Genomic DNA, 115,343 nt, shown 5'->3' on the forward strand with positions numbered 1-115,343 from the left:
CGGGCCCGGGGCATCCCGGGCCCGGCACCGGCGGCATCGACGTCCCCGAGGGCTCCGGCCGACTCCCTCGGTCCGTCACATCGAGGTCAGTGCCGGGACGGGGCGACGCAGCGGAAGCTGGAGGCGTCGTGCGGGTCGCCGTGGCCGTCGTAGCGGGAGACCTCCGGGTAGCCGCACAGGTCACGGTCGACCTCCTGCCCGGCGGAGTTCACCAGGGAGGCGGGCAGGGTCCTGGGGGCCTTGCCGTGTTCGACCCAGGTCCTCAGCGCACCGAGGTCGTCGGTGGTGCCGTCGCCCGAGTCGAGGCCGCAGTGGACTGTTGCCGGGGCGAGGAAGAGGCGGTAGAACTCGTCGACCCTCTTGGCGCCGTGCATCGTCCGCTCGACGTCCTCGCGGTACGCGACCGTGCCCTGGGCCGGGATGAACTGGTCGGCCTGTCCGTGCCAGCTCAGCAGCTTGCCACCGGAGTCGCGGAAGGCGGACAGGTCGGGGTCGTCGGTGCCGATGATCCCGTCGTACTCGGCCTCGGACTGCCGGAACAACCGGGTGAACTCGCTGTACGTGATCGTCGAGACGTCGAACGACGGCTGCTTCTTCACCCATGAGGTGACCCAGGACGCGGGCACGGGGAACGGATCGCCCTTGACGTCGCCGTTCGCGTCGGGGCCGGTGACGCCGGCCAGCGCCGACAGGTCGGCCCCGACGGGGACGCCGGGCCACAGCTTCGTGCCGGACGGGGTACGCGGGCCGTCCCAGATCTTGCGGACCACGGCCGCGTCGGCAGCCGTGACGGTCAACTCCTTGCCCGCGCACACCACCTTGGTGCCGATCAGCCGGCGCGGGTCGAAGTCGCACCGGGCCGGTTCCTCGACGAGGCCGTCCGCGACGCCGTCGCGCGCGTCGCATGCCGCGACGGCGGCGTCGGTGAAGGCCTTGAACTCGCAGGCGGTCGGATAGGTCTGCTCGTTGTTCATGACGACCTGCGGCCACAGGGTGGCGACCTCGAACTCGTCCCAGTGGACGGCGGGTGCCTTCGCGAGGATGCCGTCGTAGTCGTCGGGGTGGCGCTGGGCCTCCATGTAACCCTGACGTCCGCCGGTGGAACAGCCGTTGAAGTACGCGTAGGCGGCACGCCTGCCGTAGACGCCGTCGACGACCTGCTTGCCGACGACCGCCGCCTCGTGCTGGGAGCGGGAGGCGAAGTTCTCCAGCAGCGCCCTGTTGACCTTTCCGTCGCCGCCCAGGGCCCAGTTGACGTCGAGGACGTCGCCGACGCCCGCGTCCGTGGTGGTCACGGCGTAGCCGTTCTTGACCGCGGCGGCCATCCCCGCGCCGTTGTCCCCGGCCGCGTACGCGCTGCCGCCGAGCGCCTGGAAGCGACCGTTCCATTCGCTGACGGGCAGCCAGGTCCGCACCTTGGCGTGGTCGTTGCCGCCGGGGTGCGTGAGGGTGACCGTCACCTCGCAGTAGGCGGGCACGCCGGTGACCGTCCCGCCCAGGATTCCGCTCCCGTGCACGGTCCCGCCCTCCTTGCGGACCGCGGTCACGGACTCCACTTCGCTACCGGACGGGGCCTTCACGGACGGCGTCGCGCAGGTTGACGCCACGGAACCCGGGCCGTGTCCGGGTTCGGCCGATGCGGTGGGCAGGAAGACGGCCGCGGCCAGCGGCACGCAGGCAGCGAGGACGGTCAGAGCTCGTTTCATGGGTGTTCCGTTCAGGAGGCGGGTGTGCGGGAGATGCGACGGCGCAAGCGAACGGCAGGGAGCGGCGCGCGGTTCATCGCGAACGACGACCGCGTGCGGTGTTCACCGAAGGCCGGCACCGACCGTATCACCGGTTAAGGGGGTGACGAAATGAGTTCGGTGTGATGCCCGGGCAGCCGGCCTGGGGAGCGGTCGTGGCGCGTGCAGCCGGCGAGGGTGCGGTCGAGGCGGCGGACCGCTTGGGCGCGGACCGCTGGCTGCGCACCGACGTCGTCGTCTCGTGCAGCGTCATGGCCGGTGGCCACGGACGGCCTCACCGCCCGGCGTTCGGATGCCCTTGGCTGGAGGCCGCCTCGGCGTCATCGGGGTCGCCGCGGCGCCGGAGCGCCGCAGAAGGGGTCACGCCCGCTTCATGGTTGAAGGGATCCTGCGGGACGCACCGCCGGCGTCACAGGCGGCGGCTGATAGCCGCAGACGACCTGGGCCGGGTCGTCGCTGTCGACTCCACGACCGTCCGGGCGAACGTTCCGCACGGCGCGGCCGCCGGGTCGCCGCCTGCGCCCAGGCAGAGGACCAGCGACTGGTCGCCCTGCACCACCAGTACGGCCGCTGCGTGCCCCGCGCCTTCTTCGGCCCGGGGCATCCAGCCCGCGCACCTCCACCCGGTCGGAAATCGGCCGCGACGGCACGCGTCGCGGGCCTGAGGATGTCGTTCGCCCGTTGGAGGGCGGCGCTCTGCACCCTCGGCCACGTCGCCGACGTCAACCCTTCGGCACCACGTCCGCGTCAAGGGACGGCCGGAGAATCCCGCCCTCAGGCGGTTTCGGCGTAGCGCTCTCCCGCGTACGCCCGGATGACCGGGACGACCGCCTCCGCGCCGCCGGGCAGGCGGTCCAGCCGGACCAGGGCGTAGGCCTGGTGGCCGTCGAGCAGATAGCTGTGCGGGAGGTTCGTCGGCGTGCCCGGCAACGGCCACACCACGACCCACGGCCGCGTGTCCCGGCTACCCGGAGACCGGGGTCCGACCGAGACGGCCGCGACCTGCGCCCAGGTGAAGTACTGCTCCTCCTCAGTGAATTCACGCATGCCGATCCCGGCGGGGCCGACCCGCAGCCGCAGGGGCCGGTGCCATCGGAAGAGGGACCGGCCGGCGAGGGGCCAGCAGGCGACGGCACCGACCAGGCAGCAGAGCGCGATGACGGTCACGAAGCCCTCGGTGGGGCGGCTGATCAGCTGCCAGAAGGAGTACGTGAGGACGGCGGCCGCCGCAGCCCACACCACGGCCCAGGTGCCGGCCTGGCGGGTGTCGGCGAAGACCTGCTCGTCACCGGGCACATTCCGTTCGGGCCCCGTCACAGCCACCGGGATCGGCGGCCGCACGGAGCGCGGCGCGGTCTCGAAGCGGGCTCCGGCGTGCTCGGCGAGGGCTGCGGCCAGCGCGGAGACGCTCTGGTCCAGGTCCGTGCAGTCCACGAGGGTGTAGCGGATCCGGTCGTCGCCGAAGGTCACGTCGGGCTTGCGGCGGAGCGTCACGCCAGGTGCGGTCCACAGGCTCAGCAGCGACTTGGGCGACGCGGGGAGCTCGTCGACGTTCTCCGCGGAGTTGGGGACCTGTCGGAGAGAGACGGCGTCGATCTGCTCCCAGGCCAGCTCGGCGTCGTGCAGCGTGATCCCGAACCCGTCGACCCGCAACTGGAAGGGCCGTTTCGCCTTGCGCAGGTCGCGCCACCCCCGGAGGACCGACACCACCGACAGGAACAGGACGAACCACGCGGCCATCGCGCTGTCGCTGCCGGCCGTCGTCCTGCCGTTCGTCCTCAGGTCGGCCAGCCACAGCAGGGCGACCGCCGTCACGATGATCCCCCCGACGAAGAACCGTCTGCCGCGCCGTCTCAGCGTCCGCTCGACCGTGAATTCCATTGCCCCCGCGTTTCCCCTCGTCATCCCGCCCGAACACACCCATGGTGCGGCTCCGCATGCCCAGGTCGCGGGTCCCGGCGACGCGGTGTTGCCCAACCGTGACGCCCGCGGGACAACACCGCCCGGCGGTCGCCCGGGCGGTTCCCGGCGTTCATCCGCGCGCCACGGCATCGTGGTTCTGCACGCACAGCGCGCCGGACCGGAGGCAGCTGCTCCGGAGGCAGTCGCTCGTCCGGTGTGCCTCCGGACGTCCCGGAAGGCGTCAGCCGCTGCTCGCCGTTCGCGCCGGGTTCCATTGGCGAAAAATTGCCCGCCCCCGTCCCCGCCGCCGATGCAGGTCGCGCTATCGACGCCGCCGACCGCGGTGGTGCCCTCGCCTGCACCACCATCCCCGAGCCCTGGTGAACCGGCTGTCCCGCCCTCGCGGCCTGAGGCCGGAAGCAGGGACCTATGAGCCGAGCAGCCCTCGGATAACCACCTCGCTCAAGGATTCCGTCTTCTGCCGCCACTCCTCCGCCTGAGGTTCCCCCTCCTCGTTCATGCGGCGTACGAGTTGCCTCTGGGTCATGACGACTGCGGGCCCAGTGAGCGCGCTGAACAGGACGTCCATGCTCATGGCCGGCATCCGGCCCGAGGCGATGAGCCGCTGCGCCAGCGGTTCGAGCTTCTCCACGAATCGGCCGGTGTACTCGCTGTACAGATAGTTCAGGCGGTCGGTCTCGAGAATGGATTCGTCGGAGATTATGCGGTTCGCATGGGGCATGTTCGCCGCCATGGTGTGGAAGGTCCGCACGACGCACTTGAACTTGTCGACATCGTCCAGGTCACCGTCGAGGATGGTGCTGAGCCGTTGGACGGGAGCCCTGAGGGCATGGTCGACCGCCGCGCGCCAGAATTTCTCCTTCGAACCGAAGCGGTCGTTGATGAAGTTGTGGTTGACCCCGAGGCGCTTGGCCAGTTCCCGCACGGACGCGCCCGAATAGCCCAATTCGGCGAAGGCCTCGAGTCCACGCTGGAGGATCTCGACATCGCTGAGGTCGACCTGCGGCGATCTCGCCCGGCGGCGGTCGTCCCGCGTGTCGTCCATCGCGCCGTTTGCCGGCACTGACACCTCACCCATCCTTCTGATGTCCCATCGGCCGGGCGGCCGGATCCCAGCCGGTTGCCGGAAGTCACGCCACCTGCGCCGCGCTGCGCCACCACCCTGACGGACTTCGGGGCTCGAGCGGCCACGGGAGGCGGCGCCTCATCGAACATTACCGCCGCACGTTGCTGAAAGCCGACAGAGGCCCGACGGTCGCGCAGTGGCCTGACCTGGGAGGTCCGGGAAGCGGGCTGCAGAGGGGGCTGCTTGCCTGACAGCTGTCAGGGCCGGGTAATCTGACAACTGTCAGGCGCCGGGTCGACCGCGCCTGCTTCTACTGTGAGGAGTCCTGGATGAGTCTTCCCATGCTGCAGATGGACACCGACGACCCTCGCTGGACGAAGCGTGGAGCCATCCACGTGCCCGCCGGCGAAGGCATCACCAAGTGGGTGTCGGACAACGTCTACTCGGTCAAGGTCCACACCGACAACACCGACGGACACCTGGGCTTCGTCGAGGCGGACATACCGCCCGGCGCGGGGCCGGTGGCGCATGTCCACAACCGCAACAGCGAAGCCTTCTACCTGCTCGACGGCGAACTCGAGTTCCTCAACGGCGACGAGAAGATCATCGCCCGGTCGGGGGACTTCCTGTACGTCCCGCCCGGCATCCGCCACCGTTTCCTGAACAAGAGCACCCGTCACGCCAAGATGCTCTTCCTGTTCACCCCCGGCGGCCCCGAGGCCCTCTTCATGAGGGGCGACGAGCCCGTACCCGGTGTGCCCGCCCCTTTGTGGGACGCCCGGCGATTCGCCGATTACGGGGAATCGCTCGCCGATCTGGACATCGATTCACCCGTGATGCCGGAAAGCTGAACCGGCCCCCCTGACGCTCACACCTTGGGGCCTTGCGGGCGCTCGGTTGCCCGTCAGGCCCCAAGGGCCCTGCCGCCGTCGCTGCGGCTCTGCGTGCAGGCAGGGCAGGCCGCACCACGGACCGGTGGCCGGCACCGAGCCCTTGAGGGCCGGACGTGGGAGCACCGTTCGGAGGGATCGTGGGCGACGCGCCCGGCGCCGGCTGCGCGCCGGGTGCGCCTCCGTCCCGGAAGGCGTCAGCCGCTGCTCGCCGTTCGCGCCGCCCAGCGATCCTCCACCCTGGCGAGGCGCCAGTAGGCGATCGCGACGGCCCACACGGCCACGAACAGGCCGACGATCACGTAGCCGACGTTGTCGAGGTCGAGTCCCGCCACCCAGCCCGTGAAGCCGTCCGTCATGTCGAGCTTGTCGTGCAGGACACCGACGAGCTCGATGGTGCCGATGAGGAAGGCGACCGCGATCGACAGACCGGTGATCGTGAGGTTGTAGTAGACCTTGCGGACCGGGTTGGAGAACGCCCACTGATAGGCGAAGTTCATGAAGGTCCCGTCGAGCGTGTCGAACAGGCTCATGCCGGCGGCGAACAGCAGCGGCAGGCAGAGGATCGCGTACCACGGCAGTCCCGCCGCGGCCCCGCTGCCGGCCATGACCATGAGCGCCACCTCGGTGGCGGTGTCGAAGCCCAGCCCGAACAGGAAGCCCAGGGGGTACATCTGGCCCGGGCGCGTGATCGCCTTCGTCAGCCGGCCCAGGATCCGGTTCATGAAGCCCCGCGAGTCCAGGTGCGCCTCGAGTGCGGACTCGTCGAAGGACCCCCGGCGCATGCTCCTGAAGACCCGGAGGATGCCCAGCAGCGCGACGAGGTTGAGCGCGGCGATGGCGTAGAGGAAGGTTCCCGAGACGGTGGCGCCGACCAGCCCGAGCGTCTGGTGGGTGCCGGAGTCCTCGTCGGCGAGGGTGCCGGCGAGCTGCGTGCCCCCGGCGACGAGGGCCGCCAGCGCCACGACGACGCTCGAGTGCCCGAGGGCGAACCAGAAGCCCACCGAGACGGGCCGCTTGCCGTCCGCCATGAGCTTGCGCGTGGTGTTGTCGATGGCGGCGATGTGGTCGGCGTCGAAGGCGTGCCGCATCCCCAGCGTGTACGCGGTGACGCCGAGGCCCAGGCCGAAGGCCTTGGAGCCGACCTCGTAGTGGTTCGGCACCACGAGGAGGAAGAGGATCCCGAAGGCGACGACGTGCAGCGCCACGATCACCGCCATCAGGCCGACGGTGCGGACGGTGTCCTCGCGCCGCCAGCGGAAGGCCGCGGGCAGGTCGGATGTGGGCAGGTCGGATGTGGGCAGGGTCATGCGGTCACGCTCCAGCACCTCGTGGATCACTTCGTGAGATGCCGCGGCCGGTCTCCTGGCTTACGGGCGAAGCGCGCCCGCCTCTGCCTTCCCGGCCTTGGTGAGGCCAGTGGCACCGCCGATGGCGGAAAAGGCGGGAACTACCCGATCACAGTGGCGAGGGCCGCTCCGGAGTGAGCTTGTGTCAGCTGTCACCGGTCTTCCCGAGCACCACGGCGCCCCCACCCTAGAAGCCCTGGTGGGAGGCCTGCAAGGCTCCGCCGTGGGAGGGGTTGAAGATCACATCCGGGCCTGTGGAGGTGACGCCCGTGCACCCCGTGCCCGGCCGGTGGCCCGCCCGTGCCGTCGGCTCCCCGCCACCGCCGGACGGACCCGTCCGGCGGTGGTGCTCGGTCTGCCGCTGCCGACGGCCGACGATAAACTCAGGCCGACAAGCCGCACGCTCCGGAGCACGTACGTCGCCGGGTCCGTTTCCCCGGCCCATGGGCGCCGCGCACACGATTCGGGCGCTCCTGGCATCCCCGGGGTCACCCACCGGTCCGGCGAAGTCCACGGGCGGATGGCGCAACAAGGCGAGGCGGCCACGATGCCGCGATCCCCATCGGACGGATCCAAGTGAACCCACAGAATGCCGGCACCTCCCCTACGGCGACCAGTCGCTGGTTCCGGACCATCAGGCCCGTTCCGGCCCCCACGCTGCGACTCGTGTGCTTCCCGCACGCGGGAGGAACCGCCAACTTCTTCCGTCCGTGGAAGGATCTCGTACCCGAAGGCGTGGAGCTGCTCGCCGCCCAGTACCCGGCGCGCGAGAGCCGCTTCCTGGACGCTCCGGCCGAGACGATGGACGAGCTGGTCGCGGACCTCGCCGTCACGTCCCGTGAACTTTTCGACGTGCCCGTCGCCTTCTTCGGACACAGCATGGGGGCGTCCGTCGCCTATGAGCTCGCCACTCGCCTGAGGGAGGAACACGGGCGGACCGTGACCGCACTGTTCGTGTCGGGACGCGGCGGCCCGGGGAAGGAGCGGAGGAGGCCGGGGCTGGCGGACGCCGGCGACGAGGAGCTGGTCGCGGACCTGTCCGAGATGGGCGGCACACAGGCCGAGGTGTTCCGCGACCCCGCATTGCTCGAGCTCGTGCTGCCCGCGATCCGCGCGGACTACCGCCTGCTGGAACGCTACGACGCGCGCATTCCCGACGAGGACTCCCGCCTCGACGTTCCCGTGGTCGCCTACTACGGCAACGGCGAGAAGGACCTCGATCACGAATCCGTCATGGCGTGGTCGGCGATCACGAGGGCGGGTTTCGACTTCCGGTCCTTCGAAGGCGGCCATTTCTACCTCGTGGAGGAAGCCGACAGCCTCGTGAGGGACCTCCTCGCACGGCTCCGGACAGCGCACTGATTCCTGCTGTCCCGGTGGAGCGTGGGGCCCACGCGCGAGATCGCGCGTGGGCCCCGATGTCACTTCGAACGCGCCGTCAGGACGGCGGCCAGTACCGCCCCCACCTGACGCAGGGGCCCGGGCTTGGTCATGTCGTTGTGCGAGGCGGCGACGGGATGGATGTGCAGGCTCCCGTCGACGTAGGGCGCCCACCGCCGGACGACTTCCTCCTGCGGGTACCCGGTACCGGTCGCGGGGAAGTGGAGGACGTCACCGGTGAAGTGTCCCGGCGTGGCGCGCCGGACCATCCGCCAGTTGTCCCGGGTGTTCCGGACGACCCCTCGGACGTGGTCCTCGGTCAGCTCCCGCAGGTCGGCCATCTCCTCCTTGACGATCTCCAGTGCTCCGGGCACGGTGAGCGGTTGTCCCGCGGTGTCCACCGTGAGCCCCAGGGCGTGCAGGAGCTGGACCAGGACGGCGTGGTCGTCGGCCTCTCCGTGGACGGCGTCGGTGTCCGGCGGGTAGGCGTCCATCATGGCGAGCAGGGCCACCTCCTGCCCGGCCTGCTGGAGCCGTACCGCGACGGCGTGCGCGAGGTTGCCGCCCATGGACCAGCCGAGCAGGTGGTAGGGGCCGGTCGGCTGGACGCCCGTGATGTGGTCGACGTACCAGGTGACCAGCGCGTCGAGGTCGGACGGGGGCGTCCGCGTGTTGCTGACGCCCGGAGCCTGCAGTCCGTACACGGGTCGGCCGGAGTCGAGGTGACGCACCAGGCCGATGTAGGACAGGCCGAAGCCGCTGGCGGGCGGCAGGCAGAACAGCGGCGGCCGGTCCCCGTGCCCGCGGAGCGCGACCACCGGCTGGAAGAGGTCCTCCTCGGTGTCGGTGTCGGTGTCGGTGCGGGTGCCGGTGCCGGTGCCGAGCAGCGATGCCAGGCCCGCCACGGTCGGGTTCTGGAACACGCTCACCAGTGACAGGTGCGCTCCGGTGGCGTTGCGGATCTCGCCCAGCAGTCGCACGGCGAGGAGCGAGTGCCCACCGAGTTCGAAGAAGTTGTCGTCCACCCCGGCCACGGGAACGCCGAGGACGTCGGCGAACATCTCGCGGAGAAGGTGTTCTTCGGTGGTGCGCGGCTGCCGGCTCGTGTGTCCGGTGGTGTGGTCCGGGGCCGGCAGCGCCGCGCGGTCGAGCTTGCCGTTCACGGTCAACGGCAGCGCGTCCAGGACGACGATCGCGGAGGGGACCATGTAGTCCGGCAACACGGCTGACAGGGTGGTACGGACTGCCGCGGTGTCCACATCGTTGTCCGAACCGCTCGTCGGCACGATGTAGGCGGTGAGGCGTCGGTCGCCGGGTTGGTCTTCGCGGACGATGACGGTGGCGTGGGCGACGGCGGGGTGGGTGAGGAGTGCGGCTTCTATTTCGCCGAGTTCGATGCGGAAGCCGCGGATTTTGACCTGGTGGTCGGTGCGGCCGAGGTACTCGAGCTGCCCGTTGGTGTTCCAGCGGGCGAGGTCGCCGGTGCGGTACATGCGTGCGTCGGGCGTGCTGCTGTGGGGGTTGGCGACGAAGCGTTCGGCGGTGAGGCCGGGCCGGTCGAGGTAGCCCCGGGCGAGCTGGATTCCGGCGAGGTAGAGCTCGCCTGTGACGCCGGGCGGTACGGGTTGGAGTGCGGCGTTCAGGACGTAGGTCTGGGTGTTCCAGATGGGACGGCCGATGGGGACGACGGTGGTGGTGGTGTGGGGTTCGCAGGTGTGGGCGGTGACGTCGATGGACGCCTCGGTCGGGCCGTACAGGTTGTGCAGCGGGATCGGCAGCACGGCGTGGAACTGGTCGCGCAACGAGGCTGACAGTGCCTCGCCGCTGCAGACCACGGCGCGCAGAGATGTGCACTCGCTGGTCGCGAGTTCGGCGACGAAGACCTGGAGCATCGACGGGACGAAGTGGGCGATGGTGACGTGCTGACGGCAAATCAGTTCGACCAGGTACTCCGGGTCCCGGTGGCCGCCGGGGCGGGCGACGACGAGGGTGGCGCCTTCCAGGAGGGGCCAGAAGAACTCCCAGACCGATACGTCGAAGCCGAAGGGGGTCTTCTGGACGACCCGGTCGTTGGGGGTGAGTTGGTAGGCGTGCTGCATCCAGGCGAGTCGGTTGACCACGCCTTCATGCGGGACCGTGACGCCCTTGGGGCGTCCGGTGGAGCCTGAGGTGTAGATGACGTAAGCGGGGTGGGCCGGCAGCGTCACCTGGCCGGGATCGGTGTCGCCCTGTGACTCCAGATCGGTCGCGGGGCCGTCCAGCAATACGCGCGCCACGCCCTCGGGCAGCGCGCCCTCGATGTGGCGGGTCGTCACCACCAGCGCCGGCGTGGCGTCGCCTAGTACGTAGGCCACGCGCTCCGCCGGATACTCCGGGTCGATCGGCACGTACGCGGCACCGGACTTGAGGACGGCGAGCAGCGTGACGACGAGATCCGGCGAGCGCTCCATCATCACCGCCACCCGCTGCTCCGGGCCCGCACCACGGGCCATGAGCAGTCCTGCCAGCCGGTTGGCCCGGGTGTTGAGTTCCGCGTAGGTCAGCGTGGTGTCCTCGAACACCACCGCGGTCGCGTCCGGGGTCCGGGCCGCCTGGGCCTGGAACAGCTCGGGAAGCGTCGCCGGAGGAACGGCACGCGCGGTGTCGTTCCACTCGGTCAGGATCCGCTCCCGCTCGCCGGTTTCCAGCACCCCGACCTGGGCGAGCGCGGTCGACGGTGCCGTCTCCAGTGCCGACACGATGGCTTCCGCCGCCGTGGTCACCATCGCGGCGAGGGCTCCCGGGTCGATCAGGGACACGGCCTGGGCCTTCACGACGAAGCCCTCACCGGTGTCGTCGATGCTGACGGCGACGGGGAAGTTGGTGCGCTCGCGCGCCTGGAGCAGAGCGACACCGTCAAGCCCGGCGCCGGCGGCGGCCTCGCTGTGGCGGTAGTTGAACAGCGAGGTGAACAGCGGCGTCTGGGCGGGCACCTTGCTGGCCTGCTGCGCCACCGCCAGCGGGGCGTGCTCGTGCACCAGCAGCTCCGCGAGCTGCCGCTGCATCCCTTGCACCGCCTCCAGCACACCCCCGGCACTCGCGTCCATCCGGACGGGAAGGGTGTTCATGAACAGTCCCGGCACCCGGTGCGAGCCAGTCCCGGCGTTCATCCGACCGAACAGCACCGTGCCGAACACCACGTCGTCCCGGCCCGAAGTGGCCGACACGACGCGCGCCCAGGCTACGTGGAACAGCGTCGCCGGGCTGACACCCAGACGCCGCGCCTGCTCCCGCAGCCGTATCGCGAGGCCCGCGTCCAGTGGCGTCCGCGCCTCGGTCACGTCACGGCCGTCCCCGAACACGTCCAGCAGGCCGTACGGAGCGGTGGGCTCGCTCACGTCGCCGAGCAGCGCCGCGAAGAACGCCTCGTGCTCCTGGGTGGACGCTCCCAGCCTGGCCTGCCCGACGAACTCCCGGAACGGCAGCGGCTCGGGCAGGGTGTCCTGCCGCCCGTCGAGGAATGCGGCCACCTCACCCATGACCACGTCCAGCGCGGTGTGGTCCTGGATCAGGTGATGGACCTGGAGGACCACCGTCCAGTGGTCCCCGCCCGGCTGCCGGGCCACATGGGCCCGCAGCAACGGGCCCCGCGAGAGGTCCATGCCCGGCGGGCAGGCCGCGAGGAGCCGTTCAGCCGGGTCCGCGCCGCCGTGGTCCGTCCCCGCGGCGAGGTCCACCTCCCGCACGGCGAGCGTCGCCCGGCGCGCCACCACCTGGACCGGCTCGCGCAGCCCCTCCCAGGCGAAGCAGGTGCGCAGGATGTCGTGCCGGTCGACGACCCGCTGCGCCGCGCCGAGGAACGCGTCCACCCGCGCCCGGGAATCGAAGCGCAGCGCGATCGGCAGGACGTAGGGGTCGCTGTCGTTCTCGCCCTCCATCAGGGAGTGGAAGAAGATGCCCTCCTGCAGAGGGGCCAGCGGGTAGATGTCGGCGACGTTGCCCGCCCCTCCGGGAACGGCGGCGACGATCCGGTCGATCTCCTCACCGGTGAGGTCGATCAGCGTCACCATCTCCGGCGTGATCGCCGCGGCGCCGTTGGGGATCCCGTTCGGCGGGACGGTCACCTGCCCGGCCGTCCCTTCGACGGCCGCGGCCAGTGCCGCCACCGTCGGGCTGACGAACAGCGAGCGGACGTCCACGGCGATGCCCCGCTCGCGCGCCCGCTCCACCAGCGTCACCGCGAGGAGGGAGTGCCCGCCGAGCTCGAAGAAGTTGTCGTCGACCCCGACCCGGGGCAGGTTCAGCACGTCGGCGAAGACCGCGCACAGGATCTCCTCCCGGACGTTCGCCGGAGCGCGGCCGGTGGATGCGGCACCGAAGTCGGGAGCCGGGAGTGCCTTCCGGTCCAGTTTGCGGTTCGCGGTGAGCGGGAGCGCGTCGAGGACGACCACGGCCGCGGGCACCATGTAGTCGGGCAGCAGTCCGGCGACGTGGGCGCGCAGTTCGGCGCCGTCCGTCGCGGCGTCCGCGACGACGTAGCCGACGAGGCGCTTGTCGCCGGGCTGGTCCTCGCGGACGATCACGGCGGCCTGGGCGACGGCCGGGTGGGCGACCAAGGCGGTCTCGACCTCGCCGAGTTCGATGCGGAAGCCGCGGATCTTGACCTGGTGGTCGGTGCGGCCGAGGTATTCGAGTTGCCCGTCGGTGTTCCAGCGGGCGAGGTCTCCGGTGCGGTACATGCGCTCGCCGGGCGTGCCGTAGGGGTTGGCGACGAACCGTTCCGCGGTCAGCGCGGGCCGGTTGACGTATCCCCGGGCCAACTGCACGCCGGCCAGGTACAACTCGCCCGCGACGCCGGGGGGTACCGGCCGCAGGGCGGAGTCCAGGACGTAGGCGCGCATGTTCCACAGGGGTGCGCCGATGGGGGGAACGCCGGCACCGGACAGGGGGGTGCTGGCCAGGGAGGCGACCGTTGCTTCCGTCGGCCCGTAGATGTTCAGCATGAGCCGGTCGCGGGACCACCGTTCCGCGGTCTCCGGCGGGCACACGTCACCGGCGACCACCAGCGTCATCCCCTCCGGGAGACCGCCCGCGGAGGCGAGCAGCGGCAGCGTCGCAGGCGGCAGGGTCGCGTGCGTGACCTGCTGCCGGGCAACCAGCTGCGCCAACGGCGCGCCGGGGGACATCTCGTCCGCCGAGGCCAGCACCACGGCCGCACCTGCCAGCCAGGCCGGCCACATGTCGGCCACCGACGCGTCGAAGCTGGGCGAGGCGAACTGGAGCAGCCGGCTGTCCGGTCCGATCCGGAGACGTTCGATGTGGTCGGCGGCGAGGTTCGGCACACCCCGGTGGGTGACGAGGACACCCTTGGGGGTGCCGGTGGAGCCGGAGGTGTAGATGACGTAGGCGGGGTGGGCGAGCAGCAGCGGTCCGTGGCGTTCGGCGTCGGTCACGTCGTGGCCGGGCCGGGACGCCAAGTCTCCCCGTAGCTGCGGGTCCTCCAGGGACAGGTGCTCCACGTCGGTGGGCGGCAGCTCGCCCTCTGTCGCCCGGCCGGTCACGAGGACCGCCGGTCGGGCGTCGGTGAGCATGTGGGCGATCCGGTCCGCGGGATAGCGCGGATCGATCGGCAGGTAGGCGCCCCCGGCCTTCATCACCGCCATGATGGCGACGACGAGTTCGATCGACCGTGGCAGGGCCAGAGCGACGATGTCCTCCGGCCGTACGCCGCGGTCGATGAGCAGGCGGGCGAGCCGGTTGGCCCGGGTGTTGAGTTCCGCGTAGGACAGTGCGGTGTCCTCGAAGACCACCACGGTCGCGTCCGGGGTGCGGGCGGCCTGCGCCTGGAACAGCTCGGGAAGCGTGGCGAGGGGAACATCGCGGGCGGTGTCGTTCCAGCGGACCAGGACCCGGTCCCGCTCGGTGGCGCCCATGACCTCCGCGCGGTTGACCGGCACCGACGGATTAGCGGTGACGGATTCCAGGACCCGGGCGAAGCGTTCGGCGAGGGCGGCGGCGGTGTGGTGGTCGAACAGGTCGGTGGCGTAGGTGATCACGCCGCGGAGGCCGGCGGGCTTGCCGTCGTCGGTGAGGTGTTCGTTGAGCTGGACGTCGAGGTCGAACTTGGCGGGGCCGTCGCCGGTGGGCAGGGCCCCGATGGTCAGGCCGGGCAGTTCCAGCGTGGCCTGTGTGAGGTTCTGCAGGGTGAGCATCACCTGGAACAGGGGGTGGCGTGCCATGGACCGGGCGGGTGTGAGCTCTTCCACCAGGCGTTCGAAGGGCACGTCCTGGTGGGCGTAGGCGTTGAGTGCGCGCTCGCGGGTGCGTTCGAGGAGCTGGCTGAAGTCGGGGTTGCCGGAGAGGTCGGTGCGCAGGACGAGGGTGTTGACGAAGAATCCGACGAGGTTGTCGAGTGCCTGGTCGGTGCGTCCGGCGATGGGGGTGCCGATGGGGATGTCGTCGCCGGCGCCGAGGCGGTGCAGGAGGGTGGCCAGTGCCGCCTGGACGACCATGAAGACGGTCACGCCGTGTGCGCGTGCCAGGTCCACGACGGCCTGGTGGACGTCGGCGTCGATGTGGAGGTCGACGGTGGCGCCGCGATGGGTGGCCACGGGTGGACGCGGCCGGTCGACCGGCAGCGCTAGTTCTTCGGGTGCGCCGTTGAGTGCGTTGCGCCAGTAGGCGAGCTGCTCGGTCAGGAGGCTGCCGGGGTCGGAGGCGTCGCCGAGGAGTTCGCGCTGCCAGAGGCCGTAGTCGGCGTACTGGACGGGCAGGGGCTCCCAGGCGGGTGCGGTGCCAGTGGCGCGGGCGGTGTAGGCGGTGGACACGTCGTGTGCCAGGGGGCCGAGGGACCAGCCGTCACCGGCGATGTGGTGGAGGACCACGACCAGCACATGCGCCTCCGGACCGATCTCGGCCAGCGACATGCGCACGGGGATGTCGCTGGCCAGGTCGAACCGATGCCCGGCGGCCTCGCTCACCCACGCCCGCAGAGCGTCCTCCGTCACCGGGGTGACGCTGAGCAGGTCACCGACCGCGTCGGCAGGCGTGACCCGCTGGTGGGGCCGGCCGCCGACGGTGGTGATCACGGTGCGCAGGACTTCGTGCCGGGCCACCACATCGCGGAGTGCGGCGTGCAGGGCGTCGGTGTCGAGTGCGCCGGTCAGCCGCAGGGCCATGGGGATGTTGTAGGTGGGGGAGGGGCCTTCGAGTTCGCCCAGGAACCACAGGCGCTGCTGGGCGAAGGACAACGGCACGAGTTCCGGCCGCTGTGCCGGGACCAGGGCAGGCCGGGACGCGCTGGTGGTCGTCAGCCGGTTCGCGAGTTCGCGGAGTGTGGGTGCCTCGAACAGGGTCCGGATGGGGACCTCGACGGCGAACGTCGATCGGATACGGCTGATCAGGCGTGTCGCGAGGAGGGAGTGGCCGCCGAGTTCGAAGAAGTTGTCGTCGACCCCGACGGACGGCAGGCCGAGTACCTCGGCGGCCAGCGTGCACAGGATTTCTTCCTGGGCGTTGGCCGGGCCCCGGTTGGTGGCCGCGGTGGTGTAGTCGGGGGCGGGCAGGGCCTTGCGGTCCAGTTTGCGGTTCGCGGTGAGCGGGAGCGCGTCGAGTGCGACGATCGCCGCTGGCACCATGTAGTCGGGCAGCATGCAGGCGACGTGGGCGCGCAGTTCGGCGCCGTCCGCGTCGGTGTGCGTGACGACGTAGCCGACGAGGCGCTTGTCGCCGGGCTGGTCCTCACGCACCACCACTGCCGCCTGGGCGACGGACGGGTGGGAGGCCAAGGCGGCCTCGATCTCGCCGAGTTCGATGCGGAACCCGCGGACCTTGACCTGGTCGTCGGTACGGCCCAGGTACTCCAGCTGCCCGTCGGCGGTCCACCGGGCGAGGTCGCCGGTGCGGTACATCCGCTCGCCCGCGCCGCCGTAGGGGTTGGCGACGAACCGCTCCGCGGTCAGCCCCGGCCGGTCGAGGTATCCCCGGGCCAAGCCTGCGCCGGACACGTACAGCTCCCCGGCCACGCCGACCGGCACCGGCCGAAGCGCCGCGTCCAGCACGAACACCCGGGTGTTGGCGATCGGCTCCCCGATGTACGGGACCGCGCTGTCGGCGGTCAGCACCGCCATCGTCGTGCAGACCGTGGACTCCGTCGGGCCGTACGCGTTGACCAGGCGCCGCCCTGCCGCCCACCGGCCGACCAGATCCGGCCGCAGCGCCTCGCCGGCGGTCACCAACGTCGTCACCGTGGGCAGGCTGTCCGCCGCGAGCCCCGCCAGCATGACGGGCGGCAGGGTCACGTGCGTCACTTTGGCGGCGGCGAGGAGGCGGGTCAGCGCCCGCTCGTCCACCAGGTGGTCCTGGGCTGCGAGGACGAGGCCGGCTCCGCTGCCGAGGGTGACGGTGAGTTCGGCGATGGCGGCGTCGAAGCTGGGTGAGGCGAATTGCAGGACGCGGCTGGCGGGTGTGATGGCGAAGGTTTCCGCTTGGGCGGTGATCAGGCTGGCCAGGCCGTGGTGGGTGACGGTGACGCCCTTGGGGCGGCCGGTGGAGCCGGAGGTGTAGATGACGTAGGCGGGGTGGGCGGTCAGCAGGGGACCGTGTCGTTCGGTGTCTGTGAGGTCGTGGTCGGGGAGGGCAGCCAGGGCCTGTCCCAACTGCGTGTCGTCCAGGGTCAGGTGTGTGGCGTCGGTTGCGGGCAGGTTGTCCTGGGTTGCTTCGCTGGCGAGGACGAGTGCGGGCCGGGCGTCGGCGAGCAGGTAGGCGATGCGGTCGGCGGGGTAGGCGGGGTCGACGGGCAGGTAGGCGCCACCGGTCTTGGTGATGGCCAGGAGGGCGACGACGAGGTCGACGGACCGGGGCAGTGCGACGGCGACCAGTCGTTCGGGTCCAGCGCCGTGTTCGGTCAAGTGGCGGGCGAGCCGGTTGGCGCGCGCGTTGAGTTCGGCGTAGGTCACCTCGACGTCCTCGAACACGACCGCGGTCGCGTCCGGCGTACGGGCGGCCTGCGCCTCGAACAGCTCGGGCAGCGTCACCGCCCGCACGTCCCGCGCCGTGTCGTTCCACTCCACCAGGACACGCCGGCGCTCCTCCGCACCCAGCACATCGAGGCGGTCAACAGGGAGGTCCGGATCGGCCGTTGTCGCATCCAGCAGCTGGACGAGTCGTGCGACGAGCACGTCGACGGTCGCCTGGTCGAACAGATCGGCGGCGTACGTGACGATTCCGTTCACGCCGGCGGCATCGCCCTCGGCGTCGAAGGCCTCAGCGACGACGAAGGACAGGTCGAAGACGGGGTTGTCGCCGACCTCGATCCTCTCGATGTCCAGTCCGGGCACGTCGAGCGTGGCCGGTGCGACGTTCTGCAGCACGAGCATCGTCTGGAACAGCGGGTGCCGGCCCGTGGACCGCGCAGGGGCGAGGTCCTCCACCAGGCGTTCGAACGGCAGGTCCTGGTGGGCGAGGGCGCCCAGGCTCTCGTCGCGGACGCGGTGGAGCACGCCGCGGAAGCCGGGGTCGCCGGACAGGTCGGTGCGGACGACGAGGGTGTTGATGAAGAAGCCGACGAGTTGGTCGAGGTTCTCGTCGGTGCGTCCGGCGACGGGGGTGCCGATGGGGATGTCGGTGCCCGCGCCGAGGCGGGAGAACAGGGTCGCCAGCGCGGCGTTGAGCACCATGAACATGGTGACGCCCTCCGCCTGGGCCAGGGCGGTCATCCGCCGGTGCAGGGCGGCGTCGATGTGCAGGGCGGCGGTGCCGCCCCGGTGGGTGGCCGTCCGCGGCCGGGGGCGGTCGACGGGCAGGGCGAGTTCTTCCGGCAGCCCGGCCAGCCTCTCCCGCCAGTGGGCCAGTTGGGCGCTGTGCAGGCTCGCGGGGTCGCCCGGGGTGCCGAGGAGGTCGCGCTGCCAGAGGGTGTAGTCGGCGTACTGCACGGGCAGCGGCGCCCAGGTGGGGGCCTGGCCTGCCGAACGGGCGGCGTAGGCGGCCGACACGTCCCTCGCGAGGGGGCCCAGCGACCAGGCGTCGGCGGCGATGTGGTGCACCACGATCACCAGCACGTGTTCCTGCGGGCGCAGCCTGAACAGCCGGGCGCGCAGCGGGATGTCGGTGCGCAGTTCGAACGCGGAGCGCGAGACCCGCTCGATCTCGTCCCGCAGGTCCTCCTCGGCGATGTCGACGAGCGGCACGTCGAAGGCCACGGACTCCGACGCGAGGACCGACTGCCGCGGTGTGCCGTCGGGGGCCGGGAACACGGTCCGCAGCACTTCGTGCCGTACGAGGACGTCGCGCAGGGCGTCACGCATCGCCTCGGCGTCCAGGGCGCCCGCCAGGCGCAGGACCACCGGGATGTTGTAGTTGGCGTTCCCGCCCTCCAGTTGACGCAGGAACCACAGCCGGGTCTGGGCGAAGGACGGCGGCAGGACGTCCGGCCGCGGCCTGGGCGTGACCCGGGGCCGTGCCTCGCCCGCGTCGCCCAGCCGGGCCGCGAGTCCGGCGACCGTGGGGCTCTCGAACAGGGCCCGGATGGGGACCTCCACCCCGAGCACCGTGCGGATGCGGCTGACCAGTCGTACGGCGAGCAGCGAGTGGCCGCCGAGTGCGAAGAAGTCGTCGTCCACCCCGACGTGCGGCAGGCCGAGGATGCCCGCGAACACCTGGCACAGCAGCTGCTCGTGGAGGGTCCGCGGCTCCCGGCTCGCCTCGGTCGTCCCGTACGCGGGCGCGGGGAGCGCGCGGCGGTCGAGCTTGCCGTTCGAGGTGAGCGGGAGCGCGTCCAGGACCACGACCGCCGCCGGCACCATGTAGTCGGGCAGCATTCCGGCCACGTGGGCGCGCAGTTCGGCGGCGTCCACGTCCGTTCCCGTGACGACGTAGCCGACGAGGCGCTTGTCGCCGGGCTGGTCCTCGCGGACGACCAGGGCGGCTTGGGCGACGGCGGGATGGGAGGTGAGGGCGGCCTCGATCTCGCCGGGTTCGATGCGGAAGCCGCGGATCTTGACCTGGTCGTCGGCGCGGCCGAGGTATTCGAGGTGCCCGTCGGCGTTCCAGCGGGCGAGGTCGCCGGTGCGGTACATGCGCTCGCCGGGCGTGCCGTGGGGGTTGGCGACGAAGCGCTCGGCGGTGAGCGCGGGGCGGTGCAGGTATCCGCGGGCGAGCTGGGCGCCGGCGACGTACAGCTCGCCGGGGACGCCGGGGGGAACCGGCCGCAGGGCCGCGTCGAGCACGTAGGTGCGGGTGTTCCACATCGGGCGGCCGATGGGCGTGATCCCCCGGCCGGCGTCGCCGGCGGCGAGGTTCACGGGGTGGTCGGTGCAGCCGACGGTGGTCTCGGTCGGCCCGTAGTGGTTGACGACGGGCACGTCCGGGTGGTCCCGGTGCCACTGCTGGAGTTGCGCGGAGCGCAGCGGTTCCCCGCCGAGCATGAGCTGCCCGGTGGGCGCCCAGTCGCCGGGGAGGGTCTGGAGGAACGCCAAGTGGCTGGGCGTGGCCTTGAGGAAGGTGATCTCGTGGCCGGCGAGGGTGGCGGGGAGGGTCTCGTCCCAGGTGGCGATGTGGAGGCGTCCGCCGCTGGTCAGCGCGCCGTACAGGGCCGTGACGCCGAGGTCGAAGGCGATGGACGCGTGCAGCAGGGTGCTTCCGCCGAGGTGCGGATAGGCGTCCCAGGTGCGGGCGATGTAGTTGACCACGCCCTGGTGGGTGATGGTCACGCCCTTCGGCCGTCCGGTGGAGCCGGAGGTATAGATGACGTACGCCGGGTGCGCGGGCAGCAGCGGGCCGTGCCGCTCGGCGTCGTCGAGGTCGCTTCCGGGCAGGCCGCCGAGGACGCCCGCGGTGTGCGGGTCGTCGAGGACGACCTGCGTCACGTTCCCCGGCGGGTTGACGGCTCCCGTGGTGACCAGGAGGGCCGGCCGTGCGTCGGTGAGCAGATGGGCGATGCGGTCGGCGGGGTGGTCGGGGTCGACGGGCAGGTAGGCGGCGCCCGTCTTCAGTACGGCCAGGAGCGCGACGACGAGGTCGGCCGAGCGGGGGAGCGCCAGGGCGACGAGCTGTTCGGGGCCGGCGCCTTGCGCGGCCAGGAGGCGGGCGAGCCGGTTGGCGCGCGCGTTGAGGTCGGCGTACGACACATCCGTGTCCTCGAACACCACCGCGGTGGCGTCCGGGGTGCGCGCCACCTGCGCCTGGAACAGCTCCGGCAGCGTGGACGCCGGCACTTCGTGTGCCGTGTCGTTCCACTCCACGAGGACCTGGCGGCGTTCGGCCGCGCTGAGCAGGTCGATGCCGGTGACGGGCCGCTCGGCGTCGGCGGTCACGGCGTCGAGGAGCCGGACGAGCCGTTCGGCGAGGGTGACGACCGTGCCGTGGTCGAACAGGTCGGCCGCGTAGGTGATGACGCCGGTGAGGCCGTTCGGCCCGCCGTGGGGGGCGAAGGTCTCCTGGAGCTGGACGTCGAGGTCGAACTTGGCAGGCTGCTCGCCGGCCGGCAGCGGGGCGGTGCCGAGCCCCGGCAGGTCGAGGACGGGTGCGGCGGTGTTCTGCAGGCCCAGCATGACCTGGAACAGCGGGTGGCGGGCCATGGACCGGGCGGGGGCGAGGTCTTCGACGAGCCGCTCGAACGGCACGTCCTGGCGGGCGAGGGCACCCAGGTTCTGCTCGCGGACGCGGCGCAGCATCTCCCGGAAGGACGGGTCGCCCGACACGTCGGTACGGAGCACCAGGGTGTTCACGAAGAACCCGACGAGCTCGTCCAGACTCTCGTCGGTACGGCCGGCCACCGACGTGCCGATCGGGATGTCGGTGCCCGCGCCGAGGCGGGACAGCAGGGTCGCCAGCGCGGCGTTGAGCACCATGAACATGGTGACGCCTTCGGCACGGGCCAGGGCGCCGAGCCGCTGGTGCAGGTCGGCGTCGATGCGCAGGTGCGCGGTGCCGCCGCGGTGGGTGGCCACGGCGGGCCGGGAGCGGTCGCCGGGCAGGGCCAGCTCCTCCGGCAGACCGGCCAGTGCTTCGCGCCAGTAGGCGAGTTGCGCGCTGTGCAGGCTCCCGGGGTCGTCGGGGTCTCCGAGGAGCCGGCGCTGCCAGAGGGTGTAGTCGGCGTACTGGACCGGGAGCGGCTCCCAGGCGGGGGCGTGGCCGCCCGAGCGGGCTGCGTACGCGGTCGAGATGTCCCGTGCCAGCGGGGCGAGCGACCAGCCGTCGCCGGCGACGTGGTGCAGGACCAGGAGCAGGACGTGGTCCTGCGGCGCCACCGTGAACAGCCGCGCCCGCACCGGGATGTCGCGGGCGAGGTCGAAGGCGCGGTGGGACTCCTCGGCCACCGCCCGCTCCAGCTCGCCTTCCGGCACCTCGGCTGTGGACAGCGGGAGTTCGATCGCGTCCGGACCGAGGATGTGCTGCTCGGGCGAGCCGTCGACGCTCGGGAAGACGGTGCGGAGTGCCTCGTGCCGCGCGATGACGTCGGCGAGGGCGGCCCGCAGGGCGTCGTGGTTGAGGTCGCCGGTGAGACGGAGGGCGATGGGGATGTTGTAGAGCCCGGAGGGTCCTTCGAGTTCGCCGAGGAACCACAGGCGCTGCTGGGCGAAGGACAGCGGCACCGTCGCGGGGCGCGAGTCGGCGGTCAGCCTCTGACGTGCCGTCCCGGAGTCCGTCACGCGCTGCGCGAGTCCGGCCACGGTGGGGGTCTCGAACAGGGCCCGGATCGGGATCTCGGCCCCGAGGGCGGCGCGGACGCGGCTGACGAGGCGGGTGGCCAGCAGGGAGTGGCCGCCGAGGTCGAAGAAGTTGTCGTCGATTCCGACGTGCGGGAGGCCGAGGACGTCCGCGAACGCCTGGCGGAGCAGCTGTTCCTGGAGGGTGCGGGCTTCCCGGCCCGGACTCGTCGCGGTGTGGTCGGGGGCGGGCAGGGCCTTGCGGTCCAGCTTGCCGTTCACCGTGAGGGGGAGCGCGTCCAGGACGACCACGGCCGAGGGCACCATGTAGTCGGGCAGCAGCCGGGACATGTACTCCCGGACCTCCCCGCCGTCGACAGCGGTCCTCGGGACCACGTAGCCGACGAGGCGCTTGTCGCCGGGGTGGTCCTCGCGCACGACGACGGCGGCGTGGGCGACGGCGGGGTGGGCGGTGAGGACGGTTTCGACCTCGCCGAGCTCGATGCGGAAGCCGCGGATCTTGACCTGGTGGTCGGTGCGGGCGAGGTATTCGAGCTGTCCGCCGGCGTTCCAGCGGACCAGGTCCCCTGTGCGGTACATGCGCTCGCCGGGCCCGTCGTAGGGGTTGGCGACGAACCGCTCCGCGGTCAGCGCGGGCCGGTTGACGTACCCCTGGGCCAGACCGGCCCCGGACACGTACAACTCGCCGGCCACGCCCGGCGGCACCGGCCGCAGGGCGCCGTCCAGGACGTACAGCCGGTTTCCGGAGACCGGTCCGCCGATCGGCACGGAACCGCCCTCGACGCGCTCCACCGGCTGCCAGGTCGCGAACGTCGTCGTCTCCGTCGGCCCGTACACGTGCAGCAGGCGCTTCGGCGCGCCGAGCTCCAGGAGCCGCCGCACGCTCGCGGGGTCGACCGCCTCGCCGCCGAACAGCAGGTGCCGCAGGCGGCCGAGCCCTTCGGGGGACTCCGCCACCAGGCGGTTGAAGAGCGCTGTGGTGACGAACATCGCGGTGATCCCGTCGCGTTCGATCTGCGCGGTGAGCCGCTCGGGCGCCAGCAGCACCTCCCGGTCGACGCCCACCAGCGTCGCGCCGTTGACCAGCGCACCCCAGATCTCGAACGTGGCCGCGTCGAACGACACCGACGACGCCTGGGCGACGACGTCGTCCGTGCCCAACGCGACGTAGTTCGCCTGCCGGACGAGACGGACGACCGCCTGCTGCGCGACGAGCACCCCCTTGGGACGCCCCGTCGACCCGGAGGTGTAGATCACGTACGCCGCGTGGACGGACAGCAGGCGCCCGCCGCGCTCCGCGTCCGACAGGTCCTCCCCGCCGAGCTCCTCCAGCGCGGAGGCCGTGGCGGGATCGTCCACCACCACATGCTCCCCGGGGATGTCCGCACGGACCTGGGCCCGCTGTGTGACCAGCAGGGACGGCCCGGCGTCCGCCAGCATGAAGGCGATCCGGTCCGCCGGATAGGCCGGGTCGACCGGGACGTACGCCGCCCCCGCCTTGACCGTCGCCAGCAGGGCGACCACCAGATCGGCCGAGCGGTCCATCATCACCGCCACCCGGTCCTGCGGCCTGACGCCGCGGGAGACCAGGAGCCGCGCCAGACGGTTCGCCCGCGCGTTCAGCTCCGCGTAGGACAAGGTGACGCCGTCGAACTCGACCGCCGTGGCGCCCTGCCGGCGGGCCACCTGGGCCTCGAACAGCTCCGCCAGCGTGGCCTGCGGCGCCTCGCGGCCGGTGTCGTTCCACTCGGTGAGGAGCCGCTTGCGCTCGACGTCAGCGAGGACGTCGACGCGGGTGACCGGCAGCGCCGGATCTGTGGTCACGGCGTCGAGCACCCGGACGAACCGCTCGACGAGCGTCTCCACGGTGGCGTGGTCGTACAGGTCGGCCGCGTAGGTGAGGGTGCCGGACAGGCCCGCGGGCCGGCCGTCGGCGTGGGTCTCGCGGAGCTGGAGGTCGAGGTCGAACTTGGCGGGCAGGTCCCCGTTGCCCAGCAGACAGCTGTCCAGACCGGGCAGGTCGAGTGCCGGGTCCGCGGTGTTCTGCAGCGCGAGCATGACCTGGAACAGGGGGTGCCGGGCCATGGACCGGGCGGGCGCCAGGTCCTCCACCAGCCGTTCGAACGGCACGTCCTGGTGGGCGAGGGCGCCAAGGCTCTGCTCGCGGACGCGCCGCAGCAGCTCCCGGAAGGACGGGTCGCGCGACACGTCGGTGCGGATCACCAGGGTGTTGACGAAGAACCCGACGAGGTCGATCAGGCTCTCGTCGGTCCGTCCGGCGACGGGGGTGCCGATGGGGATGTCGGTGCCCGCGCCGAGGCGGCTCAGGAGGGTGGCCAGCGCGGCGTTGAGGACCATGAACGTGGTGACGCCCTCCGCGCGGGCCAGCGCGGTCAGCCGTCCGTGCAGGTCCGCGTCGATGCGGACGGAGGCCGTGGCGCCGCGGTGGGACGCCACCGGCGGCCGGGGGCGGTCGACGGGCAGGGTGAGTTCCTCCGGCAGGCCGGCGAGGGCCTCACGCCAGTGGGCCAGCTGCGTGCTGTGCGGGCTCGCGGGGTCGTCCTCGCCGCCGAGGAGGTCGCGCTGCCAGAGTGTGTAGTCGGCGTACTGGACCGGCAGGGGCTCCCAGGCGGGGACCCGGTTGTCGACCCGGGCGGCGTACGCGGCGGAGATGTCCCGCGCCAGCGGTGCGAGTGACCACCCGTCACCGGCGATGTGGTGGACGACCACCACCAGGACGTGGTCCCGCGGCGCCACCGCGAACAGCCGTGCCCGCAGCGGGATCTCGAGCCCGAGGTCGAAGGCGCGGGCGGCTTCGTCGCTGACCGCCTGGGCGATCTCACCCTCGGGCAGCTCGATCACGGGCAGCGGGAGGTCGATCGTATCGGGGCCGAGGGCGCGCTGGCTGGGCGAGCCGTCGGCGCTCGGGAAGACGGTGCGCAGGACTTCGTGCCGGGCGACGACATCGTGCACGGCGGCACGAAGGGCCGTACGGTCGAGGTCGCCGGCGAGCCGGAGGGCGACGGGGATGTTGTACAGCCCGGAGGGTCCGTCGAGTTCACTGAGGAACCACAGCCGTTGCTGGGCGAACGACAGGGGGACGACCTCGGGGCGCGCCCCGGCGGTCGGCCTGCGCCGGGCCGTCCCGGCGTCGGCCAGACGGCCGGCGAGTCCGGCGACGGTGGGGGTTTCGAACAGGGCCCGGATCGGGAGTTCCGTCCCGAGGGTGGAGCGGACCCGGCCGACGAGCCGCGTCGCCAGCAGCGAGTGCCCGCCGAGTGCGAAGAAGTTGTCGTCCAGCCCGACCTTCGGCAGGCCGAGGACGTCGGCGAACATCTCGCACAGGAGCTGTTCCTGCGGGGTCCGCGGCTCCCGGCCCTCCTCGGCCGTCGCGTAGGCGGGCGCGGGCAGGGCCTTGCGGTCGAGCTTGCCGTTCACGCTGAGCGGGAGCGCGTCGAGGACGACCACGGCCGAGGGCACCATGTAGTCGGGCAGCAGGCCGGCGACGTGGGTGCGCAGCTCGGCGCCGTCCGCGTCGGTGTGCGTGACGACGTAGCCGACGAGGCGCTTGTCGCCGGGCTGGTCCTCGCGGACGACGACTGCGGCCTGGGCGACGGCCGGGTGGGCGGCCAACGCGGCTTCGACCTCGCCGGGCTCGATGCGGAAGCCGCGGATCTTGACCTGGTGGTCGGTGCGGCCGAGGTATTCCAGCTGCCCGTCGGTGTTCCAGCGGGCCAAGTCACCGGTGCGGTACATGCGCTCGCCGGGCTCGCCGTAGGGGTTGGCGACGAACCGCTCGGCGGTCAGCCCGGGCCGGTTGACGTATCCCCGGGCCAGGCCGGCGCCGGACACGTACAGCTCCCCGGGCACGCCGATCGGCGCCGGGCGGAGCGACGCGTCCAGCACGAACACCCGGGTGTTGGCGATGGGAGCACCGATGTGGACGTCGGTCGGAGGGGCCAGCCGGGCGATGGTGGCGCAGACCGTGGTTTCGGTGGGCCCATAGGCGTTGACGAGGGTGCGGCCGGACCCCCAGGGGACGACCTGGTGGGCGGGGAGGGCCTCGCCCGCGGTGATGAGGGTGGTGAGGCGGGGGAGTTCGCGGGGATCGAGGTGGGGGAGGACAGCCGGGGGGAGGGTGGCGTGGGTGACGTTCCGGCCGGTGACCAGACGGGTCAGTGCCGGGCCCGGGACCAGGTCGTCCTGGGCTGCCAGGACGAGGCCGGCGCCGCTGCCGAGGGTGACGGCGATCTCGGCGATGGCGGCGTCGAAGCTGGGTGAGGCGAATTGGAGGACGCGGCTGGCGGGTGTGATGGCGAAGGCGTCCGTTTGGGCGGTGATCAGGCTGGCCAGGCCGTGGTGGGTGACGGTCACGCCCTTGGGGCGGCCGGTGGAGCCGGAGGTGTAGATGACGTAGGCGGGGTGGGCGGTCAGGAGGGGACCGTGCCGTTCGGTGTCCGTGAGGTCGTGGTCGGGCAGGGCCGCCAGGACCTGACCCAACTGGGCGTCATCCAACATCAGTTGTATGGCGTCGGCTGCGGGCAGCTTGCCGTGCGTTGCTTCGTCGGTGATGACGAGTGCGGGCCGGGCGTCGGCGAGCAGGTAAGCGATGCGGTCGGCGGGGTAGGCGGGGTCGACGGGCAGGTAGGCGCCCCCCGCCTTCGTCACGGCCATGAGGGCGACGACGAGGTCGACGGATCGCGGCAGTGCGACGGCGACCAGGCGTTCGGGTGCAGCGCCGTGTCCGGCCAGGTGACGGGCGAGCCGGTTGGCGCGGGCGTTGAGTTCGGCGTAGGTGAGTTCGGTGTCGCCGAAGACGACCGCGGTCGCGTCCGGGGTACGGGCGGCCTGCGCCTCGAACAGCTCGGGCAGCGTCGCCGCCGGCACGTCCCGCGCCGTGTCGTTCCACTCCACCAGGACACGCCGGCGCTCATCCGCACCCAGCACATCGATGTCGCCGAGCGGCGCGTCCGGCGCCGCCTCCAGCGCGGCGACCACCCCTTCGCCGACGGTCTCCATCATGGCGCACAGGACATCGGGCGACCCGGGCGCGACGACCTGGGCGGTGAGGACGAACTCGTCCCCCGTGTCGTCGACGATCATGCCGACGGGGTAGTTCGTCCGCTCCTGCATGAACAGCACGTCCACGCCAGGGAGCCCGTCACGCGCCTGCTCGGAATCCGCCCTGCTGTGGCGGTAGTTCAGGAGCGAGGTGAACAGCGGGGCGTCCCCGCGGATGCCGCTCGTCCGCTGCGCCAGCGCCAGCGGCGCGTGCTCGTGCAGCAGCAACTCGGCGAGCTGGGCCTGCACGGCGCGTACGACGTCGCGCGTGCCGGCGCCGCCGGTGCGGACACGGACCGGGAGGGTGTTGATGAACAGACCCACCACCCGTTCGGCCCCCGTGCCCATCCGGCCGAACAGGATGGTCCCGAAGACCACGTCGTCGCGGCCCGAGGTCGCGGCCAGCACACGGGCCCAGATGACGTGGAACAACGTCGCCGGGCTCACCCCCAGGCGCCGCGCCTGCTTACGGAGCCGCCCTGCGAGCCGTGGGTCCATCCGGGCGGTGGACTCGGTGGCCCCCGTGCCGTCCCCGTGGACGTCCACCAGACCGAACGGGGCCGTCGGCTCGGTGACGTCGCCGAGCAGGCGGCCGAAGTACGCTTCGTGCTCCTGCCGGGACACCTGGCCCCGTGCCTGGGCGACGACGTCGCGGTACGGCGCGGGCGCGGGCAGTTCGTCGTCGCGCCCCTCGAGGAACGCGTGCACCTCGCCCAGAAGGACGTCGAGCGCGGTGTGGTCCTGGATCAGGTGGTGGACCTGTATCAGCGCGAGCCACTGCTCGCCGCCCGGCTGCGCGGCCACGTGCACACGGATCAGAGGGGCGCTGCTGACGCTCATGGACGCCGGGCACGCGGCCAGCAGCCGGGCGGCCAGGTCGTGGTCGTCCGCCGGGGCGTCGGTGTCGCCGGTCAGTACGACTTCGTCCACGGGCAGCTCGGCGTGCCGGAGCACCACCTGCACCGGTTCGGGCAGCCCTTCCCAGAGGAAGGCCGTTCTCAGGTTGTCGTGCCGGTCCACCACCTTCCGCAGGGCGGACACGAACGCGTCGAGTCTGCCGCGGGAGTCGAAGCGGAGGACGGTGGGCAGGACGTACACGTCCTCGTCCGCGGTTCCGCCGCCCATGAGGTGGTGGAAGAGGATGCCCTCCTGCAGCGGGGCGAGCGGGTACACGTCCGCCACATTCGCGGCGCCGCCGGGGACGCGGGCGGTGATCTCCGCGATGTGCCCGGCGTCCAGGTCGACCAGCGGAAGCATGTCCGGCGTGATCACCTCCGCACCGGCCGGGATGCGGTTCGCGGGAACCTCCACTTCGGTCCGGCCGGTGGTTGCCGCGAGACCGGCCACGGTGGGCGTGGTGAACAGGGACCGTACGTCGATGGACAGGCCACGGGCGCGCAGCCGTTCCACCAGCGTCACCGCCAGCAGCGAGTGGCCGCCGAGGTCGAAGAAGTTGTCGTCGACCCCGACGTGCGGCCGGCCGAGGATCTCGGCGAAGGCGTCGCACAGGATCTCTTCGCGGGGGGTGCGCGGCCCTCGGCCGGTGTGCCCGGAGGTGTACGCGGGGGCGGGCAGGGCCTTGCGGTCCAGCTTGCCGTTCACCGTGACGGGGAGGGCGTCCAGGACGACCACCGCCGCCGGCACCATGAAGTCCGGCAGCAGGCCGCCGACGTGGGCGCGGACCTCGGCGCCGTCGACGTCCGCCTTCGGGACGACGTAGCCGACGAGGCGCTTGTCGCCGGGCTGGTCCTCGCGCACCATCACTGCTGCCTGGGCGACGGACGGGTGGGCGGCCACGGCGGCCTCGACCTCGCCGAGTTCGATGCGGAAGCCGCGGATCTTGACCTGGTCGTCGGTGCGGCCGAGGTACTCCAGCTGTCCGTCCGCCGTCCAGCGGACGAGGTCGCCCGTGCGGTACATGCGCTCGCCCGGCCGACCGTGCGGGTTGGCGACGAAGCGCTCCGCGGTGAGGCCGGGGCGCCGGAGGTAGCCGCGGGCGAGCTGGGCGCCGGCGAGGTAGAGCTCGCCGGGGACGCCGGGCGGAACGGGCCGCAAGGAGGCGTCGAGGACGTAGGTGCGGGTGTTCCACACCGGTCGGCCGATCGGGACGGCCGGGTCGTCGGCGGTGAGGTGCGAGGCGTGCGTGACGTCGATGGACGCCTCGGTGGGGCCGTAGAGGTTGTGCAGCGGAGCGTCCAGCGTGCGGAGGAACTGGTCGCGCAGCTCGGGGGTGAGTGCCTCGCCGCTGCAGAGGACCGCGCGCAGGGTGGTGCACTCGGCCGCCGAGGGTTCGGTGAGGAAGGCCTTCAGCATGGAGGGCACAAAATGGCTCACGGTCACGTGCCGGGCCCGGACGAGGCCGGCCAGGTAGCCGGGGTCACGGTGCCCGCCGGGGCGCGCCACGACCAGGACGGCGCCCTGGAGGAGGGGCCAGAAGAACTCCCAGACCGATACGTCGAATCCGAACGGGGTCTTCTGCAGCACCCGGTCCGACGCTCCGATCGGGTACTGGTGCTGCATCCACTCCAGCCGGTTGACCACGCCCTGGTGCGGTACGGCGACCCCCTTGGGCCGCCCGGTGGAGCCGGAGGTGTAGATCACGTACGCCGGGTGCGCGGGCAGCAGCACACCGCCCCGGTCACCGTCGCCGAGGTCGGCCGGAGACAGTCCGTCGAGGGCAAGCGCCGTGTCCGGGTCGTCGAGGACGAGGTGCCGCACCTCCCCGCCGTCGGGAAGACGCGGGTGAAGGGCGCCGGTGGTGACGACGACGGCGGGCCGGGCGTCGGAGAGCAGATGGGCGACCCGGTCGGCGGGGTGGTCGGGGTCGATCGGCAGGTAGGCGCCACCGGCCTTCACCACCGCCAGGAGGGTCACGACCAGATCGGCGGAGCGTTCGAGATGCACCCCGACGAGGCTTTCCGGGCCGACGCCCTGACCGGCCAGATGGCGGGCGAGCCGGTTGGCGCGGGCGTTGAGGTCGGCGTACGACACCTCGACGTCCTCGAACACCACCGCCGTCGCGTCGGGGGTGCGGACCACCTGCGCCTCGAACCGTTCGGGCAGCGTCGCCGCCGGGACCTCGTGCGCGGTGTCGTTCCATCCGGCCAGGACCTGCCGGCGTTCCTCGTCGCCGAGCAGGTCGATGGCGTCGACGGGCCGTGCCGGGTCGGCGGTCACCGCGTTGAGCACCCGGACGAGCCGCTCGGCCAGCGCCTCCACGGTGCCGTGGTCGAACAGGTCCGCCGCGTAGCCGATACCGCCCCTGAGACCGGCCGGGACGCCGCCGGGGCCGAAGGTCTCCCTGATGGAGACGGCGAGGTCGGCTCTGGCCGGCGCCTCCCGGCTCGCCAGCACGGTGACGTCGAGGCCGGGGAGCGCGAGGGCCGGTTCGACGTTGTCCTGCAACGCCAGCATGACCTGGAACAACGGCTGGCGGGCCAGCGACCGCGCGGGCGCGAGGTCCTCCACCAGCCGCTCGAAGGGCAGTTCCTGATGGGTGAGCGCGTCCAGGTTCCGCTCGTGCACCCGGGCCAGAACGTCACGGAACGACGGGCGTCCCGACAGGTCGCCCCGGATCACCAGGGTGTTCACGAAGAAGCCGATGAGCTCGTTCAGATCGACTTCGGTACGCCCGGCCACCGGGGTGCCGATGGGGATGTCGGTGCCGGCGCCGAGACGGGAGAGCGTGGTGGCGAGCGCGGCATGGAGCACCGCGAACATGGTGACGCCCTCGGCCCGGGCGAGGGCGGCGATCCGCCGGTGCAGGTCGGCGGTGATGTCGAGGTCCGCGCTGCCGTCACGGTGGCTCGGCACGGAGGGGCGCGGACGGTCGAACGGCAGGGGCAGTTCCTCCGGCAGATCGGCCAGAGCCTCCCGCCAGTACGCCAGTTCCCCGTTCAGGAAGCTCGCCGGGTCGTCCTCGCCGCCGAGGAGGTCACGCTGCCAGAGTGCGTAGTCGGCGTACTGGACCGGCAGCGGCTCCCAGTCGGGGGCCTGGCCGCCGACCCGGGCGGCGTACGCCGTGGAGACGTCCCGCGCCAGAGGCGCCAGGGACCATCCGTCGCTGGCGATGTGATGGGACACCAGGACCAGCACGTGGTCCCGCGGGGCCACCGCCAGAAGACACGCCCGCAGGGGGATCTCGCGGGAGAGGTCGAACGGACGGACGGACTCCTCGGCCATCACCCGCGCGATGTCGTCCTCCGTCACCTCGATCACCGGCAGGCGTAGCCCGGCGTCCTCCGGCGTGAGGATCCGCTGCTGGGGGATGCCGTCGTCCGTCGCGATCAGCGTGCGCAGCGCCTCGTGCCGCTCGATCAGGTCCACCAGTGCCGTGTGCAGGGCCTCGTGGTTCAGGTCGCCGGCAAGCCGCAGGGTGATCGGGATGTTGTACATCCCGTTGGGGCCTTGCAGTTCGCCGAGGAACCACAACCGCTGCTGGGCAAAGGACAGAGGAATCATCGGAGCTCTCTACGACAAATGACGGACTGAACGGGTGGAACTGCGTGGGGCCGAGAGGGGGCCCTAGCGCTGTCGGGGACGCAGCGCGGGCCGGCTGTGCTTCTCCGGTCCCAGCCGCTTGGCCAGTCCGGCGGGAGTGGGCGTTTCGAAGATCGCGCGGATCGGGACGTCCCTGTTGAGGGCGGCGCGGATGTGACCGGCGAGCTGGGTGGCGAGGAGGGAATGCCCGCCGAGATCGAAGAAGTTGTCGTCCACTCCGAAGTCGGGGAGGCCCAGCACCTTCGCGAAGATGCCGCAGAGTGCCGCCTCTTCGGGTGTGGCGGGTTCCCTGCTCTCGGCTTGGCCGGCGTAGTCGGGTGCCGGGAGGGCGGAACGGTTCAGCTTGCCGTTCACCGTGACCGGCAGCTCGTCCAGGACGACGATCGCGGAGGGGACCATGTAGTCCGGCAGGAGGGTGGCGACATGGGTCCGCAGAACGCCGCCCGCCGCCGCCCTGAAGGCGCTGACGTCCTCGGCGGACACCTCGTGGGACGGCACGAGGTAGGCGGTGAGGCGTTGGTCGCCGGGTTGGTCCTCGCGGACGATGACGGTGGCGTGGCCGACGGCGGGGTGGGTGAGGAGTGCGGCCTCGATTTCGCCGAGTTCGATACGGAAGCCGCGGATTTTGACCTGGTGGTCGGTGCGGCCGAGATACTCCAGCTGCCCGTCGGTGTTCCAGCGGGCGAGGTCGCCGGTGCGGTACATGCGTGCGCCGGGCGTGCTGCTGTGGGGGTTGGCGACGAAGCGTTCGGCGGTGAGTGCGGGTCGGTCGAGGTAGCCGCGGGCGAGTTGGATGCCGGCGAGGTAGAGCTCGCCGGCTACGCCGGGGGGTACGGGTTGGAGTGTGGCGTCCAGGACGTAGGTCTGGGTGTTCCAGATGGGGCGGCCGATGGGCACCACAGCGGTGGTGTGGGGTTCGCAGGTGTGGGCGGTGACGTCGATGGATGCTTCGGTCGGCCCGTAGAGGTTGTGGAGCGGGATGCCGAAGGATGCGGCGAACCGGTCGCGGAGTTCGGCGGGGAGGGCTTCGCCGCTGGCCATGACGGCGCGCAGGGACGGCATCGCCCACTGCGACGTTTCGGCCGCCGCAGTGAAGACCTGGAGCATGGAGGGGACGAAGTGGGCGATGGTGACGTGCCGGCGCTGGATGAGTTCGGCGAGGTAGTCGGGGTCCCGGTGGCCGCCGGGTCGGGCCACGACGAGGGTGGCGCCTTCCAGGAGGGGCCAGAAGAACTCCCAGACGGACACGTCGAAGCCGAAGGGGGTCTTCTGCACGACCCGGTCGTTGGCGGTGAGTTGGTAGGCGTGCTGCATCCACGCCAGCCGGTTGACGACGCCTGCGTGCGGGAGGGCGACGCCCTTGGGGCGTCCGGTGGAGCCTGAGGTGTAGATGACGTAGGCGGGGTGGGCCGGCAGCGGCATCTGGTCGGGGTCGGTGTCGGCCTGTGACTGCAGATCGGTCGCGGGGTCGTCCACCACCACCCGCGTCACGCCCTCGGGCAGCACGCTCTCGAACCGGCGGGTGGTCACCACCAGCGCTGGCGCGGCGTCGCCCAGCACGTAGGCCACGCGTTCCGCCGGGTACTCGGGGTCGATCGGCACGTATGCCGCGGCGGACTTGAGGACGGCGAGCAGCGTGACGACGAGATCCGGCGAGCGGTCCATCATCACCGCCACCCGCTGCTCCGGGCCTGCTCCGCGGGCCATCAGCAGTCGTGCCAGCCGGTTGGCCCGCGCGTTGAGTTCCGCGTAGGTCAGCGTGGTGTCCTCGAACACCACCGCATCCGCCTCCGGGGTCCGAGCCACCTGCGCCTGGAACAGCTCGGGAAGCGTCCCCGGAGCAACATCCCGGGCGGTGTCGTTCCACTCGACCAGCAGCCGGCGTTCCTTGTCGTCCAGGACGTGGATCGCACGCAACGGGCGCTCGGGCTCCTCCTCCAGCGCCGTGACGAGGTCCGCGACCGCGGTGTACATGAAGGCGCCCAGCGACCGCGGATCGACCGGGGCCACCGCCTGGACGGTGAAGGTGAAGTGGGGGTCCTGGTCGTTGACGGCGAATTCCAGCGGGTAGTTGGTGCGCTCGTGCCCGTGCAGCAGCTCCATCCCGTCGGGACCCGGTGCCGCCGTGTCCTCGGCGTGCCGGTAGTTGAAGAGCGACGTGAACAGCGGTGTCCGGGCGGGGAGGGCGCTGGCCCGCTGGGCCAGGATGAGGGGGGCGTGCTCGTGCACCAGCAGGTCCGCGAGCTGCCGCCGCATCGCGTACACGGCCTCGCGCACGCTCACGGAGCCGACGTCGAGGCGTGCGGGCAGTGTGTTGACGAACAGTCCGGGCACCCGGTCGGCTCCGGCGCCCGCGTTCATCCGCCCGAACAGCACGGTGCCGAACACCACGTCGTCACGGCCCGAGGTGGCCGCCACCACCCGCGCCCAGGCGACGTGGAACAGCGTCGCCGGGGTGACACCCAGGCTCCGCGCCTGCTCCCGCAACCGCTGCGCCACATCGGGACCGAGGGGCATGCGCACCTCGGACACGCCACGGCCGTCGCCGTGCACGTCCAGCAGCCCGTAGGGCGCGGTCGGCTCGCTCACGTCACCCACAAGCCCCGCGAAGAAGCGCTCGTGCTCCTGCGCCGGGATCGTGAGCCGTGCCCGTGCGACGAACTCGCGGAACGGCAGCGGCGCGGGCAGTGTGTCCGCGCCTCCGGAGAGGATCGCGCGGATCTCGTCGAAGACCAGGGCGAGGGACGTACGGTCCTGCACGAGGTGGTGCACCTCGAGCAGCACGACCCACCGCCCGTCGTCGGGGTCCTGCGCGACGGCGGCCTGCAGCAGGGGCGCGCGGCGGACGTCCATCGGCTCCGTGCGCGTGGCCAGCAGGCCGCCGACGACGTCCGCGCCCTCCAGCCGGAGCGTCCTGACCGCGACGGGGGCCGTGCGCAGGACGACCTGGACGGGCTCCCGGAGCCCTTCCCACAGGAAGGCCGTACGCAGGATGTCGTGCCGGTCGACCACCTGCTGCACGGCGGCGAGGACGGCGTCCACCCGCTCCCGGGAGTCGAAGCGGAGGACGTACGGCAGCGTGTACAGGTCGCTGGCGTTCTCGCCTTCCAGCAGGTGGTGGAAGAGGATGCCCTCCTGGAGCGGGGCCAGCGGGTAGATGTCGGCGATGTTGGCCGCGCCGCCGGGCACCTCCGCGGTGACGACGGCGATCTCCTCCGCCGTGAGGTCGGCCAGCGTCACCATCTCCGGCGTGATCGCCGTGGCACCCGCAGGGATGCCGTTGTCAGGCAGCACCACCTTCGGAGCGCCCTCCAGCGCCGCGAGACCGGCCACGGTCGGGCTGGTGAACAGCGTCCGCACGTCCACCGCGACACCCGCCGCCCGGGCCCGCTCCACCAGCGTCACCGCCAGCAGGGAGTGCCCACCGAGCTCGAAGAAGTCGTCGTCGACCCCGACGGAGGGCAGGCCGAGCACCTCGGCGAACAGCGCGCACAGGACCTCCTCCTGCACCGTCGACGGCCCGCGGCCGGTGACCGCGGCGGCGTAGTCCGGAGCCGGCAGCGCCCTGCGGTCGAGCTTGCCGTTGACCGTCAACGGCAGTGCGTCGAGCACCAGGATCGCGGCCGGGACCATGTACTCGGGCAGCACCTGCGCCAGGCGTGCGCGCATCTGCGCGACGTCCGCGTCACCGGCCGCCACCACGTACCCGGCCAGGCGCTTGTCGCCCGGCCGGTCCTCGCGGACCACCACGGCCGCCTGCGTGACGGACGGGTGGGCGAGCAGGGCGGCCTCGATCTCGCCGAGTTCGATGCGGAAGCCGCGGATCTTGACCTGGTCGTCGGTACGGCCCAGGTACTCCAACTGACCGCCGGTGTTCCAGCGGGCCAGGTCGCCCGTGCGGTACATCCGCTCGCCCGGCTGACCGTACGGGTTGGCGACGAACCGCTCCGCGGTCAGGCCCGGCCGGTCCAGATAGCCGCGGGCCAGCTGCACACCGGCCAGGTACAGTTCGCCGGCCACCCCGGCAGGCACCGGCCGCAACGCCGCGTCCAGCACGAACACCCGGGTGTTCCACACCGGGCGCCCGATCGGCACCCCACCACCGGCGTCCGCCCCCGGCTCACAGGTGAAGGCCGTAACGTCGATGGCCGCCTCGGTCGGGCCGTACAGGTTGTGCAGCGGGATCGGCAGCACGGCGTGGAACTGGTCGCGCAACGCGGCCGGCAACGCCTCGCCGCTGCAGACCACGGCCCGCAGGGAGACGCACTCCCGGGCGGCGGGTTCGGCGACGAACACCTGAAGCATCGACGGGACGAAGTGGGCGACGGTGACCTGCTCGCGCCGGATCAGTGCGGCCAGGTACCCCGGGTCGCGGTGACCGCCCGGACGGGCCGCCACCAGCGTCGCGCCCTCGACCAGCGGCCAGAAGAACTCCCACACCGACACGTCGAACCCGAACGGGGTCTTCTGCACGACGCGGTCGCCGGAGGTCAGCCGGTAGGCGTCCTGCATCCACGCCAACCGGTTGACCAGGCCCCGGTGGGTGATCGTCACGCCCTTGGGGCGTCCGGTGGACCCGGAGGTGTAGATGACGTACGCCGGGTGATCGACGAGAAGGCCACAGGTGCGGTCGCCGTCGTCGAGGTCGGCCGGGGACGCGCCGTTGAGGGCGAGCACCGTTTCCGGGTCGTCGAGGACGAGGCGGGGGAGCTGTCCGCTGTCCGCCGGGTTCAGGGCAGCCGTGGTGACCAGCAGTACGGGATTGGCGTCGGCAAGGAGCCGGGTGATGCGGTCGGCCGGGTGGTCGGGGTCGACCGGGAGGTAGGCGGCACCCGTCTTGAGGACGGCCAGCAGGGTGACGACGAGATCGGCGGAGCGCTCCAGGTGGACCGCGACAAGGGTTTCGGGTCCGGCGCCGCGTCCGGCCATGTGCCGGGCGAGCCGGTTGGCCCGTGCGTTGAGGTCGGCGTAGGACAGCCGTTCGTCCTCGAAGACCACGGCGGTGGCGTCGGGGGTGCGTGCGGCCTGGGCCTGGAAGAGGTCCGGAAGCGGCGCCACCGGCACTTCGTGCACGGTGTCGTTCCACGTCTCCAGCACGGTGTGACGCTCGTCCGGGCCGAGCAGGTCGATGTCGGTGACCGGCCGCGCGGGGTCGGCGGTCACGATGTCGAGGACCCGGACGAACCGCTCGGCCAGCGACTCCGCCGTGCCGTGGTCGAACAGGTCGGCGGCGTAGGTGAGGGAGCCGGTCAGGCCGCCGGTGCCGGTCTCGCGGAGCTGGACGTCGAGGTCGAACTTGGCGGGCAGGTCACCCGTGTCCAGGACGTGGGTCTCGACGCCGGGTAGGGCGAGGTCGGCCGGAGCGGCGTTCTGCAGCGCCAGCATGACCTGGAAGAGCGGATGGCGGGCCATGGACCGGGCGGGGGCCAGGTCCTCCACCAGCCGTTCGAACGGCACGTCCTGGTGGGCGAAGGCGTCCAGGCCCCGTTCGCGCACGCGGTGCATCAGTTCCCGGAAGGACGGTTCCCCCGAGACGTCGGTGCGGATGACCAGGGTGTTGACGAAGAACCCGACCAGCTCGTCCAGGTTCTCGTCGGTGCGGCCCGCAAGCGAGGTCCCGATGGGGATGTCGGCGCCCGCGCCGAGGCGGAAGAGCAGCGTGGCGAGGGCGGCTTGCAGCACCATGAAGACGGTGACGCCCTCGGCACGGGCCAGGCCGGTGATCCGCTCGTGGAGTTCGCCGTCGATGCGCAGGCCGACCGTCCCGCCCCGGTGGGAGGCCACCGGCGGCCGGGGCCGGTCGGTGGGCAGGGCGAGTTCCTCCGGCAGACCGGTGAGGGCCTCGCGCCAGTAGTCCAGTTGGCGGTTGAGGACGCTCGCCGCGTCGTGGTCGTCGCCCAGGAGGTCGCGCTGCCAGAGCGTGTAGTCCGTGTACTGGACCGGGAGAGCTTCCCACGCGGGCGTCCGGCCGCCTGCCCGGGCGGTGTAGGCGGTGGAGATGTCGCGGGCGAGCGGCGCCAGGGACCAGCCGTCGCCGGCGATGTGGTGCAGTACCAGGACCAGCACGTGTTCCTGTGGGGCCATGGCGAACAACCGTGCGCGCAGCGGAAGGTCGTCGGCGAGGTGGAAGGGGCGACGCGCTTCTTCAGCGATTGCCTCAGCCACCTCGCCCTCCGGCATCTCCTCCGAAGAGAACGGCAGGTCGATCGCCTGAGGGGCGAGGACGCGCTGCTCGGGTGCGCCGTCGACATGCGCGAAGACGGTCCGGAGCACTTCGTGGCGGGCGACGACGTCGGAGAGCGCGGCCCGGAGGACGTCGGGGTCGAGGTCGCCGGTGAGGCGGAGGGCGATGGGGATGTTGTAGAGCGCGGACGGCCCTTCCAACTGTTCCAGGAACCACAGGCGTTGCTGGGCGTACGACAGCGGCACCGTCGCGGGCCGCGGCCGGACGGTCAGCGGCAGGCGTGCGGCGTCGGCGCCGCTCTGCGCGAGACGCAGGGCGAGCCCCGCGACCGTGGGGGTTTCGAACAGGGCCCGGACCGGGACCTCGGCCCCGAGGGCGGCACGGATACGGCTGACGAGACGGGTGGCCAGGAGGGAGTGTCCGCCGAGGTCGAAGAAGTTGTCGTCCACCCCGACGTGCGGGAGGCCGAGGACGTCGGCGAACGCCTGGGTGAGCAGTTGCTCCTGGAGGGTCCGCGGTTTCCGGCCCGGGCTCGCGGCGCGGTAGTCGGGGGCGGGCAGGGCCTTGCGGTCCAGCTTGCGGTTCACCGTGAGCGGGAGCGCGTCGAGCTCGACGATCGCGGACGGCAGCATGTAGTCCGGCAGTACGGCCGACAGGCCGGCACGGACGTCCACATTGTGCGTTCCGCTCGCCAGGACGACGTAGCCGACCAGGCGCTTGTCGCCCGGCTGGTCCTCGTGGACGATGACAGCCGCCTGGGCGACGGACGGTTGGGCGAGCAGAGCCGCCTGGATCTCGCCGAGTTCGATGCGGAAGCCGCGGACCTTGACCTGGTCGTCGGTGCGGCCGACGTATTCCAGCTGCCCGTCGGTGTTCCAGCGCACCAGGTCACCGGTGCGGTACATCCGCTCGCCGGGCTGACCGTACGGGTTGGCGACGAACCGCTCCGCCGTCAGCCCGGGCCGGTTGACGTATCCCCGGGCCACCTGCACGCCGGCGAGGTACAACTCCCCGGCCACTCCCGGAGCCACCGGCCGCAACACCGCGTCCAGCACAAAGGCCCGTACGTTCGCCAGCGGGCGGCCGATGGGCGGAGTGCGCTCCCACGACCGGCCGGCACACCGCATCAGCGTGGCACCGATGGTCGTTTCCGTCGGCCCGTAGCTGTTGAAGAACTCCCGGTCGGCAGTGACCCACCGGTTGACGAGACCCGCGTTCGGCGCCTCACCCCCGACCACGAGCGTCCGCAGCTCCGGCAGGCGCGCCGGGTCCAACTGCCGCGCGACCCCCGGAGTCACGTGCGCCACGGACACGTTCTGCGTACGCATCAAGTCCTGGAGGCGCTCGAGGTCGACCCGGTCCTCATCGGCGGCCAGCACGAAGGCCGCACCGGAGACCAGGGTGACGAAGAGGTCCTGCACCGACACGTCGAAGCTGAACGCCGTCGCCCCCAGCATCCGCGCACGCTCGTCGATCCCGTACTCCGGCGCGGCGGCGCCGATGTTGTTGGCGAGCGAGCGATGCGTGACCGCGACGCCCTTGGGACGCCCCGTGGAGCCCGAGGTGTAGATGACGTACGCGCGGTGGTCGGGCAGCAGCGGGCTGCGCCGGTCCGCGTCGGACAGATCAGACGCGGCCCGGCTCGACAGGTCGTCGAGGGACGGACGAGTGACGTCGACGCCCGGCAGGCTCTCCCACGCCGCGTCGCCGCCGATGAGGACTGAGGGCCGTGCCTCGGCGAGCAGATACGCGATGCGATCGACCGGGTGACCGGGATCGACGGGGAGGTAGGCGGCCCCTGACTTGAGGGTGGCCAGGATGGCGACGACGAGGTCGACGGACCGGGGAAGGGCCAGGGCCACCAGCCGCTCGGGTTCCACTCCGTGTTCGACCAGCAGCCGGGCGAGCTGGTTGGCGCGGGCGTTGAGTTCGGCGTAGGACACCTCGAAGCCTTCGAACACCACGGCGGTGGCGTCCGGGGTGCGTGCGACCTGGGACTCGAACAACTCGGCGACCGTGGCCTGCGGCAGCTCCCGGGCGGTGTCGTTCCACTCCACCAGGACGCGCTGGTGCTCGGCCGGACTCAGGACGTCGATCCGGCTCACGGGGACGGACGGATGCGCGGTGACGGTTCGCAGGACCCGGGTGAAGCGTTCGCCGATGGCGGCGGCGGTGCGGTGGTCGAACAGGTCGGTGGCGTAGGTGAGGACGCCGTGGAGGCCGGCGGGATTGCCGTTGTCGGTGAGGTGTTCGTTGAGCTGGACGTCGAGGTCGAACTTGGCGGGGCCGTCGCTGGTGGGCAGCGCCTCGGCGGACAGGCCGGGCAGTTCCAGCGTGGCCCGCGCGTTGTTCTGCAGGGTGAGCATGACCTGGAACAGGGGGTGGCGGGCCATCGACCGGGTGGGCGAGAGCTCTTCCACGAGGCGCTCGAACGGGATGTCCTGGTGCGCGTAGGCGTTGAGCGCGTGCTCACGCGTGCGTTCGAGGAGCCGGCTGAAGTCGGGGTTCCCCGACAGGTCGGTGCGCAGGACGAGGGTGTTGACGAAGAACCCGACCAGGTCGTCGAGTGCTTCGTCGGTGCGCCCGGCGATGGGGGTGCCGATGGGGACGTCCTCCCCGGCGCCGAGGCGGTTCAGCAGCACAGCCAGTGCCGCCTGGACGACCATGAACACGGTCACACCCCGCGCCCGCGCCAGGTCGACGACCGCCTGGTGGACGTCGGCGTCGATGTGGAGGGCGACGGTGCCGCCGCGGTGGGAGGCCACGGGAGGACGAGGCCGGTCGACCGGCAGTGCCAGCTCCTCCGGCGCTCCGTCCAGCGCGTGGCGCCAGTAGGCGAGCTGCTCGGTCAGGAGGCTGCCGGGGTCGGACGCGTCACCCAGCAGCTCCCGCTGCCACAGGGCGTAGTCGGCGTACTGCACGGGCAGCGCTGCCCAGGTGGGGACGTCACCGGTGGCGCGGGCGGCGTAGGCGGTGGACACGTCGTGTGCCAGCGGGCCGAGGGACCAGCCGTCGCCCGCGATGTGGTGGAGGACGACGACCAGCACATGCTCATCGTGACCGGTCCGGATCAGGCGGGCGTGCAGCGGGATCTCGTTCGCGAGATCGAAGCGGTGCGCGGCCGCCTCGGCCCCGGCCTGTGAGGCCTGTTCGGCGTCGACGAAGGTGAGCAGGTCAGGGACTTCGTCCGTGCCGATGATGCGCTGGTGGGGCCGGCCGTCGAGGGTGGTGATCACGGTGCGCAGGACTTCGTGCCGGGCCACGACGTCGTGCAGCGCGACGCGCAGGGCGTCGGTGTCCAGGGTGCCGGTCAGGCGCAGCGTCATCGGGATGTTGTAGGTGGCTGCGGGGCCTTCCAGTTCGCCCAGGAACCACAGGCGCTGCTGGGCGTACGACAGCGGCACCAGTTCCGGCCGCCGCGCCGGTGCCGGCCGGGGCCGGGAGGCACGGGAGGTGGCGGTCAGCCGGCCGGCGAGGGCGGCCGGGGTGGGGGTCTCGAACACCGTCCGGATCGGCACGTCCACCCCGAGCACCGACCGGATACGGCTGACCAGCCGGGTCGCGAGCAGGGAGTGGCCGCCGAGTTCGAAGAAGTCGTCGTCGACCCCGACCGACGCCAGGTCGAGCACTTCGGCGAAGACCGCGCACAGGATCTCCTCCTGCGCGCTCGACGGACCGCGGCCGCCGACACCGGTGCCGTAGTCGGGGGCGGGCAACGCCTTGCGGTCCAGCTTGCGGTTGACCGTGAGCGGGAGCGCGTCCAGTACGACGACCGCCGCCGGCACCATGTAGTCCGGCAGTACGGCTGACAGGCCGGCACGGACGTCCCCGATGTCGAGGCCTTCCGCGCCGCTTGCCGGGACGACGTAGCCGACCAGGCGCTTGTCGCCCGGCTGGTCCTCACGCACCACCGCCGCCGCTTGGGCGACGGACGGGTGGGCGAGCAGAGCCGCCTCGACCTCGCCGAGTTCGATGCGGAAGCCGCGGACCTTGACCTGGTCGTCGGTGCGGCCCAGGTACTCCAGCTGCCCGTCGGTGTTCCAGCGGACCAGGTCCCCGGTGCGGTACATCCGCTCGCCCGCCCCGCCGTAGGGGTTGGCGACGAACCGCTCCGCGGACAGCGCGGGCCGGTCGAGGTATCCCCGGGCCAGGCCGGACCCGGATATGTAGAGCTCCCCGGCCACGCCGACCGGCACCGTTCGAAGACCCGCGTCCAGCACGAACACCCGGGTGTTCCAGATGGGCTGCCCTATGGGTACACGGGTGCCGTCTCCGGGATGCAGGGTTGCCAACGCCGACCACACGGTGGTCTCGGTCGGGCCGTACAGGTTGGTCACCGACGTCGCGGTCGCCGTCAGCCGCCGGGCGAGCGCCGGGGGCAGTGCCTCGCCGCCGACCAGCGCCCGCAGCCCGCTGATCGCGTCCGGTGCCTCCGCGGCCAGGGCCTGCCACACCGCGGGCGTCGCCTGGAGCACCGTGGCGGCCGACTGGCGGATCAGTTCGGCCAGGGCCTGCGGGTCCCGGGCGGTGTCGCGGTCGGCGAGCACGACGCGGGCGCCGGACAGCATGGGTACGTAGACCTCCAGTGTGTGGATGTCGAACGCCACCGTGGTCACGGCGACGAGGGCGTCGTCGGTGCCCAGGGCCAGGTGCTCGCGCAGGGCGGCCACGAAGTTGCCGAGCGCGTGGTGCGAGACCACCGTCCCCTTCGGCCGGCCCGTGGAGCCCGAGGTGTAGATCACGTACGCGGGGTGGGCGGGCAGCAGCGCTACGCCACCCTCGGCTTCGGTCAGGTCCCCACCGTCACGACCTGAGACCGCCTCGACGGTTTCCGGGGCGTCCAGGACCAGGCGCGCCGCGCCCTCCGGCAGCACCGGCTCCACCGCACGGGTCGTCACCACCAGCGCGGGCCGGGCGTCGGCCATCACATAGGCGATGCGATCGGCCGGGTGAGCGGGATCGATCGGGAGGTAGGCGGCGCCTGCCTTGAGGGTGGCCAGGATGGCGACGACGAGGTCGACGGACCGGGGAAGGGCCAGCGCGACCAGTTGTTCGGGCCGCGCCCCGTGCTCGGCCAGCAGCCGGGCGAGCCGGTTGGCGCGGGCGTCGAGTTCCGCGTAGGACACGTCGACGCCGTCGAACACCACGGCGGTGGCGTCCGGGGTGCGTGCGGCTTGCGCCTGGAACAACTCCGCCACGGTGGCCAGCGGCACCTCCCGGGCGGTGTCGTTCCACTCCTCCAGGATCCGGTGGTGTTCGGCCGGGCTGAGGACGTCGATCCGGCGCACACGGACCGACGGATCGGCGCTCACCGCTTCCAGGACCCGGACGAGACGTTCGGCGATGCCGGCGGCGGTGTCGTGGTCGAACAGGTCGGTGGCGTAGGTGATCGCGCCGTGCAGGCCCGCGGGTTCGCCCGCGTCGGTGAGGTGTTCGCCGAGCTGGACGTCGAGGTCGAACTTGGCGGGCACGTCGCCGGCGGGCAGGATCTCGACGTCCAGGCCGGGCAGTTCGAGATCCGGTGTGGTGTTGTTCTGGAGGGTGAGCATCACCTGGAACAGGGGGTGGCGGGCCATCGACCGGGCCGGGGTGAGCTGTTCCACCAGCCGTTCGAACGGCACGTCCTGATGCGCGTACGCGCCCAGGGCCGTTTCACGCGCTTGATCCAGCACGTCCAGGAACGTCGGATCGCCGGACACATCGGTGCGCAGGACGAGGGTGTTGACGAAGAACCCGACGAGGTCCTCCACCGCCTCGTCGGTGCGTCCGGCGACAGGGGTGCCGATGGGGATGTCGTCCCCGGCGCCGAGGCGGTTCAGCAGCACAGCCAGTGCCGCCTGCGTCACCATGAACACGGTGACGCCGCGGGCACGGGCCAGTTCGGCCAGCGCCTGGTGGACCTCGGCGCCGATGTGGAGGTCGACGGTACCGCCGCGGTGGCTGGCCGCCGGGGGCCGGGGCCGGTCGGTGGGCAGGGCCAGTTCGTCGGGCGCCCCGTCCAGCGCGTTGCGCCAGTAGGCGAGTTGCTCCGACAGCAGGCTGGCGGAGTCGGCCGCGTCACCCAGCAGCTCCCGCTGCCACAGCCCGTAGTCGGCGTACTGCACCGGCAACGCGCCCCACGCGGGGGGTTCACCGGTGGCGCGTGCGGCGTAGGCGGCCGACAGGTCACGCGCCAGCGGGCCGAGTGACCAGCCGTCGCCCGCGATGTGGTGCACCACCATGACCAGCACATGGTCGTCCGTCCCCACCTCGGCCAGCGACGTGCGGACGGGGACGTCAGTGGCCAGGTCGAACCGGTGCCCCGCGGCCTCGGTCACCCAGGACTGCAGGGCACCTTCGGTCACCGGTACGACCGGCAGCACGACACGGGCTTCCTCGGACGGAAGGATTCGCTGGTAGGGCCGGCCGTCCACGGTCGTGAAGACCGTGCGCAGCACCTCGTGCCGGCCCACGACGTCGTGCAGCGCGGCGTGCAGGGCGTCGGTGTCCAGGGTGCCGGTCAGCCGCAGCGCCATGGGGATGTTGTAGGTGGCCGAGGGGCCTTCCAGCTCGCTGAGGAACCACAGGCGCTGCTGGGCGTACGACAGCGGCACCAGCTCCGGTCGCCGCGCGGGCGTCAACGGCGGCCGGGACGCGCCGGAGGCGGTCAGCCGGCCCGCCAGTTCACGGAACGTGGGTGCCTCGAACAGCGTCCGGATCGGCACCTCGACCCCGAACACCGACCGGATGCGGCTGACCAGCCGGGTCGCAAGCAGGGAGTGCCCGCCCACCTCGAAGAAGTTGTCGTCGACCCCGACGGAGGGCAGGTTGAGCACGTCGGCGGCCAGCGCGCACAGGATCTCCTCCTGTGCCGTCGCCGGACGCCGGCCGCCGCTGTCCGCATCGTGACGCGGAGCGGGCAGGGCCTTGCGGTCCAGCTTGCCGTTCACCGTCAGCGGCAGTGCGTCCAGTGCGACGATCGCCGCCGGCAGCATGTAGCCGGGCAGTACGGCCGACAGACCGGCCCGGACGTCCGCGATGTCGACACCGTCCGCATCACTCGCCGGGACGACGTAGCCGACGAGGCGCCGGTCGCCGGGCTGGTCCTCACGTACGACCACCGCAGCCCGGCCCACGGACGGATGCGCCGTCAGCGCGGCCTCGACCTCACCCGGCTCGATCCGGAAACCGCGGATCTTCACCTGGTCGTCCGCCCGGCCCAGGTACTCCAGCTGACCGTCGGCGCCCCATCGTGCCAGGTCACCGGTCCGGTACATCCGCTCGCCCGACGCGAACGGGCTGGCCACGAACCGCTGCGCGCTGAGGGCGGGACGGTCCAGGTACCCCCGAGCCAACTGCACGCCGGCGACGTACAGCTCGCCCGGGACACCCGGCGGCACCGGCCGCAGCGCACCGTCGAGCACGTACGCCCGGGTGTTCCACACCGGGCGGCCGATGGGCACGGTGGAGTGCGCGTGGTCGGTCGCACTCCACCGTCCGTACGTGACCTGGATGGTCGTCTCGGTCGGCCCGTACAGGTTGATCAGCGAAACGCCCCACGCCTCGGCGACGCGCGCCGCCAGAGGAGCGGGAAGCGCCTCGCCACCGGACAGGACGAGCCGGAGGCGACCCGCGTCCTCCAGCGGGAGGGTGTCCAGGATCGAGGGAACGAGCTGCGCCACCGTGACGCCGTGGCCCACGATGTGCGCCATCAACCTCTGCGGATCCCTGGCCTCCTCGGCGGACACCAGGGACATCGCGGCACCGCTGACCAGCGGCAGCCACACCTCGCACCCGGCCGCGTCGAAGCTCGCGGACGTACGGGCCAGCACGACGTCGCCGGCCTTCGTGCCGCTTGCCTCGCGCAGGCACAGCAACTGGTTCACCAGCCCCGCGTGCGGCACCGCCACGCCCTTGGGCCGGCCGGTGGACCCGGAGGTGTAGATCACGTACGCCGGATGCGCGGCCCGCAGCACCGCGCACCGCTCGGCGTCGGCCAGGTCGGCGTCACCCAGGTCCTCCAGCACGGCGACGGTAGCCGGGGCATCGACCACCAGAGGAGTCACCCCGTCCGGCAGTTCCTCCCGCGCCGTCTCATTGGCGAGCACGAGGCCGGGTTGGGCGTCCTGGAGCATGTAACCGATCCGGTCGGCGGGGTAGGCGGGGTCGACCGGCACGTAAGCCGCCCCCGCCTTCACCACCGCGAGCAGGGCGACCACCAGGTCGGCCGAGCGGTCCATCAGCACGGCCACCCGGTCCTCCGGCCCCACACCCTTGGCGACCAGCAGCCGCGCCAGACGGTTCGCCCGGGCGTTCAGCTCCGCGTACGTCAGGCGGGTGTCCCCGGACACCACCGCTGTCGCGTCCGGCGTGCGCGCGACCTGCGACTGGAACAGCTCGGGAAGCGTCGTGAGGGGGACGTCCCGGGCGGTGTCGTTCCACTCCACCAGCACGCGGTGGTGTTCGACGGGGGTGGCCAGGTCCAGCCGGGCGATCGGCGCGTCCGGCTCCAGGCCGGCCAGGGCCGTGAGCAGATGCAGGAACCGCACCTGGTGGGCGGCGTTCTCCTCCTCGGTGTAGAGCGCGGGGTTGGCCAGGAAGTCAAGCCGCAGACCCGCGTCCCGCTCGTAGATGAGGATCGTCAGGTCGTCCACCGCACCGTTCGCCAGGTAGGTGCGCGCGGTGGTCTCGCAACGCCCGAACCGGGGCATCGTCCGGTCGTCGGGAAGGAAGTTGATCGCGGGACCGAACATGCGACCGCCCGTGCGGGCGAGTTTGAGGTCGCGGTACAGGTCCTCGTACCGATAGCGCTGGTGCTGCAGCACCCCCCGGCTCCGCGCGGACGCCTCCCTGGCCAGGTCACGTACGCTCATGCCCGCCGCGACGCGCATGCGCAGCGGCAGCACCTGGGCCATGCTCGCCACCGAGCCCTGCACCTGCGACCCCTTGCGCGCCGTGACGGTCAGCCCCATCACGACGTCCTGCGCCTGCGCCACCCGGTGCACGTACAGCCCGGCGGCCCCGACCAGCAGGGCGGGCAGGGCGACACCCGAGGCGCGGGCCACCTGCCGAAGCGACTGGGCGACCTCGGCCGAGACCTCGGCGGTGCGGCGGTGAGCACGGTGGGACGCCGACGCCGTCCCGGAGGCCAGGGTGACGGCCTCGGGCGCGTCCTCCATCCGCTCGGCCCAGTACGCCCGGTCCCGCGCGAACCGCTCGCTCCCGCGGTACGACGCGTCGTCGGCCAGGATCTCCTCGAGGGTCGCGAACGGCGTGAACGGGCAGTCGCGCCCCCCTTCGAGGGCGGTGTAGATCTCCGTCACCCGGTTCAGCCACACCCCGTAGCCGACGGCGTCCACCGCGATGTGATGGGCCCGCAGGTACACCACGGTCCTGTCCTCGCCCACCGTGAGCGCGGTGAAGGTGATGATCCGGCCGTGTTCGAGATCGGCGGGGCGCGCCGCGTCGGCCCGCATCCATGCCTCCGCGGCCGCCACCGGCTCGGGCTCCGCCCGCAGGTCGACCACGGGCAACCGGTAGTCGGCCAGGGGTTCCGCCACCTGCCACGGGCCGTCGTCGTCCTGCCCGAACCGCCGGTGCGACACCTCGGCCTCGGCCAGCGCCTGGCCGAACGCCTTCTCCAGCAGGGCGAGCTGCAGAGGGCCGGCGATGTCCAGGTACTCCACCATGTTCTGGGCCGGGCTCTCCGGATCCAGTGCCTGGGCGTACCAGATGCCCTTCTGAGCCGCGGTCAGGGCCTTCTTGGCATGGTTAGGCATATTGAATACCCCGTGTACTTGATATCCAGCGAGAAATCAGCGCGAATTCCTGTGCCACACGGACTCGGATTCTGTCGGCGACAGATTGATTTCGCTCTCGGAGTCCGGCCGCGTGCGCGGTGCAATGCGGGCCCCCGGGGTGGCGACCGGGGAGGCCCTTTAGTTGTTTTTGAAGGTGTGGTGCGTTCTCGCTGACATCAGAAGAACGAAGGGCCGCCTTGAATGCGGCCCGGGCGGACGGTCCGGCGCCCGTCGGGTCACCCGTGGTCCGCGTTCCGGTTCCGGGCGGCGGGCGGGGGAGCCGCTCCGGAGCTCGGGGAGCGGCGGGGCCGCAAGGTACGTGCGACGGTCCCTGCCCGGTCGCCCGGCCCCGAGTGCGGTCCGCCGGGATCCAACGGACCGCAGGTGCCGGTGCGTTCAGTTGCCACCCATGGCGTCGACCAGGCTCTTGGGCCGCATGTCGGTCCATGTACGCTCAATGTAGTCCAGGCAGTCCTGTCGTGAAGCCTCGCCGAATGCGATCTCCCAGCCCTCGGGGACGTCGACGAAGGTCGGCCACAGCGAGTGCTGCTCTTCTGCGTTGACCAGCACCAGGTAAGTGGCGTCCTGGTCCTCGAACGGGTTCGTCATTTCCGGTGCTTTCTGATATTCGCGCAAATTACTTGTGCTTTACCGAGCTTTACTTCCGCGGAATGTAGCGATGGTAGGCAAACGTGGAGTTACTTCCAGTGAGCACAGGGATGATCTTGCGGTGGCAGGGCGATCGCAGTGCACCCGCCGCATCGCCCGGGTGAACGAGGCCCCTCACTGCGACCACTTCCCCGGATCGGCTGTCGCCGGACGGCGGGAGAGCGACCCGGGAGAGACCGCCCGGCAGTGGCCTCGAGCGCCGCGGCACCGCTCCGACCGGCGGCGAGCATCACGGAGGGGAGACGTAGCCTGAGTCCGTTTCAGATGGATCCGTCGAACGGGAAGCACCATGATCGCCTCCGTGACCCCCGCCCTCCTCGCCGAGGTTTTCGCTCCGGGGCGCATCGTGCGCGTCCCCCTCGACGTGCAGGGGGACCTGCTCGTCCACGAGGACACGGCCCGCTTCCTGGCCGAAGTGGGCCTGCCCCGGGCCGACGGCGTGCTCTTCGAACTCCGGGAGGACCTGGCGGACGGACTGACCCGGTTGTCCGCGCACCGGGACGTCGGCCGCCTGGTGGCCTTCGAAGGCTTCACCTCAGACGCGCACCACTGGCTGCATCTGGGCCGGGCGTTCTCGAGCGACGTGGTGCTCGACGGGAGGACGGGGTCCGTCCGCGCGATCAACCCCGACACCCGCCGGATCGAGGAGGTCCACACCGACGTCTCCGGGATGGCCTACGGCATGTACCTCCTGGAGCGCCGCCGGCCCGACTACGACCCCCCGGACGAGTTTCCGGAGATCGACGACCTGATCGCCGTCGCGGAGGACATCAGGGAAGCGCTGTCGCGGGTCGACCCGCTTCCGTACGCGGACGGGGACGGAATCTGGGAGACCGTCCACGACGCGGTGTCCGGAGGGATGTGGTGACGCCCGCCCGCCTACGCCACGTGCGTTCGGCGGGGCTTGTCCGTCCGCTACTGAAGCTCCGCCACGAGAAGCCGGTAGCCGACGTCCAGGACATCGCGTTCCAGCAGGTCGGCATGCCGTTCGTGCCACCGTCCGGACGTCAGGTCGTCGGACAGCCGGGCCAGGCCCGGGCGGAGGGCTTCCTCGCCGGTCTGGGCGAGCATCGAGATGCCCGCCCGCACTTCCGGATCGAGGTACGCCCCGGGCCGGCGCCAGAACGCGGCACCGAATCCGTCGGTGCAGTCGTGCGGGATCGGGAGCTTCTCGACACGCGCGCCCCCCAGCAGCGCGACCAGCCGGTCGATCGGGACCGCCCGCGTGTCGTCGAACGCGGCCGCCGCCGGCAGGTACTCCTCCAGCAGCCAGAACCTGCGGAAGACGGCCTGGTCCCAGGTGAGGACGACGACGCGCCGCCGCGCGACCCGAAGGAGCTCCCTGACGCCTGCCTCCAGGTTCGTCCAGTGGTGCACGGTCAGCAGGGCCATCGCCGCGTCGGCCGCATCGTCGGCGATGGGGAGTGACTCCGCGCGTGCCCGCAGGACCCGCGCGGATCCCGCCGGGCGCTGGGCGATCATCACCGCACTGGGTTCCACCGCCAGCACCGTTCGCGGTGGTTCGTAGGAGCCGGTCCCGGCGCCGACGTTGATGACGGTGCCGGCATCGCCGAGCGCCCCGTGGATCTCGGCATCGATCCGGCGGTCGGGTCGCCGCGTGTGATGGTACGTCGCGCCGATGCGGTCATACGTCGTCACGACCGGGAGTATGCCCAGGTCTCCCGGCACCTACCGTTGCTGACGCCCCGTCCGTGAGCAGGGCCGCGGGAACGCACTCCCGCGACCCGCGACGTCCGCTCCGGAGGAGTGGCGGGCGGCGGCGGACCTGCCGTGTCGGCGGCGGGACCGGGGTCGCCCGCGACGTACTGTGGTGGCCTCTACGACGGAGAGCCGCCATGACCACACCACAGGACCTGCTGATCGTCGTCATGCATGTGTCGCCGAGCCCCCCGGTACCGCAGGGCGACCTTTCCCTCGCGCTCGCGGGGGCCGAACTGCTCGACCTGCTCGCCCACGGAGCGGCCACCCTGGACGGTGACCTCGTCGTTCCCGGCGACCGCTTCTCCACGGGCGACCGCCTCCTGGACCAGGCCGCCACAGCCGTCGCACCTGCACCGTACGAGTCGGTCAAGGACTGGCTGTGGCGCCGGGGCCGGGACCTGGCAGCCGCCTATCGGGAGGACCTGCGGGCCTCCGGAGCCGCCGTCATGAGGCGCCGTCACTGGTGGCCACTGGAGGCCGGAGAGCTGGTGCTGGTCGATTCCACCGCTCGCCGGGAGGCCGTCGAACGGTGGACGTCCAAGGAGCCCGTCCTGGTCGCACTCGCCGCCGCCGCGAGGGTTCCCGCGGACCCCGGCAGCGAGGCGCCCGACGTCACGGAGGTCACGGACGAGACGGTGGCGACCGTACTCGCCGAGGTGAACGCCGCCGTGGAGGAACTGGAGGCGGTACGGCAGCGGCTGACGATCGAGCAGGATGCCTACGACAACATCTGGCGGGCCCCCTGACGCAGGCCCGCAGCGGCGGCTCCTCCCAGCGCCGCTATTCCTCTCGCGATTCCCGTGCGGCGGATGCCCGGGCGAGGTTCTTCAGGGCAGGCCAGTCCACGCGCGGCCGGGCAAGGCCACGGCGGCTCAGGTAGGCCTTCGTCGTCCGGCGGGCGGTACGCAGGACGCGCATTTGGTCCCGGGGGTTTCCCTCGCCGTTAGGCTGGATCACCCGCCGCGGCACCAGCAGCCAGCTCCCGTCGTCGCACCGCTGCAGCTCCCCCCGCACGAGCGCCTGGTAGAGGGCGGCGAGGCGGTCGTCGTGGTGGTGCACGAGCAGCGCGGCCGGACCGGGGACGACCTCGCAGTCGGAGGCCGGCTCGACCAGGAACCCCTCCGGTGCCGCTTCGGTGTGCGTCCGCATGAGCAGGGGGGCACCGGAGGCGTCCCGGACGCCGAGAACGGCGGTGGGGAAACGAGCGAGGACGTCGGCACCCGGGAGGGACGACGTTCCGCGGGGAGTGTCCCGCGGTACGGCGAGTCGCGTGGCCAGGGGCGGGCGGGTACGCACCTCGGTCGGGATGATGGTGATCAGCAGGCGCAGGTAGTACCAGTCCATGAGCCAGCGGGCGGGAGGGTCCACGTAGCGCCGGCTGTCGGGCTGGCGGTCGAAGAGCAGTGACCAGTACGCCTCGTCGCCCGCCGGGGAGGTCACGACCTCCTCCGGACAGGCCGCCGTGCCGGAGACGAAGATCTGGTCCGGAACGCCCTGCTCGCTGCCGGTGGGATCGGAGAAGAGCAGGGCGACCCGCCCGTCACGACGAACGTTCAGCGCCTTCTGGGCGAAGGCGAGCGACGTGGTGACAAGAAAGGTGCCGTTGTTGCGGCGGTGGGCCACCGTCGGCCACACCATCGGCGTGCCGTCGCGGGCGAGGGTGACGAACTCGCAGGTCCGGTAGGCGTCGACGGCCTTGGCGACCACAGGTTCGAGATGCATCGGGCGGCCAATCTGGATCGGTGAGGGCGGGTCGGGATACCACTGGAGGACGCGGCCGTGTGTGGACACGTCGGCCGACATCCTTCACACGTGTGGCGGGTCGGGAAAGGTTCACTCTCGCCGCGGGCCCGGGGACACACGGGCGGCTGCTCGCGCACCCGGTGCCACGCGGTGCGCCGGTGGTCCGGACACCGTGTGTCAGCCGGAGTGCGCCTCGGCGCCGCGCAGCAGATCCGCGCCGTGGACCCAGTCGAGACCCGCCAGGTCGTGACCTGCCGGAACCACCTCGTAGGTGTGCTCCAGCCATGCCGCCAGCGGCGCCACCGGCAGCTCGAAGAGGGCCGCCATGTCCCCCGAGGTCAGCTGGAGCCATGCGGTGTCCCGCTGCTCCGGATGCGACGGCCGGATCCGGACGTCACCGAGGCCGCTCATCGAGTACAGCCCCTGCTGGAGCAGGTCCCGTCCGATACGCCACAGGACCTGGGGACCGCCTTCGACACCGAAGCTCACGGACACGATCCACGGCGATTGCGGGTCGAACCGGAATCGGGCCCGGATCGTCTGCCGGGCGGCGACGCCCAGTACGCGCTCGATGTCCAAGGACAGCGCAGGGCAGGTGCGCGACGCGGTTCGGGGGGTCCGCATCCTCGGCTGGTTGCCGCTCATGACGATGGATCTCTCTCTCCGGCGGAGTGGGCACCCCTCACTCTGGTCATCGGGGCTCGGCCGCGCATAGGTAACTTGACCGTCCTGACCGACGTGATCTTCCTCCGGGCCGGGGCACGCCTGGGATCCCGGACGCCGTGCCGCCCGTGGTGCGCGTCGTCGAGGAGGCGTCTTCGATACTCCAGCAGATGCGCCACGTGACGGGGATCCTGCCGGGCGACACCTTGGCACCATGTGCGACGCCGAGGTTCATGTGAACGCGGGAAGGTGTGCGGCTCGTTCCCCTGGTGTCAGGGTGTGTCCCGCGCGTCCCGCATGTCCGGTACGAACATGCCACGGGGGCGCTTCGCATGTGTGTAGTGAGGTTGTGATCTGCGTGGCGAGTGTGAACTTTCGGCCCGAGGACCTGGCGGAGCTGCGGGGGTCCGTGCGGGGTCCCGTCCTGGAGGCCGGGGAGGAGGGATACGCCGACGAATGCGCCACGTACAACCTGAGCTGTGCCCTCCGCCCGGCCGTGGTGGTCGGTGCGACGGACGCGTCCGACGTGCGCGCGGCGGTCCGTTTCGCCGGCCGCCACGGGATGCCCGTCGCGGTGAAGTCCACGGCCCACCAGGTGGTCGCGTCCGGGGAGGGCGGTCTGCTGATCACGACGCGGCGGATGAAGCGCATCGCCCTCGACCCCCGGGAGCACGTCCTGCGGGTCGAGGCGGGTGTGAGGTGGAGCGACGTGCTGCCGCACACCGCGGAGTCCGGCCTGGCCCCGATCGTGGGCTCGGCGCCGGAGGTCGGTGTCGTCGGCTACACCCTCGGAGGCGGCCAGAGCCCGCTGCTCGGGCGGAGCCTGGGCTACGCGGCCGACCACGTGCGCAGGTTCGACATGGTCACCGCCGACGGCGAACTGCGCGAAGTGACCCCGCACAGCGAACCCGACCTGTTCTGGGCGGTGCTGGGCGGCAAGGGCAACTTCGGCGTGGTGACGTCGATCGAGTTCGAGGTGTTCCCGGTCTCCCGCTTCTACGGCGGCTGCGTCTACTTCCCCGGCGAGCACCTGGCCCGGATACTCGAGGCCTGGCGCACCTGGCTCCCCACGGTCGGCGAGGACATGACCTCGTCCGTCGCCATCCAGCGGCTGCCCGACATCCCGTTGCTGCCCGAGCCGCTGCGCGGCGCCTTCGTCGTCGCCCTGCGCGTCGGCTACCTGGGTTCGGCCGCCGACGGCGCGGAACTGATCGCGCCGCTCCGTGAGTCCGCCCCGGCGCTGATGGACCTGGTGGGGGAGAAGTCCTTCACCGCGATCGCGGAGATCCACATGGATCCGGTGGACCCGATGCCGTACTTCGACCGCAGTGCCTGCCTGGAGGAGTTCTCCGCGAGCACGGCGAAGGCGCTCGTCGAGCTCACCGGACCGGAGTCGGGGTGCACCCTGGCGAACGTCGAGATACGGGCCCTCGGCGGCGCTCTCGACCGGGAACCGGCGAACCCCAACTCGGTGCCCAGCCGCGGTCTCCCGTACGTCGTGTTCGGCTTCGCGGTGGGCGCTCCCGGCCACGAGGAGGCGCTGCGGGCCGACCTCGCGAAGGTCGTCGACGGACTCGCGCCATGGACGGCGGGACGCAACATGGTGAACTTCCTCTCCCCGGACGAGGCCGGCGACACCGAGGGCGTACGCGAGGTGTACGGGCCGGAGCGGTTCGAGCGACTTGCCGCCGTGAAGAAGCAGTACGACCCGACCAACGTCTTCCGCTTCAACCACAACGTCCTGCCCGCCTGACACCGCCGCGCCACGAACGTCCCGTCACCACGCTGCCGGCGGTGACAGGACGTTCCACGCGCCGATGGCGTGGGGGCGTCCCTCCTTGCCGCACGTCATCGGGTGAACGCATCCGCACCGCGCCACACATGTGTTACTCCCGCACCCGGGGGACGGGGAGGTTACCGTGTTCGGGGATCGGCCCCGGGCCGAACCCGCCGGCGCGCCGGTGAACCTTGCCCACCGACCCGCCCACCCCCGTCCACGGGCAGGCGACCGCCACCTGCCCCGCTGCCGTCGAAAGGCCGAGCCCGTGTCCTCTCAGCCGACCACTCCTGGATCCCTGACCCAGCGGGTCGAGCAACTCCTGCGCGTCGACGGCCCGCTGCCGATCGTGGCCGCCGGCGACCCGGTGCTGCGCACCCCCGCCGTGCCGTACGAGGGCCAGTTCGACACCGCGCTGCTCGGTCGGTTCGTCACCGCGCTGCGCGAGACGATGCTCGCCGCTCCGGGTGTGGGACTGGCCGCGCCCCAGGTCGGCGTCCCGCTGCGCATCGCGGTGGTGGAGGACCGGGCCTCCGGGCCGCACGAGGCTCTCGAGGCCCGGGGGAGGACCCCGCTGCCCTTCCGGGTGCTGGTCAACCCCTCCTACCAGGCGGAGGGCGACACCATGGCCGCGTTCTTCGAGGGCTGTCTGAGCGTGCCGGGCTACCAGGCGGTGACGGCTCGCCACGCGCGGGTGCGGCTGCGCGGGTCGGACGAGCAGGGCCGGACGATCGACGAGGTGCTCACCGGCTGGCCCGCGCGCATCGTGCAGCACGAGACCGACCACCTGAACGGCACGCTCTACCTGGACGTGGCCGAGCCGCGGTCGCTGTCCACCAACGAGGCGGTGGCGGAGCGCTGGTCGCAGCCCACCGCCGCCACGGCCGCGGCGGCCCTGGGGTTCCAGCTGCCGTGACGGCCCGTCGGGGCTTCTTCCGCGGTGGCCGGACTACTTCGCCCCGGCGGCCCTCGGCAAGGTGTACATGACGGAACGCTCCTGCTTGTGGCGCTGGACACGTCCCTTGGCGACCAACGACTCCAGGGTGTTCCGCACCACCTGGGGGGTGGGGCTGCGGTCCGGGTGCTTCGTCATCAGCTCGTCGCGCAGTTCCTTCGCCGGGCGCGGTTCGTCGTGGCCGCCGAGCAGGTCCGCCAGCAGGTCCCCGAGCAGTGGCCGGTGCGACGTCCCCTCGGCGCCGGTCTCGGCCGCCGTGCCTGCGGGAGCGGCGCCGACCGACGCAGACCGCCTGGAACCGCCCTTGGCCGAGCCCCGCTTCCTCTTCGCGACGGCCGGCTCGTCCTGCAGCTGCTCGGGCAGACGCGATGCGTCCGCGAAGCCCTCGTAGCGCTCGGCGAGACTCAGGATGTCCAGCAGGAGTGACTCCTCCTGCTTCAGCACCGCGATCCTGTCCGACAGCTCCCGCTGCCGTCGTCGGTTCTCCTCCAGATCCGATGCGGCCTGTTCCACGTACCGCGACCGGAGCGTGGCGGCTGACTGGCTCGTCATAACCGTTCACTCCTCGATATGGATGATGTTGCGCATGGTACCCACGCCGGGGGTCACCCGCGGAAACGTGTCGACACTCATCACGATAGGCGCCGACGTGCCGGGTGTGCGGAGGTCCCCCGTGAAGATACCGCCCGGTAAGTTTGTCACCGTATCGTGTGCGGCCCCCTGCGGGGTTGCCGGGGTGTCGTGTCAGGCGGGACACATGCGCGCTGCCAGGCCCGCGCCGGTGCCTTGAGGCGGTGACCGTACGCGGCCGCCCGGTGACCTGCGGTCCGACCGAGGAGGCAGGTGATCGCCTGCCTCATACAATGGCGGGGCACCGTAGGAGGAAGGCGCATGGCACGGTTCGCACACACGCGGACGGCACACCTGTCACGCCGCGAGCCCGCGCGGTCGCCGTGCGGGCGCCCGTCGCCGGGTGCGGTGCGCGAGAACGCCGGGGTGCCGGAACGCTCGGGGCGGGACCGGCGAGAGGCGGTGGCCGGTGGCCTCCGGTGACGCGCGGCAGCTCGCCTCCGGCGACCTCCTCGTCGGGCGCGAGCGTGACCTCGGCCGCGTCCTCGGGATGTTCGCGGAGCACGCGGACGGTGTCCTGCTGCTGTCCGGGGAGCCCGGCGTCGGCAAGTCGGCGCTGCTGGATGCCGTGGCCGAGGCGGCCACCGGGAGGGGGAGCCGCGTCCTGCGCGCGGCCGGCGTCGAGTTCGAGGCCGACGTCGCCTACTCGGCGTTGAACCAGGTCCTCCTGCCGCTGCACGGCGTCCTGGACCGGCTTCCCGCACCCGGCCGGAACGCCATCGAGATCGCCCTGGGATTCGGCGCCGGCCCGGTCCCCGAGCGCCTGGTGGTCTGCAACGCCGCGCTGGCCCTCCTGCGCTCGGCGGCGGAGGACGCTCCCGTGCTGCTCGTCGTGGACGACCTGCCCTGGGTGGACCGCGCCAGTGCCGCCGTCTTCGGCTTCCTCGCCCGGCGGCTTCCCGGCACGGGCATCGGCTTCCTCGCGGCCTCCCGTACCGGCGTGAACAGCTTCTTCGACGGCAGCGGGCTTCCCGCCCACCAACTGCTGGCCCTGGACCCGGACGCCGCCGCCCGCCTGGTCGACCTGCGCTTCCCCGACCTGGCGCACCCGGTGCGCCGGCGGGTGCTGGACACCGCGCAAGGCAACCCGCTGGCCCTGCTCGAGCTCCCGGACGCGTTGCGTGCGGGCCAGCGCCGGGCCCGGGAGGCGCTGCCGGCCGTGCTGCCGCTGGGCGAGCGCCTGCAGTCCGTGTTCGCCTCCCGGGTCCGCTGCCTGCCCGCCGCGACCCTCACCCTCCTGCTGCTCGCCACCCTGGACGGCACCGGCGACCTCGGAGTGCTGTCCGCTGCCGCGCAGGTCACCGACGGAGACGCGGACCTGCGCGACCTGGACCCCGCCGAGCTGGACGGGCTGGTGCGGGTGGCGGAGTCACCGCGCCGTCTGGTGTTCCGGCACCCGCTGGTCATGTCGGCCGTGGTCGAGGCCGCCACCAGCAGCGCGCGGCGCGCGGCACACCGGGCGCTGGCGGAGGTACTGGCCGGCAAGCCGGAACGACGGGCCTGGCACCTGGGGGAGGCCACCCTCCAGCCCGACGAGGAGGTCGCCCTCCTGCTGGAGCGCACCGCGCGGCGCATCCTGGACCGCGGCGACGCCGTCGCCGCGATCGCCGCGCTCACCCGGGCCGCGGACCTCAGCCCGCTGGACACCGACCGTGCGCGCCGGCTGTCGGAAGCCGCCTACGTGGGCGCCGAGGCGATCGGCGCGCTGCGCAGCGCGTCGGAACTGCTGGAGGACGCGTCGCGTGCCGATCCCGCGCACGCCGCGTCGCTCCGTTCGGCGACCGCCGCCGTACAGCTCGTACTGAACGGCGACGGAGACCTCACGACGGCGCACCGCCTGCTGGTCGGTGCCATCGAGGAGGGTGGTCACGGCTACGACGCCGAGGACCCGGCGCTCATCGATGCCCTGCATTTCCTGCTGCTGCTGTGCAACTACGGGGCCCGCGAGGAGCTGTGGACGCCGTACTACGCGGCGGTCGCGCGGCTGCGGCCCGCGCCGCCGAGGCTGCTGCTGGTCGCCGCCAAGACCTGGGGCGACCCGGCCCACACCGATCCGGCGACGCTGCGGGAGCTGGACGAGATCATCGCGAGCACGACGAAGGAGACGGATCCCGCCCGGATCGTGCGGGTGGGAACGGCGGCGTTGTACCCGGACCGGCTGGCCGAGATGCGCGAGGCGGCGTGGCGGCTGGTGCGGCAGGGGCGGGACGGGGGCCCGGTGCGCCGGCACATCGGCGCGCTGCTGCACCTGTGCCTGGACGGCTACCACCGCGGCACGTGGGCCGAGGTGGTGGACCTGTCCCGGGAGGGGCTGGCGCTGTGCCGGAGGTCCGGGTATTCGGTCTGCACGTGGTTCTTCCAGTACACCGAGGGCTTGGTGGCGGCGTCGCGGGGCGATGCGGGGACCGCGCATGCCCTCGCCGAGGCGATGACGAACTGGGCGGCGCCGCGCGGCATCCGCGAGGCCGTGCACTGCGCCCAGCACGTGCACGCCCTGGCGGACATCGCCGAAGGCGACTTCGACGCCGCGTTCGGCCGGATCAGCGCCATCAGCCCGGCCGGCAGCTTCCCTGCCTACGTGGCACACACGGCCTGGGTGTTCTTCGAGCTGGTGGAGGCGGCCGTACGTACCGACCGGAGGGAGCAGGCGCTCGAACACGTACGCGCCTTGCGGCGGACCAACGTCGCCGGGCTCTCACCGCGGCTCGCCCTGCTCGCCGCCGCGGCCGAAGCCCTCGTCGAGGAGGACGACGCCGAGGCGGCACGGCTGTTCTCCGAAGCGCTGGCCGTCGCGGACGGGGACCGGTGGCCGTTCGCCGTGGCCCGGGTGCGGCTGTCCCAGGGCGAACGGCTGCGCAGGTCCCGGGCCCTGTCCGAGTCCAAGGCCCCTCTGACCGCCGCACTGAAGACCTTTCGGCGCCTGGAGTCGGCGGCCTGGGCCGAGCGGGCCCGCAAGGAGCTTCGCGCCGCCGGACAGGTGGTCGACGAGCCCGGCACCGGCGCCGTGGCCGCCCTCACCCCGCAGGAACGGGAGATCGCGGAGCTGGCCGCCGGCGGGCTGACGAACAAGCAGATCGCCGAGCGGCTGTTCATCTCGCACCGGACCGTCGGCGCCCACCTGTACCAGATCTACCCGAAGCTGGGCATCGGCTCCCGGACGGCCCTGCGCGACGCCCTCCACCCACCGGACGCGGACTGACGACCGCCGCTGCGCCGTAGGACCCCGGGCGGGACGGTTGCGCGCGCGGTGCGGCCGGAGGGCGCCGCGCTCACATGTGTCACCCAGACACCCGCAAAGCACCCTTGTCAACACGTGTGCAACACTCTCTCTGACACACATATGCACCTCGCCGGCAGCGCACGTGTGGGGGTGGTGACACCCTGCCTCCGGTCGCCGTACGACAGAGATGGTTCAAGAACGCTATGGCAGCACCCCTCACGACCACGTCCCGGACCGATCTGCTCGGCGCGATCATGAGAGAGCACCGGGACGGCCTCGTCTCGTACGCCGAGAAGATGCTGGGTGACCATGGACTCGCCGAGGACATCGTCCAGGAGGCCAGCGTGCGGGCCTGGCGGAACATCGACCGCCTGCGCGGCATGGACGACTCCGTCCGGGGCTGGCTCTTCACCGTGACCCGCCATCTGGTCATCGACTGGGTACGCAAGCCGCACGCGCGCAGGGAGGCCGTCGGGATCACCTTCAGCGACCCGGCGACGGGCACCGACCACACCGACGCGATCCACGACGCCCAGGTGGCCAAGCCGCTGCTGCGCAGGCTGTCTCCCGAGCACCGAGCCGTGCTGGTGCACCTGTACCTGTACGACCGCAGCGTCCAGGAGACCGCGGGCATCCTCGGAGTACCGGCCGGCACGGTGAAGAGCCGCCAGCACAACGCCCTGCGCAAGTTGCGCGCGGTCGCCCGACCCGAGGTGCGGTGACCGTTCGCGATCTCCGTACGGCCGGGCGGCAGCTCCGCGCCGGCATCTCAGACGGAGATGCCGGCGCGGAACCGGTTGAGCCCCTGCGGGAGGGTCCGCCGAGGGTCCTGTCAGCGCTTGACGTCGTAGACGCGGTTGGTGAGGGTTTCGACGGCGAGTGCCCAACTGCTGAGACCCACCTCGGCGGCGATGTCCTTCAGGGCGTCCTGGCCCGGGTGATTGCCGAGCGCGTGGGGGCCGCCCTGCGCCATGGCTGCCGGCAGACAGAGAACAGCGGAGGTGGAGGCGAAGGACCTGCCGATCGGGTGGATGTTCTCCCCGGGCTCGGCCGATACGTTCGGCTCGACGACGAGACAGCTCCCGTCGTCGGCGAGGGCCGCCTCGGCGCGCCGGAGTGCCGCACCGGGATCGCCGAGGTCGTGGAGGCAGTCGAAGAACGTGACGAGGTCGTAGTCGCCGCCGGGGAAGTCGTGCGCGGCGGCAACGTCGAACCTCACGCGATCGCCGAGGCCCGCCTCCTCGGCCAGCTCCCGGGCTGCTTCGATGGAGGGCGCATGGGTGTCGAAGCCCTGGAAGCGCGACTGCGGGAACGCCTTGGCCATGAGTACGGTCGAGTGGCCGAAGCCGCACCCCACATCGGCGACCGACGCGCCCCGCCGAAGCTTGGTTTCGACGCCGTCCATGGCCGGGAGCCACTCCTGGACGAGAGCCGATTCGTATCCGGGCTTGAAGAAAGCAGCGACGCCCTCCGAGAGTTCCGGTCCGTAATCCTGCCAACCCACACCGCCACCGTTCCGGTAAGCGCTCGCAATCGCCTCTTCAGCGCCGTAGAGGGCTTTCAGCATGGTGAATCCGCCGCCGACGTAGGTCGGCACAGAGGAATCGGCCAGTACGGCCGCATGCTCGTCCGGCAGAAGATAGGTGTCCGTCTCGGGGTCGTGCAGCACGTAGGCACCGGCGACCTGCGCGGCCAGCCACTCCCGGACGTATCGCTCGACCAGTCCCGCCCTCTCGGCCACTTCGCCCGAGGTGAGGGCCCCTGCCCCCGACATCGCCCGGTACAGGCCGAGGCGGACACCCAGCGACGTCGACAGCCCGGCGAACGCCGCCGCGTTGTCGGCGACCACCCGCTCGAGGAATTCCATGACGCGATTCTCATCCGACATGTGCGACCTGCCTTTACCTAGTGATCTGACTCTTCTGTAACGAAGGAAGGAGGGCGATCGGTTCACGCGGCTTTTGAGGGCTGCGGCGGCCCGTGTGAGCGGATTGCGGATTTGCGGTGGCACTGTGCGTGCATGCTGCACCGTGTTGCGGAAAGCGGCGATCGGGCAGCCCGCAGAAGGTGGACGCACGGACCGCCTTGACATGCAGCCGATTGGCTGCCTATCTTGACATGCAGCTGTTCGGCTGCATATGGAGGCTCAGGGATGGACGAGGTGTTCAAGGCACTGGCGGACACGAGCCGGCGCCGGTTGCTGGACAGCCTCAACAACCGCAATGGACAGACCCTGTCGGAGCTGTGCATGGGCCTGGACATGGCCCGGCAGTCGGTCAGCAAGCATCTGGCCGTCCTGGAGGGTGCCCATTTGGTCACCACGGTCAGGAGCGGCCGGGAGAAGTTGCACTACCTCAACGCCGAGCCGATCAATGCCATCGCGGACCGGTGGATCAGCCGCTACGACCGTGCGCGTGTGCACGCGCTCGCCGACCTGAAACAAGCACTGGAGACACCACCCATGGGTGACACCGAATTCCTGTACACCACCTACATCAAGACGACGCCGGACAAGCTCTGGCGGGGCCTGACCGATCCCGCTTTCACACGCCGCTATTGGGGTGTGGAGATCGTCAGCGACTGGAAGGCCGGCTCGCCCATGACCTGGGTCGGTCAGGGGCTGGCGGACGCGGACCCCGAGCAGGTCGTCCTGGAATCGGATCCCTACCGGCGGCTCTCCTACACCTGGCACACCTTCACCTCCGACTGGGCCCGGGCGGCCGGCGTGGAGGACGAGACCTTGGCCAGGATCACCGCGGAACCGAGGTCCCGCGTCACCTTCGACATCGAGCCCCTCGGCGCGATGGTCAAACTCACCGTGCGCCACGACGGTTTCGAACCCGGCAGCACCGTGCTGCAGATGCTGCAGAGCGGGTGGCCGGCCGTCATCTCCAGCCTCAAGAGCCTGCTCGAGACCGGAAGTGAACTTCCGGGGCCGGCCCCCGCGGAGCCGGAGCAGGAGTCGGAGCGCGGGGAGACGGAGCACGGGGAGACGGACGCGGCGAGCTGACGCCCACCCCGCCGCGGCGCGCCGTGGACCGACCTACGTCGCGGGCCAGGTGCCCAGTGCGCGGGCCAGCCGGTCGCTCTGCTCCCGGGTGATGCCCTGGGCGATGCGGATGCCGCACCGCGGGCTCATGGGCTCGTCGCACTGCAGGATTCCCCGGAAGGGCTCCTGGCTGCCCGAGAGCGGGGACGGCGCGAGGGGGGTCCACTCCACCGGCTCCCACAAGGGGTGGTCGGTGAGGAGGGATTCGGCGAGGCCCCGGCTCGGGAGGATGCCCACGTGGCTCAGCGCCTTGCCGACGTGGTCCGCGGCGTCCTCGGGTGTGTCCTGGTCGCCGAGTGCGGGCAGCAGGAGGAGCAGGCGGGCGTGCTCGTCGTGGATCCCGGGGGCGTCGAGGTCGGGCGTGCGGGCGATGTGGTGGAGTTCCCGCCAGGAGAGCCCCGGGCCGGCCTGGTGGCCGCTGATGGTGGCCAAGTGGCCGTGCCGTCCCCATGCGGGATGGGTGATGAAGTACTCCGTTTCCGGGTCGTCGGGGATGTTGACGCCGAGGACCGTCGCCGTGTGGCCGCCGGTGAAGGGGATCCGGAAGACGGGCCACCGATCCTCGTCGTTCAGGGCGTCGTAGGCCGCGTCGGCATCGGCCCCGTCGACGTCGAAGTACGACAGGACCGGGTCGTAGTCCTCGGTCTGGCTCAGCCACAGGAGGTAGGCCGCCCAGAAACCGGGCAGCGCCAGCAGTTCCTCCCCGGCGACGACGGGGGCCTTCTCGAATCCATCTATCAGCACCGGACCAGGTTCTCATCCGCCGCGCCGCACCGACGGACCGTGGGGCGACACAGCCGTGAACGGACGGGGACGGGGGAGAGGCCGGCGGGAGCCGATGTCCCGCGGGCGTCACAGAAGGGCAACCACCTGTCGCCGAGGACGGGGATGCCGGTCAGCAGGGACGCATCATGGTGCCGGTGGGGAACGACAAGGGGGGCGGGGAGCAGTGGAGTTCACGGTCGAGCGAACGCTGAGAAGACGCGGGAGGCTGTGGGTCGGCTGGGGGATCGCCCTGGCGACGGGCGCGCTCGTGTGGCTGCTCGCCTCCCGCAGCGCCGACCCCGGTCAGGCGCTCCTGGGAGTCCTTTCCGTACCGGTCACCGGGTATGGGTGGATGCAACTGCGCCGGGTGCGACGGCCGTTCCGGCTGCGCATCGACGCCCACGGGCTCACGTTGCACGACGCCGCGCTGTCCTGGGAGCAGATCCACGCGGTCTCCCTGTGGCACGAGAAGGCGGCCGACAGCGACACCACGCCGCCCCCGCCCCGCCTGCTGCTGTGGACGGTGCCGGGGGTCACGCTGCCGCGCGTACAGGACCGGAGCCTGGACGCCTGGAACCGCTACACCCTGGTGAACTGCGCGGACCTGGACCAGCATGTCGGGCAGCTCACCGCTGCCCTCGCCGAACACGCCGGCGACCGCTTCGAGACGGCACCGCGCGCGGTACGACCGCCGATCCCGGTGACCGTCGCCGGACCCGAACTGAGCGTCCCCGGCGGGGAGCGGAGGTTCACGGCCGACCTGGGCGACGGCCGGCGGACGCGTGTCCGGACGGTGTGGGCGCTGGCGTTCAGCGCGGTGTTCGTGTCGGTCTACCTGTACGTGATCCTCAACCACGACCGGATCGACGGCGACTCGGGAATCGGGATCCCCATCACGGTGTCGATGCTCGGCACGCTCGTCTGCTGGATCCAGGTGCGCTCCGCGTACGTCCGCTGGCGCAAGCCGATGGAACTGCGGATAGGTGCCACCGGCATCGGAACGCGCGAGGTGGCAGGCGAGGAGCGGTTCTTCCGGTGGACCCAGATCGCCACCGTCACGGTCGGGCGGCGGCCGTACGGTCCCGACTCCCACCCCGCGCTGACGGTGTGGGTGCTGCCGGGCGCGCATGCCTCCGCTCACCCCGAGCACTTGATCGACGGTCACCGGGCCTACGTCCTGGACCGGATCGACCGCCTGCCGGGTGGCGCGGAGGCGGTCGTACCCGTGCTGCGGGCGTACGCGGGGGAGCGGTACACCGAGACGGCCTGATCGCCCGGCGAGACCGAAGAAGTCGTCGCTGCGGTGAAGGACACCGTCCCGGGGATCAGCCCTGGGACTCGTTCCGTGCGAGGCCGGTGACGTAGGCCGCCAGGTTCCCGAGGGTCTGTCGACCGCCCTCGATCGCGTGGTACTTCTCGACCGCCTCGTCGCGCAGTTCCCTGGTGGGGAACACGGTGCGCATCACGATCCGGGTCGCCGCGCCGTCCGGTGCGAAGGTCAGGAACGACTCGAAGGCGTTCGGGTCGTCGCGGTACTCACCGTGCAGCAGCGCGAGCCGCTCGGGCGGGGTGATCCGCTGCCAGCGGATCCACTCGGGGTAGTCGGTCCCGTCCGGCCCGTGCAGGGTGAAGTCCCACTCCCCGCCCTCACGGAACTCGAAGGACCGCGTGGTGGTGGAGAACCCTTCCGGACCCCACCAGCGAGACAGGTGCCGGACGTCGGTGAACGCCTCGAACACCAGCTCCCGCGGGGCGTCGATGACCCGCGAGATGACGATCTCCCGGTCGGCCGTCTCCTGCTCCGCCGGCGTTTCCTGCCCTGACGCTGCCATCGGTCATTCCTCCTGCTGTGTCTGCTTGAGGTCCTGCACGTAGGTGTCCAGCCGGTCGAAACTCCCGTTCCAGAACCGCTCGAATCCGCCGACCCACTCACGGACCGGGCGCAGCCCGTCCGCGTCCAGGCCGTAAAGGCGCTGCTTGCCCGCCTCGCGGACCCGCACCAGCCCCACCTCGCGGAGCACCCGCAGGTGCTTGGACGCCTGCGGCTGGCTCATGCCCAGTTCCCGGGCCAGCTCGGTCACCGGCCGCTCACCCGTCCGCAGCAGCGCCAGGATGTCCCGGCGCTGCGGCTCGGCGATCGCGTTGAACGCGTCAGACGTCGTCGCAGCTCGTGCCATGACCGCCATCGTATGCCTATATCGGCATGCGTGAAGGCCGGGAGTACGGGTGATGTTCCGGGCTGCCCGAAGATCGAACGGCGCTTTCGGGGGATGCCTCAGGACATGAGGAAATGCTCGGGTCGCGGCGGACTCTCACGGCGCGGGCTGCTCGGTGCCCTCGCGGCCTTCGCCCCCGCCGCTGCCGCCCCGGTCGTGTCGGTGCCCGGCACGGCCGCCGCGGCAGCGGAGCCGTACGCGGGTCTGGGGGAGGAGGCGGTGGCCGCGTTCCGCAGTGCCTGGGACGCCTACCGGCGGCTGGCCTGGGGCCGGGACGAGCTGCGGCCGCTCAGTGGCCGCGGCGCGGACTTCTTCGCCCCGGGCCACACCTTCGGCCTGACGATCGTGGAGGCCCTCGACACGCTGTACCTGATGGAGCTGGACGAGGAGCTGGCCACGGCCGTGCGGTGGGTGAAGGACGAGCTCACGCTCGACCAGGACGTCTCCGTCCAGGTCTTCGAGACGGTCATCCGGATGGTCGGAGGGCTGCTGTCGGGGCACCTCGCGACCGGGGACCCCGCGCTGCTCGACCTCGCCCGTGACCTCGCGGACCGGCTGATGCCGGCCTTCTCCCGATCGCCGACGGGCGCGCCCTACCGGTACGTCAACCTCGCCACGGGTGCGGTGAGCGGCCGGGTGAACTTCGTCGCCGAGATCGGCAGCTGCGTCACCGAGTTCGGCGAGCTGTCCCGGCTCACCGGCGACCGCTCCTACTACGCGGCGGCCAAGGAGGCGCTGCGGGCCGTCTGCGAACGCCGCTCACGGCTGGACCTGGTGGGCACCGCCCTCGACGTCGAGACCGGCGTGTGGACCGGGACCACCGCCACCCTCAATCCGCCGGTCGACTCCTTCTTCGAGTACCTGTGGCACGGCTGGAAGCTGTACGGCGACCAGGAACTGCACCACTGGTACACGAAGCTCACCGCCGGGGTCTTCAGGTACCTCGCCGACCGGGGGACAGGGCGGCTGTGGTTCCGGCAGGCGGAGATGAGCACGGGCCGCGCCACCGGCAGGCTCGAGTCCGAGCTGACCGCCTTCTACGCCGGACTGCTGGCCCGCAGCGGCCGTGTCGCCGACGGCGAGAGCTACCACGACAGCTGGACGGCGGTGCTCGACACCTACCGCCTGCCGCCGGACCTCGTCGCCTACCGGACCCTGCGCGCGACCGACCCGTCCTATCCGCTGCGCCCCGAGTACGCCGACGCCTGTCTGTCGTTGTGGCTGATCACCGGGAAGGAGCTGTACCGCGCACGCGCCCGCGAGATGTTCCGCCGTCAGGAGCGGTACTGCAAGGTCGCCAACGGCTACACGGTCGTCCGCGACGTGACGGCGAACCCGGTGAAGCTGGCGGACCTCACTCCGGCGTACTGGTTCAGCGAGAACGCCAAGTACTACTACCTGCTGTTCGCTGAGGCGCGGCGCTTCGACTACGGCTCCGCCTATCTGACGACGGAGGGCAATGTGCTGCGCGGCCTGCTGGACCCCGCTCCCGCGCCGGGCAACGGGGGCGCCGTCGGGAAGTGACCCTGCCGTCGAGTGGCAGAGGAGGCAGTGGCAGGGCAGGGTGGGCGGCATGTGGGCCGGTCGTCGGCGTGACCTGGGGGCCGGGCTGAGAGCGGGAAGGGGTTGCCGTCACTCTGATCGACACGGATGAGCTGGTCAGGCGGAACGCCGGGTTCTCCGACACCGGGGCATTCGCCGGCCTCAAGCTCTCACCCAGCGGCAGTCTGCAGGTCATCGGATGCGTCGACCCTCGTGTCGACCCGTCCGAGGTGCTCGGGCTCGAGCTCGGCGAGGCGGCGGTGATCCGCAACGTCGGGGGGCGGGTCACGCCTGCGACGCTGCGGACGATGGGGATGCTGTCGAAGGTCGTGCAGGCCCGGACCGGCGCCACCGGACGGCGGGTCATCCACTATGCGGTCATGCACCACACCGACTGCGGGATCACGGACCTGGTTCCCTTCCCCGAGTTGCTGGCCGACTACTTCGAGGTGCCGGCCGCGGAGCTGGACGCCAAGGCGGTCACCGACCCGGTCGCCGCGGTCCGGGTCGACGTGGAACTCCTCAAGCAGCGGATCCAGGCGGGGGCGTTCGTGTCAGGGATCGTGTACGACGTGGCCACCGGGCTCATCGATGTCGTCGTCCCGACCGCGCAAGTGGAGTGACCCACCACGCGGTGACTGCGGCAGGCGCGTCCGGCGCGGTCGTGCCGCGTGTGCCGGAATCCTCCTCGTCGTGCCAGGCGGGTGCTGAGCGATGACGACGTCCCGCGGGTGACACGAGGCGGGCTGAGCAGGCCGCCCTGCAACTCTACGAACATGCAGGCCTGGATGGGTCTGCCCGGATCATCAACCGTACGACGGGCCTCAGGCCTGTCCACTCGGCGTGTTTGGAACGCCGCCCGTCGATGCGCGATCGTGTCTCTTCCGCGGGACGTTGCGGCGACCCATCTTCCGAGAGGCACGGCATGAAGCGCATCATCGCTGGATTGTGGCGGATGATTCGGGGGCCCCTGCAGTGGCGGATCATGTGGTTGACGAACAGCACGTACATGGTCGGCGTCACCGGCGTCGTCCGCGACGCCGAGGGCCGCGTGCTGCTGCTGCGCCACCGGCTGTGGCCCGAAGACCGCCAGTGGGGCCTGCCCACCGGCTACGCCAAATCGGGTGAGGACTTCCGTGACACGGTCGCCCGCGAGGTCCGTGAGGAGACCGGCCTCGAAGTCGAGGCCGGCGAGTTGGTCCACCTCAAGAGCGGATTCAAGCTGCGGGTGGAAGTGGCGTATGACGCGAGGCTCGTCGGCGGCACCTTGGCGATCGACTCGTTCGAGGTCCTCGAGGCCAGGTGGGCGACGCCGAACGACCTGCCGGCGGGGTTGCAGGAGTCGCACCGCATGCTGATCCAGGGCGGGCCCGGCGCCTGACCCGCCGCGCCGGTCCACCACGTGTCGGCGGGCTCCGGTCGCAGCGTCCGGCTCCCGCACCCGGTCGTCAGCGGTCCTGGGAGAGTTCCAGGAGTTCGGCGAAGGTTCCCCCGGCGTGGAGGAGTTCGTCGTACCGTCCCCGTTCGGTGATCCGGCCGTGCTCCATCACGACGATGTGGTCGGCGATCCTGGTGTTCTCCAGGCGGTGCGTGACGACGATCGTGATGCGGTCGGCGGCGATGGCCTTGATCTGCTCAAAGACCTGGTGCTCGCCACGCGGGTCCATCTGCGAGGTCGGCTCGTCCAGGATCAGCAGCCCCGGGCGCCGGTACAGGGCCCTTGAGCAGGCGATGCGCTGCCACTGCCCGCCGGAGAGCTCCGTGCCGCCGAAGACGTCGCGGGCCAGGAGGGTGTCCAGGCCCGCGGGGAGGTCCTCGACGGCCTCGCGCAGACCGACCGCGTCGATGGCCTCCCACACGGGGGTGTCGTCGTGGGTGCGGGGCTGGCCCAGGGTGACGTTCTCGCGGACCCGCAGCGGCCACTGGGCGAAGATCTGCGGCACCAGGCCGGTGTTCGCCCACACCGTGGCGGGGTCCAGGTCGGCCAGGTCGGCGCCGTTCCACGTGACCTTGCCCTTGTCCGGCAAGTAGATCCCGGTGAGCAGCCGGGTGAGCGTGGACTTCCCCGAGCCGTTCGCACCGACGATCGCGAGGATCTGGCCGCGCCGCAGGGCAAGGGAGACACCGTCCACAGCGGGCTTGTCCTTGCCCGGGTACTGGTAGACGACCTCCTCGAGCCGGATCTCCTCGGTCGGCGCGGCGTGCGCGCGCGGGCCGCGCCTCGGGGCGCGGGCGGCGGCGTCGTCGAGGAAGGCCTGCAGGTCGCCCAGGTACAAGCTGGTGTGGAAGACCGCGGCGCCGTTGACGACCACCTGGGAGAGCGCGGCGAGCGTGGTCTGCACGGCGATGACAGCGGTTGCCGCGACGGCGAGTTCGATGCGGCCGGACACGGCCAGCCACGCCAGCGCGCCCCAGGTCGCGACGAGGAAGACGCCGCCGGCCAGCGCGGCGAGCAGGGCGATCCGCAGGGTACGCGGTGCGGCGGCCAGGGAACGCCGGTCACACCGGTCGGACAGGGCCCGGTACCAGTGGATGAGGTAGCCGGTCATCGAGTTGGCGCGGACCTCGTCGCCGTACTTCGACTCGGTCGCCCACCAGCGCATCATGCCTCGCACGTTGCGGTCGGCGATGTTCGCGTAGTGGATCTCGTAGTCGACCCGGGCGGTGAGCACCGCGCCGACACCGGCCGGCAGCACGGCCAGCAGCAGCGGGGGCAGCATCAGCGGGTTCAGCACCGACAGCACGCCGCCCGAGGTGACCATGCGGATCAACGCCGACAGGAACCGCTGGGCGTCGGTGACCATGACGTGCGTGCGGATCACCCCCATCTCGGCTGCCTCGTGCCGGTCCGAGAACCCGTCCTCCGCGTACGCCGCCGCCTCCACCCGGCACACCGCCTCGACCAGCGCGGAGTCCGTCTCGGTGGTCAGCCGCGGAGTGATCCGCCGTTCGGCGTACGTGGCCACTGCCCCCGCCGCGCGGCCGAGCGCGGCGGCGAGCGCCACCACCAGCAGCGCCGGAAGGGCCCCGCGGAGCCGTTCGCCGGCAGTGCCGTCCCCGAGGACGGGTTCCATGGCGCGGGCGGTGGCGGCCAGCAGTACGGCGGCCGCGAGACCGGTGACCGCCTGGCAGCCGACAAGGAGCTGCACGGCCCGCCGGTCGGTCCGCCACGACAACCGGGCGATCCGGGTGAGGACGGCCGGGATCTGTGCGCACATCCGCCGGAAGGAGACCTCGGCGAGCGGATTGACGGAGTACTGCCCGCTGTAGGTGATCTGTGCGGGAGGCGGTGGAGACGGCGGGGTGTGCTGCTGCTCGTTCGCGGCGGCCGAGGTCAACGTGGTTCCCCCAGAGGGTCGTCCGGCGTGGTCGTGAGGCTCAACGAGCCTCCCCGGATATCGAACTGGTGTATTTCGGTCGCCTCCGGAACCCCGGGACAGGGCGCGTGTCGGAGGGTGGAGGATGCACCGACCCGTCTCCTGCAACAGGACTACGCGGAACCAGGATTGGCCGAATCGCCGACGGTGCGCGGGCGGTCACGGCTGCGTTGCGCCTGGGTGTGGCGTGAGGTCCACAGCACGTCGGCCTCCGGACGGCCTGTGGCCGGACGTGTACGAAGGGTGTCAGCGGTGGGCGTTAGGGTGCGTGGCCGTGGACGCTTCTGATCTTGATCATCGAGCCCGGACGCGGTCGGGCTGTATCCCGCCGGAGCTGGTGTCGCGGTTGTGCGAGCGCGGCCGTGTCGATGTGGTGGAGCAGCAGGCCGGGCGCGGGGAGTGGTTCTGTGCGCTGGCGTGGGCGCGGTCGCTGGGTGAACAGGGGCGGCAGGACGAGGCGCTGGAGGTGCTCGCCCCGTACCTGGCCACCGGCTGGTGGACGGCCGTCGTGGCCGCGGCCGAGTTGCTGGAGGGCTGGGGCCGGGGCGCGGAGGCGATGGAGATCACGCGGGTCCGCATGGCGGCCGGGCACCCGATGGCGCTGGAGTTCTACGCACGCATGCTTGCCCGGAACGGCCGCGCCGAGGAAGCGTTCGCTCTGCTGTGTCCGCACCTCGGCGAGCTGTCCCTTGCCGTGGCGATGGTCGACGTCGCCGGCTCTGCCGGCCGCGACGAGGAAGCCGCCGCGCTGCTCGCCGCCCTCACCCGGCACGACTGCTCGGACTTCCCGTGGTGCTGCCGGGGACTCGACCGTGACACGGTGAACGGGCTGATCGCCACGATCCGCGAGCGCCAGGGCCGCATCGACGAGGCGATCGCCCTCCTGCGCACCGGCAGCACCACGCGCCTCAACAACCGCGAGCAACTGGCCGCGTTGCTGGCGCGGCAGGGCCGGCTCGACGAGCTGCGGGCGGCGGCCGGGGCCGATGACTTGGGTTACGCCGTACGGCAGCTCGCTGGGTTCCTGGAGGACATCGGCGACGTGGAGGGGGCGATCGCGGCATACCGCAACGCTGACGAGCCCGTGGCCGGTGGCTCGAACCGCGCTTTCGACCTCGCGCGGCTTCTGGCACGGCACGGCCGGGGCAGCGAAGCGATCGACGTGATGCGCGTCCAGGCCGACGCCCACAGCGGGGACGACTGGATCCTCCACGCCCTGGCCGGCCTGTACCTCGACCATGGGAGCCCAGAGGACGGCCTGGCTCACCTCGACGCGCTCGCCGCCGCCCGCGGGGGCGAGGTGGAGTGGGACCTGTACTGGATGCGGCTGCCGCTGATCGCCGCCCGCGACGGCGTCGACGAAGCGGTCGCACAGGCCCGCTCCCACCCCGAGGGCGCCACCTCGTACGCGGCGCCGCACATCGCCGAGCTGCTCGCCGGGGCCGGCCGCACCGAGGAGGCGGTCGCCGTTCTCGAACCGCACGCCTCCACGAACCGCCATGACCTGGCCGGCTACCTCATCGACCTCGGCCGCATCGAGGACGCCCTGACCGTCCTCCAACGGCGCGACCCCCCGCTGCCCGGGCCGACGGGCGGCCCCTGGTACGACGACCCCCCGTTCTGAGGCCGCGGTGCGCGTCCGCAGGTCGATGAGGGACCGAGCTCACGCGTTGTAGCCGCCATGGGCGTCCAGCACCGCCCCTGTGATGTACGAGGCGGCGGGGCTTGCCAGGAAGACGATTGCCGCCGCGATCTCCTCGGGGCGCCCCATACGCTGGATGGACAGGGAGCCGACCAGGGCCTTGAGGGTCGCGGGGTCCGGCGGTTCCATGCCGCTGTCCATCAGTCCGGCCTCCACGACGTTGGCCGTGATGCCCCGGTGACCGAGGTCCCGCGCGACGCCCATCGTGTACCTCTCGATGCCGGATTTGGTCGCCGAGTAGTCCGCGAGGCCGGGGAGGCCGACGCGGGAACCGAGTCCGGAGCTCACCGTGATGATGCGGCCGTCCGCGCGCAACATTCGGGAGGCGGCCCGGATGGCGGCGATCACGCCCAGGTAGTTCGTGGCGTGCATGCGGTCCAGAGCGGCGGTGTCGGCCTCCGGGTCATCCACCGTGCGTCCCTGCTCCACCGAGACCGCGGCGTTGTTCACGAGGATGTCCAGGCCGCCGAAGGCGGCGACCACGTCGTCGATCAGCTGTGGCGCCCGGCTCGTGTCCGCCTGGTCGGTCCGGAAAGCGGCGGCCTTGGCCCCTTGCCGCGCAGTTCGTCGACAACGGCCTGCGCGGGCTTGTCCGAGCTGACGTAGGTGAAGGCGACGTCGGCGCCCTGCTCGGCGAGGAGCCGTACGGTGGCGGCTCCCAGTCCGCGGGATCCTCCGGTGACCAGGGCGACCTTGCCCGCAAGCGGCTTGCTCATGGTTCGTACCTCATTGATCGATTCCAGGTTGTCGCAACAAGGATTGTTACGACAGTCGTCGTAACTGTACCGGTTACGATTGTCTTGTCGAACGTAGAGTGTCCCCGTCGAGAGGAGGGGCGCATGAGTGCCAACAGCAGGTTGACGATCGCGGCCCACGCGCTGGCCTGGATCGGCCTCTACCAGCGCCAGGGCAATGACGTCGCCACCTCCGAGCAGATCGCGACCAGCGCCAACACCAACCCCGTGGTGATCAGGCGCCTGCTGGGCGAGCTGCGCCGAGCCGGTCTCGTGGAGTCCCGGCGGGGGGTGGGTGCGGGCTGGGCGCTCGCACGCGATCTGGGGTCGATCAACCTGCTCGACGTGTACGAGGCGGTGGAGCCCGGGCCCCTTTTCGCGCTGCACCGAGCCACCCCGGACCACGGATGCGTCGTCGGCAACGGCATCCAGCCGGCGATGCGAAGCGTCTACGACGGGATCGAGGAGACCGTGCGACGGGAGCTCTCCCGCGTCTCACTCGAGGACGTGCTGCGGGACGTCCTCGCCGCGCCCCGCTAGGCCGTGTATCGAAAGTGGCTGGTAGCGACCTGTGGGGCATGTTCGAGAACCCGGTAGCTGCTCGTATCGCGGACCTGCGATGGTGTCTGTCATGGCTTCCGAACCGCGTACTGATCTTGCTCGCCACTTTGACCCAGGGGGTTGGTTGGCTCGGTTCGCGGGTCGGATGCTTGTGGTCTGCCCGCGATGCGGGGGCCGTGCTCTCGTGATCCCCCGGCCTGGCCTTTCTGATCCCAGATACTTCAGCGAGCTCCTGTTCCAGCCGCGTCGTCTGGCTTGTGGAGGGTGCGGTGCGGTCACCGACTGGGAACCTGAGGTGCAGGGAGCTGGGCTGGTCGGCGCGGTGCTGGGTGGTAGTGAGGACCCGTTCTTCCGGCGGCCCCTGTGGCTGCAGACCCGTTGCGCCGGTCACGTCTTGTGGGCCTACAACGAGGAACACGTCGACGAGCTGTCCGCCTACGTCGGGGCGCGATTGCGAGAGCGTGGTGGAGCGCGGCCGACGATGTCGATGTTCGCTCGGATGCCAGCGTGGATGAAGGTGTCGGACAATCGCGCGGAGGTGCTGGCCGGTCTGGAGACGCTGCGGGTGCTGGCGAAACGGATGGCACCGGCTGACCGCTCCGATGCCGCGCACGGGCGCGGTGATCGTCCCCGAGCGCGCAGGAGTATGTACTTCCGGGGCGGCCCTTATGAGTCTTGAAGGCCCTGGTCACAGCCATTCGTTGATGGTTGCGATGAGGACGGTTGCCTCGTAGCGGACCGCGAGCTTGTCATATCGCGTGGCGACGGCCCGGTGTCTTTTGAGGCGGTTGATCCCGCACTCGACCGCGTGGCGCTCGCGGTAGTCGGCCGGGTCGAAGTACGGCGGTCGGCCGCCGCGGGAGCCGAGCTTCTGGCGGTTGCGCGCCTGGTCGTTCTTGTCGGGGATGGTGCAGCGGATCCCGCGGCGGCGCAGATAGGCACGGTTCGCGCGGGAGGCGTACGCCTTATCCGCGCGGACCCGGTTGGGGCGGACACGTGGCCGTCCCGGCCCGATGCGAGGCACGCGGACCTTCTCCAGCACGGGTTCGAACTGCGGTGAGTCCCCGCGCTGCCCGGCCGTGATCACGAACGACATGGGCTTCTGACCTTGCTCGACGGCCAGGTGCAGTTTGGTGGTGAACCCGCCGCGCGACCGTCCCAGCCCGTGATCATGGGGCTCGGTGAAGATGCCGCCCGGCGGCTCCTTCTGCTGGTCGCCCTGCTTGCGAGCCCCGCCCGCGTGCTGATGGGCGCGGCACACCGTGGAGTCGACGCTCAGGTCCCAGACGATCGCGCCCTTCGCGTCGGCCAGGGACTGGAGCCGGGTGAGGATCCGGTGCCAGGTGCCATTCCGCTGCCATCTGCGGAACAGGTCGTAGACCCGGTTCCAAGGTCCGTATTCGGCGGGGATGTCCCGCCACGGAACTCCAGTCCGGACTCTGAACCGTATGCCGTCGATCAGTCGCCGCCGGGGCCAGACGGGTGGCCGCCCCGACCTGGCGCCCCTCGGCAACAGCGGCTCCAACACCGCCCACTGCTCATCCGTGAGATCTCTCCGACCCATGAACCGTGATCATTCACAGCTCAAGATCCACTTTCGATACACGGCCTAGCGGCGGCGGCGCGACCTCACAGCCCGCACCGGCACAGTCCCAGGGGCCGCGAGCCGTTGATGCCCGGCCCCGGCCCCGACCCCGGCCGCGGGGCGGGGCGGGGACGCCGACGGTGGGCGCCCGCGTGGGCGTGCGAACGTGTGCGCTATCGTGCCGCGAGGGCTCGGACAGGGTTCGTGGGGGGCCGTATCCGGTGAGCCGCGCGCGCGACACGGCCGGACCGACCTCACCCGTACGCCATCTCAGGGGGAAAGCCACCGTGCGACGAAGCCTCATCCTGTCCGCCGCGATCTCGACGGTGCTCGGTGCCTCGTTCCTCGGGGCGACCGGGCCCGCTCACGGTGCCACCCCCGAACTTCGCGTGCTCCGCGCCTACGGCGACTCCCGGCATCCGGGCGTCCTGCATGTCCGCACCTACTCGGACAGCCCGATCACCAAAGTCACCACCCACTTCTTCCTCGTGGGCAGTCCGGAGGGGACGCCGGAGGCCGGTTCCGTCGACGTCTTCAGCCCGGTCGGGGAGCCGGCCGAGAAGACCGCCGACTGGGAGACCCCGGTGCACCTGCCGGAACACGGCATGTACCGGATGACCGTCGACCTCGAGGACGCCTCCGGCGCCAAGGCCACGGGTCTCGTCGCCAGCCCCCAGGGGGTGATGCACTACCGGACGATGATGAGGATCCCCGATCTCACCGTCGTGCCGGCTGCCCCGGACTACTCCCACCAGCAGGTCACGGTCTCGGGCACGCTCTACGCCGAACCGCCCGGCGAGCCGGACGTGTCCGTCCCCGCCGGTGGCGAGGCGGTCGACATCGACACCGGCCAGGGAGTGATCACCGCGACCACGGGCGCGGACGGACGGTTCTCCGCCGACTACGTACCCGTCGCCCACGTCAGCGCGGTGTTCGCCCGGCACCGCTCCTCGGCCGCCGACCCCTACACGATCAACGCGGCGACGCCGTTGACGGACATCACCACGGTGCAGTCCAACACCAGGGTGTCGGTGAACACCCATACGCTGAACCTCGCCCAGGGCGTCACCGGCACCGTCACCGGCCTCGCGGAGATCCAGACGCCCCTCGGCTGGCGGCCGCTGCCCGGCGCGTGGATCTCGGGCACGAACGCCCAGGGCGGGACGGAGATCGGCGGCGCGTTCACCGACAGCCAGGGCCGCTACACCCTGAAGGTGCCCTCGAACACCCCCGCCCCCGCCGGCGAGGTCGTCCTCGGCGGCGCTGACGACCCGTTCGCGGCGAAGTCGACGCAGCCCCTGACCGTCCACGTGGCCTTCGCGACCGTCCTCAACGTCAAAGCCGGCCTGGACAACCGGTCCCGGCTCCACGTGGACGGCTCGGTGAAGTTCCAGGACAGCCGTGGCCACTGGCCCGCCAAGCCGGCCGTCACGCTCGAGTACTCCAAGGACGGGAAGACCGGCTGGAAGGCCGTCGCCACCCTCCCGGTGACGATCCGCCACAACAAGCCCGGCGTCGCCGAGACCTTCACCCACACCCGCACGGCACCCGCCGACGGCTACTGGCGCACCCGATTCCAGGGCAGCCCCGATCTGGCGGCCGCGGTCACCAAGGGCGTCCACCTCTCCCGGCGCGCCACCCGGATCACCGGGTTCAACGCCTCGCCGGAACCTGTGCGCAAGGGCGACCACATCAAGGTGGGAGGCACCGTCCAGTACCGGAGCGGCACCACGTGGAAGGCGCTTCGCGACCTCCGGGTGTCCCTGTACTTCAAGCCCCGCGGCGCGAAGAGCTACCGGTACGTGCACGCCCTGGGCGTCGACGGAAAGGGCCGCTTCTTCAACCTGGAACGGGCGACCCAGGACGGCACCTGGGCGGTGACCTTCGACGACGCGACCGGGACGGGCTACCTCCTCAGCAACACGGCCGCGGACTTCGTCGACGTCCACCCGTAGTCAGGGCGCCTGTCGCGACCACGTTCTCCCGTCGGCGAGGATCGCGCGGGGAACGACCGCAGCCGTTCCCCGCCGATGCGCTCTCAGCGCCTCCCCCCTCATCCAAGGGCGGCGCGTCCCCGCCATAGGATCGGGTAGTGATGCAACACGCAATGCTCCGCAAACTGGGCAGAGTCATCGACTGGGCAGGGTTGATCCCGGCGGGGCTCCTGCTCTTCGTCGGCATACGGGACTACCGTGACGGCGGATCCATCGGATGGCTGTTGCTCGGCGCATCGCTCGTCCTGGTCAGCGTCTGGACGATCTACCGCGGGATGTCGCGCGGTGGCGGGGGCAAGGCCACCGAGTCGCCCGAAGGCCGACGATGAGGAGCAGCGCGGCTCGTCGACTGAGTGTCCGACTGCGCTATGACGACCCTGCACCCATGTGGACGCCCAGGGACGTCGGCGACCGATGCTTCGGGATGAATGGACCGCTCCATTAGGGTGCTCGACGTGACCGGCGGTCTTCCCGCCTGCCCCGACTGCGGGCAGCTCATGAAGTTCGGCGGCCTGGTGCTCTCCCAGCGGGAGGACGATGGCCGGCGGGTCTGCCGGTCACTGTGGAAGTGCCGCGAATGGCACGTCTGGTGGGGATGGGCCGACCGGACGGACGAGCCGTTGGAGATCTGCCCGGTGCCGCAGATGTTCCGCTGACGTGCAACGACGACATCAACCGCCGGAGCGGACGACGGGATTCACGCGAGAGCCATTCCGGGAACGCGCCGGCGGATGGCCTCCATCTCGGCCTCGTCGGACACGCCCTGCCAGTCGTACCGAGGAGTGTAGGGGGCCTCCAGGGCGCGTGCCTCGGTGTCGGTGAGCTCGATGTCGAGGGAGGCCACGGCCTGGTCGATCTGTCCGGTCGAACCAGCGCCGACCAGTGGCGCGGTGACGACCGGCCGGCGTCGCAGCCAGGCCAGCGCGACCTGGGCGCGGCTGACGCCGTGGGCGTCCGCAACCCGTCCGACCGCGTCGATGATCGCGTGGTTGGATGCCTCCTGCTCCGGCGAGTAGAGCAGATCCGCGTAGGCGCCGTCCGTCTCGGAGCGCGCCGTCGAGCGGGCGTCGTCCCACGCGCGGGTGAGGCGGCCGCGGGCCAACGGCGACCAGACGATCGTGCCGACGCCCTCGTCCAGGCACAACGGGATCATCTCCCGCTCCTCCTCGCGGGCGAGGAGGTTGTAGTGGTTCTGCATCGACACGAACCGCGCCCAGCCGTGCTGCTTCTGCAGGTTCAGCGCCTTCGCGAACTCCCAGGCGTGCATGGACGAGGCGCCGAGGTAGCGCACCTTGCCCGCCTTGACGAGGTCGCTGAGGGCTTCGAGGGTCTCCTCCAGCGGCGTCGCGTGGTCGTTGCGGTGCACCTGGTACAGGTCGATGTAGTCGGTTCCCAGGCGGCGCAGCGAATGGTCGACCTCGGTCATGATCGCCTTGCGCGACAGCCCCCGCCCGTTCGGCCCCAGCCGCATCGGATGGCGCAGCTTCGTGGCGATCACCACGGCATCGCGGTCGGCGAAGTCCTTGAGCGCCCGGCCGAGGATCTCCTCACTGGAACCGTTGGAGTACATGTTCGCGGTGTCGAAGAAGTTGATCCCCGCCTCGAGCGCGTGCCTGATGAGCGGGCGCGCTTCCTGCTCGCCCTTCGACCAGACGGGGTGCCCGCGGTCGGGCTCGCCGTAGCTCATCGCACCGATCGCGATGGGGGACACGTCGAGACCCGTGGTGCCGAGCTTGATGTACCGCATGACGCTCCTTAGAGTATGTGGAGAACTCTCCATTTAACGTAGTGGAGAACTCTCCACTTAGCAATGTGAGGTCCCATGGCCCGTTCGGACGCCCGCGAGAACCGGGCGCGCATCCTGGCCGCCGCACGCGATGCGCTCGCGGCGGACGGCAGCACGTCCATGAACCAGATCGGCCGGAGCGCAGGGGTCGGCGCGGGCACCCTGTACCGCAACTTCCCCACACGCGAGTCGCTCGTCCTGGCCGTCTACCAGGACGAGGTGGCACGCATCGTCGACACCGTCCCCGACCTGCTCGCCGCGATGCCACCGCTGGAAGCGCTCCGCCACTGGACGACCGACCTCGTCGAGGCCATGCGCAAGAAGCACGGCCTCGGCGACGCCCTGAGCCCGGGCGCCCACCAGGCGATCAGCGAGCAGAGCTACGGTCCGGTCATCGCCGCGATCACCGCACTCCTCGACGCCGGCAAGAAGGACGAGAGCATCCGCCGGGACGCCGACCCGGCCGATTTCCTCCAACTCACCGGCGCGTTGTGGCGTGCCGCGTCCAGCCCCGAGGACCGGGCACCCCACATGCTCGCGCTCATCCTCGACGGACTCGGCACACGCCGGTAGACGACCCGCACGCGACGCCCTGCACGCAGTCGGCACCCCGGACTGTGGTGTCCTGCGACCAGTCGGCGACGCTTGCGCAGGAACCGTTCCAGTGGACCGGCAGCCGCGTGAGGACTTGCCGACCGGGGTCAGTGGCCATGGCGCGTACGCTTGCCGGCATCAAGGCCGAGCAAGGCGCCCATGGGCCTGGTCACTTCGGGCCGTAGTGCAACTGGAGGAAGGCCTCCATCGCCGCGTCGACGCCGTCGTGGTCGCCGGTGGCGAGGAGGTCGAGCAGCAGGCCGCGGACGGTGGCGAGTCCCAGCCTGGCGCGGGTGCGGGCCAGGTCGGGGTCGGTGCCCGTGGAGATCTCGGCGGCCGCGAGGGGCTCCAGCCAATCGCTGACGAGCCCTTCGAGGGCGGGAACGGCTTCGGGCCGGCCCCGCAGTGCCTGCACGTAGATCTCGAAGAAGAGCCGCTCCTGATGGGCGAGTCGGGGGTCCGTCAGCTGCTTCCAGAGCAGACGCGCGGCGTCGATGGGCGGGAGGCCGGGCTGCAGGTGCAGCCGGGACAGCAGATCACGCTGGCGCTGCTCCGAGGTGCGGACGATCTCGACGAGGAGGTGTTCCTTGGAGCCGAAGTAGTGGATCAGCATGCGGTGACTGACGCCGATCGCGGCGCCCAGGCCGCGCAGGCTCAAGTCCGCGATGCCGTGCGCCGCGACATGGTCGACGGCCGCGTTCACCAGCTGGGTACGCCGGTCCTCGCCCCCGCCGGGGGCTGCCTCACCGTCGGGGTGCACGTCCGCCAAATTCACCACCTCAGGAGTGTACCAATCGGTACACTCCTTGTGTACCGTTCGGTACATGAAGCCTGTCACCGTGTCGGTCGACGTGCCGCAGACGCCCGAGCAGGTCTACGACTTCCTCGATGCCATCGCCCATCACGAGCGATTCACCGACCACTACCTGACCGACTGGCGCTACAGCGGCCCCGGCCGCGGCATCGGATCCTGTGCCACGGTCACCGCCGCACTCGGCGGCACGAAGACGGACGTCACCATCGAGGTGGTCGCTGCGGATCCGCCGCGGCGCATCGTCGAACGGAACGTCAGCGCGGCCGGCCGGCGCCTGGCACACGGCACCTACACCATCGAACCCGCGCGAACGGGTGGGAGCCACGTGGAGTTCACCTACGCCTGGACCCGCACCCCGCTCGCGGACCGCCTGCTGGCCCCTGCGGTCCGGGCCGCCATCCGACGCGCCAACCGCACGGTGATGCAACGCCTGGCCGGCGCATTGGCCCACCACACGTCAACTGCCGGGTCCTGACGGCGGCCGGCACCGTTGTCTGCCTTGGCTGCTGCGCGCGTCACCGTCGTGCACCGTAGGACACGGGCTCACTGCGTCCGGCCCCGTCGCGGCAGGAGCAGCGCCGTCATGGTGGCGAGCAGGGAGGCGCCGGAGGCGCTGAGGAACACCGTGTGAAAGGCGCTTTCGGTGGGGACGAGGGCCCCGTGGAAGGCGGTCACGTCGGTGGTCAGGATCATCCCGAGTACCGCCCCGGACGACGAGGTTCCCAGCGACCGCATCAGGGTGTTGAGGCCGTTGGCGGACGCCGTCTGGGTAGCCGGCACGGCGGTCATGACCAGCAGCGGCATCGTCGAGTAGGCCAGCCCGACGCCGGCGCCGATGATGCAGGCGGTGGCCACCAGTCCCCAGACGGTGTGGGTGAGTTGCAGGCTGAGCAGCCAGCCGAGCGTGACCACCGCACAGCCCGTTGCCAGGGTGGTGCGGGCGCCGAACCGGGCGGACAGGCGCGCCGACGGCTGTGAGGACAGCAGCATGACGATTCCGGGGGGCGCCAGGTACAGGCCGCTGGCGAGCGTCGACAGGCCCAGTCCGTAGTGGGTGCCCTTGGGCAGTTGCAGCAGCTGACTCATCGAGTACGCAAGGGCGTAGGTGGCGTAACCCACCAGGACCGCGGTCACGTTGGTGACGAGCACCTGCCGGCGGGAGGACACCCGCAGGTCCACCAGCGGATGCGGCTGCCGCCACTCCCACCGGCCCCACCAGGCGAGTACCGCTGCGGCGGCCACCAACAGGCCGTAGACGGGAGGGCTCGTCCAGCCCCAGGCCCCGCCCTCGGACACCGCGAGCAGCAGAGCGACCAGGCCCACGGCGAGTCCCACGGCTCCGCTGGTGTCCATCTTGGCGGCCGACGCCGGGCGGGACGACGGGGGCACGACGGCTCGCACTCCCGCGAGCGCCACCAGGGACAGGGCCGAGAAGACCCAGAAGAGCAGGTGCCAGGTGACGCCACGGATGAGCAGAGCCGCTCCCGGGAGGGCCAGGGAGCTGCCGACGCCGACCATGGAACTCATCAGCGCGATGGCCGTGCCGACCCGGGCGGTGGGCAGTACCTCTCTCAGGATGCTGATGCCCAGGGGAATCACGGCCAGCGAGCACCCTTGGATCGCACGACCGGCGATCACGACGGGCAGTGAGTCGCCGAGCGCGCAGAGCAGGGAACCGGTGAACAGGGCCATCAGCGTCCACAGCAGGACGCGCCGCTTGCCGAACATGTCGCCGAGGCGCCCGATGATCGGGTTCGCGACCGCTCCGGTCAGCAGGGCGGCGGTCACCGCCCAGGCCACGCCGGAGGGGGAGGCGTCCAGCAGGTGTGGCAACTGCGGGATGAGGGGGACCACGGCGGTCTGGGCCATCGACGTGATCAGTCCCGCGAAGGCCAGGGCAGCGGTCACCAGCCCTGCGGCGGGAGCGGTGCCCGTCGTGCCTGTGCCGCGGATGCGGGTGCCGGGTGTGCGCTGGAGGCTTCTCATGGTGTGGCTTGTCCTTCGCATCGGTGGGGGATGACGCAAGCCGGTGCCGCGCGCGTCCGAAGGCGACGCGCGGCACCGTCCTGCGTGTGTGCCGCTGTCGGGCGGTGGCCTGCGCTCAGCGGTGACCCGCCGATTCGGAGGAGACGGCCTGGTGGATGACCTGCAGTTCGGTGAAGCCCTCCAGCGCCCAGTGGCCGTTCTCCACGCCGACGCCGCTCCACTTGATGCCGGCGAACGGCTGGTCGAAGGCCACGGCGGTGTGGGTGTTCACCCACGTCATACCGGCCTCCACGCGCTCGGCCACGGCGGCGGCCCGCTCGGGGTCGCTGCCCCAGACCGAGCCGCCCAGCCCGAAGTGGGTCGCGTTGGCACGGGCCAGCGCGTCCTCCACGTCGCGGTAGCCGATGATCGGCAGCGCGGGCCCGAACTGCTCTTCGTCGACGATCCGGACGCCGTCGCTGACGTCGGTCAGGATCGTGGGCTGCCAGAAGTAGCCGTTCCCCTCCATCGGGCCGCCGCCGGCGGCGATGGTCGCCCCCTGGCGCACGGCGTCGCCGACCAACTCGGCGATGCGGTCGCGCTGGGGCCGGTTCTGGAGCGGACCGTACTGTGTCGTGGGGTCCGTGCCGTCGCCGACCCTGGCCGTGCGGGCAAGCTCCGCGAATGCCTCGACGACCGCGCCGCGCAGCTGTTCGGGGACGTAGATGCGCTTGGGAGCCACGCACACCTGCCCGGTGTTGTGGAAGGCGCGCGGGAACAGGCCCGCGGCGACGGTGGCCGGATCGGCGTCGTCCAGGATGATCGCCGCGTCGTTGCCGCCGAGTTCCAGCGTGGTGCGCTTGAGATCGTCAGCGGCGACGCGTGAGATGATCTTGCCGGTGGCGGTGGACCCGGTGAAGCTGATCTTGCGGATGAGCGGGTGCTCGGTCAGGGCGGCGCCGGCCTCGTTGCCGCCGCTGATCACGTTGAACACCCCGGGCGGCAGTACGCCGCGCAGTACCTCTCCGACCTTCAGCGAGGACAGGGGTGTGTACGGGGACGGCTTGAGCACCACCGTGTTTCCGGCGGAGAGCGCCGGAGCGATCTTCCCGGCCCCGATGATCAGCGGGAAGTTCCACGGGGTGATGATCGCGGACGGCCCGAGCGGGCGGCGCACGATGTGCACCAGGGCCTCCTTGTCGTCACGGAGCACCTGGCGCTGGAGTTCCATGTCCGCGTAGTAGCGGAAGTAGGCGGCGGCCGTGGCGACCTCGCGAGCCGACTCGGCCAGCGGCTTGCCCTGCTCGGCGGTCAGGATCGCGGCGATCTCGTCCTGCGCCGCCCCCACGGCGTCAGCGGCCGCGTGCAGGGCGGCCCGGCGCGCGGCCGGGTCCGACCGCCAGGCGGCGAACGCGTCGTAGGCGGCCTTCACCGCGGTGTCGACGTCCTCCGCCGTGGCGTCCGGGGCGGTGGCGAAGACCTCGCCGGTGGCCGGATTGATCACGGGTATGCCGGCCCGGGTGGGATGGGCCTGGCCCGCGATCGTGGCCGTCAGCGGTGTGGCCGGCGTGAATGTGGACATGAGCGTCACTCCTCGTGCGGTCGCGCCTCCATCGGCGATGACCTTGTACCGAACGAACTGGTTCGGAGCCTATGCATCGCGAAGCTGTTTGTCCAGAACTAGTTCGTTCGGTACGGTTGCGGAGCCGCCCGGTCGTCGCAGGCGGGACCACTGAGCGGGGGAGCGCCTGCACCGGCGCTCGCCCCGTTTCCCGGTGGGCCCCGCGCGATCGGCGACGCTCCACAGCACCGCAATACAGCCTTGCTCACCAGCCCGGACAGCACTCTGCGACCGGAGCTGCAGTGACCGACGGAAGAGGACAGCACGTCATGACGAAGGTGTGGTTCATCACCGGTGTCTCCCGGGGGCTCGGCCGTATCTGGGCCGAAGCCGCCTTGAGCCGCGGTGATCTCGTGGCGGCGACGGCGCGAGACACGCGGTCACTGGAGGCCCTGCGCGAGAAGGCCGGAGACCGGCTCCTCCCGTTGTCGCTCGACGTCACCGACCGCTCGGCCGCGGTCGAGGCCGTCGACCGCGCGCACAGCCACTTCGGGAGGCTCGACGTCGTGGTCAACAACGCCGGGTACGGGTTGTTCGGCGCCGTCGAGGACATCTGCGAGGAGCAGGCCCGCCGGCAACTGGACACCAACGTCCTCGGCACGCTCTGGGTCACCCAGGCCGCGCTCCCGCACCTGCGAGCCGCGAGGACGGGCCACATCATCAACGTCTCGAGTGTCGGCGGGATCGTGGCATGGCCCCTCTTCGCGCTCTACAACGCCACGAAGTTCGCCGTGGAGGGCTTCAGCGAAGGGCTCGCCAAGGAGGTGGCCGGTTTCGGCATCAAAGTCACCATGGTCGAACCGGGGTTCTACGCGACGGACTGGGGCCGCTCCTCCTCCGTCCAAGCACAGCCCTCCGAGGCGTACCAGGCTCTGACCGCGGAACGGGCAGCCCTCGGCGCCTCCGTCCCGCAAGGTGATCCGGCGGCCACCGCAGCGGCCATGCTCGAACTCGTGGACAGCGTCGAACCGCCGCTGCGCCTTTTCCTCGGGCACGGGCCGCTGGCGTTGGCGAAGGCCGCATACGCCCAGCGTCTCGCCGAATGGGAGAAGTGGGATCACCTCGCCGTGCGCGCCCAGGGCTCGAGGGGCTGAGTGCCGGGCCCCGAGGCGTGACGGCCCAGGGGTCGTCGGCGGCCGCGTCGAGCGGGGCGTCCTCGCGCCGCTCGACGCGATCCGGCACATCAACAAGGCGCCGGCGCGCCGCAGATGCCTCTGGGGCAGCGGCGCGCGGCCGAGTGTGCGGGCGGGCGGGGCTGAGGCCGACCGGACCGGAGCGCCTGCGATGTGACGTGCCGTCAGGGCTGCGAGGTCTCGTCCTGGACGATGCGGCTGACAGCGGTGACTACCGCGTCCCTCAGTTGCTGCCACCGCTCGGTTGACCACGGTGCGCCGCCCTCGGCGACCTGAAGGCCCAGCGGAGTGAGCGCCTGGACGTGCTGGATGGCCCAGTTGATCGCGTAGAGATCGGCGGGGGCGAGCGACTGGCCTGGCTGGGCGGCGGCCAGCATGGCGAGGCGCTGCTGGTAGTAGTCGAGCTCCGGCTGGGTGGGGGCGGGCCGTTCCAGCTGACGCCACAGGGTCAGGCGCACTCGGTCGGGCTCGGCGGCGTAGTAGTCGAAGACGGCACCGGCCACCTGGGGGAGGTCCTCGAAGGAAGCTTGCACCCTCTCGACGGCGAACCCCAGGCGCTCGGCGACCACGAGGTCGAACAGCTCTTCCTTCTTGCCGAAGTATTCGTAGATGGCACGTTTGTTCGCCTTGGCGTTCTCGGCGATCCGGTCGATACGGGAGCCGGCCAAGCCGTAAGCGGCGAACTCTCGGTAGGCCGCCTCGAGAATGCGTGCCTTGGTGGCGCTGGAGTCTTTGGGCATGCCGCGAGGGTACCGAACGAACCAGATCTTTACATCGAACGCATCCCTGCCCCGCCCTGGTCGCCGGCTCCGCCCGCCTGTGGCACGTAGGCGGCCGGTGCCCGGGCGCCGGGTATGAGGCGGGGCGACGTGTCAGCGCATGTCCAGTCCGCCGTTGACCACGGCGGTGGTGCCGGTCATGAAGGCGTTGTCCTCGGAGGCGTAGAAGGCGACGGCCTGGGCGACGTCCGCGGGTCGTGCGAGCCGGCCGAGGGGGGTGGCTTCCACCTGCCGGTGCTTGAGTTCGTCGTCCAGGACGTCCGCGGAGATGCGGGTGTCCTCCACGGGTCCGGGTGCGACGACGTTGACGGTGACGCCCCGCGGTCCCAACTCCTGGGCGAGGTAGCGGGCGAACTGTTCCAGCGCGGCCTTGGCTGTGCCGAGTGCGATCATGCCCTCCCGGGGCCGGTGGCTGAGGCCGGTGCCGAGGTAGACGATGCGTCCCCACCCTTGTTCCGTCATCGCCGGCAGGACGGCCTTGGTGACGGTGAACGCGGCGTGCATCTCGGCGTCGATCTTGCCGCCCAGTTCCTCCCACGTCATGTCCTGGAACGACGTGACCGCATAGGGGATGAGCGCGTTGTGCACGAGCACGTCGACGCCGCCCCATGTCGCCTGCACCTGCTCCGTCAAACCCGCGACGGCCGCTTCCTCACGCACGTCGGCCTGTACGGCCATGGCCTGGCCGCCCGTGGCCGCAATGTCGGCCACGACCTCCTCGGCGGCCTTGGCGCTGTGGAGGTAGTCGACCACGACGCGCATCCCGCGTGCGGCCAGAAGGCGCGCGGTGGCTGCGCCGATCCCGCTGCTGGCGCCCGTCACCAACGCCACCCTCGCGTTTGCTCCAGTCATGGCCCGGTTCCTCCTGGTGATCTCGGCCGTAGGGATTGCAGCGCCGGGATGTTCGCGGCCGATGGCGGGGTGGCTGTGCTGCGGTCCCGCGGATCGCCGCCTGAGAGCAAAGGTGCCGGCGGTCGCCGGCGGCCGGTCCGCCGCGGAGTTGCCGCCCACCCTGCTGCTTCATTCACTGACGTAGCATCACATCACCGCATCCCGAGGCGAGCTGAGCCGCGCCGATCAAGCCGAGCTCGCGTCGGACGCGATGAGGGGGCGCTGGGCCCGCGCACAGTCCGGCCGTCCCCGCGCACCCTCGGCCGCGCAGGTGAGCACGCGCCCGCCGCGTCATGGAGCAGGGGTCGAGCCGGCCCGCCCCGCGAGGCAGAGGGGCGGATTACCGTGCGGGGGTCGACCGCCAGTCGGGAATGTCCTCGAAGTGCACGTCGTAGCGGTGCTGTTCGGGGAGGAGCGACGCGAATTCCGCCTCGCCGCGACTGATGGCGGCCAGCTGCTCGAAGTAGCCGAACCGCTCGATACCAGGACTGAGCACGACCACCACGTCGGCCACCTCACCCTCCGCTGCCCCGAAGACATGCGGCAGGCCCGGCGGTACGACGACGAGCCCGCCCTTTCCCACCGTCGTCAGTGTGTCGCCGAGACGGAACAGCATCGCCCCGCCCAGCACGTAGAAGAGCTCGTGGGAGAGTTTGTGGTGGTGCGGGGGAGCCCCGTCGGCGCCGGTTGCGAGGGTGAGCCTGCTGGCGCTGACCGCACCCCCGTCGGCGAGCAGTTCGAACGCGCCGTCCGTGAGCGATGCTGCGGTCGCCTCACCGGGTTGCACCACCAGCGCAGGGAGCATGGGCTTCATAGTGACTCCTTCGATATGACATGTCCGTGGCTGACCAGTGCTGCGAGCGCCGGTACCAGGTCAAGGCCCGGCGACGCGAGTCGCCGCGGACTGACCGGCAACTTTGGAGTCGTCGATCTGTCTGGTACGGAGTGGCGTACGCCACCGTGGTGCCGTGGGGGCCGGTGTTGCGCGCGGGGCAGGAGTGCCGCTTGTGACCGATTGCGCAGCGAATGATCACGCCCTGTTGAACATGTACAGTTGTATCGTACAGCTACTGTACATGTTCAGTTGGCGAGTGTCAGACTGCCGGTATGGCAGCGACGAAGACTCCGCCCCCCGGCGCCGGCGTGCCCAGTGCGCAGTCGCCCGGTACGACACGATCGCGGGACGGCGAGGCGACACGCGCCACGATCCTGGCGGCCGCTCGTGCGGCCTTCGCCGACAAGGGCTACGCCCAGACGTCGCTGCGCGAGATCGCCAGGAACGCAGGGGTCAGACCCTCACTCGTCGTGCACTTCTACGGCTCGAAAGCAGGACTGCTGGCCGCCACGGTCGAATGGCCCTTCGATCCCGACACGGTCACTCGCCAGGTTCTCGCCGGGGGTCCCGGCCGGATCGGTGAGCGTCTCGCGGAGGTGTTCCTGGAGACCTGGGAGCAGGACGGCCGGCCCAACACGGCGATCACCCTGCTCCACGCGGCATGCGAACGCCCGGAGGCGGCAACGCTCATGCGGGAGCTGTTCACCACGTGTGTGATCGCGCCCATCGTCACGGCCATCGCCCCCGAGCAGGCGGAGATGCGGGCCTCTCTGGTGGCCAGTCATCTGCTGGGCCTGCATGTGGGTCGCTACCTGCTGATGTTCGAGGCGCTCGCCGAGGCGGATGCCGACGTGCTCAAGCGGGCACTGGCGTCCACCATTCAGCACATGTGCACCGGCCCGCTCTGCCAGGACTTGTCCTGACGATCACATTCCTGGGATGGAACGAGCAAGACTTCCCCCAGGTCTTGGCACCTCCGGCGCCACCAGGGCCAGGCGCGTGGCGCGTGAGGGTCGGGAAGGGTTCGCCTCAGGAACTCGGCGTCGCTCTTCTTGATGATCGTCGCGATCTCTCGGGCCGCTCGTCTGTCGAGAGCCCCTATGGCCCGTTCGATCAGTAGGCGGTCGTCCCACAGGTCGTAGCCCGGCAAGTGCGGTCGGGGCAAGTAGAGCGGCCGGCGCGAACGGCGTGCGAAGGCGCGCCAGCGGTCGATGGCGTCTTCGAGCTCCCGGACATGAAGGCCGCGTTCGACTTCAAAACGTACGGTCACGCGGCGCGTGTGCGGTGAGAATCCTGATGGCCGACGCCGGTAGTCCCGAAGGTGGGAGTGGCAGAGGGCGTCCAGACGTAGAGCAGCCGCCGTCTTGCGGGGCATGACTCTTCTTTCGAGGTGGTTTTCTTGATGGTCGCAGAGCTGTGCGAGCCTGACGGTGAAGCGTTCGAATTCTAGCAAGTGCCTGGTCGTTCATGTGACTACTCGCTGTCCGGGTCGTTGATGCGGACATGCGACGGCCTCCTCCCTGCGCAGGCCGCGGGTGCGCCGGCGGGGGCCGCGCGGCAGGCCCACGTCCTGCGGCTGGAGCGCCTTCCGCAGGGTGTGCCTGACGCGTTCATCCGCCCCCCGAGCTGTCGCAGTCCCGATGCGAGGGGCCATGGTCTTGGCGGGCTCACTCCGCCGAGCACCCGTCAGGAGTGCGAGTGACGGTACGAGGCTGTGCCCGCATGCGGAGATCGCGTGGCCGCAAGGTCATGGCGAGGGCGGGGCGGCTGCTGTGGCCGGGCAGGTGTTCCAGACGCCAGCGGGCGGTGATGGTCGCGAGGGCGAGGGTGGCCTCGGTGGTGGCGAAGGTGTCGCCGATGCATTTGCGGGCGCCTGTTGCGAAGGGGATGAGGGCGTGGCGGGGCGGCTGCGGGCGCGCGGGATCCCAGCGGTCGGGATCGAAGGCCTCGGGGTCGTCGTAGAGGTCGGGCTCGTGGTGGATGAGGTAGGCGCTGTAGGCGACGGTGGTGCCGGCCGGCAGTCGATGCCCGGCCAGTTCGGTGTCGGCGGAGACCACACGGGTGATGAACCAGCCCGGCGGGCGCAGCCGTAGGGTTTCGGTGATGACGCGTCCGGTCAGTGGCAGGTGGGGCAAGTGTGCGTGGGTGGCCGCGGTACCGCCCAGGACCGTGTCGACTTCGGAGTGGACGCGCTGCTCGATCTCGGGATGCTCGGCCAGCAGGTCCAGTGCCCAGCCCACGGTGGCTGCCGTGGTCTCCGTCCCGGCCAGGAAGAAGGCGATCGTCTGGTCGCTGATCTCTGCGGCGCCCATGCCGCGGCCGCCGTCCTCGGGGTCACGGGCCGCGATCAGGGCCGAGAGCAGGTCGCCCCGGTCGGTGCCCTCCGCGAGTCGCTGGGCGATGACCTGATCGAGGGTGTCGCGCAGGCGGGCTCGGGCCCGCAGGTAGGAACGGTTGCGTGGGGTGGGGAGCCGGTCCAGCGGGGGGATCATCAGCATACGGCGGCCCATGCCGTTGATGAGGGTGGTTACGTCGTCGAGGATCCGGCCGAGCTCGGCTGAGGGAAGCGTGCGGGAGAAGAAGGCGGCAGCCGCGGCTTTGGAGGCGATCGCCATCATCTCGGTGGGTATCTCAAGGACTTGTCCGGCGTGCCAGCCGGCTGTGCGCTCGTCGATGCAGCCCGTCATGGTTTCCGCGTACGCGTGGAGACGGGCAGGGTGGAAGGCCGGCTGGATCAGGCGGCGCTGCCGACGATGCTCGCTGTGCGGACAGGTGGGGAGCCCGTTGCCCGCCACTTCCCGCGCACGATCGTAGACGGGGCCGCCCTTGTCGAAGACGCGGTCACTGATGAGGACTTGACGGGTGAGTTCCGCGTCGCAGAGCACGACGACGGCAAGCGGCCCCAGCCGGATGCGGACCAGATCCCCGTGGGCGGGCAGGGAGGTCAGGAACGCCAGCGGATCGCGCAGCAATTGCGGCAGGTGACCGACCAGAGGAAGCCCGTTGGGGGCGGAGGGTAGTGAACGAAGGTCCTTCATCTTTTGCTCCGAAGCCGCATGTACGGGTGGTCAGTCGGCGCGTTCGTGGAGGGCCGAGGCGTCGGTGGGCAGCGCGTGCCACCACCAGCCGATACAAGGGATGTCCGAGGGCGCGCCGGTCGCGCTGGGAACGTCCGCGGCGGGGCTCGTCGCCACGCGTACGGCGCCGGGGTGGCGGCCGTCGGGATCGGTGTAGCGGCCTGCGCGTACGCCCCATTCGTAGTTGCCGCGGATGAGGCAGGTCAGGTTGGACAGATAGCGGCGCAGCGGCTCGGAGGCGGTCGGCTGGACCATGTCACGAACCTCGATGAAGCGGGCCAGGATGCGGTCGCGCAAGGCGACAGCCTGCCTCTGGGCGTCCTGCTGGGTGCACCCGGGCTGGGCCAGGTAGAGGCCGACCAGATTCAGGACGGGTCCCGTCTCGGCAGGCCGCCGGGCGGCGAACCACAGCTCCTTGCCGTAGGAGAACAGGTCGTCGTCGAGCGCGGCGACCATGCTGGCCATCTCGGTGAGCGCGCGCACGGCCGGGGCGTTGATCTCCCGGTCGGGGATGTCGTCCACCTCGCTGACCTGGAACCAGGCGAGGGTCGGGAATCCGGCGACGTACAGGAGGCGGGTGTAGAGGTAGTCATTGATGCCGGGCATCAGAGGCTGCCGGCGGGCCGCGCGTTCCCACGCCACGCCCAGGTACCAGGAGAGGTGTGCGTCCACCAGGCGGCGACGCTGGGTCGGAGAGGCCAGGCGGTGCAGGCGCTCGGCCAGCTCTACGACCGGCCCGGCGAAGGGATTCTCCGGCGGCAGCAGGCGCGCGGTCGGGCTCTCCAGTGTGCGGATGACACGCACGGCCAGGTCGAGGAAGGAGAAGGCATCCTCAGGGGATTCCTCGTCGCAGGCGAAGTCGTCGAACACGAACATCGTGTACGTCCAGTCCACGGCCATCTGGAGCCGCTCGGTGTCGGCACCGGGGCAGTTGCCCGCGAAGAACAGCGCGGACCTGGTGCCCGCGACCCGTTCACGGCGTCCGGGACCGAGGCACAGGCCGTGCCGCTCCATGAAGGCCAGGCCCTGCTCCTCGAGCAGCTCGACCTCCGGATGGCAGCGCCACGGCATGGGGAAGTACATCGCCGGCAGTCGCATCACGATGTCCGGGCCGGCTCCGGCCACATCGCGGGAATCCGGGTCGGAGGCGGCGGTGTGCTCGGCCACGGTGCGCTCCTCCACTGCCCGGGACGCGTTGACGCGTTGACGCCTGGTCATGCCGTACGCTCCGCGACGCCGTGCACCAACCGCCGGGCCGCGTCGGCCGCGGCTGCGGGGAAGGCCGCGTCATCCAGGGCTTGGAGCGCTTGCTGGTGACGCAACCGGATCATGTCTTCGACGGCGCCCAAGGCCCCGGTCTCCCGCAGGACACGTCGAACGTGGTCTGCCCCGTGCTCGTCGAGTTCCGGTCGGCCTACGAGGGCGTCCAGGACGAGCCGCTGCCGGGTGTCCGCCCGCTGGTAGCCCAAGGCCATCAGGACCGTCGGCTTGGCCTGACGAAGATCGTCCAGCACCGGCTTCCCGGTCTGCTCGGATGCGCCGAAGACACCCAGCACGTCGTCACGCAGCTGGAAGGACTCCCCGGCCGGGAGCGCGAAGGCGCTCAACGCCGCGCGCAGTCCCTGCCCGGCTCCGGCCAGGGCGGCACCCACGTGCAAGGGCCGTTCGAAGGTGTACTTCGCCGTCTTGTAGCGCGCGACCCGCAGCGCCGACTCGACCCCGGCGTGCGCGTCCACACGGGTGGTCAGATCGAGGTACTGGCCGTAGACGATCTCCGTGCGCATCACGTCGATCACCGGCAGCACCGCGGCCAGCTCAGCCGGAGACAAGCCGGCCGTGTGCAGGAGCTCATCGGACCAGACCAGCGCCAGGTTCCCCGCCAGGATGGCTGCCCCTGTCCCCACGTCTTCGCGAGCCGGGTGATCGGGGTAGCGCGACTCCACGGCCCGGTGCACGGTCGGCGCCCCGCGACGCAGGTCGCTGCGGTCCATGATGTCGTCGTGGATCAGTGCGAAGGCATGGAACAGCTCCAGCGATGCCGCCGTCCGCAGCACGACGTCGGAGATCGTCGTCTTCCCGCCGGCGTGCCAGCCCACCGCGCACAGCAGGGGACGAAGCCGCTTCCCGCCGCGGGTGACGAAGTCGCTCACGTCCCCGGCGAGGGCGAACGTCCCCTCGGCTTCCGTCTCGGCACTGCGAGGGCGGGAGCCGAAGAAGTCGTCCAGCACCGCATCGACCCCCGACCGCACAGCTTGTAGATCCAACGCCGACGCTCTGGACGGGCCAGCGGTTTCCACCCACACCCCCACCTCGCAGACCCCGGAACCAGCCGCCCCCACCATGCCGCCCGGCCTGCGACCAGCCCAACGGAGCTGCAGCGGCGCACGGGAGCACCGGGAGCGCGGCGGACGGCAAGGAGCGCAGACGTAGGACTGCGCCCGGCGACCACAGCACTGGTGGGCGCCCCGGCTGCTCCGTCACATCGTCGAAGGCGTCGGATCCCTGCATGCCTTGCATCCCGTCGGAGCGCACGCAACGGCGACGACCGCAACCCGATGGATCACCCGCACGTCGTACTCGCTGAGCCGAGCCCACACCACCGAGAGGCGGCCATGTCGCACCCAGCAGAAACCCTGGTCGAATACTGCTTCATCATCACCTTCAGCCACCGCGAACAGGATCTGATGACCTTCTCCGGCACCTACACCCCCGCGCCGGGAATGACCAGGCACGACGTCTACACCACCATCCGCGCCGATCACGTGCGGCAGTTGCCCTCGCACATCCAGAGCAGCCACTACCAGGTGACCTACTTCTCGCTGGAACGCAACCAGCTGACCTGAGCGGCGCTCCGCCCACGCCAGGGGGACGCCCACGATCGGCAGCCCGGGCGGGCGAGCCGATTCCGTCCTAGGATCGGCTGAACCGTGCTGCCGCGAAGGCGCGCACTCGTGAGTACGGACGTATCACTCGGCGACCACCCGAACGGGGCATCGGCGACCCCCGCGGCGCTGCGGGCCCCCGGCGATGTCCCCCGGCCGGACAACCAGTGGCCGCGATCGCCCGTGACGCTCCCGAACCGCCCGGGGCCCGCCCGGAACCCGGCGCGCCGCAACGGCGGACAGATCGCGAGCGGGGCAGGAGGAGACGCATGAGCAGTGACAACGGTGCCGAGTACGCGGCCGCGGCCGCACGGCTCGGTTGCGCGCCGCTGGTGGACGCGATGGGCCGCATCCACAACCACCGCGCCCACATCGTCGCCCTGTCCAGCCCCGAGCCCACCAGGCCGCTCTTCGGTCCGGCCGCCACCCTCGCCTACCTGCCGTACCGGGACGACCTGCCGCAGACGGCCGCCGGCTTCGGCGAGCTCTTCGACCAGGCGGTCGGTGACGACCCGGCCGGGAAGGTCCTGGTCCTCTCCAGCGGCGGTTATCCGGACCTCTCGCACGGCGGCGGCACGAAGCTGTCCCGGGTCGTCCGTCACGGGCTGGCCGGAGTGCTGGCGGACGGCAGGCTGCGGGACTTCGCCCAGCTGCGCGACCACGGGTTCGCGACCTGGTGCCATGGCGAGGCGACACGCTGGGGCGGCGACACCATCATGCCGTTCGCGGCCGGCGTCGCGGTGCAAATCGCAGGTGTCTGCGTGACTCCCGGTGACTACATCTTCGCCGACACCGCGGGAGCCGTGGTCATCCCGCGGGCCAGCATCGAGCGGGTCCTGCAGGAGGCGGCCAGGATCGACGCCGAGGACACCGAAGCCGTCGCGCGGATCCTCGACGAGCACCCACCACGCTAGCGGCGAGGGTACGCCCGGGCGTCGGGTTGCCCGCGCGCCGTGTGTGGGTGAGCCTCCTCGAAGAGGACACCACTCCCCACCGGGCGTCCTCCGGACAGGACCCACGCTGGGAGGAACAGGTGACGGCCCACCCGACGGACGCCCCCGCGGCGCAGGCGCCGCAGTTCCAAGGACTGCGCGCCATGTTCGTCAACACGACGCTGAAGCCCTCGCCGGAGGTCAGCAACACCGACGGGCTCATCGACCTGAGCGCGGGCATCATGCGCGGGCACGGCGTGCAGGTGGAGACGGTCCGCGCGATCGACCACGACATCGCGACAGGTGTCTGGCCCGACATGAGGGAACACGGCTGGTCCAGTGACGCCTGGCCGGATCTGTTCGAGCGCGTCCTGGCCGCGGACGTCCTCGTGCTGTGCGGGCCCATCTGGCTGGGGGACAACAGTTCGGTGATGAAGCGCGTCATCGAACGGCTCTACGGCTGCTCCAGCCTGCTCAACGACGCCGGACAGTACGCCTATTACGGACGCGTCGGCGGCTGCCTGATCACCGGGAACGAGGACGGGATCAAGCACTGCGCCATGAACGTCCTCTACAGCCTCCAGCATCTCGGCTACACGATTCCGCCGCAGGCCGACGCCGGGTGGATCGGGGAGGCCGGACCGGGCCCCTCGTACCTCGACCCGGGCTCGGGCGGCCCGGAGAACGACTTCACCAACCGCAACACGACGTTCATGACCTACAACCTCCTGCATCTGGCGGCCATGCTGCGACGCGAAGGAGGGTTTCCGGTGTACGGCAACCAGCGCGCCGAGTGGGACGCCGGCTGCCGCCCCGACTTCCCGAACCCGGAACACCGATGACCTCGTGGCCGTCACCGGTGCGTGGGAGCCGCCCCGCGCCGGCCGGCTACGTGCTCGGCTTGCCGTAGTCGAGCTCGAAGGCCGAGCGGTGTGCGTTGACGAACTCCTCGACCGTCGTGAGCGGCTGCCCGTTGATGCGCGGCGCCGTGTCGCTGATGCCGGCGAGCAGGCCCTCCTGCTGGTCGAGGTTCACGGCCTCGAAGTGCTTGAGCTTCGCCATGTCATGTCCGATGCCGAGCATCTCGAGGAAGGTGGCCGCGGTGACCTGCTCGTACGGAAGGTCCTTGCCCAGTACCCGGCCGACCTCGGCGGCGAGCTCCTCGTGGCTGTACTCCACAGGGCCGGTGAGTGCGTAGACCTGCCCACCGTGCTCTTCGGGCGAGGCGAGGATTCTGGCGGCGGTCAGCGCGATGTCGCGGCCGGCGATCGGGGCGAAGCGGCTCTCCTTGCCGAAGGGCATCACGTACCGGCCGTAGCGGATCAGCCCGGAGATAGAGCAGCCATCCCTGTTCTTCGGAGGGAATCCCCGCCTTCAGGTGGGGAGGGGATCCGATCCTGAGCGCTGCGGCACGGAGCGCCGCAGCATCGCTTCGGAGCGCTCTGCCGGTGGCCCGCGTTCAGTTGGGCTGCTTCTGGTTCTCGATGTAGTCCCTGACCATCTGGAGGGGCGCTCCGCCGCATGAGCCGGCGAAGTAGGAGCCGGACCAGAAGCGGCCGTGCGTGATCGCCTGGTTGAGCTGGTCGGTGTATTCCTGTCGCAGGCGGCGCGAAGAGACGCCTTTGAGGGAGTTGACCAGGTGGGAAAGTGCGACCTTCGGTGGGTAGTGCACCAACAGGTGTACGTGATCCTCTTCGCCGTTGAACTCGATCAGGTCGGCCTCGAAGTCCTCGCACACCTTCCGCATGATGTCTTCGCAGCGCGTCAGCATGGCGTCGTTGAAGACAGTCCGCCGGGACGTGGTGACAAAGACCAAGTGTGCATGCAGGTGGTGAATGACGTGACGACCCCGTCGCAAATCAGGGTTTGAATCCCAGCGTGGTGACATGAACCAATGATAGAGTCGGGATCGACTCGCACCGAAGGGGGGTGGGCTTATGTTCCGTGCGTACAAGTTCCTCATGCGGCCCACCGTCGGTCAGGACCAGGCCCTGTCCGAGATGTTGTGGGATCACTGCTCGCTCTACAACGGCGCGTTACAGGAGCGCCGTGACGCCTACCAGCATGTGTCGCAGACGAGCGTCGGTTACGCCATGCAGTCCGCGCAGCTTAAGGACATCCGGGCGTTCGACTCGGAATGTCAGGGCCGCTGGTCGTTCTCCTCGCAGCAGGCCACCCTACGCCGACTGGACAAGGCGTTCGCCGCGTTCTTCCGCCGCATCAAGGCTGTTCAGACCCCCGGGTACCCCCGCTTTCGAGGGGTGAACTGGTTCGATACGTCGACTTCCCCAAGGACGGGGACGGCTGCCGCTGGGGCAGTACGCCGCACGACCCGGTCACCCGCGTCCGCTTCCAAGGCGTCGGGCACGTAAAGGTGCATCAGCACCGGCCGGTGGTCGGCAAGGTCAAGACGGTCAGCGTCAAGCGCGAGGGCCGTAAGTGGTTCGTCGTGCTGACCGCCGAACGGGACCAGCCCGAGCCGCTGCCCGCGACGGGCCGTGTGGTCGGCATCGACCTGGGCATAGCCAACTTCCTCGCCGACTCCGGCGGCGGATTCGTTCCCAACCCGCGCCACGGCCGTGCCGGCGCGGCGAAGCTCGAAGCCGCGCAGCAGGCCCTGTCGAAGTTCCCGCGTGTACGCCGGGACAATCGCACGGCCAATCACCGCCGCGCGGTGGAGAAGGTCGCCAAGCTGCATGGCAGGGTGCGCCGCCAGCGGCTGGACCACGCACACAAGACCGCCCTCACGCTGGTCCGTGAGCACGACTTCATCGCGCACGAAGATCTCAAGATCCGCAACATGGTCCGCACCGCCAGGCCCAAGCCCGACCCGGACAAGCCGGGCGCGTTCCTGCCAGGCGGCGCGGCGGCGAAGACCGCGCTCAACCGCTCGATCTCGGATGCCGGTTGGGGGGTGTTCCTGAGGATCCTGCACGCCAAGGCTGAAAGCGCCGGACGGGAAGTGATCGCCGTGGACCCCCGCAACACCTCGCGCCAGTGCCCGCTATGCGGACACACCAGCGCGGAGAACCGGCCCACACAGGAGAAGTTCCACTGCGTCTCGTGCGGCCACACCGCGCACGCTGACACGGTGGGCGCCCTGAACGTACTACGGGCCGGGCTGGTCCGTCGCAAAGCCCAACCGGCTTAGCGAGAAGCCACCCCGTTTACGGGGTGGAGGAGTCACTGCATGAAGAACGTGACCCCACCCCTCCCTTGAGGTGGGTGTTGGGGACCCCTCACCATGTGAAGACCTGCTCGGAGAGCCAGTGGTTCTGCGTGGCCTTGCTGTGTGCGTGGGGCCGGGACTGGAAGTGCGACATGCTCACGATGAGCTCGAGGTCCTCCTCCCTGGCGGCCTGGGCGAACATCACCGCTGCCTCCACCAGTCCGTCGCCGATCGGGTAGTTGAAGTACGCGCGCTGGACGCCCTCCATGGCCTTGCGAACGTCGCGGAGGTCGAGCAGGTCGCCGAAGACGACGTCGGCGCCCTTGTCGCGCAGCCGCTGAGCCCGCTCGTCGTCCGCGCGAACCATGGCGCGCACGTCGAAGCCTGCCCTGAGGAGGTAGTCGACCATCGGGCGGCCGGTCGCGCCGTTGGCCGTCGTGATCAAGATCGAGGTCATTGATTCCTTCCCCTCTGCTTCGCCGGGCTGCACGTGCACGGATGGTGTCCGTCCGTGCACCGATCGTGCGCGTCCTGTGCATCCCAGCCCGCAATGCGGCCTGTACCCATATAAAGATTACACCTGGCATCTAATGGGCGAAGGGTCGCCACGTCGGCAGGCGGACGGCGCGGACCTGCGCCCGTCAGGCCCTTGATCCGGGGCCGCTTCGACGGGGGATGGGGAGAGAGCGGGTCCGCATGATGAGGTGTGTCCCTGATGACTCCGACAGCAGGGAGCGTTCCTTCCGATGACCACACTGCCCGCACGCCGCCCTGAGCGCAGAGGTACCGAGACCGCCTCGGTGAGGGATCCCTCGCCGTTCAAGCCTTCCCTCGTCAGAGCGGTGTTCAGGGACGTGACCCCGATGCACGTCTCTCGGCCGGCCGCGTGGGCCGCCGCGTCGGTGACGCGGACCGTGCTGACGGAGATCATCGACGGCGCGAGGAGAGCGGCGGGGGAGGGGGCCCGGAGGAAGCTGATCCCCGAGGACCTCCTCTCGGCGATCGACCGGGATGTCGAGCTCGAGGTGGGGACCACGTGGTACGACCACAGCGCGACGTTCCGGGGCCTGACCGGTGTCCTGTACGACGCCGAGGGCGTGATCGTGCCTCCTCGTAGGCGCAGCAGGTCGCGCAAACCGAGTGCTGTGGCCGGCGCCCACAGGTTCGAGGCCGGGGTCAAGAAGCTGCTGCGGAGCCGGCGGGCGACGGCCGTGCCGGCGATGGTCCGCGACCTCGACGGAATCGCGAGCGCGTTCCTGACGGATCTCGCCCGGGACGCGGCCAAGGTCGTGCGCGAGGGTGGGGTCAGACGTTTCGGTACGGCCGCCCTGGTGATGTCGGGCGAACCGGCCGTACCCCCGCTCCCCGAGGATTCCCACCGGGCCCTGTCAACGCGCAAGGGGGACGGGCGGACCATCGGCAGGGATGACATCCTGGCGGCCACCACGCTTCAGTTGCTCGGCGGCGACCTCAGAGAGCGAGCCCTGACTGACGCGCGCAAGGCGAACGTTTCGGTCGGCTGAGCGGGCGCGAGCAACATCGCCGCCAGCGCCCCCATGTGCGAGCGCAGACTCGGCACACGAGAGGACCACATGAGGAGTTGGCGGACGGTCACCGCCGTACGGCAGGTCCTGCACTTCGAAACGGAAGGTGGTCGTGGGGTCGTCTGCCCGGTGGGGTTGCGTGCACCGTCCGGTCGGCAGTGCGATCACTGAGCCTTTTCAAGGAATGCGTCGGTTCAGCCGTCGCCGACAGTCATCCCACCTTCCGGGGGAGGGGTTGTTTCCGGGGGAGGGGCTGTTCGGGTCGTCCCCTTCCGGCGGCCGCTGACCCTGATCATGTGGATGCTGATGAGCAGCACCCACAGGGGGAACGTCAGCTGGAACCAGCCGGAGACAGGCGCGACAAAGAGCAGAAGGACCGCGGTCAGGTAACCGAGCCAGGTCATCCACCGTGGGAAGACCGACAGTTGGAACCCGATCGTTGACGTGCAGGCCGTGAAGACGGCAGCCATGCGCATGCAGTAGCCGCTGAGCAGGTCGAGGGCGAACGCACGCCCGAGATCCCACACGTGCGGGTCGAGTGCCGGCCCACGCCATTCGGCCAGGGCGAGGAGGCTGCCAGTGCCGGAGGCCAACGCGAAGAGCGTCGCTGCGAACAGGAGGCCGCTGCCGAGGAAGACCGTCGCGAAGAACTTGTCCTCCGCTTCCCCGATGTGGCTGCGGACCGCTCCCATGAACCAGAGGAAGATGATTCCGGCGAAGGGCAGCACGGTCAGTTCCGCCCGGGCCGCCTTGCGGCTCCAGGAATTCGTGAGCCAGTCGGTTCCGTGTGACGGCCCGCCCGGGATGGCACTGTGCAGCAGAACGATCGTCACGCCCAGAAGCAGGGCGAACAGGATCCCTGCCGCACCTGCCGCGCGGGGTGTCCGCAGGGAGCGGCCCACCCTTCCGATCGAGCCGGCTGTCTGCGGTTCATTGCCAGATTGCACGCGAAGCACGGTATGCCCCAGAAGGGGAGGCCGCGGAGATCTTGGGAGGAGGCGCGCCGTATGTCAGCCGTCCAGGGCGGTCGGCGACGGCGCCGCGGGTGAAACTCCGACAATCGGAGATCCGGGCGAGGACGGGATGGGTGAGCGGCTGGCGGAATGCGGCTTCAGCCCCGGTTCGCACGGGCCGGTCCGGGATGGGAACCGCCCGCGAGGTGAAACGGCAGGACGGCAAGGGCCGTTCACCTGGCGCCAAGACGTGGCTCAGTGGTCAGGTCGGTGGGACGGGTGAGGCGTCGCGGTTGTCCCCGCCCGGCGCTTCCCCGCCTGACCGGCTTGCGATCCATGAGCGCGCGTCTGCCATCGCGCGGTTCACAGGGGCGAACACGGCGCCCTCTGCGGGAACGACGCCTCCGGGCCCCAGCTCCCGCTCGATCCCCGTCATCCGGAGGACGCGTTCCAGGCTGGGGGAGACGCCCGCGAGGATCAGGCGTCCGCCCCGATCGTGCAGTTCGTGGGCGTAGCGCCGGATCACCTTGGCCATGGAGGAGGAAGGCACGTCCGGGGCTCCGCGCAGGACGAGGATCAGGACCGCGTCGCGGGCGTCGTCGGTGCGCGGGAGGGCCTGTTCGATGTGGGGGAGTTCGGCGAAGAAGCTGGTGCCGTCGTAGTTGAGGACGGTGACGTCACCGGGCGGGAGCCGTTCCGGGGGATCGGCGAGGTGCCAGTCTCCCCGGGGGTCACGGGTGAGGGCCCGGAACCGGGTCTGGCGGGCCGCCTGGACGCAGTACAGGAGCAGGGACAGCACCGCGCCGAGCACGATGGCCTGCTGGAGGGGCAGTTGCGTGGTGGCGAGGAAGGTCACGACCATTGCCGCGGACGACAGCCACGATGTCCGGAGCACGAGCATGATGTCGTGGCGCTTGCCCCAGATCAGTTCCGCGCCCACCACGAGGATCAGCCCGCCGATGACTGGCATCGGGATGCGCTCGGCGAGGGGCGCGCAGGTGAGGACCACCAGTGCGAGCAGTACGCCGGCGAAGACACCCGTCCAGCGGGTGCGGGATCCTGCCGAGACGGCCACCCCGGTGCGGGACAGGGAGCCGCCGGAGGGAAGGGACTGGAAGAGGCCGCCGGCCAGGTTGGCCAGGCCCTGCGCGGCGAAGTCGCCGTTGGCGGAGGAACGTGAACCGTCCGGGTTCGGTACGGACAAGCCGATGCTCGCCGCCTGGGCCAGAGCGACCAGGGCCACGGCGACGGCGCCCCCGAGCAGGTGCGGTACGGCCGGGAGATCGGGGGCGGAGAAGCCGGGCAGGGCCGCGGGGATGTGGGCGATGTCGCGAACGAGCTCGACGTCCGTACCGAGGACGGCGACTGCGACGCTGACCACGATCATGGCCACCAGCAGCGCGACCGGTTCCAGACGGCGGACCATCCGGGCGAGCCCCCATACGACGATAGTGGCGATGCCGATGAGGGTCGCTGCGAGCTGCCAATGCCCGATGTGCGCGATCCAGTCGCCCAGTTGGTACAGACGGTTGTGACCCTGGGGCTGGTAACCGGTCGCATCCTTGAGGACACCGGTGATGATCTGCAGGGCGATTCCCGTGGAGAAGCCGGTCATCACGGCGTTGGAGACGAAGCTCATCACCACACCGAGCCGCAGCACGCCCATGAGCAGCATGACGAGGCCCGCCAGCAGGGTGAGCGTGGCGATGTTGCCCGGGTCCCGCGGGTCCAGCCCCGCCTCCTGCAGCACGCTCTGTGAGGTCAGTGCGATGGCGCTGGTCAGCGTGGTGATCATGAGGACGGTACGTGCGGTGAGCGCGCCCACGATCCCGGGAACGATTCCCGCATACAGGCCCGCGATCGGGTTGAACCCCGCGATGGACGCGTACGCCATGCCCTCCGGGATCGAGAAGAGCCCGGTGACCAGGCCTGCGCCCGCGTCCGAGGGCTTCGGCTTGCCCAGCGCCGCGAAGAGTCGCCGCACGATCGGCCGCTCCTTCACCCCGTCGTCCCCATGATCGTGTCACCGGACCGGATTCCTTCGAGTGGGCGCTCGCGGTCGCACGACCGACGTGATCCGGCCCGGTCCGGACGAGCTGTGCCGCTGACGACCGGCCCCTGGGCATGGGGTCCTGGCTTCACTCGCGGGCCATCATGGCCAGGGCCTCACGCTCGATGTCCACGTATGGCTCTCCGCTGACATCGACCGCAACGCGGTGGAGCGTGCCTCCGGTGAAGGTCCAGGGAGCGGCGCCAGGGTAGTGGTCCGTAACGGGCTCGCCGCCGTCCCGGCCGACATTGAGTCCCTCACCGGCAATGGTGAACTTGCCGGGCTGGGTCTTGATCCGTCCCTCACCCACCTTGCGTTCGCCGTGGTGGAGGCTGAGGGTGCCGGTGGCGACACCGGGTGAGACCTCGCCGTCCTTCTTGAACGATGCGGCCAGGATGAGCCGCTCACCTGTGGGGAGGTCTTCAGCCGCGGTGATCAGCTGATGCTCGCTGCCCAGGAAGTTGTAGACGTAGTGGAGCCTGTTGTCGCGGACGTACAGGGCGTGTCCGCCGAACCGTCCACCATGCGCGAAGAGCACCCCGGCGGCCCCGCGGGCCGGAAGGTCGACCAGGGCGCCGATCGAGTAGGAACGATTGCGGATGTTGGCCGCCACCGACTCGGGCACCTCCGAGCCGCCGGGCCGGTAGACGTACCTGTTGCGCGGCGGCGCGATCTGCGGGCGGGGGGTGGTGAGGATCTCCACGGCGGAGCGGTCGTCCAACGGGAACGCCTGGTTGACGCCTGCTTCATGGAACCACAGGGCGACCAGCTCGTTGAGTTTCTGCGGCTCCTGCTCGGCGAGATCGTGCAGCTCCGCCCGGTCCACTTCGGCGTGGTAGAGCTCCCAGGTGTCCTGCGGGAAGTTGCCCCAGCCGCTGATGGCCGGATGCGTGGTGACGGCTTTCCAGCCCTGGTGCCAGATGCCGCGGGTGCCGAGCATGGAGTAGAACTGCGTGCTCTTGGCCGTGGGGATGGTGGCGGCGTCGAAGCTGTAGCGCATGCTCACCCCCTGCAACGGGATCTGGTGGTGGCCCTTGACGGTGTCGGGCAACTCGAGGCCGAGGCAGTCGAGCACGGTGGGGACGATGTCGATCGCGTGGTGGTATTGGTCGCGGATCTCACCGCGCGCGGAGATGCCCGCCGGCCACGACACGATGCAGGGGTCGCAGGTACCGCCGTTGAAGGAGTAGCGCTTCCACATCTTGAACGGGGCGTTGAAGGCCATCGCCCAGCCGTTCGGGTAGTGGTTGTAGGTTTTGACTCCCCCGATCTCGTCGACCAGGGCGAGGTTTTCGGCCAGGTCGTCGGCGACGCTGTTGAAGATCCTGTTCTCGTTGACCGAGCCGTTCGGACCGCCCTCGCCGCTGGCTCCGTTGTCGGAGACCAGCACGATGATGGTGTTGTCCAGTTGTTCGGTCTCTTCCAGGTAGGTGAGCAGGCGGCCGATCTGGTCGTCGCAGTGCGAGAGGAACCCGGCGTAGGTCTCCGCCATCCGCGCGAACAACCGGCGTTCGTCCTCGTTGAGTTCGGCCCAGGGACGGGTGTAGTCCAGTTCGGGGAACGGCTCACCCGCGGGGCCGGTCCGGTTCTGCGGAGTGCCGATCGGGTTGACCGGCGGCAGCTCCGTGTTCTGCGGTACCAGGCCCAGTTCCTTCTGCCGGGCCAGGGTCTGCTCGCGCATCGCCTCGTAGCCGGCGTCGAACGTGCCCCGGTACCGTTCGATCCACTCCTTCGGCGCGTGGTGCGGGGCGTGCGCGCAGCCGGGCGCGTAGTACAGGAAGACCGGGCGTTCGGGGGCGATGGCCTTGACGTCGTCGATGTATTGGATGGCCTTGTCGGTGATGTCGACGCTGAAGTGGTAGCCCTCCTCCGGGGTGGCCGGCTGCTCGACCGGATGGTTGTCGTGGACGAGGTCCGGGTACCACTGGTTGGTTTCGGCCCCGAGGAAGCCGTAGAAGCGTTCGAATCCGCGCCCGACGGGCCAGTTGCGCTTCGTCGAGGCGAGGTTCATCTCGTCCTCGGGGCACAGGTGCCATTTGCCGACGAGTGACGTGCTGTAGCCCTTCTCGACCAGGACCTCGGCGAGGGTGGCGCACTGCGGAGGAATGTGACCGTTGGCGTTCGGGAAGCCGATGGCTGCCTCGCTGATGCAGGCCATGCCATTGGTGGTGTGGTTGCGGCCGGTGAGCAGGGCGGAGCGGGTCGGGGAGCACAGCGCGGTGGTGTGCCACTGGCTGTAGCGCAGTCCGTTGGCGGCGATCCGGTCGATGTTCGGCGTCTCGACCGGGCCGCCGTAGCAGCTCATGGCACCGAACCCGACGTCGTCGAGCACGATGTACACCACGTTGGGCGAGCCGTCATCCGCCTTGGGTTGCGCGTAGGGCGACCAGTCCGGGACGGAGTCGCGGACATCGAGATTCACGACGCCTCGAAATTTCTCAGCCATGCGTGTCGCCTTCCACTGTCGAGCGCACGCCAGGTCGCGCGCCACGGCCGCCGGACGCTGTTCAGCCTTTCCTGTGACGTGGCGCGCGGCGAGGCCCAGGCATCCGTACGAGTGACCGGCGTGGACAGGGCACACCGTGGTCCCTGTCGCGATGGGGCCATCGCGGGAAGCCGACCCCGAGGAGCGCGCCTGCGTTGCCATCGCCCGACTCGCCCTCGTGCAGGCTGGCTGCGATGCGATCGGGCCGCCACGGCACCGCCTCCCGATCCGTCAAGGTCTGCGACCTGGGCGCCGCTGTCCGGGGTCACCTCGCCCGAAAGAATGCCGCGCCCGGCACCTGCTCTGCGCCGCCGGCGGATCGCCGTCGAACCAGCCCAGGGGGCGCGGGAGCGCCGGATCGGCCTTGCGGCTGCGTCACCCGCACGGTGCTCCATGAGATGCGATCCGGCACCGAGCCCCCGAAACTGAGCACGGTCACCGGACGTGAGGGCGGACGTGTGTCGTGCACCGGTGCGTGTGCGGTTTCCCTCGTGGGCAAAGGAGATTCGGGATGATGCACACCGCTGGCAGAACCCGGTGGAAGCGTTTCGCGGCCTTCATGGTTCCCAGCGTGTTGGCCTGCGCGACCCTCAGTATCGTCATGGCGCAGGGAGCGCTGGCCGCGTCATTCTTCATCTCAGGCCAGAGATTCAAGGTCGCTGCGAATTCGCTGACCGCTCGCGGACTGAGCATCTACGGCATGGTGGACGTTACCAGGAAGGGCGAGCTCGTGCCTGTCCTGGTCACCGGAGCCAGGCAGGCGTCGGTCAGCGGCCTGTGCCAGTCCCTTGCCCTCGATCTTCCCGTGCTGGGCCCGTACACGCTGAGGCTCACGGGCGGTGACCGACGACCGGCCGAAGCCACGAACATGTTCCTCGACTCGACGGCCCAATTCGCCGGGAACGCCGACTTCAGCGACATCGACATCGGTATCGCGCAAGGGGCCATCACCAAGGGGCCGATCAATCCCGGCGACAGGGACTCGCGCTTCTTCGACCCCGATGGCTTCGGGCAACAAGCCGCCGGCGCCACCCTGACCGACGTACGTGTGACCGCGGTCGCCATCTCCGCCGGCACGTTCAACGTCCCCGACCTGAGCGTGCAGCTCAAGCAAGGCCACCACGAATGCTTCTGACTCCCCTCTGGAAACGGGTCCGCAGGTCCGGGATCGCTCCGCTCTCCGCTCCTGCACTGAGCGCAGTACGTCTTCGGGCGCGTCACTTGATCGACCAGCTCTCATGGAGACACATCAGGGGGCGCGTCGCAGCCGCACGGATTCGAGGCAGGTTCGGGACCTGGCGCGGCCGGCGTCCCTTCTGGGCGGGGCTGGTCACCTTCGGGGCCGGATTGCCGATCCTGTACTGGCCCTACGCGAACCTCGACCTGGGCAGCGTGCCGCTCTCCCTCTCGACCACGTCCGGCGCCGGGTCGCTGCTCATCGGGGTCCTCCTGATCGTCCTCGGTCTGTCCCTCTGGTACCAGCCGCATCACCGTACGTTCGCGGGCATCGCCACCCTGCTGCTGGCAGTCATCTCCTTGCCCGTGGCGAACTTCGGGGGCCTGCTTCTCGGGATGCTCGCCGGCCTGGTCGGCGGCTGCCTGGCCTGCTCCTGGAGTCCACCGGTCGTCGTGGCGGAACCGCCAGAACCGGCCTGCCCGTTCACGGTCGCGGAACCTCCGACGGCCAGTGAGCCTCGATCAGGTCCGGACGATCCGTCCGCCCCCGAGGTGGCCTTCTCGACCGCCGGATAGGCACCCATCGCGGCCGATCCCCGTCCCTCCTCCTTCTGCCGCTCGGCGGCTCTCCCCGTCAGGCCGCGGTCCTGGTGACGGCGGGGGGCCGCCATGTGCCATCGAGCGCCGTGGAATCGGGCCAGTAGGCACGCAGGTAAAGGGAGAAGGGGCCGTCAGGGGCGGGGAGCCAGTTGGGCAGGTCGCGGTCGTCGGCGGGCGGACGGACGCCGGCGTGCAGGGTCAGAGAGCCGTCAGCGTTGCGGCACAGGGTCTTGTTCTTGGTGCCCAACGAGTAGCGCCCCAGGTCGTTGGGGTGGAAGAAGTGGTGCTGGTTGTAAAGGGTGACGGACCAGAACCCCTGCACCGGCGGCAGCGCGCCCTTGGGGAAGGTGAGGGTGTAGGTGTGGTCTCCGGTCAGGCGCTCGCCGTCCTTGTCGAGGTCCTGGTAGAAGTACGCGGTCTCGGTAGGCAGGTTGACGAAGATGTTGGCTCGGGCCATCGCGGCGCGTGAGAGGTAGTCACCACCGAACGCGGCTCCGTTGCGCTGGGTGCTCCAGTGGTGGTCCAGCGGAATGCCGATGTTGCGGAACTCGAAGAGCTCCCGCATCAGGGTCGCCTCGGCGTCGATCGCGGTCTCACGCAGCACGTCCGCGGCAGCTGGGTCGCGAGCCGCCTCGCTGAGGACGGACCGCACGAGGGCGTGCAGGGCCTCCTCGCCTGGGCGTGCCGGTACCTCGTCCAGGATGGTGGGCAGGACGTCGAAGAAAACGGTCGGGTCGACCCACCGCGTCTCCTGCTCACTGCCGGTGGCGTCGCCGGCCGGGTAGGACGGTGCCTGCGACCAGTCGGTGGTGCGTGCCTTCCCGGTGAACTCGGCGAGGGGGTAGGCCATGATCCGGTTGAGGAGCGGCTGGACGGCGGCGCGGTCATCGTCGCTGTCGTTCATGAAGACCCGGGGGATGCACGCGGCGATACGGGTGTCGAACCGGAACACCTCCGCGATACCGTCGGGCACCGGGCCGTCCCAGGCGGCCGGAGCCAACAAATAGCAGCCGGGCCCGGTGCCGTACATGGCGCCGAGGTGCGCGAACGACTCGGTGCGCTGGTCGACGACCTGGTACACCCAGAACCGGCCCCCGAAGTCCGGTACCTGGACCACCGACGGGCCCCGGTGGGCGTCCAGGATGCCGAGCCCGTAGGCGACGTCCTGATTCGGGCAGGCCACCACGCGCTCACCCGGGTCGATGTAGTCGTGCAACATCCCCAAGGCCCCGGGCGGCCCTGCCGGCACGATGCCGCCCAGCAGCCCAGGAGCGGGCACCTTCTGCATGATCGCGAGCCGGTTGTGCATGTTCACCAGCGGCCAGCCCCACAGGTAGGCGAGGCGGCCCGTCGTCCGCAGGTAGTCGGCGGTCATCCGGCCTCCGGCGACCGGGAGCGCAAGGGCTTCAGCGGGGGAGGTCGACATGCACCGACAGTAAAAACCCCGTCCCGGAGGCGCACCGGGACGGGGCCGTTCAGGTGACCGTGTGCACCCCGGTGCGTCCGTAGTTTCTCGACAATGCGAACATCTTCCGCTCCAGCAGTGACTCCCGAGGCCGTGCACAAACGCTGCCGGTCCCGTGAACCAGGGCCCCCAGTCCTCCAGCGGCTGACGAGAACTGCCGGTGCGGCAGGGTCGCAGGCCGCGTTCCCTGTGGCAGGTCAGGAGGCGTCGGGGAAGACGCGGGCCCAGTCGTCCTTGACGCTGGCGGTCAGCCACGCGTGCTTCGAGGCCTTGGCCAGAGCCCGCTCCGCGCCCGCGTCGTACGGGGGGTCGTCACGGGTGCCGTCATCGTGGTGGACCAGGACGGCCAGTCCGCGCGGCGCGGACGCGGCATAGGTGAGCATCTCGATGTCGCCGTTGGAGTTGCCGCAGGCCAGTACCGGGCGGCGGCCCAGGCGGCCCCAGATGCGCGCGGGCTTCTCCGGGCCGTCGTCCAGCACGCTGATACCGTCCCCGTAGACCACGGAACGCCTGTCGGCGGACCAGCGCGTATCGGCCGTGGAACCGATGACCTGCTCCGGGGACACGCCGTACATGCCGTGAGCGACGACCCGCATGAAGTCCCGCCCGCCGCCGGAGGCGATCACGGTGGCGAACCCGTTTTCCCGCAGGTAGGCGAGGAGTTCCAGCATGGGTTGGTACGCGCAGGCCCGATACGGACGCCGCAGCACGGGGTGCTGCCCGGTCCGGAAGAACTCCCGCACCATCGCGGCCACCGTGTCCGTGTCCAGGTCCCGCTGGGTGGCGATCACCGCCTCGGCCAGGGCCGGCAGCCGGGTGTCGTCCCCGGCGTAATGGTCCCTGACCACCGACGCGATCCACGCCGGATCGCCGGAAACCGCCGAAGCGTACGGTTCACGATCCGCCAGGGAGGGATCGGACAGGACCATCTGCCGCCATCGCTCGGTGAGGTAGTACACCTGGATGGGCATCGGCTGCTCCGGCCACAGCGTGCCGTCGTTGTCGAAGACGGCGATCCGGTCGGGTGGCTCGAGGAAGTGCTCCCCCGGCGTGGTCACCTCCTCCACGAAACGGAGCAAAGCCGTGCGGGTCTGCCCGTCGTACCAGGACGGGAGCGGCGGATGACACACGAGCGGCTCCTTGGGCTGCGGGTCGGGGACATGCCGGGATCCGGGGCGCCGTCCCGGATCCCGAGATGTGATCAGCTCAGCACACAGCGGAACCCCATATGGCAGGTCGCGGTGTCCTCGGACTGGCCCTGGCGGGCGGCGGGTCGGTAGCGCAGGCAGTAGTTGGGAGCGCACAGGTACGAGCCGCCCTTGATGACCCGGCGGGCGAAGCGCCCGGCATCGACCGCGGTCTCGACCGGGTGATCCACCGATGGGTTGCGCGGGACACAGCAGGCTCCTGGGGCCGGCTCGCGATGGCGGGCGCCGAAGTGGTCGCTCGTCCACTCCCAGACGTTGCCGACCATGTCGTGCAGGCCGTAGCCGTTGGGCGCGTAGGTACGAACCGGGCTGGTGCCCGGAACCGAACGTGCCTTCGCGGCCGGCGAGTACTGCCAAGGGAAGGCGCCGTGCCAGGTGTTGGCCATGCGCCGGCCCTTGGGAGCGAACTCATCGCCCCAGGGGAACACCGCTGCGTCAAGACCCCCACGAGCGGCGAACTCCCATTCCGCCTCCGTGGGCAGCCGTTTGCCGGCCCAGGCGGCGTAGGCGGTGGCGTCCTCGTAGGCGACCTGAGTGACCGGATGCAGCTCGCGGCCGTTGAGCGTGCTGCCGACGCCCAAGGGGCGCCGCCAGCAGGCACCGGGAGCGTAGAACCACCACTGTCGCCAGTCGTCGAGGTCCACCGGCCCGGGCGTCATGCGGAACACCAGTGCCCCGGGAACCAGCGCAGCGGGGTCGGCCTGAGGGAAGTCCGCCGCGTCGAGCTCACGTTCTGCGAGCGTCACATATCCGGTGTCCTTCACGAACCGGCGGAAGGCAGCGACGGTGACAGGATGGGCGTCCATCCGGAAGCCGTCCACCACCACCGGGTGCACGGGCTGTTCCTCGGGATAGAAGTCGGTAGACCCCATCAGGAAGGTTCCGCCTGGAACACTGACCATGCCGCGGGTCGGGGACGCCGTTGGTGGCTGCGCCGCGATGCTCATGCCCCTCAGCGTGCCGCAGCCATCCGAGCCCGAGGAGAACGACGCGCGCCGGGTCCCGCCAAAGGGCTACGCCTGCCGGCCCCGGCCACGCAGTCGCGGCCATGCCGATTCGGCGTGGACGACGGCCTTCGCAATCTTGGCGACAGCTTCAAAAGGGCTTCCGCTCTCGCCACCCGGCAGACCCACATGGGTGAGGTGCGCGGCCGTATGCTGTGCCACCAACGGAGCAGGTCCACTCGTGGAAGCGGGCGGTCTGGATGAGGCTTGACGCGGCGGTGCCGGCCGGGGTGGCCGGGGCCGAGGCCCCCCCTTCCGTGTAGGAGATCGTGATGCTGAAGCACGCCGAACCTGGTCCCGCCCAGCGAGCCGTTGCCGAGGCGAACGCTGCGTTGATGTCACGGTTCCCCTTCGTCGACACGCAGGACTTCGAGGACGCGCGCCGCGGGTTCATCGGTACCGGCGAGGACAACCTGGTCAAGGACGCCGACGGTCGCACGGTGTGGGATCTCGAGGCGTACGGTTTCCTCGGCGGAGAATGCCCGGACACCGTCAACCCGAGCCTGTGGCGGCAGAGCCGGCTCTGCGCCGACCACGGCCTGTTCGAGGTGACCGAAGGGATCTACCAGGTCCGCGGGTTCGACCTGTCGAACATGACCCTGGTCGAGGGCGAACGCGGGGTCCTGGTGATCGACCCCCTGATCTCGGCCGAGACCGCGGCCGCGGCCCTGGCCCTGTACCGCGCGCATCGCGGCGACCGGCCGGTGACGGGCGTGCTGTACACCCACAGCCACATCGACCACTTCGGCGGCGCGCGGGGCGTGGTGACCGACGAGGAGGTCAGCGGTGGTGTGCCGGTGCTGGCACCCCACGGCTTTCTGGAGCACGCGATCAGCGAGAACGTGTACGCGGGCACCGCCATGGGCCGCCGGGCCGCGTACATGTACGGCGCGGCGCTGCCCAAGGGTCCGCGGGGGCAGATCGGCGCCGGGCTGGGGCTGACCACGTCCACTGGCGCGGCCGGGCTGGTCCCGCCCACCGTGGACATCACCCGCACCGGGCAGGAGGAGACCGTCGACGGCATCCGCATGGTCTTCCAGCTCACTCCGGGCACGGAGGCGCCGGCCGAGATGAACATCCACTTCCCCGGTCATACGACGCTGTGCATGGCGGAGAACGCCACGCACAACCTCCACAACCTGCTGACGCTGCGCGGCGCCGAGGTCCGCGACCCGCGGGTCTGGGCGGCCTACCTCACCGAGGCGATCGACCTGTTCGCCGGTTCGTGCGACGTGGCGTTCGCCTCGCACCACTGGCCGACCTGGGGCCGCGAGCGCCTGGTGCGGTACCTGGCCGAGCAGCGGGACCTCTACGGCTACCTGCACGACCAGACCCTGCGCATGGTCAACGAGGGATTGACCCCCCTGGAGATCGCCGAGCGGATGGAGCTGCCCCCGGCCCTGGAACGGGCCTGGCACGCGCACGGCTACTACGGGTCGGTGAGCCACAACGTCAAGGCCGTCTACCAGCGTTACCTGGGCTGGTTCGACGGCAATCCGGCCCACTTGTGGGAGCACCCGCCGGTGGAGGCGGCGCGCAGGTACGTGGAGTTCATGGGTGGCGCGGACGAAGTCCTGCGCAGGGCCAGGCAGTCCTTCGCCGACGGAGACTTCCGCTGGGTGGCGCAGGTCGTCGACCACTTGGTGTTCGCCGAGCCCGGCAACGCCGAAGCCCGCACGTTGCAGGCGGACGCTCTGGAACAGCTCGGCTACGGCAGCGAGAACGGTACCTGGCGCAACTTCTACCTGATGGGCGCCCTGGAATTGCGCCACGGCTCGGTCGGCACCCCCACGGACACAGCCTCGCCCGACATCCTGGCGGCCCTCACCCTCGACCAGCTCTTCGACGCCCTCGCCATCCGGATCGACGGCCCGCACAGCTGGGACGCAGATATCGCCGTCCGCTGGAACGTCGACGGCTGCGACCCGGTCGTTCTCCACCTGCACAACGGCGTCCTCACGCGCCTGCCCGCAACCGGGGCGGCCGCACCCGTCCCCGACGCGGCGTTCAGCCTGCGCGAGCAGACGCTGCGCGCGCTCCTGCTGGGCGCCCTGCCCCCGGGCGACCTCGCCGCGCAGCCGGACGTCACCGTCACGGGGGACCCCACCGTGCTCGCCGACCTGTTCGGTCACCTCACCACGCCTGACCCGGACTTCGCGATCGTGACGCCCTGACGGACGGTGCTGCTGACCATCGGCTCACCGGGAACGCCTCGTGCACCTGCTCATGGGCGCAGGGCACGCGACACCGCGGCTTTCACTTCCTCCCAGCGTGTGGCTTGTTCGCCGGTGAGGGTGCCGCGGATTTCGGCGAGTTCGAGGAGGTTGGCCTCGGCGGCGCTGGTGAGGGTCTGGGCTTCGGAGCGGTAGTGGTCGTCGATGAGGGCGTCGAGTTCGGCGTCGTTCATGGCGGGGGAGAATGCGCTCGGCCAGTTTGTTCATGTTCCGGTAGGAGCCCTGCAGCAGGAAGGGCGGTTCGGTGCGGGAGATGTCGGACCGTGCCGCGGACGCGATGTGGGCGCGGTTCACTGCCCAGGACGGTGCGCTGGGCTCGTAGGAGCAGGCGCAGCACGGCGAGGATGCGGCCGAGTTCCGCCGGAGGGAATGCGCGCGTCAGACGGTCGCCTCGGGTGGATTCGTCGCCGCGGGCCATGCGCAGGAGGATGTCGAGGTCAGTGCGGTCGGTCGCGGCCAGCGGCGCCCCGCTTCGTGCAGTGGCTCTGTTGTCGGTGCCATGACGATGGTGGCTGGGCAGGTGACCGGCGCACATTGCCGGTTCCCGGCAATCCTGACGGCCTATTGACGCCTCGTTGGCGGCGCATCGACACGTGCTGCAGAGACGGGTCGGGCCGCCTCGGCAGCGGTCCGTCCCACTCGGCCGCAGCGACGTCGCCCGTCCGGGAAACCGACGCCCGAGGGCTTCGCCGGCTCCGTCTCTTACGCAAGTGCCGTCTGATGGTGGTCGCGACCAGCCCGAGGGTGCCGTGGCCGGCGTGAGCGCGCCTCGCCGGGGGCCCGACTGGGCACCCATGGCGCGGCGGACTGTGGACAGGCAGCGGTTCTGCACCGGGTTTGCGTCGGCACCGCACCTGATGGCGGAGTCGACGCGAGCTCGTCACTCGTTCGGGTGATGCACCAATCCTGGCCCGTCCGGGCCGCGAATGCCTCACGTGAGGATCTTCAGCAAGTACCGACTGACACGCGGTGGACTGGGCGCGGTGTCCGGCCTGCTGGCTGCCTTCGCGGCCCTTGCGGTGGCGGAGGTCGTCGCCGCGGTCGTGCGGCCGCAGGCCGGGCCGGTGCTCGCTGTGGGCGGGGCGGCGATCGACCGCACTCCCGCGGTGGTGAAGGACTGGGCGATCCGGTCGTTCGGCGCTGACGACAAATTGGTGCTGCAGGTGGGGATTCTCGTCATCCTGGGCGCCCTGGCCGTCGTGCTGGGATTGCTGGCTCTTCGGCACCGCGGGTCGGGAGCGCTCGCCGTCCTCCTGTTCGGTGTCGTCGGTACGGCGGCTGCACTGACCCGGCCCGACACCAGAGGTGCGCTGGATGCGCTGCCTTCCGTGGCAGGGGCGGTGGCCGGGGCCCTGCTGCTGTACGTCCTCATCGGGCGACTGCCCGCCGCATCGGGTCCCCGGCCGGATGCGGGGGAGGCTCCCGGCTGGGACCGGCGGGGTTTCCTGGTGGCTGCGGCAGCGGCCGCAGCCGCTTCCACTGCTGCCGGTGCGCTCGGGCGCCGTCTGGCTTCCTCCAGTGGCGAGGAGGCGGTGGCGTCCCGTGCGGCCGTCACATTGCCGGTTCCTGCGTCGCCCGCAGCCCCCGTGCCGCGAGGGGCGGGACTGCGCGTTCCCGGGGTCAGTTCGTTCATCACGCCCACCGAGGACTTCTACCGGGTGGACACCGCGCTGGTGGTGCCGAAGGTCGACGCCACGCGATGGCGGCTGCGTGTCCACGGGAAGGGTGTACCGACCGAGCTGGACCTGACGTTCCGAGATCTGCTGCGACGGGATCTGATCGAGCGGGACATCACGCTGACCTGCGTCTCCAACGAGGTCGGCGGACCCTACGTCGGCAACGCCCGGTGGATCGGGGTACGTCTGCACGACCTGCTGCGTTTGGCGGGGGTACGGCCCCCGTCCCAAGGCGGCCTGGCGGATCAGCTGGTGTCCCGGTCGGTGGACGGGATGACCATCGGTACCCCGGTGGAGGACGTCATGGACGGCCGGGACGCGATGCTCGCGGTCGGCATGAACGGTGAACCCTTGCCGCTGGCGCACGGCTTCCCGGTCCGCATGGTCGTTCCGGGCCTGTACGGATACGTCTCCGCGTGCAAGTGGATCCAGGACATCGAACTGACCACCTTCGACGCCTACGACCCGTACTGGGTGAAACGGAACTGGGCACGTGAGGCCCCGATCAAGACCCAGGCCCGCATCGACACGCCCAGGCCATTCGCCCGCCCCGAGGCCGGGCCCGTGATGGTCGCCGGCATCGCCTGGGCTCAGCACCGTGGCATCGACCGCGTTGAAATACGGGTCGACGACGGGCCCTGGCAGGACGCCGACCTCGCTGCCCAGGCAAGTCCGGACACCTGGCGCCTGTGGTCGTGGTCCTGGGACGCCGCCCCCGGCACCCACACCCTGACCGTCCGCGCCACCGACGGCACCGGCCAGGTCCAGACCGACCGGCGCGCCCGCACCATCCCCGACGGAGCCAGCGGACGGCATTCGGTGGTGGTCACCGTGGACTGACCACTTGACGGCACCCGCACCACGCCGTACCGAGCCGCTACTCATGACCAGAAAACAGTCAAGGAGAAACCTGATGAACACCCTGCGCCTGCGCCGCGCCGCCATCACGGCGACCGCGGCCACCCTCCTGCCGCTCGCCCTCACCGCATGCGGGGACGACAGCAAGGACAACACCTCGTCCACCTCCGTGCCGTCCAGCGCCGCCGGCGACGACTTCGCAAGCCAGGACCCCGGCGACTCGATGGCCATGGACAAGCCCTTCGGGGCCGCGTGCTCCGCGGTGCCCGAGGACGGGGCCGGCAGCTTCGACGGAATGGCCAAGGACCCCGTGGCGACCGCCGCGTCCAACAACCCGGTCCTGTCCACTCTGGTGGCGGCCGTGCAGAAGGCCGGCCTGGTGGACACCCTCAACAACGCCCAGGGCATCACCGTGTTCGCGCCCACCAACGATGCCTTCGCGAAGATCCCCAAGGCCGACCTCGACAAGGTCCTCAACGACAAGGCCACCCTCACCAAGATCCTGACCTACCACGTCGTCGGACAGAAGCTCGCGCCCGCCCAACTGGCGAACGGCTCCTTCGCGACCCTGGAGAAGGGCAAGGTCACCACCTCCGGCACGGGCGAGGACTACACCGTCAACGACACCGCACACGTGGTGTGCGGCAACGTCTCCACCGCCAACGCCACCGTCTACATCGTCGACAGCGTCCTGATGCCGAAGTAGCGCGCGTCGCCCCGGGCCGGTCACCACACCGGCCGGTCGGGAAGGCGGACGAAGACCGGGCCCGGGGAAGGACGACGGCTGTGTGCGTCCAGGGGTACGCACACACCTTCCCCGGTGCCCTGCAGTGCGATCGGTTCAACGTCTCCTCCGGCGCTGCCGAACCGGCCTGTGCCTGACAGGGAACGGCGGCTCGCGCCGTCCCGGGTCCCTGGAACGAGATCGCGCATCGCTCATGCGGCGGCGGTCCCGTTCACGGTGGTGTTCATCTCGCACCTCCGCTCTGCCTCAGACGCTCCGCGAGGGCGGTGCGCGGCTGCACGGGGCAGTGGGACTGCCTGGCCGAGGCTCCGCCTGGGCCCGGACAGCGCGACGCGGAACGGCCCGAATTCGGCTGACCAGCACCATTGGTCAGCCCAGTGGGAAACGATCTTGGTGTGCATCGGACGTGATCTTGGAGCGTGTGCAAGCCGTGGTGATCA

Annotated in this window: 68 protein-coding genes, 2 pseudogenes and 1 riboswitch; of the genes and pseudogenes, 32 read left to right on the forward strand and 38 right to left on the reverse strand. The window is 70.9% G+C overall.

The features are described 5' to 3' along the window. Positions 1 to 86 precede the first annotated feature (86 nt). The 3 genes from ABZ479_RS15315 to ABZ479_RS15325 form a co-directional block, all read right to left on the reverse strand. Positions 87 to 1,706 (reverse strand): tannase/feruloyl esterase family alpha/beta hydrolase, encoded by a 1,620-nt coding sequence (locus ABZ479_RS15315; protein ID WP_500462036.1) that lies wholly within the window; start codon positions 1,704 to 1,706, stop codon positions 87 to 89. 813 nt (positions 1,707 to 2,519) lie between these two features. Next, complete coding sequence (locus ABZ479_RS15320) at positions 2,520 to 3,626, reverse strand: hypothetical protein (RefSeq protein WP_500462037.1); 1,107 nt, start codon at positions 3,624 to 3,626, stop codon at positions 2,520 to 2,522. Between the two features lie 448 nt (positions 3,627 to 4,074). Continuing rightward, positions 4,075 to 4,737 (reverse strand): TetR/AcrR family transcriptional regulator, encoded by a 663-nt coding sequence (locus tag ABZ479_RS15325; RefSeq protein ID WP_500462038.1) that lies wholly within the window; start codon positions 4,735 to 4,737, stop codon positions 4,075 to 4,077. 347 nt (positions 4,738 to 5,084) lie between these two features. Between ABZ479_RS15325 and ABZ479_RS15330 the strand changes: the two genes are divergently transcribed. Next, positions 5,085 to 5,585, forward strand: coding sequence for a cupin domain-containing protein (locus ABZ479_RS15330; protein WP_500462039.1), 501 nt, complete (start codon positions 5,085 to 5,087; stop codon positions 5,583 to 5,585). A gap of 236 nt (positions 5,586 to 5,821) precedes the next feature. On the opposite strand, the gene nicT is transcribed toward ABZ479_RS15330, so the two are convergent. Beyond that, a complete protein-coding gene (gene nicT / locus ABZ479_RS15335; RefSeq protein ID WP_500462040.1) occupies positions 5,822 to 6,934 on the reverse strand; it encodes a Nickel transporter NicT in 1,113 nt (370 codons plus the stop codon). Positions 6,935 to 6,962: 28 nt separating this feature from the next. Beyond that, positions 6,963 to 7,164: riboswitch (cobalamin riboswitch) on the reverse strand. 475 nt (positions 7,165 to 7,639) lie between these two features. Between nicT and ABZ479_RS15340 the strand changes: the two genes are divergently transcribed. Beyond that, entirely contained in the window at positions 7,640 to 8,335 is a 696-nt protein-coding gene (locus ABZ479_RS15340) for a thioesterase II family protein (protein ID WP_500462041.1), read from the forward strand. A gap of 59 nt (positions 8,336 to 8,394) precedes the next feature. On the opposite strand, the gene ABZ479_RS15345 is transcribed toward ABZ479_RS15340, so the two are convergent. The 3 genes from ABZ479_RS15345 to ABZ479_RS15355 all read right to left on the reverse strand — a co-directional run bounded on the left by ABZ479_RS15345 (position 8,395) and on the right by ABZ479_RS15355 (position 48,132). Continuing rightward, complete coding sequence (locus ABZ479_RS15345) at positions 8,395 to 31,521, reverse strand: non-ribosomal peptide synthase/polyketide synthase (RefSeq protein ID WP_500462042.1); 23,127 nt, start codon at positions 31,519 to 31,521, stop codon at positions 8,395 to 8,397. Between the two features lie 63 nt (positions 31,522 to 31,584). Then, positions 31,585 to 47,502 carry a non-ribosomal peptide synthase/polyketide synthase gene (locus tag ABZ479_RS15350; RefSeq protein WP_500462043.1) on the reverse strand — a complete coding sequence of 5,306 codons (15,918 nt, stop codon included), beginning with the start codon at positions 47,500 to 47,502 and terminating at the stop codon, positions 31,585 to 31,587. Between the two features lie 417 nt (positions 47,503 to 47,919). Then, positions 47,920 to 48,132 carry an MbtH family protein gene (locus ABZ479_RS15355; protein ID WP_499601280.1) on the reverse strand — a complete coding sequence of 71 codons (213 nt, stop codon included), beginning with the start codon at positions 48,130 to 48,132 and terminating at the stop codon, positions 47,920 to 47,922. 349 nt (positions 48,133 to 48,481) lie between these two features. On the opposite strand from ABZ479_RS15355, the gene ABZ479_RS15360 reads away from it, so the two are divergent. Next, a complete protein-coding gene (locus ABZ479_RS15360) occupies positions 48,482 to 49,060 on the forward strand; it encodes an SUKH-4 family immunity protein (RefSeq protein WP_500462044.1) in 579 nt (192 codons plus the stop codon). Positions 49,061 to 49,107: 47 nt separating this feature from the next. Here the strand turns inward: ABZ479_RS15360 and ABZ479_RS15365 are convergent, their stop codons facing one another. Then, positions 49,108 to 49,851 (reverse strand): methyltransferase domain-containing protein, encoded by a 744-nt coding sequence (locus ABZ479_RS15365; RefSeq protein ID WP_500462045.1) that lies wholly within the window; start codon positions 49,849 to 49,851, stop codon positions 49,108 to 49,110. 197 nt (positions 49,852 to 50,048) lie between these two features. On the opposite strand from ABZ479_RS15365, the gene ABZ479_RS15370 reads away from it, so the two are divergent. Next, complete coding sequence (locus ABZ479_RS15370) at positions 50,049 to 50,660, forward strand: GPP34 family phosphoprotein (RefSeq protein WP_500462046.1); 612 nt, start codon at positions 50,049 to 50,051, stop codon at positions 50,658 to 50,660. 34 nt (positions 50,661 to 50,694) lie between these two features. Here the strand turns inward: ABZ479_RS15370 and ABZ479_RS15375 are convergent, their stop codons facing one another. Together ABZ479_RS15375 and ABZ479_RS15380 are read right to left on the reverse strand one after the other, a co-directional pair. Next, positions 50,695 to 51,636 carry a pyridoxamine 5'-phosphate oxidase family protein gene (locus ABZ479_RS15375; RefSeq protein ID WP_500462047.1) on the reverse strand — a complete coding sequence of 314 codons (942 nt, stop codon included), beginning with the start codon at positions 51,634 to 51,636 and terminating at the stop codon, positions 50,695 to 50,697. Positions 51,637 to 51,834: 198 nt separating this feature from the next. Further along, positions 51,835 to 52,281 carry an SsgA family sporulation/cell division regulator gene (locus ABZ479_RS15380; protein WP_500462048.1) on the reverse strand — a complete coding sequence of 149 codons (447 nt, stop codon included), beginning with the start codon at positions 52,279 to 52,281 and terminating at the stop codon, positions 51,835 to 51,837. A 397-nt stretch (positions 52,282 to 52,678) separates the two neighbouring features. Between ABZ479_RS15380 and ABZ479_RS15385 the strand changes: the two genes are divergently transcribed. Both ABZ479_RS15385 and ABZ479_RS15390 read left to right on the forward strand, forming a co-directional pair. Further along, on the forward strand, positions 52,679 to 54,073 hold the full coding sequence (locus ABZ479_RS15385; protein ID WP_500462049.1) for an FAD-binding protein: 1,395 nt from the start codon (positions 52,679 to 52,681) through the stop codon (positions 54,071 to 54,073). Between the two features lie 292 nt (positions 54,074 to 54,365). Next, on the forward strand, positions 54,366 to 55,013 hold the full coding sequence (locus ABZ479_RS15390) for a peptide deformylase (RefSeq protein ID WP_500462050.1): 648 nt from the start codon (positions 54,366 to 54,368) through the stop codon (positions 55,011 to 55,013). A 33-nt stretch (positions 55,014 to 55,046) separates the two neighbouring features. Here ABZ479_RS15390 and ABZ479_RS15395 read toward each other — a convergent pair whose 3' ends face one another. After that, positions 55,047 to 55,604 carry a hypothetical protein gene (locus ABZ479_RS15395; protein WP_500462051.1) on the reverse strand — a complete coding sequence of 186 codons (558 nt, stop codon included), beginning with the start codon at positions 55,602 to 55,604 and terminating at the stop codon, positions 55,047 to 55,049. Between the two features lie 487 nt (positions 55,605 to 56,091). Between ABZ479_RS15395 and ABZ479_RS15400 the strand changes: the two genes are divergently transcribed. Both ABZ479_RS15400 and ABZ479_RS15405 read left to right on the forward strand, forming a co-directional pair. After that, positions 56,092 to 58,881 carry an AAA family ATPase gene (locus ABZ479_RS15400; protein ID WP_500462052.1) on the forward strand — a complete coding sequence of 930 codons (2,790 nt, stop codon included), beginning with the start codon at positions 56,092 to 56,094 and terminating at the stop codon, positions 58,879 to 58,881. Between the two features lie 224 nt (positions 58,882 to 59,105). Further along, positions 59,106 to 59,624: a sigma-70 family RNA polymerase sigma factor gene (locus tag ABZ479_RS15405; RefSeq protein ID WP_500462053.1), complete on the forward strand. Its 519-nt coding sequence runs from the start codon at positions 59,106 to 59,108 to the stop codon at positions 59,622 to 59,624. Between the two features lie 110 nt (positions 59,625 to 59,734). Here ABZ479_RS15405 and ABZ479_RS15410 read toward each other — a convergent pair whose 3' ends face one another. Continuing rightward, entirely contained in the window at positions 59,735 to 60,769 is a 1,035-nt protein-coding gene (locus ABZ479_RS15410; RefSeq protein ID WP_500462054.1) for a class I SAM-dependent methyltransferase, read from the reverse strand. 285 nt (positions 60,770 to 61,054) lie between these two features. On the opposite strand from ABZ479_RS15410, the gene ABZ479_RS15415 reads away from it, so the two are divergent. Then, positions 61,055 to 61,912, forward strand: a complete 858-nt coding sequence (locus ABZ479_RS15415) for an ArsR/SmtB family transcription factor (protein ID WP_500462055.1) — start codon at positions 61,055 to 61,057, stop codon at positions 61,910 to 61,912. Positions 61,913 to 61,945: 33 nt separating this feature from the next. On the opposite strand, the gene ABZ479_RS15420 is transcribed toward ABZ479_RS15415, so the two are convergent. After that, the gene (locus tag ABZ479_RS15420; RefSeq protein WP_500462056.1) at positions 61,946 to 62,695 is read right to left on the reverse strand and encodes a hypothetical protein; all 750 of its coding nucleotides are present in this window, start codon (positions 62,693 to 62,695) and stop codon (positions 61,946 to 61,948) included. Between the two features lie 205 nt (positions 62,696 to 62,900). On the opposite strand from ABZ479_RS15420, the gene ABZ479_RS15425 reads away from it, so the two are divergent. Beyond that, entirely contained in the window at positions 62,901 to 63,986 is a 1,086-nt protein-coding gene (locus tag ABZ479_RS15425) for a hypothetical protein (RefSeq protein WP_500462057.1), read from the forward strand. A 55-nt stretch (positions 63,987 to 64,041) separates the two neighbouring features. On the opposite strand, the gene ABZ479_RS15430 is transcribed toward ABZ479_RS15425, so the two are convergent. Both ABZ479_RS15430 and ABZ479_RS15435 read right to left on the reverse strand, forming a co-directional pair. Beyond that, positions 64,042 to 64,548: an SRPBCC family protein gene (locus ABZ479_RS15430; protein WP_500462058.1), complete on the reverse strand. Its 507-nt coding sequence runs from the start codon at positions 64,546 to 64,548 to the stop codon at positions 64,042 to 64,044. A gap of 3 nt (positions 64,549 to 64,551) precedes the next feature. Continuing rightward, positions 64,552 to 64,893, reverse strand: coding sequence for an ArsR/SmtB family transcription factor (locus tag ABZ479_RS15435; protein ID WP_500462059.1), 342 nt, complete (start codon positions 64,891 to 64,893; stop codon positions 64,552 to 64,554). A gap of 105 nt (positions 64,894 to 64,998) precedes the next feature. Between ABZ479_RS15435 and ABZ479_RS15440 the strand changes: the two genes are divergently transcribed. The 3 genes from ABZ479_RS15440 (at position 64,999) to ABZ479_RS15450 (ending at position 67,855) form a co-directional block, all read left to right on the forward strand. Further along, positions 64,999 to 66,456: a glycoside hydrolase family 47 protein gene (locus ABZ479_RS15440; protein ID WP_500462060.1), complete on the forward strand. Its 1,458-nt coding sequence runs from the start codon at positions 64,999 to 65,001 to the stop codon at positions 66,454 to 66,456. 212 nt (positions 66,457 to 66,668) lie between these two features. Continuing rightward, positions 66,669 to 67,097, forward strand: coding sequence for a carbonic anhydrase (locus ABZ479_RS15445; protein ID WP_500462184.1), 429 nt, complete (start codon positions 66,669 to 66,671; stop codon positions 67,095 to 67,097). A 302-nt stretch (positions 67,098 to 67,399) separates the two neighbouring features. Continuing rightward, a complete protein-coding gene (locus ABZ479_RS15450; RefSeq protein WP_500462061.1) occupies positions 67,400 to 67,855 on the forward strand; it encodes an NUDIX domain-containing protein in 456 nt (151 codons plus the stop codon). A gap of 67 nt (positions 67,856 to 67,922) precedes the next feature. On the opposite strand, the gene ABZ479_RS15455 is transcribed toward ABZ479_RS15450, so the two are convergent. Beyond that, positions 67,923 to 69,812: an ATP-binding cassette domain-containing protein gene (locus ABZ479_RS15455; RefSeq protein WP_500462062.1), complete on the reverse strand. Its 1,890-nt coding sequence runs from the start codon at positions 69,810 to 69,812 to the stop codon at positions 67,923 to 67,925. A gap of 409 nt (positions 69,813 to 70,221) precedes the next feature. Between ABZ479_RS15455 and ABZ479_RS15460 the strand changes: the two genes are divergently transcribed. Continuing rightward, the gene (locus ABZ479_RS15460; RefSeq protein ID WP_500462063.1) at positions 70,222 to 71,475 is read left to right on the forward strand and encodes a tetratricopeptide repeat protein; all 1,254 of its coding nucleotides are present in this window, start codon (positions 70,222 to 70,224) and stop codon (positions 71,473 to 71,475) included. Between the two features lie 39 nt (positions 71,476 to 71,514). Here the strand turns inward: ABZ479_RS15460 and ABZ479_RS15465 are convergent, their stop codons facing one another. Beyond that, the gene (locus ABZ479_RS15465; RefSeq protein WP_500462185.1) at positions 71,515 to 72,225 is read right to left on the reverse strand and encodes an SDR family NAD(P)-dependent oxidoreductase; all 711 of its coding nucleotides are present in this window, start codon (positions 72,223 to 72,225) and stop codon (positions 71,515 to 71,517) included. Between the two features lie 167 nt (positions 72,226 to 72,392). Here ABZ479_RS15465 and ABZ479_RS15470 point away from each other — a divergent pair, with 167 nt between their 5' ends. Beyond that, positions 72,393 to 72,827: an Rrf2 family transcriptional regulator gene (locus ABZ479_RS15470; protein ID WP_500462064.1), complete on the forward strand. Its 435-nt coding sequence runs from the start codon at positions 72,393 to 72,395 to the stop codon at positions 72,825 to 72,827. Between the two features lie 709 nt (positions 72,828 to 73,536). Here ABZ479_RS15470 and ABZ479_RS15475 read toward each other — a convergent pair. Next, the gene (locus ABZ479_RS15475) at positions 73,537 to 74,412 is read right to left on the reverse strand and encodes an IS5 family transposase (protein ID WP_500462065.1); all 876 of its coding nucleotides are present in this window, start codon (positions 74,410 to 74,412) and stop codon (positions 73,537 to 73,539) included. 308 nt (positions 74,413 to 74,720) lie between these two features. Here ABZ479_RS15475 and ABZ479_RS15480 point away from each other — a divergent pair, with 308 nt between their 5' ends. The 3 genes from ABZ479_RS15480 (at position 74,721) to ABZ479_RS15490 (ending at position 77,083) form a co-directional block, all read left to right on the forward strand. Next, on the forward strand, positions 74,721 to 76,388 hold the full coding sequence (locus ABZ479_RS15480; protein WP_500462066.1) for a hypothetical protein: 1,668 nt from the start codon (positions 74,721 to 74,723) through the stop codon (positions 76,386 to 76,388). Positions 76,389 to 76,528: 140 nt separating this feature from the next. Next, complete coding sequence (locus tag ABZ479_RS15485; RefSeq protein ID WP_500462186.1) at positions 76,529 to 76,756, forward strand: hypothetical protein; 228 nt, start codon at positions 76,529 to 76,531, stop codon at positions 76,754 to 76,756. A 99-nt stretch (positions 76,757 to 76,855) separates the two neighbouring features. Continuing rightward, positions 76,856 to 77,083, forward strand: coding sequence for a dehydrogenase (locus ABZ479_RS15490; RefSeq protein ID WP_500462067.1), 228 nt, complete (start codon positions 76,856 to 76,858; stop codon positions 77,081 to 77,083). Positions 77,084 to 77,124: 41 nt separating this feature from the next. On the opposite strand, the gene ABZ479_RS15495 is transcribed toward ABZ479_RS15490, so the two are convergent. Then, complete coding sequence (locus tag ABZ479_RS15495) at positions 77,125 to 78,174, reverse strand: aldo/keto reductase (RefSeq protein ID WP_500462068.1); 1,050 nt, start codon at positions 78,172 to 78,174, stop codon at positions 77,125 to 77,127. A 75-nt stretch (positions 78,175 to 78,249) separates the two neighbouring features. Here ABZ479_RS15495 and ABZ479_RS15500 point away from each other — a divergent pair, with 75 nt between their 5' ends. Further along, the gene (locus tag ABZ479_RS15500; protein WP_500462069.1) at positions 78,250 to 78,786 is read left to right on the forward strand and encodes a TetR/AcrR family transcriptional regulator; all 537 of its coding nucleotides are present in this window, start codon (positions 78,250 to 78,252) and stop codon (positions 78,784 to 78,786) included. Positions 78,787 to 78,976: 190 nt separating this feature from the next. On the opposite strand, the gene ABZ479_RS15505 is transcribed toward ABZ479_RS15500, so the two are convergent. Continuing rightward, entirely contained in the window at positions 78,977 to 79,585 is a 609-nt protein-coding gene (locus ABZ479_RS15505; protein WP_500462070.1) for a TetR/AcrR family transcriptional regulator, read from the reverse strand. 46 nt (positions 79,586 to 79,631) lie between these two features. On the opposite strand from ABZ479_RS15505, the gene ABZ479_RS15510 reads away from it, so the two are divergent. After that, positions 79,632 to 80,096, forward strand: a complete 465-nt coding sequence (locus tag ABZ479_RS15510; RefSeq protein ID WP_500462071.1) for an SRPBCC family protein — start codon at positions 79,632 to 79,634, stop codon at positions 80,094 to 80,096. Positions 80,097 to 80,164: 68 nt separating this feature from the next. Here ABZ479_RS15510 and ABZ479_RS15515 read toward each other — a convergent pair whose 3' ends face one another. Then, positions 80,165 to 81,607, reverse strand: a complete 1,443-nt coding sequence (locus ABZ479_RS15515; protein WP_500462072.1) for an MFS transporter — start codon at positions 81,605 to 81,607, stop codon at positions 80,165 to 80,167. 115 nt (positions 81,608 to 81,722) lie between these two features. Continuing rightward, complete coding sequence (locus tag ABZ479_RS15520) at positions 81,723 to 83,168, reverse strand: aldehyde dehydrogenase family protein (RefSeq protein ID WP_500462073.1); 1,446 nt, start codon at positions 83,166 to 83,168, stop codon at positions 81,723 to 81,725. Positions 83,169 to 83,476: 308 nt separating this feature from the next. Here ABZ479_RS15520 and ABZ479_RS15525 point away from each other — a divergent pair, with 308 nt between their 5' ends. Continuing rightward, positions 83,477 to 84,301 (forward strand): SDR family NAD(P)-dependent oxidoreductase, encoded by an 825-nt coding sequence (locus tag ABZ479_RS15525; protein ID WP_500462074.1) that lies wholly within the window; start codon positions 83,477 to 83,479, stop codon positions 84,299 to 84,301. A gap of 203 nt (positions 84,302 to 84,504) precedes the next feature. Here ABZ479_RS15525 and ABZ479_RS15530 read toward each other — a convergent pair whose 3' ends face one another. The 3 genes from ABZ479_RS15530 to ABZ479_RS15540 form a co-directional block, all read right to left on the reverse strand. After that, positions 84,505 to 85,080: a TetR/AcrR family transcriptional regulator gene (locus ABZ479_RS15530; RefSeq protein WP_500462075.1), complete on the reverse strand. Its 576-nt coding sequence runs from the start codon at positions 85,078 to 85,080 to the stop codon at positions 84,505 to 84,507. A 132-nt stretch (positions 85,081 to 85,212) separates the two neighbouring features. Next, a complete protein-coding gene (locus tag ABZ479_RS15535) occupies positions 85,213 to 85,971 on the reverse strand; it encodes an SDR family NAD(P)-dependent oxidoreductase (protein ID WP_500462076.1) in 759 nt (252 codons plus the stop codon). A 379-nt stretch (positions 85,972 to 86,350) separates the two neighbouring features. Next, positions 86,351 to 86,824 carry a cupin domain-containing protein gene (locus ABZ479_RS15540; RefSeq protein WP_500462077.1) on the reverse strand — a complete coding sequence of 158 codons (474 nt, stop codon included), beginning with the start codon at positions 86,822 to 86,824 and terminating at the stop codon, positions 86,351 to 86,353. A 293-nt stretch (positions 86,825 to 87,117) separates the two neighbouring features. Here ABZ479_RS15540 and ABZ479_RS15545 point away from each other — a divergent pair, with 293 nt between their 5' ends. Then, positions 87,118 to 87,768 carry a TetR/AcrR family transcriptional regulator gene (locus tag ABZ479_RS15545; RefSeq protein ID WP_500462078.1) on the forward strand — a complete coding sequence of 217 codons (651 nt, stop codon included), beginning with the start codon at positions 87,118 to 87,120 and terminating at the stop codon, positions 87,766 to 87,768. A gap of 744 nt (positions 87,769 to 88,512) precedes the next feature. Here ABZ479_RS15545 and ABZ479_RS15550 read toward each other — a convergent pair. From ABZ479_RS15550 to ABZ479_RS15560, 3 genes are read right to left on the reverse strand one after another with little or no spacing between them, the layout of a single operon-like run. Next, entirely contained in the window at positions 88,513 to 89,883 is a 1,371-nt protein-coding gene (locus tag ABZ479_RS15550) for a cytochrome P450 (protein ID WP_500462079.1), read from the reverse strand. A 30-nt stretch (positions 89,884 to 89,913) separates the two neighbouring features. Then, positions 89,914 to 91,140, reverse strand: coding sequence for a terpene synthase family protein (locus ABZ479_RS15555; RefSeq protein ID WP_500462080.1), 1,227 nt, complete (start codon positions 91,138 to 91,140; stop codon positions 89,914 to 89,916). Then, on the reverse strand, positions 91,137 to 92,219 hold the full coding sequence (locus ABZ479_RS15560; protein WP_500462081.1) for a polyprenyl synthetase family protein: 1,083 nt from the start codon (positions 92,217 to 92,219) through the stop codon (positions 91,137 to 91,139). The genes ABZ479_RS15555 and ABZ479_RS15560 overlap by 4 nt, the downstream gene beginning before the upstream one ends. A 315-nt stretch (positions 92,220 to 92,534) precedes the next feature. On the opposite strand from ABZ479_RS15560, the gene ABZ479_RS15565 reads away from it, so the two are divergent. The 3 genes from ABZ479_RS15565 to ABZ479_RS15575 all read left to right on the forward strand — a co-directional run bounded on the left by ABZ479_RS15565 (position 92,535) and on the right by ABZ479_RS15575 (position 94,578). Then, positions 92,535 to 92,765, forward strand: a complete 231-nt coding sequence (locus ABZ479_RS15565) for a hypothetical protein (protein ID WP_500462082.1) — start codon at positions 92,535 to 92,537, stop codon at positions 92,763 to 92,765. A 308-nt stretch (positions 92,766 to 93,073) separates the two neighbouring features. Next, entirely contained in the window at positions 93,074 to 93,718 is a 645-nt protein-coding gene (locus ABZ479_RS15570; RefSeq protein WP_500462083.1) for an RraA family protein, read from the forward strand. Between the two features lie 182 nt (positions 93,719 to 93,900). Further along, positions 93,901 to 94,578: a flavodoxin family protein gene (locus tag ABZ479_RS15575; protein ID WP_500462187.1), complete on the forward strand. Its 678-nt coding sequence runs from the start codon at positions 93,901 to 93,903 to the stop codon at positions 94,576 to 94,578. Between the two features lie 46 nt (positions 94,579 to 94,624). Here ABZ479_RS15575 and ABZ479_RS15580 read toward each other — a convergent pair whose 3' ends face one another. Together ABZ479_RS15580 and tnpA are read right to left on the reverse strand one after the other, a co-directional pair. Continuing rightward, on the reverse strand, positions 94,625 to 95,038 hold the full coding sequence (locus tag ABZ479_RS15580) for a Rossmann-fold NAD(P)-binding domain-containing protein (protein WP_500462084.1): 414 nt from the start codon (positions 95,036 to 95,038) through the stop codon (positions 94,625 to 94,627). 157 nt (positions 95,039 to 95,195) lie between these two features. Continuing rightward, positions 95,196 to 95,624, reverse strand: a complete 429-nt coding sequence (gene tnpA / locus ABZ479_RS15585) for an IS200/IS605 family transposase (protein WP_500462085.1) — start codon at positions 95,622 to 95,624, stop codon at positions 95,196 to 95,198. Positions 95,625 to 95,673: 49 nt separating this feature from the next. Between tnpA and ABZ479_RS15590 the strand changes: the two are divergent. Then, a pseudogene (locus ABZ479_RS15590) lies at positions 95,674 to 96,887 on the forward strand (RNA-guided endonuclease InsQ/TnpB family protein). 88 nt (positions 96,888 to 96,975) lie between these two features. Here ABZ479_RS15590 and ABZ479_RS15595 read toward each other — a convergent pair. Beyond that, entirely contained in the window at positions 96,976 to 97,362 is a 387-nt protein-coding gene (locus tag ABZ479_RS15595) for an NAD(P)H-binding protein (protein ID WP_500462086.1), read from the reverse strand. A 289-nt stretch (positions 97,363 to 97,651) separates the two neighbouring features. Here ABZ479_RS15595 and ABZ479_RS15600 point away from each other — a divergent pair, with 289 nt between their 5' ends. Continuing rightward, the gene (locus ABZ479_RS15600) at positions 97,652 to 98,428 is read left to right on the forward strand and encodes a hypothetical protein (protein WP_500462087.1); all 777 of its coding nucleotides are present in this window, start codon (positions 97,652 to 97,654) and stop codon (positions 98,426 to 98,428) included. A 215-nt stretch (positions 98,429 to 98,643) separates the two neighbouring features. Here ABZ479_RS15600 and ABZ479_RS15605 read toward each other — a convergent pair whose 3' ends face one another. From ABZ479_RS15605 to ABZ479_RS15615, 3 genes are all read right to left on the reverse strand, one after another. Beyond that, the gene (locus ABZ479_RS15605) at positions 98,644 to 99,396 is read right to left on the reverse strand and encodes a hypothetical protein (protein WP_500462088.1); all 753 of its coding nucleotides are present in this window, start codon (positions 99,394 to 99,396) and stop codon (positions 98,644 to 98,646) included. A gap of 268 nt (positions 99,397 to 99,664) precedes the next feature. Continuing rightward, positions 99,665 to 101,386 (reverse strand): SulP family inorganic anion transporter, encoded by a 1,722-nt coding sequence (locus ABZ479_RS15610; RefSeq protein ID WP_500462089.1) that lies wholly within the window; start codon positions 101,384 to 101,386, stop codon positions 99,665 to 99,667. Between the two features lie 154 nt (positions 101,387 to 101,540). Then, positions 101,541 to 103,874: an arylsulfatase gene (locus ABZ479_RS15615; protein WP_500462090.1), complete on the reverse strand. Its 2,334-nt coding sequence runs from the start codon at positions 103,872 to 103,874 to the stop codon at positions 101,541 to 101,543. A gap of 574 nt (positions 103,875 to 104,448) precedes the next feature. Between ABZ479_RS15615 and ABZ479_RS15620 the strand changes: the two genes are divergently transcribed. Further along, a complete protein-coding gene (locus ABZ479_RS15620; RefSeq protein ID WP_500462091.1) occupies positions 104,449 to 105,072 on the forward strand; it encodes a DUF6230 family protein in 624 nt (207 codons plus the stop codon). A 212-nt stretch (positions 105,073 to 105,284) separates the two neighbouring features. After that, positions 105,285 to 105,689: a DUF6114 domain-containing protein gene (locus tag ABZ479_RS15625; RefSeq protein WP_500462092.1), complete on the forward strand. Its 405-nt coding sequence runs from the start codon at positions 105,285 to 105,287 to the stop codon at positions 105,687 to 105,689. A 58-nt stretch (positions 105,690 to 105,747) separates the two neighbouring features. On the opposite strand, the gene ABZ479_RS15630 is transcribed toward ABZ479_RS15625, so the two are convergent. From ABZ479_RS15630 to ABZ479_RS15640, 3 genes are all read right to left on the reverse strand, one after another. Continuing rightward, positions 105,748 to 107,139: a DUF1254 domain-containing protein gene (locus ABZ479_RS15630; protein ID WP_500462093.1), complete on the reverse strand. Its 1,392-nt coding sequence runs from the start codon at positions 107,137 to 107,139 to the stop codon at positions 105,748 to 105,750. A 236-nt stretch (positions 107,140 to 107,375) separates the two neighbouring features. Further along, positions 107,376 to 108,308 (reverse strand): HAD family hydrolase, encoded by a 933-nt coding sequence (locus ABZ479_RS15635; protein ID WP_500462094.1) that lies wholly within the window; start codon positions 108,306 to 108,308, stop codon positions 107,376 to 107,378. A 71-nt stretch (positions 108,309 to 108,379) separates the two neighbouring features. Continuing rightward, entirely contained in the window at positions 108,380 to 109,333 is a 954-nt protein-coding gene (locus tag ABZ479_RS15640; protein ID WP_500462095.1) for a formylglycine-generating enzyme family protein, read from the reverse strand. A gap of 392 nt (positions 109,334 to 109,725) precedes the next feature. Between ABZ479_RS15640 and ABZ479_RS15645 the strand changes: the two genes are divergently transcribed. Beyond that, on the forward strand, positions 109,726 to 111,564 hold the full coding sequence (locus ABZ479_RS15645) for an alkyl/aryl-sulfatase (RefSeq protein ID WP_500462096.1): 1,839 nt from the start codon (positions 109,726 to 109,728) through the stop codon (positions 111,562 to 111,564). 50 nt (positions 111,565 to 111,614) lie between these two features. Here ABZ479_RS15645 and ABZ479_RS15650 read toward each other — a convergent pair. After that, positions 111,615 to 112,090 (reverse strand): annotated as a pseudogene (locus tag ABZ479_RS15650) (AAA family ATPase); the annotation flags it as partial. Between the two features lie 460 nt (positions 112,091 to 112,550). Between ABZ479_RS15650 and ABZ479_RS15655 the strand changes: the two are divergent. Both ABZ479_RS15655 and ABZ479_RS15660 read left to right on the forward strand, forming a co-directional pair. Continuing rightward, positions 112,551 to 114,140, forward strand: coding sequence for a molybdopterin-dependent oxidoreductase (locus ABZ479_RS15655; protein ID WP_500462097.1), 1,590 nt, complete (start codon positions 112,551 to 112,553; stop codon positions 114,138 to 114,140). Positions 114,141 to 114,213: 73 nt separating this feature from the next. Then, positions 114,214 to 114,864: a fasciclin domain-containing protein gene (locus ABZ479_RS15660; RefSeq protein WP_500462098.1), complete on the forward strand. Its 651-nt coding sequence runs from the start codon at positions 114,214 to 114,216 to the stop codon at positions 114,862 to 114,864. Positions 114,865 to 115,343 lie beyond the last annotated feature (479 nt).

Origin of the sequence: Streptomyces sp. NPDC005722 (genome assembly GCF_040630935.1) — a bacterium.
Classification (GTDB): Bacteria; Actinomycetota; Actinomycetes; order Streptomycetales; family Streptomycetaceae; genus Actinacidiphila.

What these genes read in the sequence shown, in the direction of transcription:
- ABZ479_RS15315 (WP_500462036.1), bottom strand. Translation starts at nt 1,706, where the DNA reads ATGAAACGAGCTCTGACCGTCCTCGCTGCCTGCGTGCCGCTGGCCGCG.
- ABZ479_RS15320 (WP_500462037.1), bottom strand. Translation starts at nt 3,626, where the DNA reads ATGGAATTCACGGTCGAGCGGACGCTGAGACGGCGCGGCAGACGGTTC.
- ABZ479_RS15330 (WP_500462039.1), top strand. Translation starts at nt 5,085, where the DNA reads ATGGACACCGACGACCCTCGCTGGACGAAGCGTGGAGCCATCCACGTG.
- nicT (WP_500462040.1), bottom strand. Translation starts at nt 6,934, where the DNA reads ATGACCCTGCCCACATCCGACCTGCCCACATCCGACCTGCCCGCGGCC.
- ABZ479_RS15345 (WP_500462042.1), bottom strand. Translation starts at nt 31,521, where the DNA reads ATGATTCCTCTGTCCTTTGCCCAGCAGCGGTTGTGGTTCCTCGGCGAA.
- ABZ479_RS15350 (WP_500462043.1), bottom strand. Translation starts at nt 47,502, where the DNA reads ATGCCTAACCATGCCAAGAAGGCCCTGACCGCGGCTCAGAAGGGCATC.
- ABZ479_RS15355 (WP_499601280.1), bottom strand. Translation starts at nt 48,132, where the DNA reads ATGACGAACCCGTTCGAGGACCAGGACGCCACTTACCTGGTGCTGGTC.
- ABZ479_RS15360 (WP_500462044.1), top strand. Translation starts at nt 48,482, where the DNA reads ATGATCGCCTCCGTGACCCCCGCCCTCCTCGCCGAGGTTTTCGCTCCG.
- ABZ479_RS15370 (WP_500462046.1), top strand. Translation starts at nt 50,049, where the DNA reads ATGACCACACCACAGGACCTGCTGATCGTCGTCATGCATGTGTCGCCG.
- ABZ479_RS15375 (WP_500462047.1), bottom strand. Translation starts at nt 51,636, where the DNA reads ATGCATCTCGAACCTGTGGTCGCCAAGGCCGTCGACGCCTACCGGACC.
- ABZ479_RS15380 (WP_500462048.1), bottom strand. Translation starts at nt 52,281, where the DNA reads ATGCGGACCCCCCGAACCGCGTCGCGCACCTGCCCTGCGCTGTCCTTG.
- ABZ479_RS15395 (WP_500462051.1), bottom strand. Translation starts at nt 55,604, where the DNA reads ATGACGAGCCAGTCAGCCGCCACGCTCCGGTCGCGGTACGTGGAACAG.
- ABZ479_RS15405 (WP_500462053.1), top strand. Translation starts at nt 59,106, where the DNA reads ATGGCAGCACCCCTCACGACCACGTCCCGGACCGATCTGCTCGGCGCG.
- ABZ479_RS15410 (WP_500462054.1), bottom strand. Translation starts at nt 60,769, where the DNA reads ATGGAATTCCTCGAGCGGGTGGTCGCCGACAACGCGGCGGCGTTCGCC.
- ABZ479_RS15415 (WP_500462055.1), top strand. Translation starts at nt 61,055, where the DNA reads ATGGACGAGGTGTTCAAGGCACTGGCGGACACGAGCCGGCGCCGGTTG.
- ABZ479_RS15430 (WP_500462058.1), bottom strand. Translation starts at nt 64,548, where the DNA reads ATGGCAGCGTCAGGGCAGGAAACGCCGGCGGAGCAGGAGACGGCCGAC.
- ABZ479_RS15435 (WP_500462059.1), bottom strand. Translation starts at nt 64,893, where the DNA reads ATGGCACGAGCTGCGACGACGTCTGACGCGTTCAACGCGATCGCCGAG.
- ABZ479_RS15440 (WP_500462060.1), top strand. Translation starts at nt 64,999, where the DNA reads ATGAGGAAATGCTCGGGTCGCGGCGGACTCTCACGGCGCGGGCTGCTC.
- ABZ479_RS15450 (WP_500462061.1), top strand. Translation starts at nt 67,400, where the DNA reads ATGAAGCGCATCATCGCTGGATTGTGGCGGATGATTCGGGGGCCCCTG.
- ABZ479_RS15470 (WP_500462064.1), top strand. Translation starts at nt 72,393, where the DNA reads ATGAGTGCCAACAGCAGGTTGACGATCGCGGCCCACGCGCTGGCCTGG.
- ABZ479_RS15475 (WP_500462065.1), bottom strand. Translation starts at nt 74,412, where the DNA reads ATGGGTCGGAGAGATCTCACGGATGAGCAGTGGGCGGTGTTGGAGCCG.
- ABZ479_RS15485 (WP_500462186.1), top strand. Translation starts at nt 76,529, where the DNA reads ATGCAACACGCAATGCTCCGCAAACTGGGCAGAGTCATCGACTGGGCA.
- ABZ479_RS15490 (WP_500462067.1), top strand. Translation starts at nt 76,856, where the DNA reads ATGGACCGCTCCATTAGGGTGCTCGACGTGACCGGCGGTCTTCCCGCC.
- ABZ479_RS15495 (WP_500462068.1), bottom strand. Translation starts at nt 78,174, where the DNA reads ATGCGGTACATCAAGCTCGGCACCACGGGTCTCGACGTGTCCCCCATC.
- ABZ479_RS15500 (WP_500462069.1), top strand. Translation starts at nt 78,250, where the DNA reads ATGGCCCGTTCGGACGCCCGCGAGAACCGGGCGCGCATCCTGGCCGCC.
- ABZ479_RS15510 (WP_500462071.1), top strand. Translation starts at nt 79,632, where the DNA reads ATGAAGCCTGTCACCGTGTCGGTCGACGTGCCGCAGACGCCCGAGCAG.
- ABZ479_RS15515 (WP_500462072.1), bottom strand. Translation starts at nt 81,607, where the DNA reads ATGAGAAGCCTCCAGCGCACACCCGGCACCCGCATCCGCGGCACAGGC.
- ABZ479_RS15520 (WP_500462073.1), bottom strand. Translation starts at nt 83,168, where the DNA reads ATGTCCACATTCACGCCGGCCACACCGCTGACGGCCACGATCGCGGGC.
- ABZ479_RS15525 (WP_500462074.1), top strand. Translation starts at nt 83,477, where the DNA reads ATGACGAAGGTGTGGTTCATCACCGGTGTCTCCCGGGGGCTCGGCCGT.
- ABZ479_RS15530 (WP_500462075.1), bottom strand. Translation starts at nt 85,080, where the DNA reads ATGCCCAAAGACTCCAGCGCCACCAAGGCACGCATTCTCGAGGCGGCC.
- ABZ479_RS15535 (WP_500462076.1), bottom strand. Translation starts at nt 85,971, where the DNA reads ATGACTGGAGCAAACGCGAGGGTGGCGTTGGTGACGGGCGCCAGCAGC.
- ABZ479_RS15540 (WP_500462077.1), bottom strand. Translation starts at nt 86,824, where the DNA reads ATGAAGCCCATGCTCCCTGCGCTGGTGGTGCAACCCGGTGAGGCGACC.
- ABZ479_RS15545 (WP_500462078.1), top strand. Translation starts at nt 87,118, where the DNA reads ATGGCAGCGACGAAGACTCCGCCCCCCGGCGCCGGCGTGCCCAGTGCG.
- ABZ479_RS15550 (WP_500462079.1), bottom strand. Translation starts at nt 89,883, where the DNA reads ATGAAGGACCTTCGTTCACTACCCTCCGCCCCCAACGGGCTTCCTCTG.
- ABZ479_RS15555 (WP_500462080.1), bottom strand. Translation starts at nt 91,140, where the DNA reads ATGACCAGGCGTCAACGCGTCAACGCGTCCCGGGCAGTGGAGGAGCGC.
- ABZ479_RS15565 (WP_500462082.1), top strand. Translation starts at nt 92,535, where the DNA reads ATGTCGCACCCAGCAGAAACCCTGGTCGAATACTGCTTCATCATCACC.
- ABZ479_RS15570 (WP_500462083.1), top strand. Translation starts at nt 93,074, where the DNA reads ATGAGCAGTGACAACGGTGCCGAGTACGCGGCCGCGGCCGCACGGCTC.
- ABZ479_RS15575 (WP_500462187.1), top strand. Translation starts at nt 93,901, where the DNA reads ATGTTCGTCAACACGACGCTGAAGCCCTCGCCGGAGGTCAGCAACACC.
- ABZ479_RS15580 (WP_500462084.1), bottom strand. Translation starts at nt 95,038, where the DNA reads ATGCCCTTCGGCAAGGAGAGCCGCTTCGCCCCGATCGCCGGCCGCGAC.
- tnpA (WP_500462085.1), bottom strand. Translation starts at nt 95,624, where the DNA reads ATGTCACCACGCTGGGATTCAAACCCTGATTTGCGACGGGGTCGTCAC.
- ABZ479_RS15595 (WP_500462086.1), bottom strand. Translation starts at nt 97,362, where the DNA reads ATGACCTCGATCTTGATCACGACGGCCAACGGCGCGACCGGCCGCCCG.
- ABZ479_RS15600 (WP_500462087.1), top strand. Translation starts at nt 97,652, where the DNA reads ATGACCACACTGCCCGCACGCCGCCCTGAGCGCAGAGGTACCGAGACC.
- ABZ479_RS15620 (WP_500462091.1), top strand. Translation starts at nt 104,449, where the DNA reads ATGATGCACACCGCTGGCAGAACCCGGTGGAAGCGTTTCGCGGCCTTC.
- ABZ479_RS15630 (WP_500462093.1), bottom strand. Translation starts at nt 107,139, where the DNA reads ATGTCGACCTCCCCCGCTGAAGCCCTTGCGCTCCCGGTCGCCGGAGGC.
- ABZ479_RS15640 (WP_500462095.1), bottom strand. Translation starts at nt 109,333, where the DNA reads ATGAGCATCGCGGCGCAGCCACCAACGGCGTCCCCGACCCGCGGCATG.
- ABZ479_RS15645 (WP_500462096.1), top strand. Translation starts at nt 109,726, where the DNA reads ATGTCACGGTTCCCCTTCGTCGACACGCAGGACTTCGAGGACGCGCGC.
- ABZ479_RS15655 (WP_500462097.1), top strand. Translation starts at nt 112,551, where the DNA reads ATGCCTCACGTGAGGATCTTCAGCAAGTACCGACTGACACGCGGTGGA.
- ABZ479_RS15660 (WP_500462098.1), top strand. Translation starts at nt 114,214, where the DNA reads ATGAACACCCTGCGCCTGCGCCGCGCCGCCATCACGGCGACCGCGGCC.